We start from the raw sequence: 113,314 nt of genomic DNA, 5'->3' as shown, positions 1-113,314 counted from the left end.
TAAAAGAGAGCGGATTATCAATGTTGTCGAAGTCTAAGCTTCACCGTATATAGTAACCTTAATGCGCTCTTTTGTTCTTTCTGATTAATAATTAAAACTACCTATTTTAATAGAAATCAAACTTAAGTCGAATATAATTAATTGTTAGGTCACTGCCGACTTACGAAAATTTCGTTGGAATTTTCTATCTGTGATTAGTTTGCTAATTTTAAGGCTTAACCAGGCAACGAATCATATACTTCGAATGTTATATGCCATTTGAACACACCTTAATAGAACTAAATAATTGAAAAAAATAAACGTAAAAAAAGGAACTCTTTTACAACAAAAAGGAGAGATAAGTTCAAAGATTTATCTTGTTGAGAGTGGTTTGTTACGCAGCTATACAATCGATAAAAAAGGGAAAGAACATATTTATATGTTTGGTCCTGAAAACTGGTTAGTTGCGGATAATTGTGAACCCAATACACCTTGTCAATTATTTATAGATGCTATTGAAGACTCGATTATATATGTAGCTACAAAAGAAGAATTATTAAAAGAAGGCCCAGACCTAAATGCCTTATTAAAACGTTTAGAAACAATGCAAAATAGGATTATAATGTTAATGAGTTCAAATGCAAAAGAAAGGTATGAGCATTTTGTTAAAACATATCCAAATATTACTCAAAGAGTTCCATTAAAAATGGTAGCCTCTTATTTAGGAATTACACCTGAAGCTTTAAGTCGTGTTCGACAAGTACTTTCTCAAAAAACATAATCTAATGTCATTTCTTGATTTACATCAATGCATAGGCTTTTTAAAACTATGATTTTTGTGCCATAAAATTAAATCAAAGTATAATGACAAATCAAAAAAGAAACAAAGCAATCAATATAGTATTATGGATTGCACAAGGACTATTAGCTGTTATGTTTATAATGGCAGGTATTATGAAAGCTACTCAACCAGTAGAGGCATTAGCAGAATCACTTCCATGGGTAACATCTACACCATTAGGATTGGTAAGGTTTATTGGTATTAGTGAATTATTAGGAGGATTAGGTTTATTAATTCCATCTATTTTTAGGTTCAAACCTATATTAACTGTTTGGGCAGCTTTAGGGCTTGCATTGATAATGGTTCTAGCAGCAGGATTTCATGCAACACGAGGTGAATTTCCGAATATAGGAATGAATGTTGTTCTAATTGGTATTGCGCTTTTTATTGTTTGGGGAAGAAGTAAAAAAGCACCTATATTTTCTAAAAGTTAGTGGTTAATTAATAGTTGAATAAAAACGGCACAAAATATAGTATATAATTTACTGCTAGTTTTAACCTACTTTCGAAAATCTTCGCTGATTTTCTATTTGGTTCGTATTTGCTAAATTAGTTGCTTAACCACGCAACTAACCATAAACAAACCCGTTAAGAACCATTTTGAAAAAAAATAACATATTGAATAAATTGGTATCTTTATTTTTTTCAATCAACCAACTATGAATAAAGAATTAAATCCAGCTTTACAAAATGACATTGAGAATATTGTACAAATTGATGCTATACCTTCAATATTAAATATTATTTGTCGAACAACGGGAATGCGATTCGCTGCAGTTGCAAGAGTTACGGACGAAAAATGGATTACTTGTTTGTCACAAGATGAAATTAATTTCGGGTTGAATACGGGAGATGAATTAGAATTGAAAACTACTATTTGCAATGAAATAAGGCAACATACAAATCCTGTAATAATAGAAGAAGTTAGTAAGAGTGATGAATTTTGTTATCATCACACACCAAAACAGTATGGCTTCCAAAGTTATATTTCATTCCCAATTTACAGGAAGAACGGCGAATTTTTCGGTACGCTCTGTGCAATCGATCCAAAGCCAGCCAAACTTGATAGTAGAGAAATAAAGGATTTATTTATACTTTATACGCAACTTATTTCTTTTCATTTAGATGCAATCGAAGAATTAAACGATCTTTCAAAAAAGTTACAAGAAGAGAAACACATTGGAGAATTAAGAGAAACATTTATTGCAATACTTGGTCACGACTTGAGAAATCCAGTCGGAACTACCAGAATGTGTGCAGACATTTTATTACAAATGGAACTTCCCGAAATTGGCAGACGGCAAGCTAATACTATAAAAGCTACATCATACAGAATGCAAGGCTTAATTGATAATCTACTTGATTTTGCCAAAGGACATCTGGGCGAAGGAATAAAATTAGAACTTTCTGATAATAAATTTGCATTAAAAAAATTATTAAAACAAGTTTCAAAAGAGATAAAAACTGTCGATACAGAACACGAAATCAAATTGAATATTGATTTGGTTGATGATGTAGATTGTGATATCAATAGAATTTGTCAGCTGTATTCAAACCTTTTAGGTAATGCAGTGAAACATGGCGCAACTAACAAACCAATAATAACAGACATTTTATCACAAAACGGGATATTCTCAATTAAAGTCACGAATTCAGGCGATAAAATTTCTGATGAAAGAATTTTGAATTTATTTAAGCCATTTTTTACAACCAATGCTTCAAATAATAAGTCTGGTTTAGGACTTGGATTGTATATTTCGTCAGAAATTGCTAAAGCTCACGATGGTGAAATGAAAGTAAGTTCGACTGATGAAAAAACAGTTTTTGAATTCTCGATGCCGATAAAAAAGGTTGCCAACATTGTATATAACCAATAAATTCCCAAAAGAATTTCTACAAAACAATTGGTTTAATTTCTCAAGGAAATCCCTCTTTTTTCTAAAAAATTAGGTAATTAAGTTGTATTTGAATTCACATTAAAACAGTAAACATCAATAAGTTAATTTCAATACGCTAATTTTTATGTATTAAAAGTTAGCGTATATTTATCTATCCCCATTTTTTATCGAAACCTATTATTTATACAATTTCAGTATAAGTAAGCAGTATCTAAATAGCTGCCCTTAATAGTGTGGACTAGACTTTTTAATACACATTATTTATCTGTGAAATTTTACGTTTCGTTACCAAAAACGGCTAACAAAGGATAAAATTTTTTAGAAAAATTAGACAAAATTTAATTTCAGAAGTAAAAACTAAAAATTACTTAAAGTATGCTATTGGAGAAATTATACTTGTAGTTATAGGTATTTTGATTGCATTACATATTAATAATTGGAATGAAAACAGAAAGATGTAAGCTGAAATTATTGCTATTTATAAGCAGATTGTACTTGATTTAGCTAATGACATTGAAGAATTTTCAAGCATTATCAAATTTTATGATTCTATAAAACCCGTTTACGATGCAGTCATTTCTGATATTAGAACTATAGATTTATTAGACGATGGATTATCTCGATTAATGGCTGGAGGTCCAAGAACTAATATGAATAAAGGTGGTGTTGAACGCCTAAAATCTATCGCTTCTAAAGATAGTCTATCATTGTATTTGATTGATTTATATATACTGCTATAATTCTTAACACTTTAGAGAAAAAAAATTCTGATGAAATTTTGTTAGTTGTAAATACATTTAGAGATAACTATAGTTGGTATCCCGAATGGATAAGCAAAAGAATAACAAAAGATAATAGCAGTAAAGAACTACAAGATTATTTTGTAAATAGTCTAGAATATAGACGCTATGTAATAAGTAGTTACCAAAAAATATACAATGTTTATCTTCCAAATTTGCAATACGGAATAGTTGAATTGAAAAATTTATTGAAATCAATTAATGAACGAATAGATAAATAACGAAAGTGTTACGTGTAATATAACAAACCTCTTCCCACAATAAGTTACGCATAATAGATCGTTTAATTCCTCAAGAAATTCGGTGTCTTTTCTACAACCTTGGTTTATGTATTATAGCATTGAATACTAATATATGGAATCTGGTTAACATCCAAAATTTAATATTCATACTCTTTATGAACGAACTTCAATTGAATTCAACTAAAATAAATTTTGTTGGAGTATTTCTGAAATATTAAAATAACGTTAAAAAGTAAATTTATTATAGCATTTCCGAAGGAAGAAAAGTGATTTAGCGTCTAAAAAGGAAAACTATTTTTTTTAAAAATTCATCACTAAAAACTCTTTGATATGCGAATAGGTTTTTTATTTAGCGTACTACTTATTCCTTTTTACTTTGGGATGATTAATAGTAATATTACTACTACTGTAGTAACTTCATTTGATAAAAATAAAACTATTCCCGTATATGATTTTGAAGAATTAGAGCCTTTGCTTTATACTAATGATGATAAAGTTTACATTGTAAATTTTTGGGCTATGTGGTGTGCACCTTGCGTAAAGGAGTTGCCCGTAATCCAAGAATATAAAAAAAACAACCCAAATGTTGAAGTGTTATTAGTCAGCCTTGATTTTGCTGAAGACATTGAAACTAAACTCATACCATTTTTAGATAATAAAGGGATCACCTCTAAAGTGGTTTTATTAGATGATCCAGATGCTAATAACTGGATTGATAAAATTGATCCCACTTGGTCAGGATCCATTCCATTTACTATTGTATTTGATAAAAACAATCGTTCGTTTCACGAGCGTGCATTTAATACTATTCAAGATTTAGAAAACGTACTAATACAAACAACTAAAAATAACTAATTATGAAAAAAACCAGTTTACTTTTTATGACCGTACTTTTTTTAAGTAGTTTTTTAATAACTACTAATATTTCAGCACAAGAAAGACAAGGGCCACCGCCAAATGGTGAGCATAAAGGACCTCCAGGTGGTGGACATAATCCTGAACAAACAGAATCATTAAAGCAAATGAAAGGGTATAAAATAGGGGATACAGCAGCCTATTTTAAACTTAAGAATATTGATGGAACTATGTTTTCGCTATCAGATATTAAAAATGCAAAAGGATACATTGTAGTTTTTACTTGTAATGAATGTCCTTTCGCTAAAATGTATGAGGACCGTTTGATAGCATTACATACTGAGTATGCGCCTAAAGGTTATGCTGTAGTTGCAATTAATCCAAATGTAAGCGCAAGCAATGAGAAGGAAAGTTTTGCAGCAATGCAACAAAGAGCAAAAGAAAAGCAGTTCCCATTTGTTTATTTAGCCGATACTAAAAAGGAAGTTTTCCCTATGTTTGGAGCTTTAAGAACGCCACATGTTTTCTTGTTGGATAATGCAATGAAAGTGCAATATATAGGTACTATAGATGATAATGCTAGATCTGCTAAAGATGTAAAAGTAAAGTACGTTGAAGAAGCTATTGCATCATTAGAAAATGGAAAAAAACCAAACCCTAATTTTACTAAAGCTATTGGTTGTCCTGTAAAGGCAGACTAATTTATATTTTAATAGTTACTACTTATTAAAAGCGATTTCGGAGTTTATTCGAGATCGCTTTTTACGTTTTGATACTTTTAAATACAAATTAAAATAGGATGAGAGACTAAAATCATGTTTATCAAGAGCTACTTTCTTAATATTATATTAAAAAATCACCTTAAATGGGGATTCTCTTTTTAAAGGTGATTTTAAAAAGCTTTAATTTTCTACATTTGATATTTCGTATAAAAAATTATGGATAGTAATAAACAACTTGGTAAGTTCGCTATTGCATTATTGCTCTTTGTAGCATTAATGTTGCCTACTGCAGTGCAGTTTATTCACTCTTTTGAAGGTCACGAGCATATTGTATGTCATGATCGTACTACCCATATACATACGTCTAAAACCAAATGTGAAATTTGCAGTTTTCAACTAGCATCATTTAATTATGATATTGTTGCTTATCCAGAATTTTCACAAAAATTAATTCCAGTAAAAGTAAATGACAAGCTAACGTCGTTAGTACTTCATTCATTTACAATTACAAATAAACAGCTTAGAGCGCCACCTGCATATTCTTAATCAACAAACTTATTTATTTATGTTAATTAAGACTATTTATGCGCAACTATGTATTATTAGCATTGCTGTTATGCAGTATGCTTTCTATTTCTCAAAATTGTGACAATACACTTTCTGGTACTGTTATAGACTTGCACGATGGGTCATTGCTTTCAGGAGCATTACTTGTAGTAGCAGGAACTGAACAAGCTGTTCAAACTGATATCGATGGAAATTATACTATTTCTAATCTTTGTGAGGGAACGTATGCTATTCAAGTTTCACATCTATACTGTTTAACTAAGGGATTTACGGTTACAGTGGCGGGAAATACTACTAAAAATTTTAAGCTAGAGCACCATTTAGAAGAGTTAAATCAAGTTACTATTGCTGGTAAAGCGTATAGTGATAAGACTAAAACTTTGTTTGAAAATGCCATTTCTAAAAAGGAGTTAGAGCAATATAGTGGAGGTACACTAGGTGATGCCTTAAATAGTCTTAGTGGAGTATCGTCATTAAACACAGGGAATACTGTGGTAAAACCATTGATAAATGGACTTCACAGTAGCCGTGTGGTTATTATTAACAATGGCGTACGTATGGAAGACCAAGAGTGGGGAGCAGAGCACGCACCCAATATAGATGTAAATTCTGCAGGGAAACTAACCTTAATAAAAGGAGCGGGTGCGTTACAGTATAGCGGTGATGCCGTAGGAGGAGTTATTATTTCAGAAGCTGCTAAAGTTCCTGTAAAAGATAGCCTTTACGGTAAAACCATTTTAACTGGAGCTAGTAATGGTCGTGGAGGATCAATTAGTTCGCAACTCACTAAAACGTTTCAAAATGGATGGTATGGAACAGTACAAGGAACGGTAAAACGTTTTGGCGATTTTGAAGCGCCAGACTATGTATTGAGCAATACCGGAACTTATGAGCGCAATCTTTCAGCAAGCGTAGGGTATAACCAATTTAATTATGGCTTTGAAGCTTATTATTCACTTTTTAAAAACGAAATAGGAATATTAACAGCCTCTCATGTAGGTGGTGCACAGGATCAAATTAGAGCTATTAATAGCGATAGACCTTTGGTGATAAATGATTTTACATATGAAATTTTAGAGCCAAAGCAAGATGTAACGCACCATTTAGCCAGAATTAAAGGGTTTAAAAGGTTTGATAATTTCGGAAAAGTAAGTCTGCAATATGACTTCCAGAAAAATAACCGATTAGAGTTTGACATTAGACGTGGAACAGATAGCGAAAATGCCTCAGTAGATTTAGATTTAACGACACATACATTAAAACTTGATGTAGATACAGATTTAACTGAAAATCTAAATTTAAAAACAGGAATTTTAGCACGATCTCAAAACAATTTTGCAGATCCTAGTACGGGAGTTAGAAGATTAATTCCAGATTATGACACATATAATTTAGGGGTTTATACTATTGCAGGATATCAATATAACGATGACTTATTTTTAGAAGCGGGAGGTCGATTTGATTATACGTATATGGACGTTTTCAAATTTTACCGAACGTCTTTCTGGGAATCAAGAAATTACGACGTACTCTTTCCAGAAATTGTAGTGGAGGAATTTGATAATCAGATTTTAACTAATCCTGAGTTAAGTTTCAGTAATGCTTCGGCAACACTTGGAGCGACTTATAATTTTAACGAAGAGTACAAGTTATTTTTTAACTATGCTTTAGCCTCAAGAGCACCTAATGCATCAGAGTTATTTAGTGAAGGGTTACATCATTCGGCTTCCCGAATTGAATATGGCGATTTGCAATTTAACTCTGAAGTAGGTCATAAAGTAACACTAACATTTCAGCGGGAAAATGATGTATTTGGTTTTTCAGTAAATCCATATATTAATACCATCAACAATTTTATTGTTATTGAACCTACCGATGTGCAACAAACCATTAGAGGAAATTTTCAAGTTTGGGAATACAGGCAAACCAATGCACAATTGCTAGGTGTTGATATAGATGCCAATTATAAGTTTGCTGAAAATTTCAACTTTAAACATCAGTTTTCATTGGTAAAAGGCTATGATCGCACACGCGATGAAGCATTAATTAACATGCCGCCTGCTAGTACTAAAAATGAAATAAGCTATCAACATCCTACATTCCATAACCTGTATGTAGCCTTACAAAGCGAATATGTTTTTCGTCAAAACGAATATCCTAATAACAATTTTGAAGTGTTTATTCCGGAGACCGAAACTATGGAGCTTGTAGATGTCAGCACTCCGCCAGACGCTTACCACTTGCTCAATTTTAATTCGAGCATAGACTTTAACATAAATAAAAAATCAATTGCCACCGTAGGATTTAGAGTGACCAATTTGATAAATACATCCTACAGAAATTACTTAAACCGTTTGCGATATTATGCAGATGATTTGGGTAGAAATTTTTTACTTAACATTAAAATTAATTACTAAAAACTAAGATTTAAAATTATGAAAAATATCAAATTATTAGCTACTGCACTTTTTGCAACCGTATTATTTGTCTCTTGTTCAAGCGATGACGATGCTACTCCAGAAATTGTTAATGAAGAGGAAATAATAACAACTTTAACAGTAACACTTTTACCAACTAATGGCGATACTCCAGTAGTGCTACAAACACGTGATCTAGATGGCGATGGACCAAATGCACCTGTAGTTACAGTTTCAGGAAACTTAACTGCTGGTTTGAGCTATAACGGATCAATCGTACTTTTAAATGAAACAGTAGACCCAGCCGAAAATATTACAGAAGAAGTAGAAGAAGAGGCTGAAGAACACCAATTTTTCTTTACGACGGGAGGTGACTTAGATGTTACAACTAGCTACTCAAACTTCGATGAAAATGGAGATGAATTAGGAACTGAATTCGCATTAACGGCTAATACTGCAAGCACAGGAACATTAACATTTACATTACGTCACGAACCGGTTAAACCTACAACTAGTTTAACTGATGCTGGTGGTGAAACTGATATTGCAGCAACGTTTACGCTTACAGTAGAGTAGCTTTTTTATTATTAAATTATAGATTGCCCTTTATAGATTTACTGTAAGGGGCTTTTTTATGCGGTTAATAAAAAGAACGCTTTCGCGGAAATTTTAAGCATCGAAGTCTGTTATTTTATATTAAAGTTTCGCTAATCATTCAGCGCTACTTGGTAGATTTTAGTAATTTTATTTTTAAACAAATAACTTATGAATTTTCACACACGTAAATGGATAAAACCCGAAGACCTTAACCCTAATGGCACTTTGTTTGGTGGGCGACTACTTGAATGGATTGATGAAGAAGCAGCCTTATACGCTATCATACAGCTTGAAAACTCGCGTACAGTCACAAAGTATATGAGTGAGATAAATTTTAGAAGTTCGGCTAAAGAAGGTGACATTATTGAAATAGGTATTAAGCCTACTAAATTCGGAAACTCTTCGTTAACATTAGCTTGTGAAGTTAGAAACAAGATGACGCGTGAAGTAATAATTACAGTAGATTCTATAATAATGGTAAGTCTTGGTGATGACGGTAAACCTGTTGCACACGGTAAAACTGAAATTGAATATGTAAAAAATAGATTACAGGATAAATAGACAATTTGTAATTACTATTTATTAATTTCTGGTTAGAGTTTTATTTGTCTTTGTTAAGCTTTTCAAAGTCACCTCCAGAAGGGCTTTCAAAAAGTTCGAGTCCAAAATACGGTACAGCAGCAATTAAATGGTCAAAAATATCTGCTTGAATGCGTTCATAGTTTTCCCAAGTTTTATCAAAGGTAAAACAGAACACTTCAATAGGAATTCCTTTGTCAGTAGGAGGTTGATGCCTCACCATTAAAAATAAATCTTGATTGATTAAAGGGTTTTCAATCAAAAACGACTCGGCATAAATTCTAAAAATACCTAAATTAGTTTGTCGTTTTCCGTTTATAGGAATTCGTTGATCTGCTTCAACTGAGGCATTAAACTTTCGGTTTTCCTTTTCACGATGATCTATATATGGGGAAATGAGTTGGATATTCTTTAATTCGGCGAGCGTTTCCGCAGTCATAAATCTTACAGAATTCTGCTTAATATAAATAGAACGTTTAATACGTCTACCTTCACTTTCTTGCATACCTCTCCAGTTTTGGAAACTGTCTGCTATTAGGCTATAGGTTGGGATAGTAGTAAAAGTATTGTCAAAATTTTGAACACGTACTGTTGCAAGATTGATTTCGGTTACATATCCATCTGCGCCAAATTTGCTAAAGGTAATCCAGTCACCAATACGTACAATATCGTTAACTGAAACTTGTATGCTTGCAACAAAGCCTAAAATGGTGTCTTTAAATATAAGTAACACAGCTGCACTTGTAACACCAAGAGTTGCAACACTTTTTAAATCGAAATCACTTAAAAAACTAATGGTGTAAAAGATCCCAACACACCAAGCAAGTATCATTAAAACCTGAACATAACTTTGTAAGGGTTTGTCTTTATACTGCGGTTTTGTGATTGAGAAATTTTTTATGGAACGTAATACACTTCTAAAAACGAGTATTGATAATACAACCAAATAAAGGTTTAAACAAGTATCAAAAAAGTTTAAAAGCTTTGGGTATTTATCAAATAGGATAGGAGTGGAATACCAGAAAATAATAACAGGTACAAAGTGTGACACATACCGTGGAAAATTACTTTCCATTAGGTAATTGTCAAAGGTTTTTATTTCGTGAGTACCAAGTGTTTTAAATAATTGGATAATTATTTTACGTAATACTATATCTAATACTGTTGCTATAAGTCCTAAAACAGCTATCACAATTAAAATGTTCAACACATTTGCTAGTGTATCGTTCATTCCTTGAGATACGAAATACTCGTACAAAAAACTGAAATATGGAAAGATAGCTTCTAGTTTCATTATAGGTACTTTTTTTCAACGTAAAAAGGTCCAAAAGGAAGAACAGAACAAAGCACAACAATAACTAATGTTTTGAAACTCCATTCTAATTTTTTCCACATATAAACTGCACCTAATACATAAAGTACAAATAGTAAACCGTGCAAAGACCCAACTGTTTTAACCATTTGTGGCATATCCCAAATGTATTTTAATGGCATTGCTATACCTAATAATACTAAAAATGAAATTGCCTCAAGGGTACTAATTATTCTAAATGCTTTTACTTGTTTATCCACTTGTTAAATTTTTAGCAAAGATACACTTCGATAGGTTGAAATATCATTTTTAAGATATATTTATGGAACTTTCGTTTATAAAGTGATTATCTTTTCACTCGAAAAATTCAACCAAAGAAACTATTATGAAAATTATTTATTCCGCAATCCTTAGTTGTCTTGTGCTATCATTTATGGGCTGTGACAATTCAAAAAAAATGGATGGAGCAGCAGAAACTGAAGAAACTGAATTCAAATTAGACTACGAAAAATTTACCTTAGACAATGGACTTGAGGTCATTTTACATGTAGATAAAAGTGATCCTATTGTTGCCGTTGCTACGGTTATGCATGTGGGTTCAAATCGTGAAAAGCCTGGGAAAACTGGTTTTGCACATTTCTTCGAACATATGTCTTTTAATGATAGTGAAAATGTGCCCGTAGGAGCTAACCGTAAAATGATTCCAGAATGGGGAGGTAGCCGTAATGGTGGTACTTGGAGTGATGGAACTATTTATTATGAGGTTGTACCAACTGATGCATTTGAAAAAATATTATGGATTGATAGTGACCGTTTTGGGTACATGTTAAACACCGTAACTAAAGAAGCTTTAGAACGTGAAAAGCAGGTTGTGAAAAACGAAAAACGTCAGCGTGTTGACAATGCACCTTATGGTTATACAGATGAAATAATTAGAAAAAATTTATATCCGGATGGACACCCATATAGTTGGACTGTAATTGGTGCATTACCAGATTTACAAGCAGCAACACTTGAAGATGTAAAGGAATTTTATCGTGAGTATTACGGAGCGTCTAATGCATCACTTGTAATAGCAGGAGATATTGATATTACTGAAACAAAAGAATTGGTCCAAAAATGGTTTGGAGAAATACCAAGTGGTCCAGAAGTATCTGCTCTAAGCCCAATGCCAGTAAAACTTGCCGAAACAAAATCTCTTTACTTTAAAGACAATTTCGCAAAACTTCCTGAATTAAGAATGGTTTTCCCAACGGTTGAAAATTATAATAAGGATTCATACGCACTACAAGTATTAGGTCAATTATTAAGCGGAAGTAAAAAATCGGCATTATATAAAACAATTGTAGAAGAGAAAAAACTGGCTCCTAATGTTGGGTCATACCAAAACAGTAGTGAGTTAGCGGGAGAATTTATTATTAGAGTTAGAGCAAATGAAGGAGTGAAACTCGATGAAGTAAAAGTTGCAATAGATGAAGGATTACAAAACTTTGAAACAAATGGTTTTACTGATAATGAACTGACAAGAATAAAAGCCGAATTAGAAACTCAAGTTTATCAAAGTGTTGCTACGGTTTTAAATAAAGCATTTCAGTTAGTACAGGATAATGAATTTGCTGGTGATCCAGAACAAACTATTAAGGATACTGAAATAATAAAAAATCTAACACGTGAAGATATAATGAACGTGTATGAAAAATACCTTAATGGTGCTAATTATGTAATGACAAGTGTGATCCCTAAGGACACTCCAGAGTTAGCTGTAAGTAACGCAACTGAAGCAACAGTGTGGATTGAAGAAGTAGGTGCAATGGCTGCTAACGAAGAGGTGAGCCAAGGTGCAGAAGCGGTATATGATAAAACTCCATCGAAATTTGACCGTAGCGAGCCAGACTACAGAGCTGCTCCATTATTGAAAATGCCAGACGTATGGACAGGAAGTTTAGACAACGGAATGAATTTATACGGAATTGAAAATAATGAATTGCCATTAGTAAATTTTGAAATTTCCATTACTGGAGGCCACAGTTTAGACCCAGCAGGAAAAGCAGGTGTAGCTTCTTTAATGGCAGATTTAATGAACGAAGGAACTAAAACTAAAACTGCTGCCGAGTTAGAAGAAGCAATTGGACTTTTAGGATCTAGTATTTACATTAGTTCAGGATCTGAAGAAATAGCTATTAGTGGTAGCACTCTAGCTCGTAATTTTGACGCAACAATGAAACTTGTTGAGGAAATGATTTTAGAACCAAGATGGGATGAAACGGAGTTCAATCGTCTAAAACAAGAACTCATTACCTCGCTAAAAGGCCGTGAAGCAAATCCAACAGCAATTGCTGCAATCAATTTTAATAAATTGGTATATGGAGCAAATCATCCTTATGGTATTCCAACAAATGGAACATTGCAAACAGCAGAGCATATTACCTTAGAAGATGTAAAAGCTTTTTATAACAATTTGTCACCAAAAGCGGCAAGCTTTCATGTAGTTGGTTCAGTAGCTAAATCTAAAGTTGAAAACAGTTTAAGTTCATTAAACAAAAATTGGAATGGAGAACAAATAGCGATACCGAATAATCCTATTTCAGAAAACGAGATTGCTGGAAATCTATATTTTATTGATGTGCCAGATGCAAAACAGTCTGTACTTTACATAGGAAACATAGCACTTTCTGCAAACGACCCAGATGCAAAAAAGTTAGACTTTGCAAACGAAATTTTAGGCGGAGGATCAAGTGGAAGATTATTCCAAACTCTTAGAATTGGGAAAGGATATACGTATGGTGCTTACTCTCGAATTCCAAACAGAATGGACAAAGCAGCTTTTACAATTTCATCTAGCGTTCGTGCAAATGCAACATTACCTTCGTTAGAAATTATTGAAGAAATGGTTACAGATTACGGTCCAGGTTTTACAGAAGAAGATGTTGAATTAACTAAAAACAAAATTGTTAAAGCAAATACTAGAGCTTTTGAATCTTTTGGAGCTAAACTTGGAATGTTAAGTAACATTAGTAAGTATAATAAACCACTAAATTATGTAGATAAAGAACAAGCGTTGTTAGCTGAAATGTCGCTAGAAGATTTTAAAGCTACTATCAATAAGTATATGAATGAAAAAGATATGGTGTACCTTGTTGTTGGTGACAAGAAAACCCAACTTAATGAAGTTAAAAAATTAGGTAAAAATGTCATCGAACTAGATATCTACGGAAATAAAATTTAGGCAACATTTTAGAAACTATTTTAAGTCTAGGTTTTCTATTAAAACCTAGACTTTTATTTTAAAAAATCAATATAAGTGCAAGCCAATTTAAGAAAAACATCAACTGAAACAATAACAGATTCACTAGTAAATTATTACGATGAATTTCTGAATGCTATACCTCGTATTGCACTAGCTATTTTTATAATTGTAGCAGGAGTTCTTATTGCAAGAGCCATCACTAATTTTTACAAAACAAGAATCCAAAAAAAGGCAACCGATCCATTAATGGCAAGGTTTCTTGCACAAGCAATTCGTTTTGTGCTTACGTGTATTGTAATAATGTTAGCACTAAAAGCAGCAGGTTTAGATGGTGTTGCTTCAGGAGTATTAACAGCCGTAGGTGGAGGAGCGATTGTATTAGGTTTCGCATTTCAGGATATTGGTAAAAACTTTTTGGCAGGTATAATTTTAGCTTTTAATAGACCCTTTGATATCAACGATACTATAATGATCGATCCTCATTTCGGAAAGGTGAAGGCTTTGAATTTTAGGTACACACAAATAAAAACAAGTGATGGACGTGATATTTTTATCCCTAATAGCGATGTACTTACTAAACCAGTTCAGAACTATACTGCAGATGGTTTTTTTAGACACGACTTTGTTGTGGGTATTGGTTATGAAGATGATATCGAATCAGTCAAAAATATCATCTATGATATACTTTGTAAAACCGAAGGTGTTGTACAAGACGCAGATCACGAAAACTTTGTAATTGAAGAGGAATTAAGTTCAAGTACAATTAATTTAAAAGTATTCTTTTGGGTTCACACTAAGGATTACCGAGTTGCTGCAAGAGTTTTGAGAGGACGAATCATAAAAACTGTAATTGAAGCACTAATTAAAGCGGAGTTTATTCTTCCAGGAGATATCACTGAAATTAAATTATACGGAGGTCAAGAAGATTTACCATTAAAACTAAGAAAAGATCCACGAGATAGAGAACTTGATTTAGAAGAGAAAAAGCACACTAACTAACCTATTACTCACAAGGTAGTTTGTCGTTCATAGTTTCAAAACGCCAAGCTTGTTTAAAGCTGTAGTGCCACCATTCAGTTCGTACAGTTCTAAACCCTACTTTTTGCATTCCTTCACGAAGTAATTTTCGGTTGGCTAAAACTTCTGGTGTGTGATTAAAGTTATCAATATGCGATGCTCTACCAAAAAAATCGTAATCACTTCCCATTTCAACAAAACAACCATCTAATGTTACTAAAGTAATATCAACTGCTGCTCCTTTATTATGTATAGATCCTTTTCCATAAGGGTTGGCTACATAAGTTGGTCTTGGTACTTTACTCCACATAAATTTTTGCACATCTAATGGCCGGTAACAATCGTAAAATTTTATTTTATAACCAAGTTCGCAGAAATACATATTTGCTTCCAAAACAGCATCAGCCACTTCTGGTTGTAACAAACATTTAGGGCAATCGTATAAAACTTCGCCTATAAAATTATCTGCAGTTGCATATCGTATTTCATAATCAAACTCATTACCGTAAATTCCCATATCCAGTAATTGGGTTTGTAAGGGTTCAGAAGTAGAACAAAAAATGAATGCTAATATTAAAAGTACAGATTGCTTCATCTTTCAAAAATAGCACATTTAGTCCCTGCTTAAAATTTCAGAAGAAAAAATCAATAACTTTAAGGAAATCTTAATAGGGAGGGAGCATAGGAGTTTGTAATTTTAATGATTAGATAACTTAATTAAATTTGCCCGTTTAGGGATTGTATTATGTCACAATTAAAAGGAAAAGTAGCCTTAATTACAGGTGGTAGCAAAGGAATAGGATATGGAATTGCAGCGCAATTAGTTGCTCAAGGAATACACGTTGGGATTACAAGTAGGTCACTTAAAAGTGCTGAAGAAGCCGCAAATATATTAAAAGATAACGCTAAAGATGGTGCGAAAATTTTAGCACTTGAGGCAGATGTACGAAACTATGATGATCAGGTAAAAGCCGTTTTAAAACTTGAAGAAACTTTTGGACAATTAGATATTGTGGTTGCAAATGCTGGTTTAGGGCATTTTGGGAGTATTGAAGACATTACTATAGAACAATGGAATGATGTTATTGATACTAATTTAACGGGTGCATTTTATACTTTAAAATCTTCGGTAGCTTCTTTAAAAAAGAGTGAAGGTTATTATATTTCAATTTCAAGTTTAGCAGGGACTAACTTTTTTGCTGGTGGAACAGCTTATAATGCGAGTAAATTTGGCGTTACAGGTTTTACGCAAGCAGCTATGTTAGATTTAAGGCAACACAAAGTGAAGGTAAGTACTATTATGCCAGGAAGTGTATCAACGCATTTTAATGGAAATGAACCTAGCGACAAAGGTGCTTGGAAAATACAAATAGAAGATATAGGTGAGCTTGTTGTAGATTTATTAAAAATGAATCCAAGAACATTACCAAGCAAAATAGAAGTTAGACCAACTACGCCACCATCAAAGTGATTTTTTTAGTGTGGTTTCCTGCGCAAAAGTATTTGGCGTATTTTCTTTTACCCATAGTATTGCTTGATCTAAATCTTTAAAGTTTTTTAATTTAGTTTTTACAAACAACTTCTCTAACATTCCGTTAGCTAACCTAGTTTTGTTTGTACTAAGTATAGCCATACATGAAAGTTGATGTCTATTCTTAAAAAATTTAATCCAATCTTGTGGGTAAAGCGAGTATGAGTTTACTCTGTTTGAAATGTAACCGATTTTTATATCTCTACTACCGTAGAATTCGTAAATTTTCTCAATTATCTTTTTAGCAGAATCCCAATCGAAAGCAACGCCTTCAAAGATTTCACTAACTACGAAATTATCAAATATGTAAAAATTACCATCTACAGTGGTAACTTTTTTTCTGATTGCAGAGCTATATTTTGAATCTTCAATTTTAATATCTAGGGAATTTTATAATGTGTAAGTAATTTACTACAAGTTTATGAATAATAAAAGCAGTTATACGAGTTGTATAACTGCTTTTTTACGCTTTTAAACGATATTTTAATTAATTAGCAGATAGTAATGCTAAAAACTTATCTAGATTTGGTAATAACACGATACGCGTTCGTCTATTAGCAGAACGACCTTCTTTTGTATCATTTTCAGTTAATGGTAAATAACTGCTTCTACCGGCTGCAATAAGTTTTTCAGGAGAAACGCCGTATTTGTCTTGTAATGTTCTAATTACAGCAGTAGAACGTTGTACACTTAGTTCCCAGTTATCTTTCACTGACGCGCCTGGTTTAACTGTTTGAGCATCTGTATGTCCTTCTACCATTACTTCTAAAGCAGGCTCACTATTTATTACATCAGCAAGACGTTTTAAAAGTGGATTAGCTTTACTATTCACTCTATAACTTCCAGAGTTGAATAATAATTTATCCGAAATATTAATCATCACAACAGTTTCGTCAATAGAAACTTGGATATCATCTTGTGCACCACTCTCAGAAAATTGAGAGTCAAGATTTTTCTTTAAATTATATGATACAAGTAAGTTCAAAGAGTCTTGAAGAGTTTTAGCTTGCGCTAATTGATTTTGATCAACATTTGCTAGAGCCGTTTTCATTTGTTGTTTATCCTTATTAGAAAGTACAACATTTCCATATTGTTGCAATCTCGAATCGCTTAATTCCTTTAAGCTAATATTAGAATCACTTAACGATTGAATTTTAGCATTATAATTTGCAACGCGTTCTTCAATGCTTGTAAGTCTGTTTTCTAATTCTTCACGTTCTAATTCTGTTTTAGTAAGTGTAGATCGTGTGTCGTTATATTGAGACTCAAGTTCAGTGTATTTCTTTTTTGAAACACAAGATGTAAATAATAATGGTCCACAAATAAGTGGTAATACGAATAACTTTTTCATAGTATAGTTTGTTTTTTAGTTATCAATAGATAACCGTGTATTGTGTTGTTTATTTTTGCATAAATGTTATTCTTCTCATAAAGTAGTCTAACAAGTTGTTAATAGAATTTTGGTTATTTTAATTAGAAAACCTCATTAAAGCCAATTATTTCGGTGTTAAAGAGATTTTTTATAAATGTTAAATTTTAGTCTATTTCAAACCTAACCACCCAAGTACAATAAATAGTATAATAAATACAATAACAGTCCCGATACATCCACATCGACCACCGCCTATTTTTTTTGCGCCCCAAGCAGCAATTATTGCTCTAAGTATATTTTTCATAAGTACATACCGTTTTACGGATTTTAGTTTAATTAATGATTTTTCTAAATTACTATTTTATTTTGATGTAGTTCCCTCACTAGAAACAATCTGTAATTTATTCTTTCCAAAATCCATTGTACGAATAGGGAAAGGAATATTAACATCATTAGCATCAAAGTGTTTCTTAATAGTTTTAATGGCATTATGCTTTAATATGTGTGCATCTTTTCCATTTTTAGCATCTGCCCAAAAGCGAACAATGAAATTAATGGAGCTATCACCAAATTCTTGAAAGAAGAACTCAATTTCCTCGCCAGCTTCTTGTTTAAATTGATCTCCAATGATTTTTACAACAAGATCTTCTACCATTTGTAAATCACTTTCATAACCAACACCACAAGCGACTATAATTCTAGAACGTTTGGTTAATGAATAATTTGTAAATGGATTATCCACAAAAGTAGAGTTAGGTATTACCGTAAAATTATTGTCAGGACGTTTAATTGTAACGTTGCGTAAATTAATTTCAGTTACAAAACCTTTTTCATCGTTAGATTCTATCCAATCTCCAATACTTATTTTAGGTAAAAACGATAATATAAACCCGGAAACAGTATTACTCAATGTTCCTTGCAACGCTAAGCCTATTGCTAAACCAACAACCCCAGCACCAGCAAGGACAGAAGTTAATACTTTGTCTAAATCCATAACACCTAGAGCTACAAAAAATCCTATTACTAGTATTACTGCAAATACAATCTGTCCAATTATATCTTTAATAGATTGCTCTTTTACTTTTCGTAATATTAATCGCTTAACAACTTTAGATAATCCTTTTGCTAGAAAATAGAAAAGTATCATTACCAATATAGCAACAGCCATATTAGGTAGCTTTAAAATAAAGGAATCTACCCATCCATCTAATTTATCCCATAAACTGCTAACGGCATCGGTTGCTGAAATTTTACTAGCTAATTTTTCGGTACCATCTGCTATGTTTTCAACAGTATTAGTTGTTTGTTTTGGTGTGTTTTGTAACATCGTGTTATTTTAAGGTTGTACGTAAATATACCTTTAACGTGATGCTAAGAGTTTTAATAAAAACATAAAATTTGTAGAAATGACGGTACTTTAGGAGTTGTTTAACAGTTTAGTGTATTTCTTTAAGTTTTATTTTAGAATACAAAAAAAAGCAGCTAATAATTACTATTAGCTGCTTTCCCAAATAGAATATTTCCGAAGAAATTATCCTAAATATTTTTTAAGAATGTGACTCTTACTTTCTTGACGTAAACGACGGATAGCTTTCTCACGAATTTGACGAACACGCTCACGACTTAACTCGAAAGTATCACCAATTTCTTGCAATGTCATTGCAGGTTGTCCACTTAATCCAAAATTTAATTTAACAACATCTGCCTCACGAGGAGCTAATGTGTCAAGAGCACGGTCAATCTCGATCTTTAAAGATTCATGAATTAAGGCTTTGTCTGGATTAGGTGTTTCACCACTGCTAATTACATCGTAAAGGTTATTATCATTTTCACCTTCTTGGAACGGTGCATCCATCGATAAACTTCTAGATGAGTTTTTCAATGATTGTTTTACACTGCTCACAGTCATATCAAGTTCCTTTGCAATTTCAGCTGCAGAAGGTACTCTTTGGTGAACTTGCTCTAAGTGAATAGAAGCTTTTCTTATTTTATTGATATCACCAATCTTGTTTAATGGTAAACGTACCACACGAGATTGTTCTGCAATAGCTTGTAATATAGACTGACGAATCCACCATACAGCGTATGAGATAAATTTAAATCCACGTGTTTCGTCAAAACGTTGAGCAGCTTTTACAAGTCCAACGTTTCCTTCGTTAATAAGGTCACTTAAAGTAAGACCTTGGTTTTGGTATTGTTTCGCCACCGAAATAACAAAACGTAAATTCGCTTTTGTTAATTTGTCTAGTGCACGTTGATCACCTTCCCTAATGCGTTGTGCTAACTCAACTTCTTCTTCTGCTGTAATCATATCAATTTTACTTACATCTTGTAAGTAACTGTTCAATGATTTCGTTTCTCTGTTAGTAACCTGCTTGGTAATCTTGAGTTGTCTCATAGTGTAATAAAGATTTAAGGGTTTTCGAGCACGTACTTTATGCACTCTAAAAGGTTATACGTAACAACATCTATAAAAGTTACAAAAAGATTGAAAAAAAGTTATTTATTTTTTTCTTCGGAAATTTTAAGGGTTTAAAATTGTATCATATGTACACATTATATAGTCCAAGATTAAAAAAAATGATTCCACTTTTATGTTTTGTAGAAATTTGGTGTAATATTTGTTTTATGATTTCGTCTATAAATCAACATATGAAAATAGCAGTCTTTTTATTAACAATATTTATTTCAACTGTCTCTTGGGCTCAGTTTGACAATCCTTCTAACGAAACTGTAAAGTTTGAACAAATAGAGGAAGTTGTCCCAGATAATACTGCCTTAAATATTCCAGCTACATCAGTACCTGGATTAAGTGTTGATAAACCTAAATACGAACTTAAAAATGACAGGGGATTAGGGGAAGAAGATCCAAAACCTATTGGCATTAATACAGATGATGGTTTTCTAACTGTAAAGACAGATATGACACCTAAGTCATTTTTAAAAGATAAAGAAGCGACTGATGAGTATGATAGAGACCAAGCTTTAGGACAACTAAGTACTAAAGGTAGCTATGTAAATGTTGTGTATAGAGATCACCAAAGTGTAGATGGCGATAGAATAAGAGTGTATGTCAATGATGATATTGTACAAAGTGACATCTCATTAGATTCTAGTTTTAAAGGCTTTAACTTAAACCTTGTGCCAGGAAGAAATGCTATTGATTTTCAAGCATTGAATCAAGGTGATAGTGGTCCAAATACAGCAGAACTTCATGTTTATGATGATAAAGGAATTCTTATTTCTAAAAATGAGTGGAATTTACTTACAGGTAGAAAAGCAACTATATTAGTCATTAAAGAGTAAATTACAGCGCAATTTCCTTTACGTCACCAGCATCCATTGCATCTATAGTAATATTAGCAACTCTATAGCGTACTAAACGTAATGTAGGAAAACCTACAGCCGCTGTCATTTTCCTTACTTGTCTAAACTTTCCCTCCGTAATAATTATTGAAATCCAAGAAGTAGGACCGTGGCGATCATCCCTTATTTTTTTTGCACGTTTGGGTAGGGAAGGAGCAATTGAAAATAAAGTGACTTTACTTGGCAATGTTTTATAAGCACTACCTTCAACCGAAATTTCAACACCATTTTCTAGTACTTTTAAAGCAGCATCAGTAATGAGTCCATCGACTTGAACGTAATATTCTTTTTCAGTTTTACGAGATCTAATTTTAGAACTCATTTTTCCATCGGTTGTTAATAACAATAGCCCTTCACTAGGTTCGTCGAGTCTTCCTATTGCCATAGTTCCTTCGGGAAAATCCTGTAATTCTCCTAAAAATTTTTTGTTTTTTGAATGCCTATCGTTTGTAATAAATTGGCTCACCATTCCGTAAGGTTTGAAAATGGCAAAATGTCGATGCGTTTCCACGAATTAGAATTTCGGTAAAGGTATAATTTTGAATCTTTAAAAATGTTTAAGCCGAAATATGATTCATATTAAAGTTTCGGATAAAATTAACTTCCATTCTTTCTTGCAATACTCACAAAAGGGCGTATTTTTGCAGCCTTATATTTCAACCCTACCCTAATAGCATCCCGCGTAAATGAAAGATTACTTTGAAGATAGTATAGACGAAACTAAAGCTGGAAAAGATTTATATGCTTACCAGAAAGGTGCGATTGATAAAATATTTAGCGCATTTGATGAAGGAGCAGATGATTATCACTTGCTTTACCAACTACCAACAGGTGGTGGAAAAACAGTAATATTTTCTGAGATTGTTCGTAGATACCTAACGAATCATAATAAGAAAGTTCTTATTATGACACACCGTATTGAGCTGTTGAAGCAAACTTCAAATATGCTTACGGAATTTGGTGTTAAAAACAAGGTTGTAAACAGTACTGCTAATCTAGATGATCAAGATCAGTTTGTTTGTTTTGTAGCAATGGTCGAAACTCTTAATAATAGATTGCAAGATGATAAACTAGATATTAGTGATGTAGGTCTTGTAATTATTGATGAGGCGCATTACAATTCATTTACTAAATTATTCAAGTATTTCGATAAATCATTTATTCTTGGTGTAACAGCTACGCCTTTGAGTTCGAATATAAAACTCCCAATGAATGATAACTACAATGAGCTCATTGTAGGAGAAACTATTGAAAAGTTAATTGAAAACGAATTTCTTTCTGAAGCGAATACATACTCATATAATGTGGGGCTTACTTCATTAGAAGTAGGGGCTAACGGAGATTATACTGTAAAATCTTCTGAAGATTTATATACTCAAGGAGATATGCTTACTAAGTTAATGCAAGCATATGAAGAGCGTTCTAAAGGAAAGAAAACCCTTATTTTTAATAACGGTATTAATACTTCCTTACACGTTTATGATGCATTTAATTATGCTGGATATCCAGTAATGCACCTTGACAATACTGCAACAAAAAAGCAACGTAAAGCCATCTTAAAGTGGTTTCACGAAACTCCAGATGCAATATTGACTTCGGTAAGTATTTTAACCACAGGTTTTGATGAACCTTCTGTTGAATCAATAATATTAAATAGAGCTACTAAATCATTGACCTTGTATTACCAGATGATTGGTCGTGGATCACGTATTTGGAAAGACAAGCGTACTTTTGATGTAATTGACCTTGGTAATAATTTTCATCGTTTTGGACCTTGGGGAGCAGATTTAGATTGGCAACGCATTTTTAGATCGCCAAATTATTACCTCGACAATATGATGGATGACGAGGAGTTAGAAAGTTATTTCACTTATGAAATGCCTGAAGCTCTCCGTGAAAAATTTAAGAATTCAGAAGATGTTTCTTTTGATATCAAAAAAGCTTACGTAAATAGCGTGAAAGCTGGAGAAACTTCTAAGGTAATCTTAGAACGTTCAATTGCCCAACACGCATACATTTGTACTGAAAACAGTGAAGATGTTTATGATGCTTTAGAGTTAGCAAAACAGTTAGGAGAGGACATAGACTTTAGAATTGAACGTTATTCTAAGTGTATTAGTAAAAGTACACACAACTTTTTATCTTGGTTAAAAAATGATTACAGACTTAAACTGCGGAGTCACCTAAGAGAAAATTTTGATACAATATTTGAAGAGATTCACGGGCATCCACCAGTTGAGGAAGACGAATAACTTTAAATCTATATCGATTATTTTTTCTTCGGAAATATTATAGAATTAAAAAAGCTCAAACATTAAATTGTTTGAGCTTTTTTAATTTTTAGTCTTTTGAAATTATTTCCCTTTAATAATTTTTAGAGAACCTTTTCCAGCATCACTTTCTAGTGATATTAGATATGTTCCATTAGCAAGTTGGTCACTTAATTCGAAATCGTGTTCTGTAACACCTCTCATCATTGCAATTTGCTTTTCTTGAACTAAAATTCCATTTAAATCAAAAATACGAAGTGTAGCCATTGAAGGTCTACGTGCTTCAATACGTATTTTAAAATATTTCTGTACAGGGTTTGGATACGCTGTAACATCGATATTCATAACTCCTGAGAAAGGAAAAAACTCAATTGAAAGTTCGTCACGTGGTACTGCTGTAAAAACATCTTCTTGTAAAGTTTCAATGTCTGTATTTCTTAAAATAACTTCAGAAAGTTTTGTATTTTTAATTTCGTCAATTTCAACCTGTGTAAATGCAGGGTCATTTTCATAATAATAACGATCACCATCTCTAAGAGCTCCAAACTGGAATAAAAATAATTCATTAAGTCCTTCGCCTATAATAGCGTTTGGTAAATGATCTTCACTCATAAAACCAATCCAAGGGTCAATATCATTAATATCTGTGTAAACTGTTGATAGTTTAGACTGTAATTCAATATCGCTTGTTAAATCGGCTAAGGTAGCGTGTGGTGCTAAACCTAAAGCAACTCTTATAGAATTGTAATCAGTTAAACCACGTTCTCTTGCTCTATTAAAGTTAGTCGCTAATAAATCAATCCCACCAGATCCTGGAGGTCCAAAAAGGAAATTACGTAAATCGTTCATAATTAAAGGATCAACTAACTGATGCTCTTGTGCTGCCATTCCTCTAAAGAAAGGAGAAATTCCACCTTCATCTTTTAATAATTCAGGATTGAAAAAGCCATCTCTTAAATCTGTAGCTCCAAACTGAAAATCGTCACCATTTTCTTCAAAACGAATTAATCGACCATTTACCAATGTATGCCCAAAACGGTAACCTGCAGCAGAAAACATATTAGTAATACTTGTTTCTACGGAAGTGTCATAACCACTGTAGGTAGGTAATTGAACTCCAATTGCTGGTAGAAATTCTTCATATGTAATTGCTTGAACTATAGCACTTACAACCTTACGGGCACGTTGGAAAATTTGCTCATCATTCCATCCTGGGTGTGCATCTTTTATACTTACAGCTTGTCTATTATGTTCTCTAACAAGTAATGTGTGAAAACAAGCTAATCCAGGTTGTTCGTTTACTCTTACGTCACCACCAACGAAAAACTTATCTGGTAATATTTGACCATCAACGACCATAAATGGTGCATTAGGGTCAATTGCACTTTCAAAGAGTCCATCGATTGTATTCCAAGGTAATGATTGATTAGCGCCAACTTTCATTAATCCATCTACTCCGGTACGAAGCCAGTTAGCTCTATCTTCATCACTTCCATAAACCATAGAAGCATCTATGTATGATGTAATTTCATTAATATGTCTTCTTGGATTTGAAATATCAGTACCAGTTGCTGGATCTGAGATAGAACGAAACATTCTAATTTCTTTATTGCCTAAACAAGCTGGATCAAACATTGGGTCACAACCTGGAACAGGAATATTTATTGGCTCAGAGGTTTCATCGTCATTTAAGTTAATATCGTGATCTATAAATTGACCCCAACCCCAAATAAAATCACTTAAACCTAATTCATTTGGTAAAAAAGTTTCTTGACTTCCTAAAGCATTACTAACAGTCCTTGGATTGGCTCTGTTTTCTCCTCCAGGTTCACTTATACCATCAGAATATGCTGCAGTTGTGAAAGTTCTAAAATACGTTCCGGCAGCTCCCCATTCAGGATTTGCAACATTGTTGCCTAACCCATCATAACTTCGGTTTTCTTGAGCTGTAATTGAAAATGAAATAACACAGAAAAGTGCCATCAAATAGTAGTTAGTTTGTTTCATATCAAGTTGTTTTAACACAAACTTAAGAAATTTAACCTTTTATTCTAATATTTCTGTAAGGATTCTGAAATGGAACGTCTAAATACTATTTCAAAATTTTAAGTTCTTTTTAGAAGCTTTATAATACTGTCTTGATACAAACTAAAATTGTCTTTAGTACTATATTAATTAAAACCACCAAGCAACAAATCGGCTTTTTTTGTTTCCTTGTCCCATTTCGATAGTAGTGTGAGTAGCTTTTAATTTGTCTAATTGTTTATAGATTTTAGGAAGATGAATCTCTTTAGCTACTAATGTTGTAAATACTTCAGCTTGTTGTTTAAATTCGGCACTTTGTTTTATTAATCGTTTAATAAATAGGGCTTCACCACCATTGCACCAAAGTTCATTAGATTGACCTTTAAAATTTAAGGCAAGCTCATTATTTTCATTTCTTTTGGGAAGCTTCAAGTTGTTAATTTTCCGAAGTGCTTCTTTTTCAGCATCCTTTGCTGAGGCGTGAAAAGGTGGATTGCACATAGTAAATTGAAATTTTTCTTCAGTTCCAATAATACCTTTAAACAAATTTGAAGGATCTTTTTGATGCCTTAATTCTATGTTTTTTTCTAAGGAGTTCTTTGAAATATTTTCCTTGGCAATAGCTATAGCTTTTTCGTCAATATCAGCTCCCACCATATTCCAACCAAATTGTTGCGAACCAATAATAGGGTAGATGCTATTTGCTCCTGTACCTATATCAAGCCCTTTGGTAGTCTGTTGCTTATTGATAATTCCACGTTCAATTAATAGGTCGTTTAAATGCCACAAATAATCTGCTCTCCCAGGTACTGGTGGTATTAAATAGTTTCTAGGTAATTGATACTCTACTAAAGCATAATGCTCTGCAAGTAATGCTTTATTAAGTTCAAGAACAGCTGCTGCTTTTGAAAAATCGATTGATTTATTTCCGTGAGCTGTAACAAGTACATATTGCTCTAGGCTAGGACTAACAGTTATTAATTTGTCAAAATTATAACCTTTACTGTGTGGATTTTGTTTGTGCATTGTGGGCAAATGTAGTCTTTAGAGTTGATAGAAAACAAAAATCCCCACAATTAGATTGTGGGGATTACTATATGCTTAATGATATATTAGCTTTGAGCCTCGTTTATTTCTTTCTTAATAGTGTTTTTCACTTGTTCATACTTTTCAGAAATTGTGTCTTCAACCTCGGCGTATGTATCTTTTATTTTTGATCCAGTTTCATCAATCTTTCCTTTGAGTCTAGCTTTCTCTTCTGGTGATAAATTTTTGTATTTCCACCAAGCGAATACACCTGCTCCAATTCCTAAAAGTGCTAAAATTCCTTTTCCGTTATTATTTCTAGTTGCCATATGTTTGTTTTAAGATTAATATTTTAATTAACTATATGTAAGCAATTTGCGTACCATGTTACAAACTGTCATCTTTAATTAAGAAAACTTTATAATCTTTAGTAGCTATTTATTGATTACCATTGAAATTGCTGTTTCAATGCTAGCATCTTTGTTGGCGTCTAAATCTGAAATCACTTTTTTTAGAAATTCCTGTTTGTCACTTGAATAAGTAATTTTAATATCTGCTGGAATTCCTTTGCTTTCATAATTAACCCCATTCATATCTAAATACACTTCGCTTGAAAGTCCAAAATCCCATCCGTTTGGTAGTTCTTTATCTAATACATCAGAAAAAACGCCTTCAGTTGTTGAACCTATTCTTGTAATATTAGGCATTGACAAAGAGCTTAAAGTCATAATTTCTGTTGCACTTGCAGATTCAGTCGAGATTAATAGATAAACTGGTTTGCTATATGCGTTATTACTTGCTGGTTGTGTAACTGTGTTTATGGGAGTGAATCCGTTTCCAAATTTTCCTTTTTTAGTGAAGACAATTTTTTCTTCGGAATTTAATCGTTTTAATACATCCATTCCTACTTCATCTTTTCCACCACCGTTAAACCGAACATCAATAATTAGAGCTTCAGTAGTTGCAAAACTTCCCATTACAGCATCTAATGTTTTATTAAGACCAATTAACTCATCTTTAGTATCATTATCACTTTCTTCAACAAATTCAAAATAATGATCAAAATAGTCTCTTAAGCTTAATGTGTCACTTATACCATAATCAGCAAGCCCCATCATTAAATTTATTTGTAAATAACCTATATTTTCTTTTAATGTTCCATATCTTAAAATACCTGCGTTTTTTGTAATTCCGTCGGGAATATATTTATTAGCGACCATTTCGGCTACTTTAAAATTATTTAGTTTTTCAACATTTTGTGTATCATTAGTTTCTTTTGAAATTGTACTGTCAACAACATTAAGTTCTACTAATTTTTCTGCGGCTTCTTCAATTTCGTCTGGAGCGCTTATGCTTATGTGACCATCGTCAAATGAATCGAGCATTTCAGTTAAAATAAAAAAGAGCTCTGCATCTGTAGTTTCGGCAGTAACTTTTGGGCGATAGGTTGCATACATTGTGTCTGGATTGACATTACGGAGTTCAAAATATGCATAATGATCTTTGAAATTTTCCCAAAGAATCTCAAAATTTCGCTCTGGATTATTAATATTATTTTGAGCTTCGATATACGCAGGTGTCCCTTTTTTACAAACTTGTGGCGCATCGATTGTTCGCGAAAATAAGTATATGTTAATACCATCTTTTAAAGTGATTGTGTCGTTAGCGTAACTTATATTTTCATTGAAATCTGATATTTTGCCATCCATTAATGGCATACAAGAAAGTGAAGTTACATCTGCCAATAAAAATTCACCATCAATAATTTTTAAAATACGTCCATAACCAACAGATTGGTAAACGCCATCGATATCTGTTTCTTGATTGTCGTTTTTAGTTTCGTTACAGGATAAGAACAAAAAAGCAATTAGAAGTGTTGAAGTAATTAGATAGGATAGTTTCATTGGTGGTTATTTATATGGTTTTTTAATATAGACGTAAAAAAAGACTATAACGTTGCCTGTTCATAAAAAAAGTTGGTTGTAATATATTAATTACAACCAACTAATAGCAATAAAACTAAGGTTTTAGATAAAGGGCAATCTTTTAATTTTCAATAAACGGAGCGCCAGCGGCGTTCATTTTATCTTTGGTTTTAGCAATAGAATTTTGAATAGTGTTTAGCTTTAATTGATACTGTTTTAATTCAGTTTCTACAATTTGCATTAATTGTTTGTGAGAATTAGTTGGGCCGTATGTGGACTTTTCTAATCCTCTATAAATTGAGAACATTCGCTCTTCAATAATTGGACTATTTTTCTCACCAATTTCATTTTTAGCGGCATTACCATATACTTGTGAGTTTAGCTGTTGTAATTGTTTAGTAATTTCAGCTAAATCATTTTCAATAGTTCCTGGTGCGATATTAGTTTGTTCTAAAGCTCGTGACATCGCTTGTACCATTTTAGTAGATTTTTTTAAGGTGTACGTAAATTGAGAAGTATTTCTAGCTAATGTTTCATAATCGCGCATAAAAGTCGATAATTCCTGTGGACTTTTTCCAGGTAGAGCACCTTTGTGTAAAGGTTTAACGTTAAAGCTAACAGATTCACTTAGCGGTTTCACTTTACCATTTTCTTCAAGATACATTTTAACACTGTATTTTCCTGGAGCAGCAAGAAAACCTGATGGAATCTCGTCACCTTCATTCATATTACCATTTAAAAGAATCATTTGTGGAGCAGGGTATTTTAAATCCCAAGTTACACGATTGATTCCCTTTTTTGGTTTTGAAGTTACTCGACGCACCACAGTACCGTTATCATCAGAAATTACAAATATCAGTTTAGCTTCTTTCTCTTGACTTTCGGCTTCAAGAGCCTTGTAGCCTGTAAAAGGGACATCAGAATTATTGTAATTTTTTTCTCTTTCCTTTCTAAGTTCTGAGCTAGTTTTAGGAGCGTCTTTTAAATAATAAGTAAACATTGCCCCAAAATCTGGATTAGGAGCCACAAAGTGTGAATCTCCTTGACTTCCTTTTCCTTTTTCAAAACTTAAATGAGGGCGTTCTACATACCACCAAGCATCACGAACAGGGAATAAAGTAGCTTCCTGTAGTAGTGTATTTGCTGAAATTTCACGCAATGCCGAAATGTCATCTAAAATAAAGAAACCTCTTCCAAACGAAGCACCAACCAAATCATTCTCGCGACGTTGAATAGTTATATCTCTAAATGAAATTGTAGGTACGCCACCCTTTAGCATTTCCCATGAAGAACCACCGTTAGTAGTAACATAAATTCCAAACTCAGTTGCAGCAAACATTAAATTAGGAGCTATATGATCTTGCACAGTTCGCCATACCATAGTTCCGTCAGGAATAGTACTACTTATAGATTTCCAGGTCTTTCCTTTATTTGAACTTTTTAATAGGTAAGGTTTGAAGTCTCCATATTTGTGATTGTCTAAAGCAATGTAAACGGTATTAGCATCAAACAAATCTGCACGAATATCATTAACGAATGCAGTTTTAGGAACTCCTGGTAAACTCTCTACTTCAATTTTACTCCAAGAAGTACCATCATTTTCTGAAACTTGAATATAACCGTCATCTGTTCCTGCATATAGTAGCCCTTTTTGCTTTGGAGACTCGGCTAATGAGGTAATAGTGTTGTAATTAGACATGGCATAAACATCCCAAGCAGCATCCCAAGATTGTTTTTTGCCTAGAATTGGCATTTCAATTCTATTTTGATTCTTAGTTAAATCACCAGAAATTGCTGTCCAATTATCACCACGATTTGTACTTTTCCAAACACGGTAAGAAGCAAAATAAATAGTTGCAGGGTCGTGCGGACTTACTAAAATAGGAGCATCCCAATTGTATCTTTCGTGCGGTTCATTTGCACCAGCTTGTGGCTGAATATCAATTACTTCACCTGTAGAAATGTCTATTCTAGATAATGTGCCCTCTTGTCTTTCAGCATACATAATGTTTGGGTTTCCAGGTTCAGTAGCAGTTTGATGTCCATCCCAGTTTAGGATTACTTTCCAGTCGCTGTTTTGAATACCGTGAATGTTATCAGTTCTAGATGGACCACCTTCAGTACTATTATCTTGTGTGCCTCCGTATACATTGTAAAAAGGCTCAGCATCATCTACGGCGAGTTTATAGAATTGTGTGATAGGTAAATTCTCAATGTATTTCCATGTTTTTGTTAAGTCGAAACTTTCATATAATCCACCATCAGATCCTACTAATAAATAATTAGGGTCATCCTTTCTAAAAGCAAGGGCGTGATTATCTCCGTGCTTATTTTTTTCATTCATTCTATAAAACGTTTTTCCACCATCTTCTGAAATCTGTAAATTATTATCCATTAAATACAAACGTCCTTGATGATGAGGAGATGTATACAGCTCTTGATAGTAATGTGGTCCAGTACCACCAGTTACAGTATTAGATTCCTTCGTCCAAGAACTTCCACCATCTACACTTTTATAAAACCCACCTTTTCTTCTAGGTAATTCAATTGCTGCGTATAAAACATTTGAATCAAAATAGGACATTGCAAGACCTATTTTTCCCATTTGCTCAGTTGGTAAACCTGTACTAAGTTTTGTCCATGTTTCTCCTCCATCCATACTTTTATGTAGCCCAGAACCTGGACCTCCTCCCATATAGGCAGCGACTGTTCTATGGCGATCCCATGTAGCAGCAACTAGCATATCTGGATTGTCAGTGTTTAAAACAATTTCAGTAACTCCTGTCCATTCATCATTTCCTAGTGTTTTTTTCCAAGTTTTACCACCATCAATGGTTTTATATAAACCACGGTCACCACCTTTATTCCATAATGGTCCTTGAGCAGCTACCCAAACAGTGTTACTATCATAAGGGTGAACAATAATTTTTGAAATATGTTGTGAATCTTTCAATCCCATATTTTGCCAAGTGAGTCCGCCGTCAGTTGATTTATAAACACCATCACCATAGGCAATATGTCTACCACCTACATCTTCTCCGGTACCTACCCAAATGGTATTAGGGTTAATTGGGTCGATGGTTACAGCACCTATTGCAAAGGTTGCTTGATCATCAAAAACTGGTGTCCAAGTTGTACCGGAGTTAACAGTTTTCCAAACTCCTCCAGATGCTACCCCTACATACCAAATACTCTCATTAACGGGATGTATGGCAACTGCTGCAATACGACCGCTCATAAAAGCTGGGCCAATGTTTCGGAGTTTTAATCCGTCGTAAATAGATTTTTTTTCCTTTGAATTAGTATCATTTTGAGCTTGGCTATTAAAGCCCAAAAGCAGGAAAGCGATTAGTAATGCGATGAGTGGTAAGTGTTTTTTCATTATGAGATATTTAATTGGTTGTGCTTAAAGTTATTTAAAATGAAAAATTCCGCACCGTACTATAAGTTAATTAACGTATGCTTTAACGTTTTTATAACATTTTTGAAAATAACTATTAGTAGAATTTTCGAAGGGATATCTAGTACTCGTCGTCAAAATACTATCAATAAATATTTATACTTATGAAATATATAAACCTATCAATCGCATTAGCCGCTTTTATACTTTTAAGTATCTTAGGATGCACAAGCAATAAAAAATCGAATAGTCATGTACACACAGATGGATCTCATTCACACGATACAGCTAAAACTGTTTCAGATTATTTTGGTACATATAGTTTAGTGGATAATGATCACGGTACTGAAACTAAAATGATTCTAAATGAAACCTCTCGTAAAATGGTTACAAATGCGTTGCCAAATCATGAAACAGGTACATTTCCTAACCAAGGTAATCCTAATACAATTACCGCTCAAAATAAGACTTATGAATTTCCTTTAAATCCAGTTAATACAGGAAATCCATCTTGGGTAAGAGAACCAGGAGTTGCTTTAAATGGAGTGAAATTTGAACCTGGAACAGCAGAGGTTGTGGTATGCGATACTGGAGAAAACTATCGAGTAGAAGCTTTTCAAAATATTATAGATTTAGGGTTAGATTTTAATAATGCCCACGTTCAACCTACTGGTGAATACCACTATCACGGTACGCCTACATCAATAATTAAATCTAATGATACTGGAGTAGATTTAATACACGTAGGATTTGCCCACGACGGTTTTCCAATGTACTACTCTAAAAGTCATGCGTATCAACCAAGTTATAGTTTAGTTGATGGAACTAGAGAAGGGGAAGATTGTACTTATTCTAACCCTATGAATACTATGAATATTGCGATTAAAGGGTCAAACCACGATGGAGCTTATGGATCTGACTTTGAGTTTATTGATGGTTCAGGTGATTTAGATGAGTGTAATGGTATCACAATTGATGGACAATATATGTATTTGGTGACTCAGGAATTTCCTTATGTAAGTCGTTGTTTAATGGGAGAAGTTAGTACTCAACAAGGTGGCCCAGGTGGAAGACGTAAAAGTGCTAAAGAATTGATTAAAGATTTTGATGCTAATAAAGATGGTAAACTATCAATAAATGAAGTAAAAGGACCTTTGAAAAGTGATTTCACTAATTTAGATTCTAATAGTGATGGTTTTCTTTCAGAAAAAGAAATTAGATCTGGATCAAAAGGAATGGGTGGAAATAGACCTTCAAGAAACTAAATCGTTATAGGCATAAATTGTGTAGTTTTATAGGGTTTTAAAACGCCTTTTTATGCCAGACGATTTTTTACCTTTTAAGAGAATAGGCCTTTGCTTTAGTGGTGGAGGTTATCGTGCCACTTTTTTCTCACTAGGTACAGCAGCTTATTTAGAGCATGTTAACTATGAAGGGGAACCTTTATTAAAAAATGTTACAGCACTAAGTACAGTAAGTGGCGGAACACTATTTGGCGTAGCATTTACTAAAGCAGTTACAACTTCAGGATTTCAATTTAAGGATTTTTATGCTGAAATGTACTCAACATTTAACCCAGCTAATGATACATTACTTAATGATGCTGTAGCTAAAATATCTAATAAAGATGTTTGGGAAACTTCTTCACACAAAAGGCAATCGCTAATAAACGCTTTCGCTTTAAAATATGCCGAAATGCCCTTATTTTCTGGTAAATTTGGTGATTTTAACTTAGTAAAAAAGAGCCTTTATACATCACTAAATGATAAGGAGAAACCATATAACTTAGCACACGTTTGTTTTAATGCAACCGATTTTTCATTCGGGTTGCCATTTCGGTTTCAAAACTCTGGAATATTTGGTAACAAAGCACTCAAAGGTACATATGTTAATGCGCTAAAAAATGAAACTGTTTTAGGAGACATTGTAGCTTCTTCATCTTGTTTTCCTTTAGGCTTTGAGCCATTGGTTTATCCGGACGATTTTTATAGTAATCAAATTTCCGAAGAATATATAGCTCTTAAAAATCAAGAAAAATTTAAAAAGGGTGTGGGTATTATGGATGGTGGCATTACAGACAATCAAGGTCTTGATAGTATGCTTAACATTAATAGCCGAAAGTCTTCGAAATTAGATTTAATAATAGTTAACGATGTTTCTAGCTTTCAAATGAAGCCTTGGAAACCGAGTACTTTCGAAATTGAAAATGAAACTTCAATTAACGATATTGCTACCAAACTTTTTAAATGGTTAGATTTTAAATGGCTGTATCCCATAATATTGTTAGTAGGAGTTGGATTTTTAGTTTTTGGATATTATGAAAATGCGGCTGCTTTAACTATCATCTGGCCATTTGTTATTGGTGCTTTTATATCAGGAATAGGAGCTTTATTAATTACCGCAGGTTTATTAGCTCATTCATTTAAAAAGCGATTGGTAAGTTGGTTTAACACAACATTTAATAAAGCAGTTCCGGAAGCATTGCTAGAGGAGGTTAGTAGTTTTAAACATTTAGGAATTGATGTTGTTAAACGTTTGCTCACAGATCGTGCAAGTTCAGCTGCTACGATGGTGCAGAGTGTTTTTTTGAATCAGATTAGAAGATTAAATTACGGCGATTTTTATAAAAACCCTAATTTAGAAAATAAACGTATAACCTCTCGTGTAGATGAACTTGATGGTAAAAATACTATTTATAAAAAGTTTGTTATTTCGCCAGAAGTTAAAACACCACTAAGTAAATCGCTTAAAAATGTAGCAAAAATTGCAGCCGAAACTCCTACAACTTTATGGTGGGATGAAACGGATGTAAAGTTAAAGCGAATGGATTCGCTTATAGCTTGTGGGCAATTTACAACGTGCTATAATTTATTGACATATATTATCGATTTAAAAAAAGTAGGGATCACTTCGCCAGCGATTGAAGCTTTAGAAAAACAATTACGTTCAGATTGGAAAACCTTTACAGAAAACCCTTATTGGCTTGTGTAAATTCATTAACCTTAGCTTTTACGTAATAAAGTTACGACCTTTACGACTCAACTATATATTATGAAACTATTTAATTCTTTATTACAAATACCAACCGGAACACCCAATCCTAGAGATGGTAGTCAGTTCGATTTTTCTTCACCTTTCGATGTTATAGTGTATATCGTATTGCCTATAGTTATTGTAATTCTCTATATTTTATATCGTAAACAACGTGCAAAAGACCAAGAATGAGAAACTTCCTTTTTTTACTATTAATTTTCGTAACATGTACAAATAGTATTGCTCAGGAAATCTATTCTGAAATACGCCTAAATAATACAACCCAGCTAGAATTATTAAATTCGGAAGGGTTTGGTGTAGACCATATTCAATTTGATGAGGAAGGGTTACCAATCCTTATTGTTTCAGAAAGAGAGGTTTTACAACTGGATGTTTTAGGAATTCAATATGAAACTACCATTGCTAATTATGCTGAAAATTATAGAAATGAGCTTTTAGCTGATGTAATTGAAACGGGTGAGAAATCTGCACTTAGCACAGATGGCTTTGACTTAGGAACTATGGGTGGATTTTATACGTTTGATCAAGTTGTTGCAAAACTTGATGAAATGAAAACAGATTTCCCAAACTTGATTACGGCTAAACAATCAATTGGCACAACTGCAGAAGGAAGAACCATTTGGATGGTTAAAATAAGTGACAATCCAGATATTGATGAAGATGAACCTGTAGCATACTTTGATGCATTACATCACGCTCGAGAACCATTATCAATGGCAGTGACTATTAACTATATGTTTTACCTTTTAGAAAACTATGCAACTAATACAGCAGTTCAGTATCTAGTAAACAATAGAGCGTTATACTTTGTGCCTGTGGTAAATCCAGATGGATATGTTTATAATGAAACTACAAATCCTGAGGGTGGAGGACTATGGAGAAAAAACAGATTTGAAACATCGCCAGCATGTGTAGGAGTTGATTTAAACAGAAATTACAGTTTTGCTTACGGTGATAATGAAAGCTGCTCTAGTACTAATCCTTGTTCAGGAATATATAGAGGAACCGAAGCTTTTTCTGAACCTGAAACTACAGCTGTTTCTAATTTGTTAAGTACAATAAACCCTAAAACGGCATATTCCATACATTCAACGGCTGGTACTTATTTAATGCCTTACGGTTATAATACATCTCCTCCAGAATATCCTATATATTCAGAATGGGCTTCTGCATTTCTAGATGAAAATGATTATACGTATGGAACAACTTTCCAGATTTTAGGATACACTTCGTGTGGTACTACACGCGACTATATGCATAGTGAAGGTATTTATGGTTGGACTCCAGAAATAGGAGGAAGTGGTTTTTGGCCTTTACCTAGTACTATTTTAGACTTGGTTGCCGAAAATATACGTCCCATGTTATACCAGTCTTGGATTTCAGGTTCATACATTGATGTACAAAGTCATACAGAATTAGTACCTGCTATTCCTGGTCAAACTTTTGAAATTGCTGTCGAAATTAAGAATGTTGGTCTTGAAGATACAACAGATGATGTTACCGTAGCAGTAGTTTCAAACAATCCACTAATTACGGTTCCTTCTGAAATGTCATACAGTCAAGTTCCGGCAAGAACAAAACAAAATAATCTTGCGACACCATTCCAAATTGAAATAGATCCAAGTTTTAACGAACAGTATTTTGATCTTGAAATTCAAACATTTCAAGGAGGTGCTTTAAATGAAACAGCTACAATAACAGTATTTGTAGGTAGTGGAACGACAATACTTGTTGATGCTGCACATTCAGATACCAATACCTTTACATCTTATGGAACTGGGTCAATATGGAATTTTTCAATAGATGATTCATATAGTGGTGATGGATGTTATTCAGATTCTGTGGGAGGAAATGGTTTAAATGATACAGATTCATATTTCGAACTTAATACACCGTTGAATTTTACAAACACAACTGGTCCTGTTTTAACATTTATGACAAAGTATTCAATAGCGTTAGGAGATATTACTACCTTAGAAATATCTGTTGATGATGGTGAAAACTGGGATGTTCTTGGAATTTATAATTTAAATAAATCTTGGAATATGAAAAGTTACAACTTAGCAGCTTATAATGGCTTTGAGCAAGTGAGACTTAGATTTCATACACTAAATGATGATTTTAGACCTGGCGATGGTTTCTACTTTGATGATTTCAGTATTGTAGATTATGATGAGGAAATACTTTCAAACGATACACTAGAGACTTTAAATAAGATTGTAGTGTCACCTAATCCGTTTACAACACAATTAGAGCTGTTTAATACAAATAGCCAACAACTTAGCTTAACATTGTATGATATCCTCGGAAATGTGCTTAAAGAAACTACTAAGACTTCAAATAAAACTTTAGTAATTGAAAATCTTGATTCGTTATCTAAAGGAATATATTTTCTGAAGGTAGAAACCGAAAGTGGTCAATCACTAACTTTTAAAGTGATTAAGTAATTTGAAGCATTAACGTTTCCGAAGAATATTTGCATCTAAAAAGTAGGTCATTTTTAATGAAATGGTACTGCTTGTATTTTCTCCTAGCGTCTTTTCAAGATTATCTAAATATGATGAACGAATATCATCATTAAAATAATTTGCACCTAACTTGTACGATAAACTCAACTCACTCGCAGGTGCAAATTGCCATGTTCCTAAAACATCGATATTAAATTGGTTGAAATTATCATCAAAATCGTCGACGTTTAAATCGTAATTACTTTCAGTTAGCACACCGTTTTCTTGAAGTTGGAATTGTTTAGAATAAGCTACTTGAATCCAATAGTGACGAGCCCTTAAATTAAAGTTTAGTTTAGAGTTTACAGCGTAATTAAGCGTAAAAACATTAGACAATACATTAATAGCTCGTTGACCAAAAACAATGGCATCATTTTCCATTGCAATAAATCCTGCACTTTTAGTTAGGTTTTCAAACCCTTGGCTGAAATAAGCATACAGGTGCTGTCCTGCACGAGCTCTAATTCCGTAACCGGCTATAAAATCATCTTTATAGATTTCAGAATTAAAGTGATTTACAAAAATAGCGTAGCCAGAAAAGGAAAGATTTTTATTGGCATTGGTTTGATATTCTAGAAAACTTTGAAATTTTGCAGGTTTATTAAAGTGTCTATCCTTAATTCGTGCTTCATAAAAGTTTTTACCTTTTTCAGAATATGTGACATCTGCAAAAATGGTTGCTTGACTTTTTTTCAAAGTACCATTAAACCCTAATATATAGTTTGCGTTTTCTTTTTGTTGCAATGAGTGGTAATAATAGTGCTCTCCTAAAACAAATAGTTGATAATTTGAGAAGGTATTATTTGGTTTATTTTCAGCATATGAAACGTCTCCACGCCATCTCGATTGATTATTACGAGCATTAAAACCAAAGTCATTAATATCCCATTTGTCATCTATTAAATAATATGAGAATCCGCCAGTCCACTTTCCGCTAACTTTTCCTGCGTATGCATAGTATTCGTGGCCAATTTCATTTCTATCATTTTCAAAATATTGTTGTGAAATTCCTTTTTTAAAATATGCACTGTAGGTTCTATTTTTACTGTAATATCGATAGAGTAGTGCGGTTAAGTTAGCATCGTAATCTGAACCATTTCGTAACACCGAATTGTTAATGAGCGTTAACGAGCCATTATTTTTTAATGCTTGATCAAGTACTAATGAGTTGTAGTTTGTAATTGGATTTGTAATAACAGATCGTTGCTCATTGGTTTCAGTATTTCTAACAGTAGCTTCACTTTTAGCGGTAATTCCGTTAAGCACTCCAATGGACAAACCACTTTTCGATTTACCGGAAAACTTAATTAAATTTAAAATATTAGTTGAGACTGGATTTTCAATAATCTCCTCTTCTTCTGAAATTTGAATATTATCACTATTGATAGGTCTACCGCCAATTCTTCTGGTATATAAGTAACCTCCTTTGTCAAATAGCTCCGTTCCTTCTACGAAAAATTGTCTATTTTCATTAAACTGAACTTCAAATGGGCTGAGGTTTAATATTTGATTATCAGACTGCGCTTGGCTAAAATCTGGAATTAAAGATACATCTAAAGTATATGCATTATCATAGACGTATTTTAAATCCATACCTCCATTTAAAGTGGTCTTTGTTTCACCATCTACTGATTTTTCGTGCACTACAGATACAAATGGAAGTAATGATAAATTAAGCGGTGGGTTGATAGATTTAAAATTTGTAACGGTACCAAACTGATTCATATATCCATTCTGATTAGGGTCAATAGGACTCCAAAACGAATCTTCATTTAGTTTTGAAGAGAAACGTTGAAAGTTGATTTTAAAATTATCTAAAGCATCTTTTGGAAACCGAATACTATTAAATGGTATTCTTACTTCAACAACCCAATAATTGTCGTGTAGTGTTACTTCAGAGTCCCAAACTACATTAAAATTATCATAGTTACCTGTATTTGTTAATTTAGAGTCTAATTGTACATTAGCGGCGGTAACAGTAAAATCATATCCTTCACGGGCTTCACCAAAAGGATCCATTTGTATACCAAAGTAATCAGAGTTTCCTGGATCGTCTCTTTCCGTAAGTTGGTTATTAATTTCCGTACTGTTTTCAACTGAGAAAATTCCTAAAACATATAAGTAGCTATCGTCATATAATAATCCAATTTGTGATGTACGTTTTGAAGGTTTCCCATTATCTGGTGATCGTTGCGTAAATTCTCTAGTTTCAAGATGTTTTTGCCAGATAGCTTCAGATGGTTCACCGTCTATTTTAATAGATTCGGTAGTGCGATTAATTTTAATGGATTTCTGTGCGTGTAGCGTTGTCATATTTCCGAAGAAAATACTAAACAATATAATTATGCTGGCTTTAATGTATGTAAGTTTCATGTTGTTGGTTTTGATTGTGATTCAAAGATGCTAGCGTTTGCAGGATATCCTTGTTAAATGAGGGTTAACGGCTAGGTTAACGGTTATTGACTGTTCAATAATTCGATTAACATGTATGTGGAATATCACTAAAATCAATACTTGCCAAAGTGATTAACGTTAACGACAGGTTAAGCAGCTGTACATGTGTGTTTTAAAGTTTTATGCTACCATATCTTTGCCTGAGCGGCAGTATTCTAAAGCCTTTAAAAAGAATCACATTTTAAATTATATAATTATGAGAACACGTAAAAACACATTGTTGACACAAGCGAATCCAAACACTAATAAGTTTGTATGGAATTCTAAAAGAAGATTTAGATAACAAGAGGAAAATGGACTAAAGCGCTTTAGTTATTTGGATTAGCCTTTAATAGGTGCTTTAGTCTTTAATTTTAAAGTTTTAAATTATGAGAAATTATAATAAACAGTTCAATTCGTTAAGCACAGTAGATGTAATTAATAGTTTTTCAACACAAGGACTTGATGAACTTAGCACTTTTGTTCCTAAAATTATTAAAATAAATTACTTAGAAAATATCCGCTAATTGAATACTTTTTTTCTATCAAATATTTGTAAATGAGGTTGTTTAGTGTTTTGTTAGTTGAGTTAACGCTAGGTTAACGATGGTTAATAGTAATTTTAAACACTTAAGTTGTAGTAGATTTACACTATTGAAAAGAGTACCAAGAAAAATCAACCCAAAACCGATTGCAATTATTGTTTCATGAAAAACAAAATTACCATATTAATTATCCTTTCAGTTATCGTGTTAATTGCACTGTCTTCTATTCAGGCATATCTTATACAAAACACATACGAGTTAAAAAAGAAAGCATTTATACAAGAAACGGATGACTTAGTTTCTAAGATTAGTAGTGACGAGCGATTAGACTCTATTTACGATGTGTGGAGCGATCAATTGAAAGATCATATTTCAGATTTTAAGAACAAAAGAATCACCGAAAGTGATTTGATTGGTAGAATGAAGGACAATGCTGAAACTTTAAATAAGCAATACGATACAATTTTTCAAACTGAATTAAAGAAGTTAGACATAGGATATGATGTACAGTTCAAAAAGAATTTAGCCTTTTTAGTGATTACTCAGGATGAGGTTAGGGATTCTATTTTTCCTTTGAAAGATAGAAAACGAATGATGCTCTTTGGTGAAGATTTTAACGAAGAAGAAGCCACAATAATAAACACGCAACGCACTTTTACTAAAAACGAATTTTTTTCGCAAGAAGAGGGAGAAATTGTAACACTTTCATTTGATTTAGAAATTTATTCGGTTGAATTGTTACTTATAAAAGATTGGAAAAGAATTGTTTATGGGCAGATGACTTTGTTGCTTTTAGGCTCAGTTTTACTATTTCTCTTTGTAATAGGATTACTGTATTACTCCATTAAAAATTTAGTAACACAAAAAAGAATTGCAGAAATTAAAACAGATTTCATCAACAATATCACTCACGAACTTAAAACCCCTCTAGCAACCCTTAGTATTGCTACAAAATCATTAAGGAGTGATGTTATCAAAAACAACGAATCAGCTTTTAATAACACATTAAACATTGTTAACCGTCAAAATGAACGTTTACAAAAATTGATTGATCAGGTAATGAACAACAGTTTAAGCAATGAAGAAATACTATTAAACAGAGAGCAAGTAATTGATAATACCTATTTTATTAATGTTTTGGAAGATTTTAAACTTTCCACACAACACGGCGACTTAAAGGTGATTAATAATATCTATGAACCTGAAGTATTATTACGCATAGATAAGTTCCAATTTACAACCGCAATTACAAATATCTTAGAAAATGCCGTAAAATATGGTGTTGAAAAAACTGTGATAACAGTTTCAAGTTCCATAGTAAATGGAGAGTATTTAATTGAAATACGTGATAATGGAGTGGGTATTTCAGAAAGAAATCAAAAACTTATCTTCGAAAAATTCTATAGAGTAAGTGAGGGCAATGTGCACGATGTTAAAGGCTTAGGTCTTGGGTTGTATTATACATATCAAATTATCAAAGCGCATAATGGAAGCATTAAAATTGAAAGTGAACTTAATAAAGGAACTACCTTTATTATTAAAATACCAGTAAAGTAATGGAAAAGCAACGCGTTTTATTAGCAGAAGACGATTTTGATTTTGGGAGTATTCTAAAGCAATATTTAGAGATACACAATTTTGATGTTAGCTGGGCACAAGATGGAAAAGAAGCCTTAACACTTTTTAATGCCGAAACGTTAGCTGAAAGGCCATTTGATATTTGTGTATTTGATGTAATGATGCCTAAAATGGATGGTTTCGCATTAGCTGAAGCGATAGTAAGCAAGAGCCCAGAATTGCCTTTTATATTCTTAACTGCTAAGAAAATGAAAGATGACCGAATTAAAGGTTTAAAACTTGGAGCAGATGATTATATCGTGAAACCTTTTGAAGCTGATATTCTAGTGCTACGATTACAAAATATATTAAAGCGTTCCCAGCGAGGGAGTGCAATAATTAGAAATACTATTGATAATTATGCTATTGGGAAGTATACTTTCTACCCGCAAAATCATCAATTACGAATTAATGATACTGTTCAAAAATTAACTGATAAAGAGGCGCAGCTTATTAGTTATTTCTTTGAGCATAAAAACCAACTAGTCAACCGCGATGACTTGTTGAACGGTGTGTGGGGAAGTGACGATTTTTTCTCAGGCCGAAGTATGGATGTTTTTATAAGTCGATTGCGCAAATACTTTAAAGAAGATCCGCAAATTTCAATTGAAAGCACAAGAGGAGTAGGGTTAACATTTATAACTCCATAGTATACTTTTTAGAAGTGCTAATTAAAAAATTTTTCAACAAAAAACAACACAATTTATGAAAGCAATAATCACATTTGCAACAACTTGCGCTGTACTATGTACAGTGATAGTTAAAGGGCAAACAAACCCACCGCAACCGCCACAACCACCAGTTGTTTCTAGTCATAGTGATGCAACTTCTAGTTCAACATCATCTAGTTATAGCGTAACTACAACATCTGATGATGATAGTAATAGAGGAGGTAATATCTCCATATCAATTAGTGATACGGACCGTTCTTATTCAATGAGTGCAAAGTATCCAGATTCTAGAATTTCTGCAGTGCATGACGTAATTCGTAAGGAATTAGGGGAAGGCGAGCGTGTTAAAAACAAAGAAAGATACCAATGGATATTGAATAAAGGTGATAACGAGGTTTACGAAGTGGACCTACGTGGTAACCGACTTTCAATTGACCTTGATAAAGATATTGCAGGTAACGATTTGACAAAAAAGTTTAGCAATATGGGGAAACTGATTCGTAATGCAATTTCAGGTAGAGATGTTGATACTCAACGACAAGCTCAGCATTTACAACGCGAAGCAGATAGATTACAACGTGATGCTGACCGTATGCGCAGAGAAAGTGAACGTATGCAACGAGAAGCAGACCGTCTAAAAAGAGATCAAACTCAATTACAAGAACAAGTTAATGTAGATGCTGAAAGATATGAGCGTGATGCATTAAAACTTGCAGAAGAAGGAATGCGCATTGCAGAACAAGCTAGCCGTCTAAATAGGAATGCTGCAGATAATGGTGGTGTAAGCGACGTAGTGGAAGATATGTTGCAACTATCAAGTACTAAAATGAGCATACCATTTGAAAATGTAAACAAATGGACTTGGCCAAACGCTCAAAACACACTTATACAAGCATTGTTAGTTAATAAAACAATCACCTCAGATTCTGAGGTGGTTTTTTCTAGAGATCGCCAAGGTATCTTTGTAAATGGGATAAAAATGGATAAATCAAACTATTCAAATTACGATCGTATCTTACTAAATACAGGAATTCCTATAGCTTGTGATTTTACCTTTTACAAAAAAGGAAATCATATTGTAATTGTAGATAATATGGCACGTATTGAGCCAGTTTTAAACGATTTGCAAGAACAAGGTTTTATAACTAATTTGAATGAAAAAGCAGAAATTGAAATAAACGGAGCAACAGCAGTTATTAATGGGAAACAATTATCTAATAATCAAGTTTCTGAAATTAATGTATTATTAAGAAAGCGTAATATAATTCCTTCACCAGGTAAAACAATTAAAATTTCAGGAGTAGGAAATTATACCTTAGGCTATACGGCAGATAAAGTTCATTTAGGAACTTGGATAGCAAATGATTAAATAAGTTTAGTAATGTTTTAGTAGGCTTTCGCCAAAATTTTAATGATGTAACATTTCTTAATTATTAAAAAAACTCCTTCCTTCTTGTAGAATTTTCAAATATCTTCAATCAAATTTTGTTAAATTCTCAATAAATATTCTAATGAAATAGCTAAATAACTGAAAAAGTGCCTTTAAATCCGTACTTTAGCCGAAATTAGAATAATCCGGTATTTTCAATACCACAAATACACTGTAATAAAAAAGAATGGCTAAATCACAGCAAACATTTAACAAGAGTGAAAAAGAAAAGAAACGTTTAAAAAAACGTGAAGACAAACGTAAGAAAATGGAAGCTCGTAAGGCTGACAAAGAAGCAAACGGAACAGCACATGATGAGTTTGTCTACGTAGATTTTAATGGTAACCTAACAAGTACTCCTCCAGATCCTTCTCTTAAAGAAGAAGTTGATATCGAAGATATTATATTAGGAATTCCTAAAAAGACAGATGAAGATAGAGAAGCTTTTAATCCAGTAAGACAAGGAACGGTTTCGTTTTTTGACACTTCTAAAGGATTTGGTTTCATTATTGACAACGAAAACAAAGAAAAGTATTTCTGCCATGTAAGTGGTCTTAAAGATGAAATAGTAGAAGGAAACTTGGTTTCATTCGAACTTGAAAAAGGACAACGAGGTATGAATGCTGTAAAAGTTACTTTAGTTAAATAAAGTTATTAAAGTATTATAAAAAAAGCGAGCCGATAATTATATCGGCTCGCTTTTTTTATACTAACTAATTAAGTTTAGTTGCTGTAAATTAACGTTCTGTAAGGTGCTGTAATAGTCATTTCGTCTTTTTCGTAGATGAGCTTAAAGCTAGAATCATCTGCGGTGCAGAACTCATCCATTGTACAAAGAGCATTACCATTTATTTCAAAGTTTTTCTCAGCTTTTGCTATTTCGGTTAAATGGAGTATTGCATTTACTCTTAGTGTGGTAATAGGCTGTATTTCAGTAGTGTCAGCTCCTTTACAACCTCTAAAAGCTTCAACAATGGGTTTGTCCATTTTAATTAAATGATTCTCTTTAAATGAAATTTTTAATAAATTTTCAAAATATTCAGTCTCTGTATAAAGATCAATTTTCATTTCTGAACTTACGTGTAGTACAATCATCATATTAAAAGACTCATTATCTAACTTTTGAATTGAATATGAAACAACATTAGTTTCAATAGCACTTGTTACTCTTGTATTGTTATCAACAGTAATGCTATCGAAGTTTGTTAAAGTAATTGAACTTGATAGTATCGTGAGCAAATAAATAATAAATGAATTCATAATTTTTAATTTTTAATTGATAGCGTAAAACTAAGTAGTTCAGTCTAATAATGTGTCAAAACAATGTAAAAAAAGTGTCAATCTTTACTTTTAAATTGATAAAAATGCGTTTCAGGTAATACATACACAAATTAGTTTATTGTTTAAAAGTCCTACGGCGTAATAATTTGGCTTTTACAAACGTGGCATTTTAATTATTTTAGAGGTTTATTAAAAATCTCATTTTTTCATATGAAATATTCTTTTTCTTTATCACTAAGTGTTCTCTCATTATTAATAACAAGTATTTCAATAGCACAAGACTTTTCGTCGTTGACATATAGAAATGTAGGGCCAGAACGTGGAGGCCGTGTTACTTCAGTTATGGGAACTCCATCTTTACCTGGAACTTTTTATTTAGGAGCCACGGGTGGTGGTGTGTGGAAAACGGAAGATTACGGTATTTCTTGGAATAACATTTCAGACGGATATTTTGAAACGCCATCAATAGGCGCAATTCAGGTTGATGTAGAAAACCCAAATTTAATTTATGTAGGTACTGGTAGTGATGGTTTACGAAGTAATGTTATAGGAGGTAGAGGTGTGTATAAATCTACAAATGCTGGTGAAAGTTGGGAACATGTAGGCTTAAGAAATGTAGGGCAAATAGGAGCTGTGGAAATTGATCCTAAAGATTCAAAAACAGTTTGGGTTGCAGCAATTGGTGATGCTTTCAAGAACAATGAAGATAGAGGGATTTTTAAGTCTACAAATGGAGGAGAAACTTGGGAAAAAGTTTTATATGTTTCAGATAAGACAGGTTTTTCAGACCTTGAATTACATCCTAAAAAATCTAAAATTGTTTACGCAGCAGCTTGGAAAGGACAACGTAGACCTTGGACTATTATTTCCGGAGGAACATCAAGTGAGGGAGGAATTTATAAATCAAAAAATGGAGGTAAAGATTGGGAAAAACTTTCAAATGGATTACCTCAAGGTTTAATTGGTAAAATTGATTTAGCTGTATCTCCAGCAAACCCAAAAGTATTATATGCGGTCATTGAAGCGCCTGGAAAAGAAGGAGGTTTATACAAATCTGAAGATGAAGGGAAATCATTTATTCAAGTTTCAGATGAAATAGGCCTTGTTAATAGACCCTTCTACTATACTAACTTAGAATTAGATCCTACTAATGAAAACATTGTTTATTCAAATTCTAATCCGCTTTTAAAATCTATTGATGGTGGTAAAAATTGGAAACGAATGAGTGTCCCTCACGGAGATAATCACGATATATGGATAAATCCTAACAATCCAGAAGTATTAATACAGGCTAATGATGGTGGCGCAAATGTTTCTCAAAATGGAGGTAAAACGTGGTCTACACAATTTAATCAACCTACCGCAGAGTTATATCAAGTTGAAGTTGATGATCAATATCCATATTGGTTATACGCAGGGCAACAAGATAATTCTACAACAATCGCTGTTCCTAGTTTTCCGCCAAGCGGAGTACAGGATACAAATGCAGGTTGGTTAATTAACACAGGTGGTTGTGAAACTGGTCCGGCAATACCTAAACCTGGAAACCATAACATTGTATATGCTAACTGTAAAGGTCGTTTTGGAGTTTTTGACAAACGAACAGGTACTGAAAAAAGTTACTATGTTGGTGCATCAAATATTTATGGGCATAACCCAAAAGATTTGCAATATCGTTTTCAACGTGTAGCACCTATTCACGTATCACCACATAATCCTGATGTAGTTTATCACGGTTCTCAATATTTACATAAAACGATTAATGATGGACAAGTATGGATGACTATCTCGCCAGATTTAACAGCTTTTGAAGCAGATAAACAAGTTATTTCTGGAAGTCCTATTACTCGCGATATTACTGGTGAAGAGTATTACAGTACACTTTATTCAATTAGGGAGTCTAAACTAGTAGAAGGTTTAATCTGGACTGGATCTAATGATGGAGTTATTTCTGTAACAAGAAATGGAGGTACTACTTGGAATAATGTAACACCAAAAAATCTTCCAAAGGGTGGACGTGTTGAATCAATTGAACCATCGCAGTTTGACCCAGCAAAAGCATATATCGCTGTCGATAGGCATTTATTAGGCGACACAAAACCATATCTATTCAAAACAAGTAATTATGGTGAAAGCTGGGAATTAATAAGTACAGAAACAAGTGGAATACCTAACGATTTTGTAACGCGTGTTTTAAGGGAAGATCCTGTAAAAGAAGGACTTCTTTTCGCTGGTACTGAGTATGGTATTTTTATTTCATTTAACGATGGGAATACGTGGAGCGCATTTCAGCAAAACCTACCTGTAACTCCCATTACAGATTTAAAACTTTTTAGAGGCGATATTGTTGTAAGTACAATGGGTCGTGGTTTTTGGATTTTAGATAACTATACATCTTTGCAGCAAGCCGAAATATTAAAGATGAAAGCTAGTCCTGTTTTATTTAAACCAGATACTACGGTAAGATATCGTTATCCAAATGTTCGTGGCATCGCTGGAAATAAATACCCTCAAACACAAGTGTATATTGACTATTATTTACCTGAAAATATAAAAGGAGCAGTTGCTCTTGAAATATTAAATGAACAACGTCAATCGTTAGTAACAATTACAAGTGATAGTAGTTTTGTTGCAATACCTAATACTGAAGTTATGGTAGAAAACGCTTCAGATGAAACTCCAGGTTTTGAAGAAGTGGAGGATATGAATTTGAGTCAGACATTTAGATACTCAGATAAAAAATTAAAATCTGAAGCTGGAATGCATCGTTTTGGGTGGAATTTAAAACAAAAAGGGGCGTGGTCTAAAAATGAAAACCGAAGGTTTAAGTATGGTCCTATGGTAGCTCCGGGAAATTACATTGTTAAATTGACAGCTGGAGGGAAGACCTACGAGCAGCCATTTTTTATTACAGCAGATCCTAGAATTGAGGCACAAGGTGTTAATCAAGAAGTCATTGAAAGTCAAATAGCATTTCAGAATAAAGCAATTAATTTACTTTCTGAAGCTAGAAAATTTCAATCTGATTTGGAAAATGAAATAATACTGTTAAATGAAACGAATTCAAAAAACGATGCAATTAGATTAGATAAAATTAGAACTATTTTAAATGAATTGAAAAATGCTGAAGGAGCTTATCCAAGGCAAATGTTAATTTCACAAATTTCATATTTATTGAGTATGGTCAGTGGTGCAGACCAAGCTCCAGGAGCTGATGCTGAAGCTAGATATGCACAACTAGTATCTGAGTTTAAAAAGCTAAAAGAACAATTTTAGAACTTATTTTAATTACAAATAGTATCTCTTAAGATTAACGTATTGAGTTGTTTCCATATATCATGTTCTAAACTTTTAGGTGAGAATCTAAATATTAGAATTGATTTCTTTTGTTGAGGACATAATTTCTGTTCGACTGTTAAATTTAGACGGAGCATTTGTTTGGTTTTAAAGCGATCATACAATCGTACTTTACCTATATATTTAGAATTGTTGTTGTTTTTAGTTGTTTGAATTATTAAAGCAGAAGATGGTCGTTTAGGAGCTATAACTGTATCCTTTGGGATGTCAACTAAACCATCGAAGTATAGAATTAGATTTTGTTCAATATCTTTTTCGTTTATTAAGCTATCAGATACTACAGACCACGTAAAGACGTAAGACCAAAACCCAGGTTTTTCAATATTAGACCAATCTGGATGAAATATAGCTTCTTCAAAACCTTTGAGGGTCATTTCTTGTGCAAACCCTGTGGGTAGATTAAACGTTTCAACTCCCCATTGAGCATCATTGGTTAATAATTTAGGATGTGTTTTTTCTTGTGCATTAACAACTATAGAAACAATTGTTAATGAGATTGTAATAATTATTTTATACATAGTTTAAATTTTAAAATTGTAATAATATGTCAAATGCTATCGCGTCAGAAATTGCACTGTCTTTAAATTTGCTTTCATAATTTATACCCCAATCTCTTCGGTCAATTTTGAATTTAGTTTTAATAGTTTTGGCGACATCATCAACCATGGCTTTAATCATAATAGGTTTTGATATTTCTTTAATTATTAGATTTCCTTCAAGTCTATGTTCGTTTGTATTGCTATAATAGGTAACCTTTGTGAGTTCTAATTTAGCTTCTGGATATATTGCTACATCGAAGAAATCACTATTTTTCAAATGACCTATAGGTCCATTTCCATTGTCTAAGCGGTATTCTTCGTTTGAAATAGTGGTCATATCAATTACAAAGCTTCCACCAATAATATTTCCGTTTTTAGTGATAAGATTTCCTTTTTTGAAATCTACCGTTCCTTTATGTTCATAATATTTGAATAAGTAAGAACCTGTCCAGTTGATGATACTTTGATTTGTGACTAAGGAGTGGATTACTTTTGTATCATCTTTAGTATTGTTTTGCGCGTTGACCAATAAAGATAAACTTAAAGTAATGATGAGGGTACTAATTGTTTTTTGCATAATGTTATATTTTTGAAGTAAAACTATGCGGATGACTTTTCAAAAATGTCAAAAGAATGTAAAAGAAGTGTCAACAGTTGTAAAAAGTCAGTAAATAGGCGGTTATTTGTATTAATGAAAGAAATTAAAGATTTATCAAAATTTACAATTCTAGTGACATTATTGTTATTAGCATTAAATTCTTGTTCAACTAAAGAAGAAACAGTTTACCCATCCGAACGCGTAAAAGTAGCATTGCGATCTGTAGGAAATCAGTTATTACTGTCTAAAAAAGATAGTACTTCGTTAGTACTGCCTGTAGTTGCATTATCAAATAATACGTATGAGTTGTCTTTTGAAAATCCAATTGCTTTTGATCCAAGTATTCTCAATAGGTTAGTTGATGAAATTTTTAAAAAAGCGAATCTACCGGAGAATTATTTAGTTGAAGTAGTGCAATGTGGCGATAATGAAGTAGCGTATAGTTATGAAATGTTTAGAGCTGTTGAGAATAATATAGTTCCTTGCGGCGGGCGAATTGTGCCCGAACGTTGTTATACTATTGAACTTACATTTACTGAAGTGAAAGCCACTAATACAAGTCCATTTTGGTTTTACACGCTTGTATTTTTGGTTTTAGCATTCTTATTTTTTGTTTTTTATAGTAAGTACCATAGCTTTAAAAGAGAAACTATTTCAGAAAATACATTGAGGTTAGGAAGTTTTAAATTTTATCCTGAAGAAAACAAATTAGTAAAAGAGGCGCAGGATATCCCATTATCAAATAAAGAATGTGAATTGTTAGCTATATTAATATCGAGACCTAATCAAATTGTGAAAAGAGAAGAGCTTTCTAAAAAGGTTTGGGAGGATAATGGCGTGATAGTAGGAAGAAGTTTAGATACGTATATTTCTAAATTACGAAAAAAGCTTCAAGATGATAATACTATTAAAATTGTAAATGTTCACGGAGTAGGCTATAAGCTTGAACTTGATAAGTAGTGTAAGTGTTTTTTGTATTAAAGTTTCAGTAAAAAAATATTTAACTATAATTGATAAAAAAATATTAGCAACATTCAAATTATGGCATTATCTTTGGATACAACTGATTATTAATAAATTAAATTATAATACAATGAATAAAGGAACAGTAAAATTTTTCAACGACACTAAAGGTTTTGGATTTATCACAGAAGAAGGAGTTGAGAAAGATCATTTCGTACACATCTCAGGATTAATCGACGAGATTAGAGAAGGTGACGAAGTTGAGTTCGAACTAAAAGAAGGAAACAAAGGATTAAACGCGGTTAACGTAAGAGTACTATAGTTATCCATATATTTTCAAGGAAAAGCCCATCATTTGTGATGGGCTTTTTTTGTGCGCAAAATTGAGTTGTTAGATAGAAAAATTCAATAACTCAATAAAGCAATAATAAAACACCCTTTCATGACGAAAGGGTGTTCTGTCTATAGGAATTCATTGAGGTTATTGACTTATCTGTTTTTACTGTGTGAGTCTAGTTTGTTTTCTTCATCATTAAGTCCTAATGGTCCATTGCCTTTTTTAGCTTGTGTTCTACCTGGGATATCTAAATCTTTTCCAGCAAAATCTACTTTTGCTTTTCTATTTTTAATAGTTGGTCACGACCTCCATCGCCATGAATATTGTCTTGCTTTAAGATGTCCATATCACGCTCTGTAATTTCTGGATTGTACTTTAGTTTTTCGTCAGATTTTAAATTATCTTTTTTCATAATAAGTGGTTTTACATAAATATACCATTACAAGGCTTTTTTTAGATGCTAATTAACAGCACCTAAACATAAGATTAACACCGTTTTATACCTTTCCAACTTAAAAAAAGAAGTAATTATTATAATCGTGTATATTATTTAGCATCATTAAATTATTATCCATTAAAAAGAAGTAATTTCGCGCCCTTATAAAAGCATTGACAATGAAGCGAATAACAGAATACAAGAAATTATTTGGAGTTGAAAAAGAAATCGATTTAAAAGCTCTTAAAAAAAGTTATAGAAATCTAGTTAAAGAATGGCATCCAGATAAATTTCAAGATGGTGATGCAAAGCAAGAAGAAGCTGAAATCCAAAGTAGAAGAATTATTGATGGATATCATTTTTTAGTAAGTATGGCTCCAGAAACTAAGGAAAAAAACCTTCCTGAATATACTGAAACTATTACCAACTCAGCTATTGCAGATTACCACCACAAAGGTTTATTGATGGAGATCACATTTACAGATGGTACTACATACGAATATTTTGGTGTTACTAAACCAGTTTACCTTAAAATGGTAAATGCAGGAAACCTTAACAGATTTGCTAAACGTAGTATTTATCCTAAATACACATACCGTAAGTCTAAAAGAATCCTTCAAGAAGCATAATCCAATTTAACTGCAAAAAAATTTATGGCGAAGACATTTTCAAGTTTAGGTATTAATGCATCATTTATTAAAAGTCTTGATGTATTAAACATTAAAGTCCCTTCAGATATACAATTAAAGGTAATCCCTGTAATTTTAAATGAGAGGGTGGATGTTGTAGGATTGGCTAAAACAGGTACAGGTAAAACTGCGTCCTTTGGTTTACCGCTTTTACAAAACATAAACACTGAAAATAATGATGTCCAAGCCATAGTTTTAGCTCCTACAAGGGAGTTGGGACAACAGATACATAAAAATTTATCTGATTTTGCTGCTAATACACCTGAGATTTCAATTGCTTCGGTTTGTGGAGGAATCCCTATAAAACCTCAAATTGAACGTCTTAAAGAACCAACACATATAATTGTAGCCACTCCAGGGCGTTTAATTGATTTAATTGAGCGCAAGGCTGTTTCTATTACAAACGCTTCTTATTTAGTGCTTGATGAAGCAGATGAAATGGTAACGATTTTAAAGGAAAGTCTAGATACTATAGTTAAAGGACTTCCTAAAAAGCGTAGAACATTTCTTTTTACAGCTACGCTATCAGGAGAGATTAAGCAACTTGTACAAAACTATTTAAACAAAAATGTTGTTCATATTGAAGTAGATATGGCAACTTTAGGGCATCAAGGTATTGATCATCAATATGTTGTTGTGAAGCCTGAAGAGAAATTAGATGTTTTAATGCATTTTTTGAGCTCTAAAGATGGGCAACGAGGAATCATTTTCTGTAAAACTAAAGCTGCTGTCAATAAGCTAGCTAAAAATCTTGCAATTCATAAATATTCTTCTGGAGCTTTACACGGTAGTTTAACTCAAGGAATTCGTGATAGAATTATGGATCAGTTTAGAGCTGGACATATTAACATACTTGTTGCAACAGATCTTGCTGCTCGTGGTATTGACGTTAAGGAAATTGAATACGTTGTACAATATCATTTACCTGATACGTACGATGCTTATGTTCATAGAAGCGGTCGTACGGCTAGAGCAGGAGCAAAGGGGCTTTCGATAAGTGTTATTCAAGAAGAAGAAGTTGATGATATTCCAGATTTAGAAATCGAATTAGGAATTTCTTTTTCTGAAATGCCAAAGGCAGATGCTCTTTCAATTGAAGAGAATAATGCTAAATTATGGGCAAAACAAATCTTTAAAACAAAACCGAATCACTTTATTTCTGAAGATTTTAAAACTTCAATTAAAACTATTTTTCATCACTTAACAAAGGAAGAATTGATTGATAAGCTACTTGCTCATCATTTAAATCAAACAAATACCGTTGTTGCTAATGAAGAAATAGCGCAGAAAAAGAAGAAGAAAAAGAAGCGATAATTTTTTAAATAGAACAAAGTAAAAAGGGTTTTAATAGTTCACTTCGGAATTATTAAAACCCTTTTTTAGGTTAAATCTATTTAAAATTTATTGTTTTATTCTTAATTCACCATTTGTAGTTTGATATATATCACCTGTAGATAAAGATGCTGCTTCTAATTCGGTATTATACACTGGTACTCCACTAAAGTTTATTGAAGTCGCTTTTATTTTTCCTTCAACTACAAGTTTTTCGTCAATTGAAGTAGCTGCTGTAGTTCCTATACCTACATTTCCATTATCATCTATACGCATACGTAGTTTGTTATCGACCGTTCCATCTGTAGAGGTGTGAAAGTCAATTCTACCTGGCATATCATTAACACCTGTTAAGTTGTTCGCCATAGCACCCATTCGTATTGCTGAAGCATTTTTATAACCAGCACCATCATAACCTTGTGCTTCCATATTATAGTAGTTAGCATTTCCTTTATTTGTTACAGATGTAGGATTATTTTGAGTTCCTGCAGCACTTCTAATATGAAAAGAAGTAATGTTATTACCGTAACTATGCATGTCAAGATCTGCATCTCCACTAAAATTATCATCACCGTGAATTTCTAAAGCTTCATTAGGATTATCAGTACCAATACCAACATGACCATTTTTTAAAATTGTTAAAGCATTGTTTTGAGTTGTAACTCCCCCAGATCTAAAACCATTACCAACACTAAATATTCTATCAGTACCTTGTGTGTCTGTTGTAGAAGCAGGCGTGTAGTCAGTATTGTATAAACCTAAAGCAATCTCGCTATACGAAGGTGCTAAAAGGTTATTACCAATGGCCATACTGTTTAATCCACTAGCAGTACTTTCACTACCTATAGCAAATGCTCCTTCATTACTAGCTACGTTTGTAAAACCAATTGCAGCAGAATAGTTTCCCGAAGCAGTATTTAGTCTTCCTAATGCAAATGAATATTCTCCAGTAGAAAAACTTCTATTACCAAAGGCAAAAGAGTTTAAACCAGTAGCGTCATTATCTACACCACCTACAAATGAATATTCTCCGCTTGCAATATTAACACGTCCAATTGCAGTAGCGTAATTAGCTGAAACTTCATTTAAATATCCAAAACTAGTACCGTTTGAACCTGTGACATTATTACTTCTACCTAATGACACTGCATAAGGGGCATTTGCAATTGTCTCTCTTCCTAAAGCAACTGCATGTGAGCCAGTAGCTGTATTGTTAAAGCCAATTGCTACACTATATGAACCTAAATTTGCATTATCCCAGGAAGTTGAATTATTGTATCCAACTCTAAAAGCTGATTTTCCTTTATCAAAAAATAAACGACTATCATCATCATTTCCAGATACATTATCTAGGGACTTGCTACCTACAACAAAATCATCACTAGCTCTATTTGTAACGTTATAGATTACTCCGTTATCACTAAAAAATTCTCCTTTGTTATCTATAGGAACCCAAATTGTTCCATTAAAATACCAAAAACCTTCTTGTGCGTTATTCTGAAATATTAATAAACCTTTAGTAGGGGCTACAATATTGTTTTTTTGATTCTCTGTCATTCTAGGTACTAGAACGCCACTATCTGAAGAAACTATATCTAATGAACTTGAAGAATGAGGGGTATCTGTGTTAATTCCAACTTGAGCATATATTGGATTCGCGAGGGAGAATAATATAGCTAAAGAACTAAAACTCTTAAAAAATGTATTCATAGGTTAATAGGATGATTATGTGCAAAAATAATCATATAAACGCAATAATTTGTATTAAATCATTAATTTACAGCGCTTACGAGAGATTTTTCCTACTAGTTTTTAGATGTTTTCGTTATAGTGTAATAACTTAATGATGAGATACATTGCTGCTATTTCAGGTGAATAAGAACTACTATTTGCTATATTTGAGTAATCAACAATAATAGCTATGAAAAACGTACTTTACATCACCTTAGTTGCCTTATTATTTACAGCTTGTAAAAATGATAATAACACCACTAAAATTGAACCATTACAAGAACAAAACCCTGTCGTTTTTGACGGGATTGACCCTTCAATTAAACCCGGAGATAATTTTTATAATCACGTAAATAAAAATTGGTATGACAATGCTGTTATTGCTGATGATCAAGTAGGTGTAGGGGCTTATAGATTTTTAAATATACCACAGCAAAAATTACTTCAAAACATTCTTGAAGAGGTCTCTAAAAATAAACATCCACAAGGGAGTATAGAACAACAAGTAGGAGATTTTTTTGCTTCTGGTATGGATACTTTAAGTATTGATAAGCGAGGTATAACACCTATTAAACCTATTTTAGACCGTATCGATAAGGTTACTGATATAACTGAAATAATGGCCTTTGTTGCTGAGCAAATTAAAACGGGTGATTATTCAATGATTAGCCCTTATATCTCTCCAGATCAAGAAAATAGTTCTTTAAATATTCTGCATCTATCTCAAGCTGGTTTAGGGTTACCAGATCGTGATTATTATTTTAAAGATGACGCAAGTGTTCGCGAGATACAAGATGCTTATAAAACGTACTTAACTACCTTGTTTTCTTTAGCTGGTGATGAAAATGCAGTAGTTAACGCTAATAAAGTTTATAGTATTGAGAAACAACTTGCAAAATCTCATAAAACAAGAATTGAGCGTCGTGTTATAAAAGATAATTATAATAAAATTGAAGTTTCTGAATTAAATAAAACCTATCCAAACATCGGTTGGTCTAAAGTATTAGAAATATTAGGGGTTGAAACACAGTGGGTTGATGTAAAACAACCGAAATATTATGAAACGTTAAATGCTTTATTGAAACAAATTCCTATTAGCGATTGGAAATTATATTTAAAAGCAAATTCAATTGGCTCTCACGACGATTTGTTAAGCACACCATTTCAGGAAGCCTCTTTTGCTTATAGTAAAGTGTTATCTGGTCAAAGTGAACAACAACCACGAGCGCAACAAATGGTTCGTAGAGTTGATAGGCAAATAGGTTTTGCTTTAGGACAGTTATATGTTAAAAAATATTTTAATGAAGCTGCAAAAGAAAGAGCATTAGATTTAGTTAATAATTTTCAAAAAACACTAGAAGGTAGAATTGAAAATCTTGAATGGATGAGTGACAGCACTAAAGTAAAAGCTAAACAAAAATTATATGCAATTAGTAAAAAAATAGGATATCCAGATGTTTGGAAAACGTATGATGTTACCATTTATCGAAACGAATTTTTTGAAAATGTTGTGGCGCTTAGAAAAGATGAATTTCAATATGAATTAAACCAACTAAACAAAGCGCCAAATAGAGAAGAATGGCACACGACACCTTCTACAGTAACAGCCTATTATAACCCTTCTTTAAATGAAATTGTATTTCCAGCAGGAATACTTCAAGCGCCATATTTTGATTTGTATGCGGATGATGCTGTTAATTATGGTGGAATAGGTATGGTAATTGGTCACGAATTTACTCACGCGTTTGATGATCAAGGTGCTCAATATGACAAAGACGGAAATGTTACAAATTGGTGGACTGAGCAAGATTATACAAAATTTAAGGCCAAGACCCAACAAATTATTGACCAGTACGGTGCATTTACAGTTCTTGATAGTGTTCATTTAAAAGGAGCGTTAACTGTAGGAGAGAACACCGCTGATAATGGAGGAATAGCTATTGCTTATGACGCCTTCAAGAAGACACAACAAGGTATGAGTGAAGAAAAATTAGGGGGCTATACACCAGATCAACGTTTCTTTTTATCAATAGCGCGTATTTGGAGAGTAAAAATGCGTGACGAATTTCTACGTAATTATGTTGCTACAGATCCTCATTCTCCACCAATGTGGCGTGTAAATGGTCCTTTAATGAATTTTACTCCATTTTATAATGCATTTAAAGTTAAAGAAGGTGATGTTAACTATAAAACAGATGAAGAGCGAATTAAAATTTGGTAATTAACTGATTTTTCATAGCTTTCTGTTCTTGTTATTCAATAGTAATTACTTGCAATTATAAGTATAAAATATAGCTATAACTTCATTCGTAAAATAGTATCGTATTAAGTATTATTTATGAATAACAAATACCTAATTAATGTAATTTTGTTTAGACATTGTTGACTAAGGTCAATAGAAATCTAATTTATTTTTAAGAAAATTTTATGAGCAATTATAAAAAAGCATATATAGCGGGAGGTTGTTTTTGGGGGATGGAAGATCTTTTTAGAACTCAATCTGGTATTAAGGATACCGAGGTAGGATACCAAGGTGGAGAAAATGACAACCCTACGTATAAATATCATCCAGGACACGCAGAAGGTATTGAATTAACGTATGATCCTTCGGAAACTAATTTTAGAGAAATACTAGATTATTTTTTTAGAATTCATAACCCTACAACAGTTGATCAACAAGGAAACGACAAAGGTTCAAGTTATAGATCAGCTATTTTTTATCAAAATAATGAAGAAAAGAAAATAGCTGAAGAAATGATTGAATTGGTAAATCAATCTGGTAAATGGGATGATAAGGTTGTGACAACATTAGAACCATATTCAACTTTCTGGCAAGCTGAAGAAAATCATCAAGATTACTTAGTTAAAAACCCTAATGGATATACATGTCATTTTCTAAGGTTTGAAGATTCTTACATTAAAAATTAAGATGTATTAAAGTATTAAAATTTAAGAATTGCAAATCAATTTTTAAAAAATATTATAGGCCTTAATCATTTGTTTAATAATTGATTAAGGCTTTTTATTTGTGTCAATAATTTAATATAACTATTGGTTTGTTCCTTATACTATTTTGTAGAATCACGAACTACTAATTCGGTTTCTAACTCGATAATTTTAGGTGTAATTTCTTTATTTTCTTTTTTCAGATTCAACTCTTTATAAAGACGTTTAAAAGCTATTTTACCCATCTCATATCCTGGTTGATCTATAGTGCTTAACGAAGGAGTAATTGCAGAAGACATAAACCAATTGCTAAAACCAACAATACTAATTTGTTCTGGAATTAAAACGCCCTGTATTTTAAATTCGGTTACTGCGCCTATCGCAACTAGATCAGAACTAATAAAAATGGCATCTAAATCAATTTGCTCTTTACATATCTTTTTAGCAAAATTTTTCCCTTGGTCAAATGTCATCTCATCGCAGGTAAATACTAATGATGAATCATATATTATGTTATTATCTTCAAGCGCTTTTTTATATCCTAAAAATCTATCAATTGAGTTTTGTGGCAAAAGTGGCCCCCTAAAGTGTGCAATTTTTTTACAGCCAATATCAATCAAATGTTGTGTTGCTTTATAGGCAGCTTTCCTGTCATCTATTATTACTTTAGAACAATTAACTAGTTTGGCAATTTTATCAAACATTACAAGAGGAATATCATACTCTAAAATTTTAGATAAGTGTGAGTAATCTGCTGTGCTGTTTGCTAATGATATAAGTACTCCGTCAACATTTTTATTAAGTAGTAATTCTATTTGCTTTTTTTCAAGTTCAAAGGATTCGTTTGATTGTAAAATTATTACCAAGTATCCTTTCTTTTCTGCTTGATTCACAATTCCTTTAATTGCATTTGAAAAAAAGTAGTGTACAATTTCCGGAACTATTAGGCCAATAGTTTTAGACTCTTTAGTTCTAAGATTTACAGCAAATGAATTTGGTCTGTATTTTAATTCTTCAGCTGCATTGAGAACTAGTTTTTTAGTTTTAGCGCTAACATCGGGATAATCTTTTAATGCTTTTGAAACTGTAGGGATTGACAAGCCTAATTTTTTAGCAATTTCTTTTAGCGTAGTTGGTTTCATTTATGTACTATTTAATAGCTATAATTCGAAAGTACTAAAATTAACGAAATACTTTTCGTAAACTCCGAAATTATTTCGAAATCTCCTTAAATTTTGGGTTTTGGAAGTACATTTTAAATCTATAATATTTCAGAATGCAATACAAATAAAAAAGGTTGCCTATAAAGGACAACCTTTTTTCACTTCTAACTTAACATCAATTAAACACTAACTAATTATTTTAAACTTTCTAATAATTTTTCTGCAACTAACTCAGACGACGCTGGGTTTTGACCTGTAATTAAATTACCGTCTTGAATTGCATATGCAGCCCAGTCTTCTTTTTTAGAATAGATACCGCCATTTTCACTCAACATATCTTCCACTAAAAATGGAACAACTTCAGTTAATCCAACTGCAGCTTCTTCTGTATTAGTAAAACCTGTAACTTTTTTTCCTTTTACAAGTGGTGTACCGTTAGTATTTTTAACACCTTTTAAAGCAGCAGGAGCGTGGCATACAAATGCAACTGGCTTATCCTGACTATTAAATTTTTCAATTAATGAAATTGAAGTTTCATCATTTGCTAAATCCCATAATGGACCGTGCCCTCCAGGATAGAATACTGCGTCAAAATCGTCAGCATTCATATCGAACAATTTGTTAGTGTTTGCAATTTTTGACTTTGCATCTTCATCTTTATTAAAACGTTCGGTTGCTTCAGTTGCTGCATCTGGTGAGTCACTACTAGGGTCAATAGGTGCAGCTCCACCATTAGGTGTTGCAATTGTTATAGAAACTCCTTTGTCTAATAATGTGTAATATGGGTTTGCAAATTCTTCTACCCAAAATCCTGTTTTCTTCCCTGTATCTCCCAATTTATCGTGAGATGTTAATACAAATAATACATTCATAGTTTTATTTTTTTTTGATTCTTTTAATTCTTCTGAAACTTTTTCAGAAGTTGTTTCGCTTTTAGTGTCTTTACAACTTGTAGCTGTGACAATGGTAAGCGCTAACATTACTAATTTTGCTAATTTCATTTAAGAACTTAATAAGCCATTTTTACTATTTTCTCTACTCTTTCTGGTGATAGGTCTTGGTGTTCTCCCAATCCTGTCCATCCACGATCTGTAAATCTTTTTGAGATTTTCTCTGCAGTGCCTTCGTATGCTTTTGTGTAATCAGATAATTTAGTGTCAATACCTAATTCGTGGAAAAATGCTTCAGTTTTTTCTATCGCAGCATATGCTTTATCATCTGTACTACCCTCAGAAATACCCCAAACACGTTCAGCGTATTGTGCTAATTTTTCTTTTTTAGTTTCAAAATTAAACTTGTAATGACTTGGTGCTATTACTGCCAAGGTACGTGCGTGATCTATACCAAACATCGCTGTTAGCTCGTGACCAATGGCGTGAACTGCCCAATCTGTAGGTACCCCATTCTGGATTAACCCATTTAAAGCCATTGTACAACTCCACATAAAATTAGCTGCTGCTTTATAATCTGTTGGATCTTTTAAAACTTTAGGTGCAATTTCAATGAGAGTTTGCAATATGCTTTCTGCAAAACGATCTTGTAATAGAGCACCAATTGGGTACGTCATATATTGTTCAAGAACGTGAGTAAAAGCATCTGTTAATCCATTAGCTAATTGTCTTTCAGGAATTGATGTGATTACTTGAGGGTCTAGAATTGAAAATTCAGGAAATAATCCAGGTCCTCCCATGGCTAATTTCTCTTGTGTTTCTGCTCTAGTAATTACTGCACCAGAATTCATCTCTGAACCTGTGGCAGGTAATGTAAGTACTGTTCCAAAAGGCATTCCTTTTTCAGTTCTAATATTCTTTGTTAGAATATCCCAAGGAGTATCACCTTCATATACTGCAGCTGCAGATAAAAATTTAGTTCCGTCAATAACAGAACCTCCACCAACAGCTAGTAAATAAGTGATTTTCTCATCTTTAATTACTTTTAATGCTTCCATTAAAGTAGCATATTCAGGGTTTGCAGGAATGCCTCCAAATTCAATAACATCTAAGTTTGAAAGTGCCGTTTTTACTTGATCGTAAATTCCGTTTTTCTTGATGCTTCCTCCACCGTAAAGCATTAATACTTTTGCGTCTTGAGGTATTTCTTCTTTTACTTTTTCTATTGTATCCTTTCCAAAAATTATTTTGGTAGGGTTTTTAAAATCAAAATTGTTCATCTTGTTTGTGTTTTATTAAAATTATATTTTAACAATCATTTTTCCTTTATTCTTACCTTCAAATAAATCGATAAAGGCATTTGGGATATTTTCAAAACCTTCAACGATAGTTTCAGTATATGTTAGTTTTCCTTCAGATAACCAAGCAGATAATTGTTGTATCGCTTCTGGGAATTTTTCAGCATAATTAGAAACTATAAAACCTTGCATTAAGGCACTATTTTTAACTAAAAATGGCTGAACACTAACGCTCATTGGCGTTTCGGTACTATTATACACTGAAATAGCTCCACAGATAATAATTCTCGCTAATCTATTAATGTTGAATAAAACAGCGTCTGAAATAGGCCCACCTACATTATCAAAATAAATATCTACGCCGTTAGGTGCAGCTTTTGCGATATCAGCTTTGATGTCTTTGCTAGTGTTATAATTGATACCTGCATCAAAGCCAAATTTGGTTTTTAACATTTTAATTTTTTCATCTGTTCCGGCAATACCAATAACGTTTAGCCCTATAATTTTAGCTATTTGTCCAACAACGCTACCAACAGCACCCGCAGCACCTGATACTACTATTGTTTCTCCTGCAACGGGTTTACCTATTTGGTTTAAACCTAAATAAGCTGTTAGTCCTGTCATTCCTAAAACACCCAAATAAGTACTTAGTGGAGCTTGAGAGCCGTCAACTTTTAATAAACCTTCACCATTTGAAACTTGGTGAGTTTTCCAAGCTAACATTCCAGAAACATAATCCCCATTTTTGAAATTATCGTTTTTTGAAGCCGTTACTTTAGCAACAACTCCAGACTGTACTGGTTTGTTTAGTTCAAAAGGCGGAATATAAGATTTAGCATCACTCATTCTACCTCTTAAATAAGGGTCTACAGAAACATAAGCTGTTTCAAGTAAAATTTCGCCGTCATTAATCTCTAATTCAGAATTATCTTTAACAAATTCAAAGTTTGAAACTGTAGGTTTTCCTTCGGGTCTACTTTTTAATAAAATTGTATTTGTCATATTTAAAAAATTTATTCAATTACGGTAACCATATCTTCCATAGGCTTTCTAACCTTTACAAGATCTACTAACCAATCTTCATTTTCTTTTCTGTATCCAACAGGTAATAATACTGCGCTACGTAATCCTTTTTCGCGTAACCCTAATATTTGGTCAACTGCATCTGCGTCAAAACCTTCCATTGGTGTTGCATCAACACCTTCAAAAGCAGCAGCAGTTAGCGCTTCAGTAAATGCTATATATGCTTGTTTAGCTGCATGATTAAAATTTTCTTCAGCATTTTTTTGAGGGTAAGTGCTTAATAACATCTGGCGGTAATTTTCCCAACCTTCGTTTTCAAATCCACGAATTTTGTTAGTTAAATCAAACATGTAGTTAATTCTTTCTGCTGTGTAAGTGTCCCAAGCCGCAAAAACAAATAAGTGAGAACAGTCAGTTACTACAGATTGGTTCCAAGCAACCGGCTTAATTTTTTCTTTAACCTCTTGATTTTTAATCACGAAAATTTCAAAAGGTTGTAATCCACTTGAAGTAGGAGCTAGTCTAGCGGCTTCTAGAATACGCTCTATTTTATCTTCGGAAACTTTCTCTCCGTTCATAGCTTTAGCAGCGTATCTCCAATTTAATTTATCTAGTAATTCCATATGTTTAATTCTGATTTGTTATTTAATGTCTGTTTTATTTTATCACTTTAATACTATTCCATGCAGATTGATATGCTTCATCTAAGTGAGTTTTATCTAGCTGAAATGCTCCTCTTTTTTGTATAATCATTAAAAAAGACAGCGGGTTAATTGCATAAGCATATAATAGGTAATCTGAAATAGGTTTAATAATACCTTCTTTTTTACCACGAGTCCATAAATCGAGTAGGGGTTGCAGATGTTTTATACCCTCTTGTCTACTTTGTTCGTCAATCATTGGGGTGTTATCACACTGTGCTAAAAACATAGCATTTTCACACTCCTTTAATTTGAAATCAGCAATACGATTCCATATTAGTTTAAAACCTTCTTCAACTGTCATGTCTCCTTTATAGGTTTCGAAAGCATATTTAGTGTATTCAGCTTTAACATCTATATACGTTTTATTTACTAAATCTTGTTTGTTTTCAAAATATAAATAGATAGTTGCAGGCGATACTTTTGCCATTTTAGCAATTTTACTCATTGGTGTTGCATGAAAACCATTATTGTTCACAAGCTCAATAGTAGCCTTTACTAGCGCGTTACGTTTATCTATACTTTTTTGAAGTTTAGCCATCTTATTTTCAAATTATAATACAAAGATATGCCTAAAAATGAACGTTCATTCTTTTTTAACAAAGATTTATTATGTTTGTTATTTATAAGTATTTCAGTAATTAATAAAATAAAAGTATCGTATAGTAATATAGAGCGGTAATAAATTGATTTATAACTATAATAAATTCGTTACTGTTTTAAAATAAGGTTATTAGGTTTTTGTTTTAAGTAAATGGCGAATATTAAGTAGTAACTAATTTAATTTGTGAAACATTTACTTGTACGAATAAAATGAATTAAAGTAGGTAAAAACTGTGTTAAATCGTTGTTATGAATTGTTTTAACGTTTAAATTCGCATTTTTATAAAACTCCTCACATTTTAATGAAAATATTAATTCTATTATTGCTATTATTTTCTGTTAATAGTTACGCTCAAGTTGGTATAAATACAGATATGCCAGATTCCTCTTCAATTTTAGATATAACTAGTACGGATAAAGGAGTGTTAGTTCCTAGGGTAAGTTTATCATCAAGTACTGATGTTACTACTATTGCTTCACCTACTATAAGTTTATTAATTTATAATAATGTAACTGCTACTGATGTAACACCTGGCTACTATTATTGGAATGGAACTAGTTGGTCAAAAATTGCTACTGCTGAAACTGTAGATAACGCTTGGAGTATTCTTGGTAATTCAGGTACTGATGAGACAGTAAATTTTATAGGTACTACAGATGATGAAGATATAATTTTAAAACGAAATAATATAATAGCGGGTAAATTACAAACCAATAATACTGCACTTGGTGTTAATTCATTAGCAGCCATTACTACTGGTGTTAATAATGCAAGTTTAGGAGTTAATTCTTTAAGATATAACACAGATGGTAGTAATAATGTTGCAATAGGTGCCGATGCCTTATTGTCAAATTCAAGTGGTAGTTCAAATACTGCTAATGGTACTGGAGCATTAGCGGGTAATACAACTGGTGGAAGTAATACTGCTGTAGGATCATATTCTTTAGCTAACAACACGACGGGGGGGAATAACACATCTGTAGGTGGACTTTCTTTAAATGCTAATACTACAGGAGCAGGAAATACTGCAATTGGACAAAACACGCTTAATAGAAATACAACCGGAATTAACAATACTGCAAGTGGTATATTTTCACTTTTTGATAATACTACTGGGAGTAATAATACAGCAAGTGGAAGTGAATCGCTAACTTATAATACTACTGGTGCAGATAACTCTGCATTTGGAGTAAACGCACTTTATTCTAATACAACAGCAAGTAATAATACAGCGGTTGGAGCAAATACATTATATTCAAATTCAAATGGTACTAGTAATACAGCAGTTGGAGCATTTGCATTAAATGCTAATACAACAGCAAGTAATAATACAGCAGTTGGATTAAATGCATTAATGTCTAATACTACAGGGAGTAGCAATACAGCTCTTGGGGTTTTATCACTTTCGTCAAATAATGGACACTACAACACTGCAACCGGTGTAAATTCACTTAGCAGCAATGATACTGCTAGTTATAATACTGCCAATGGTTATAATGCGTTAACTAATAATATTTCAGGTAGTAGTGATACTGCTGTAGGTGCAAATTCGCTTTATTCTAATCTAACAGGAATATCTAATACAGCTGTAGGTGCCAACTCATTATATACTAATACAAGTGGTGGTAATAATACGGCTATTGGTACTAGTGCATTAAGGCTAAATGATACAGGAGTCAATAATACAGCTACAGGGGCCAATGCATTAAGTAATAATGTGTCTGGTGCAAATAATACTACGAGTGGTGTAAATTCAATGTTGTATAATGTAGATGGAATAGGTAATACTGCTAGTGGAATAAATGCTCTTTTAAATAACATTTCTGGGAATTACAATACAGCTTTTGGTCAGGGTGCTTTAAGTGGAAATACATTAGGAATCCATAATGTTTCAATAGGCGTTAATACTTTAAATGCCAACACAGAAGGAGATTATAATGTTGCTACAGGTGGGGCTTCCTTAGGTAGTAATACCTTAGGTTTACGCAATACAGCTTCAGGTTATAGTTCTCTTTCAGGAAATACTATTGGTAGCAATAATACAGCTTCAGGTTATATCGCATTAAGCGGAAATACTGAGGGGGATCATAATTCAGCTTTTGGTTACCAATCACTTAGATTAAACACTACTGGGGATAATAATACTGCGCTGGGGCACAGAGCTTTAGATAATGTTACCACAGGAAGCAACAATACAGCAATAGGTTATTTATCTAACGTGCCAAATCCGTTAGCAAGTAATCAAGTACGTATTGGTAATACTGCGGTAACCTATGCAGGAGTGCAAGTAGCTTGGGATATTACTTCAGATAGGAGATGGAAAAATACCATTGAAAACTCTAACTTAGGTTTAAATTTCATTAACAGTTTACGCCCTGTGTCATATTTCAGAAATAATGATAAAACAAGTAGAATTGAATATGGTTTTATTGCTCAAGAATTAAGAGAGGCATTAAAAGGTTCTGGTGTTAATGGTAAAAGCATCGTTTCTGAGGATACTGAAGGAATGTTAAGTGTACGATACAATGATTTGTTATCTCCTATTGTTAAAGCAATTCAAGAACAAACAGATCAAATAGAAGTGCTAAAGACTGAGAATGAAATTTTAAAGTTAAAACAAGAAGCTATTGTGAAGGAGTTGCAGGAAATTAAAGATTTGTTATTAAATAAAAAGTAAGATTGTCTGAGCTTAATTATGCATTGTTGCTAGGAGTACAAGAAGCTCTTTTCAAAAGCATATATTCCCCATTGTTTTTAAACTCTTTAATAGAATGACCTACGATGCGTTTAAATGTTTTGGATAGATGACTAACATCAGTAAAACCAAGTTCATCTGCTATTTGTGTCAACGTGAAATCTGAATTTAATAATCGAATTTCTACTAATTTTAGCTTTGCCTTTAAAATATAGTCACGTAAAGACATATGTACTTGTTTCTTGAAATATTCACTCACATAAGTGGGGGACATATTAAACACTTCAGAGAGGTTATCCACTTTAAGTAATTCGGTTTTATCAATATTTTCATTAATATAAATGAGCATGTTTTTTATACGGTCATCTGTACTTTTCTGAACTTCTAAATAGTTTCCTTTTTTAATATTTCTTATAAGAACTTCTAATATACTTGTCATTAGACTTGTCACAAGGTTTATAGAAGTTTCTCCATAATTTCTAGATTCTTGTAAAATCATATTTACAAGTTGCTCAATGTGGTTTCTGTCTAAATCACTTTTAATAATATCTCCAGGTAATTGATTGTAATTTGAGAGTATGTATGATGCTTCTTTAAACCATTCGTTTCTATCAATAGTTATTCTATTAATATTTTTAAAAAAAGCATCTGTAAACTTCAAGAAAACAAATTTTGTGGGTTTACTAATGGTAAATGAATGACATTTTAAAGGTGGGAGTAAAAACACACTTTCCTTTGTGTATGGGTATTCATTATAGTTAATACACTGAGTTCCTTCACCGCTTTTAATTAATACAAGTTCAAAAAAATTATTTTTAACGGGTCTTTCTTTCCATACAGACAACTCAACTTCTTGTATTTCGAAAGGTTTATACGCTTCAATTATGTCCATGTCAATCTAATTTGCTGTAAAATTACATGATATAGTATTAAAATTAAGAAAAAATCAACTTGAAACCTTTATTTATACAAACATCACCTTTTTTTATACTACTATGTAGCCTTAGTCTAATGATATCTTTGTGCTATAATTAAAAATTTATTCAATGAAAACACCTAATATATCTAAAGCCGAAATTTTAAATGCATTTAACTTTAGACACGCAACAAAAGAGTTTGATACCACTAAAAAAGTATCAGATGAAGATATGAAGTTCCTCTTAGAAACAGCACATTTATCACCAAGTTCATTTGGTTTTGAACCTTGGCATTTTATCGTTGTTCAGGATAAAGAATTACGCGAATTACTTAAACCAGTGGCTTGGGGAGCACCATTAAAATTAGATACTGCAAGCCATTTTGTATTAGGTTTAAGTATGAAAGCACCAATGGTAAAATACGATGCAGATTACATAATGCATATGATGAAAGATGTGAAACAACTTCCTGAAGATGTAATTGAAATGTATTCTAAATTTTATAGAGAATTTCAAGAACGTGATTTTGATTTAGATTCTGATAAAAAATTATTCGATTGGTCTTCAAAACAAACTTACATCGCATTAGGAAATATGATGACATCTGCTGCCTTAACTGGAATAGATAGTTGCCCTATTGAAGGTTTTCACCAAGAAAAAGCGGAAGCTTTATTGAAAGAAAAGTTTGGTGTTGATACAGAGAAATATGGCCTTTCATTTATGGTTGCTTTTGGATACAGAAAGGCAGATCCTGAATTTGGTAAATCTAGAAGAAACTTTGAGGATATAGTAACATTTAAATAATTGTTCATTGATCAAATACAGCTTTATGAAAGCAATAGGGTACAAAGAAAACCTTCCAATAGAAAATATTGAATCGTTACAAGACATAACATTAGATACCCCAAAAGTAACAGGTATAGATATATTAGTTGAGATAAAACCAATCTCAGTAAAATCTGCAGATTATAAAGTACGTGCAGGGATGCCTGTAGAAGGTGACGACTGGAAAGTGATTGGATAGGATGTAACCGGTATTGTAAAAGAAGTTGGAGAAGATGTTTCGCTTTTTAAAGTAGGAGATAGAGTTTGGTACGCTGGCGATTTTACACGTCAAGGTAGTTATGCGCAGTATCAAGTTGTAGATGAGCGTATTGTAGGTAAAAAACCTAAGAGTATTTCTTATGCAGAAGCTGCTGCTTTCCCATTAACAATACTTACAACCTAGGAAATGTTGTTTGATAGATTTAACGTTTCTAATGATGATGCTAAGATTTCAAAATTGATTTCTTGGAGTACTGAACTCGTTTAAATTTTATATTATTTTCATTTTTGGTTTAAAACAGCCATAGAATTAAGAGTATTTTTGTGGGTGTGTATTTGGGCTATTAAAACAATAAAATGAATAAAGTATTTAAAACGTTATTAGTGATTACAGTAGTACTGTCTGTGTTTTCGTGCGCTAATAATAACTTAAAAACAACGGAGTCTACTACTAAATTGCGTTTTATTGATGAATATGTAATACCTGACGATTTAATATTTGAAGAAACTTGAGTAGGAGGTTTATCAGGTATTGATTATGCAAACGGAAATTGGTATGTTATTAGTGATGATAGTGACTCACCAAGATTTTATAATGCTTCTATATCCTACGATTTAGATGGGTTTAAATCAGTTGAAATAAATTCTGTTGTAAAATTTGAAGATGTAGATGGTAAGCTTTTCACTAATGGAATTGTGGATCCGGAATCTATTAGATATGATAATGAGACAATAATCTGGACTAGTGAAGGTAACATAAATAACGGTTTGAAACCTTTTATACGTATTGCTGATACAAATGGAAGATTTTTAAAAGAAATGATATTAGCAAATCGTTATTTGCCTAATACGAATTCTAATTCAGGACCTCGCAATAATGGTGTGTTTGAGAGTTTAACGCTTAGTCAAGACGAAAAAGGTTACTGGGTAGCAATGGAATTACCTCTAATAGAGGATGGAGTTGAACCTACTTTAGCGGAAACAAATTCTCCAGTAAGGATTGCTTTTGTAAATAAAAAAACAGGGCGTTTTGAAAAAGAAATTGTTTATGAATTAAACAAAGTGGAACGTCCAGCAATTAACGGAGCTACTTTTGAAGTAAATGGTATTGTGGGTTTAATAGAATACGATATAAATAGATTTTTTGTTTTAGAACGTTCTTATTCTATGGGTTATGAAGATGGAGGCAATACAGTTAAAATATATGATGTAGACGCTAGTAAGGCTACTGATGTAAGTAGTCTCAAAAGTTTACTAGGCGCTAATTATACCAAAGTAACTAAAAAGCTATTGTTTAATTTTGAAACTATAAGAAAAGACCTTACCAATGCTATTGTAGATAATATTGAAGGACTAACTTTTGGTCCAGATTTTAATAATGGAAATCGTTCATTAATAGTTATAGCTGACAATAACTTTAGCCTTTATGGCCCTCAACTCAATCAAATTATTTTGTTTGAACTAGAAAAATAAATTGATTAAATCATTTTTCAAATTTCTCTTCTTGCTAATATAGTGAGTGTTTCACATTTTGTTTTTGCTTCAAAAAGACTTTATTGTAGTATAATATTTAAAATAAATCAATAGTAAATTCCCAAATTAATCATAATTGGTTTGGAGTTACAAAATGAAATTAAGTTCTTTCTGGATTATAATTTTCACAATTAATGGACAACTTAATTACCTTTTCAATTACTGTTTTTACTGGTTTTTTTGCGATAACAAACCCTATATCAAATATGACAGTTTTCTTGTCTTTAACACAAGGAGCAGACAAAAAAACAAAACAGGACATAAATAAAAGAGCTAATTTAATAGCTTTCATCATTGTAACTGTATTTATTCTTTTAGGTAAATATATTTTTGAATTGTTTAATATTAGCATTCCTGCATTTAAAATTACAGGAGGGATTTTAATATTTTTTATTGGTTTTGAAATGCTACAGTCAAAACAATCAAATATGAAAAGTATTGACAATGTGAATATTGATGAGAATATTGCAGTTTCTCCATTAGCAATTCCTATACTTGCAGGACCAGGAACTATAGTGACAGCTATGAATTTTGTTTCTAATGCTGCGCCGCTACAAATGTTTTTGGTAATTGCTATTTTTGGTTCAATGAGTTTATTGACCTATTTTACATTTAAATTAAGTGATTTAATTGTTAAGATTGTTGGTAATAATGTCATTTCTGTTATTGGAAAAATTATGGGTTTGATAATAGCTATAATCGGGACAGGTATGATTATTCAAGGAATTAAAATTTCATTCGATTTAATATCTAAATAAACTTTAGGAATTAATTTTAAGTGTTTTGTCGTTAACTCTTATTGAAATTAATTTATCATTTATTAAAAATTGCTAATAGTAACGTTCTATGAAAAAAGTATTGATTCTATTTGCTCACCCAACATTTGAAAAGTCAAGGGCTAACTTGACCTTAATAAAACATATTAAGGATATTGCGGGAGTTACATTTCACGATTTGTACGAGCGTTATCCAGACTTTCATATTGATGTTGAAAAAGAGCAAGAGTTGTTAAATCATCACGATGTTATTGTTTGGCATCATCCTTTTTATTGGTATAGTTGCCCGCCATTAATGAAACAATGGATAGATATGGTGCTGGAGTTTAATTGGGCTTATGGTCCAAGCGGCAAAGCCCTTACTTCTAAAGCTTGCATAAATGTAATAACAACAGGAGGCTCTAAGGACTTATATTGTACTGAAGGTACAAACAGTTTTACGGTAAATCAATTTCTAAGACCTTTTGAACAAACTGCTAATTTATGTGGAATGGATTATTTCCCTCCATATGCAGTGATGGGAACCTACACATTAACAGATAAACAATTAACACAGCACGGTAAAGAGTATGCAAAATTAATTGACCTATTTCAGAAAGATTTGAAAATTGCTGCAGCAGAAGGTTGTTTTTTTTCAAACAATATCCCACAACTAAAACAAGACTAATATGACAGGTAGTTTACTTTTTGAAGCAATTATCTTTTTAGCTGGAGCCATTATTTGTGTTTCAATTGCTAAACGTTTGGGATTAAGTTCGGTTATTGGTTATTTGTTAGCAGGTGTTTTGATTGGCCCTTATGTACTAGGTTTTATAGGACAGGAAGGTCAAGATATTATGCACTTTGCTGAATACGGAGTTGTAGTAATGTTGTTCTTAATTGGTTTAGAAATTGAACCAAAGAACTTTTGGAATATGCGGAAAACCATTGTAGGGATGGGAGGAATCCAGGTAGGAGGGACTATGTTACTTTCGTATATATTATTTATTATATTAGGTTTTGAATGGAAAGTCTCTTTAGTAATCTCAATGGCAGTAGCGTTATCTTCAACCGCAATTGCTTTGCAAACTATTAAGGAGAAAGGATTGATGGAAACCACCTTTGGTAATTCGTCATTTTCAATATTATTATTTCAGGATATTATTGTGATTTTTATGTTAGGTGCATTACCATTACTTTCTACTTCAGAAAGTGTAACATCCGTAGAAACACACACAAATTTATTAGATGGATTACCAATGATCTATCAAACACTTGCTATTCTATTGTCAGTAGTAATGATTATTGTGGCAGGTAAATATTTTATTGTGCCTATGTTGAGAAAAGTAGCTAAAATAGGTGTTCGTGAGATGCTAATTGCAGCGGCATTTTTAATAGTTTTTTCTATTTCATTTTTAATGGAATATGTTGGGCTTAGCCCAGCACTTGGTGCTTTTTTAGGTGGGGTTGTTTTATCAAATAGTGAATTTAAACACGAACTCGAAAGTACACTAGAACCTTTTAAAAACTTACTGTTAGGTTTATTTTTTATGGCAGTTGGTGCCTCTATTAATTTTATAGTTATTGCGAAAAGTCCGTTCACCGTGGGTGGATTACTAATAGCAATTATAGCATTAAAAGCCATTGTATTGTACATAACTGGTAGAATATTCAAATTAAAATTAGACCAGAAATTACTACTAACTTTTAGTCTTGCTCAAATAGGAGAATTTGCTTTTGTATTACTGTCTTTCGCATTTCAGCTAAATTTGTTAGCGCAAGATGATATGGACATAATGCTTGTAATAACAGCTTTAACGATGTCAATTACTCCAATTATAAGTATCATAAATGAGCGTTTAATATTGCCAAAAATAGGAACCAAAGAATCGGTTAAAAGACCGATGGATCATATTGCTAAATCACAAAAAATAATCCTTGTTGGTTTTGGGCATTTTGGAAGTACTGTAGGTCGTTTCTTGCGATCTCATGGAATAGAGGCAACCATATTAGATCAAGATTCAAATCGTGTAGATTTTCTTCGGAAAATGGGCTTTGAGGTATACTATGGAGATGCAACGAGAGTTGACTTGTTAGAATCGGCGGGCATTTCCGAAGCTAAAATATTAATCTGTGCTATAGACAACCCTAGTGTTACTAAGGAAATTAGTAAACTAGTAAAAGAGAAATACCCTCACGTGGAATTGATGATTCGTGCTAAAAATAGATATGAAGCATATGATTTATTAAACCTTGGGATTGATAATATTTATCGCGAATCTTTAGATACATCTCTTAGTTTAGCGAAAGATGTATTGAGTAAAATGGGTTTCAGAAAATATACTTTGAATAGACAAGTTCAGAATTTTATAAAATATGATGAAACCAGCCTTAGACGACTGGCTAAAGAATCTAAAAGAGACGATAATTATATTTTTAAGGCAAGGAAAGAGATGGAAGAACAAGAAAAACTTTTGGATCAAGATTTTAAAAGAGGTGTTGTAGATTATGATAATCATTGGGATAGTGAGCATATAAGAAATACTCTAAAAAGCACTAAAACAATTAAACAAGAATAGAATTTTACTTTTAGTTACTGAGATGCAATAATTTAAATATTATTATCTAAATTTCATTAATCTGCTAATTCACAATAGTTATCTTCGCGTACTATTTTTTATATCATTCACCTAATTGATATGAAGCAGCTACATCTATGTTAGAAGATCAAAATAAGCCAGATAATACTCGTATAATTTCTCCAGAAGAATTGGATAAATGTATTTCAGTATTAGAACATTTAGCAGTTGACACCAATCAATTATTTGAACTTTCAGAAGAAAAAAGAACCGCATTATTAAAGGCTTCCGGAATGTTGTCTCGTCCTAGCAGAGATGAGTTTAAACGTAGAAAGAAAGATGCTAAAAAAGCGGCAAAACGTAAAATGATTGCCAAAGATAAGCACGCAAGAAAAACAACAGGAATTAGATCTGCTCGCGAAGCTGCTTTATTTGTGGCTCCAAAATTATTGGCAGCAGCTGAAATACCTAATGAAACTTTAGAGCTAGAATCTCCAAGAAATTGCTATGTGTGTAAAACGATGTACACTAAATTACATCATTTTTATGATACTATGTGTATTGATTGTGGTGATTTAAATTACGCTAAACGTTTTCAAACTACAGATTTAACAGATCAAGTTGCTGTAATTACTGGTTCTCGTTTAAAAATAGGATATCACATTACCTTAATGTTATTACGCTCTGGAGCTACTGTGGTTGCTACAACTCGTTTTCCAGCAGATTCTGCTATCAGATTTTCTAAAGAAGATGATTATAACCAATGGAGTGATAGACTACATATCCATGGACTTGATTTAAGACATATACCTAGCGTAGAAATTTTCTGTAATTACATTGAACAGAAATACGATAGATTAGATATATTAATAAATAATGCAGCGCAAACAGTAAGAAGACCTTCAGGGTTTTATTTTCATCTAATGGAAAATGAAAAATTACCCGTTGATCAACTTCCTAAATTAGCACAACCTTTATTAAATGATCATATAAGTTGTTTGAAAGAATTAACGGACTTAAGTATTTCTACCTCTAAAACGAGTAAAAACAATGTATTACCTGTTACTTGGCACGGGCCGGAACCAGGAATAGGTTTGCGTAATTCAGCTGAATTATCTCAAATTCCATATAGTTTTGATAATTCATTGCAAGCTTCTGAAGTATTTCCAGAAGGAGAACTCGATGCAGATTTACAACAAGTCGATTTACGTAAAACAAATAGCTGGCGCTTAAAATTAGGGGAAATTGAAACTACTGAAATGGTAGAAGTACAGCTAGTTAATGCTGTAGCTCCATTTGTATTGTGTAATCGATTGTCAAATTTAATGATGAAAGAAAATACAGGTAAAAAACATATTATTAATGTTTCGGCAATGGAAGGGAAGTTTCATCGATTTAAAAAAGAAGATAGACATCCTCATACTAATATGGCTAAAGCAGCCTTAAATATGCTTACACATACTTCTTCAGCTACGTTTGCTAAGTATGGTATATATATGAATGCTGTAGATACAGGTTGGGTTACAGATGAAGATCCAGCCGAATTATCTAAGAAAAAAGTGGCAATTCACGATTTCCAACCCCCTTTGGATATTGTTGATGGTGCTGCTAGAGTGATGGATCCACTTATAGATGGAATTAATACAGGTAAACACTGGAGTGGTAAATTTTTAAAAGATTATTTTCCAATTGATTGGTAGCTGTAAAAGCATTAGAATATGCTTTTTTACAAATCATGTTTTATAACGTCTTGAACATCTTTTGGATCTTGAATAACCAAGAATCTCATAAAAATATAGATGCCTAAAATATGTCCCAGTGCTATAAACAACGTACAACTATCACATTGTAAATACAATTGGTTCATTGAGGTTAAAGCAACAATAGCAACACATGTTATAATAGCTACTAATAATTTAATTCCATACCTATAAGCATCAGAAACGTACAAATAATAAGAAACTAAATAATAGATAATCAATCCAGTAACTGGAAGTGAAATAATTAATTTAGAATCTGGTAGTACATCTATAATTAGACTTGAAAATGAAAAAATCAAGTAACAGATTAATAGCGATGCAATTATAAAAGGGTATGATAATGCGTTTTTCCACTTAATTTTTATTTCAAATACATACTCTTTCAATGCGAGAGAGGAAAGTATTGTATATAAAAAAATGCATATGCAGATATATGAGAAGTTCTTTGTGAAGTCTGTATAAATCATATAATCTGCAATCATTAAACATACTACACTTACCAAAAAGTAAATATTAGGCATATTTAACCTTCTACTGAAAATTTCATATAAATATGGCACAATAATAAAAACCAATGATATTGGGAGTACTATACTTAGATACTTTAAATCGAAAAATAAACTAGTAATTATTACAGCTGCGCTGCTTAAATAAATGAAGTACTTTAATGGATTCAGGGGTGTAATTTTAAAAATTAACGGGGGCAATAAATATATTATTTTTTTAAACGCTTGTTAAATTTATTTTTAAAAAGATGAAATATATATTCAATATAAATAAGACTTTGAAGATCGTGGCACTATAATTGAATGATATTTAGTAATTATTAAAATTAAATATAATACTATTATGAGTAAAGGAACAGTAAAATTTTTCAACGACACAAAAGGATTTGGATTTATTACAGAAGAAGGAGTTGAAAAAGACCACTTTGTACACATTTCAGGATTGATAGACGAAATTCGCGAAGGCGATGTAGTTGAGTTCGATTTGAAAGAAGGTAACAAAGGATTAAATGCAGTAAATGTAAAAGTTATCTAATATATACTTCAAGTTTCTCAAAACTCCCATCAACGTATTGATGGGAGTTTTTTTATGCTGAAATTTTAAATTCAAAAGACCTTAAAAAATGATAAAAAAATGAAAATTATGACATTGGTCAGGTTTTATGTTTTATCATCGAAAACACTATTTTCAAACACATTAATTACACCTTTATTTAATATAATTGCATTTTAAAATTTACCATATGAAAAGTCGAATTAGTTTATTCATTATATGTTGTTCATTTAGTGTTTTAGCACAAGATAATAATACATCACCCAAGTTTGAACAAGTTATTTTAGATAGTAAGCCAGCATTTATTAATGTACAAACCGGTGAAATCGTATCAGAAATACCTAATGGAAGTTCGCATAGTTTAAACACTTCAATGAAGGCTACAAAGGCATCAGTTCAAACATCTAGTGGAAATCTAAATGCGACGTCACATAAAGTTGCAAAAGGAGAAACATTGTATTCTATTTCTAAAAAATACGGAATTTCACTTGCCACATTAAAAGAGTTAAACTCATCTGCAGCTATTAATGCTTTGAGTATTGGTCAAGAAATAATTGTTAAAAAAGGAACAACAGCAGCTACTTCACCTACGAGTGATTACATTGTAAAGAAAGGAGAAACGTTATATTCTATTTCTAGAAAATTCAATATTTCTGTAAGTGATTTAAAAAGTAAGAATAACTTAACAACATCAATGCTTTCTATAGGTCAAACTTTAAAAGTGAACTAATACATCAGGGTTCAATTTTATATTATATTTTAACGAGTAACTATTATTATAGGTGCTCGTTTTTTATGCTAACAATTAAGGTTTATAGCTAATTTCCATAGTTAATTCAATATATTTGAGAAGCTTTAATATCGCAATTATGAATATCAGAAAAATCATTTTCCTATTAGCTTTAGCTATAAGTTTTCCTTCAATTTCGCAAGAAATTGCACCATCTCAAACCTTTTGGGACACATTGAAATCGCATTGCGGTAATGCCTACGAAGGTAGTTTAGCTCTGCCTGAAGAAGATAAAGATTTTGGGGGTAAAAAACTTGTAATGCACTTTAGAGCGTGTAGTGATAATGAAATTCGAATTCCTTTTTACGTTGGCGATGACAAATCGCGAACTTGGATTTTGACCAAAATGAATGATATTATAACTTTAAAGCACGATCACCGTCACGAAGATGGTACAGAGGATGAAATTAATTTTTATGGAGGAACAGCAAGTAATGTTGGGAAAGCAGATCTTCAATTTTTCCCAGCTGACACGCAAACTCAAAAAATGATTCCAGCCGCTGCAACTAATGTTTGGTGGATTACAATTGACGATAAAATATTTACATATAATTTAAAAAGAATAGGGACAGAGCGTATTTTCAAAGTAGTGATGGATTTAACTAAAACTATTGAAAAACCAGAAGCTCCTTGGGGTTGGAAAGAATAAAATTTCTTCTGAAATATAACAAACTTAATTAATGTTATATTTCATTGAAAATAGTAATGAAGTGTTAATTTATGTACATTCCTGTGTTAAAAATTCTACACTAATAAGCAGCTAATTTCTATAAACACTACCTTTATAATATCCAATGTTTAAAAACTTGATTGCTTACTATTGTAAGTAAAATTTCAGAAAAAAATGGATAAATTATAAAGTAATGAAAAATACTGAATTTGCAATTTTAGACCTTGTGTTAGTTTCAGAAGGTCAAAGTCTTAAACAAACATTCAATAATGCCCTTAACTTAGCTCAACACTGTGAATCGTTTGGTTACAAGCGTTATTGGTTAGCAGAACATCATAATTCTAAAACAATAGGGAGTAGTGCAACTTCAATATTAATAGGTTATATCGCAGAAGGAACAACAACATTGCGAGTAGGTTCAGGAGGTATTATGTTACCTAATCATTCTCCATTGATAATTGCAGAACAATTTGGAACACTTGCTTCTATTTATCCAAATCGTATTGATTTAGGGTTAGGAAGAGCTCCTGGAACTGATAGGGAGACTGCGCAGGCAATTAGATCAGATTTTATGCAAGCTGCTCAATCATTTCCAAATGAGATTGCAAAAATTGAAACATATTTCTCATTGGAAAACGCTGTTTCTAATGTTCGTGCTACTGTAGCAGAAGGTGTCAATGTGCCAATTTATATTTTAGGATCAAGTACTGATAGCGCACATTTAGCTGCCAAAAAAGGATTGCCATATGCTTTTGCAAGTCACTTTGCAAAAACTCATTTAGATAATGCAATAGCAATTTATCGCGACGAATTTCAACCTTCAGAAAAACTAGACAAGCCTTATGTAATCGCTGGAGTAAATATTGTTATAGCAGATACAGATAAAGAAGCCGAACGCTTATCTACATCTTTAATTAAAATGATTGTTGGCATATTTACAGGTAAACGAGATTATGTAAAACCTCCAGAAGCTATGACGGACGAGTATAGAGAGATACTTAAACACCCTCAAGTAAATCAAATGCTGAAATATTCATTTATTGGAAGTAAAGAAACCGTAAAAACACAGGTGAAAGATTTCTTGGAACAAACTCATGCAGACGAACTTATTGCAGTTTCAAATATCTATGATGTTAATGATAGAATACGCTCTTACGAACTGTTTGCTGAAATTATGAAAGAGTTGAATTAAAACAAGATACAACTAACAACAACCTTTAAAGGGATTATTAAGAGTATAAAATTAAAAATACTCCTGTCATAATTCCCGCTAGTGGAATCAACTTTTTACGCTTGTTCTTTTCTTTAAATATAATTCCACCAATAACAACTGCAATAATAATTTGGCTTCGTTTAATAGCTGAAAGTAACATAATCAATGCATCAGAATCTTGAAGTGCTTTAAAATAAAAATAATCTGCAGCTTGTAATAAAACTCCTACGGCTATAATGGACCACCTAAATTTAAATGCCTTTCTCTTTTCGGCATAAGGAAACCAAGTGATAGTTAGGATTACAAGCAGTATTAGTATCGTGTAATAACAAAACCAAAATTGAAGTGTTTGTGGGTTTAAGCTTAAAAATTGAACCAAATACTTATCATATAAACCACTACTAGCACCTAAAAATGTAGCACCTATAATAGCAAATATCCATTTGTTATTTTTGAAATTAATACCTTCCTTTTGTCCTATTCTTGAATACAACATCACCGAAAATATAATTAAGCAAAAACCAACCCATTGATATGCATTTGGACTTTCTTTATAAATAACCATAGCGCCAATAAAAGTAAAGAATGGACCTGCAGAGCGAATAGGGGTGACAATGGTAATAGGCAAGTGCTTTAAAGCTTGATAAGCTAAAACCCAAGAGCTTGCCATAATAAGTGATTTAATAAAAATAAAACCGTGTATTTTCCAAGTTATAGATTGAAAATTATAACCATGTTCCAGCGCATATTCGGGATAGAACTTTGCTAACAGATAGAAAATTGCCACAAATAAAAATCCGCTAGAAACGGTACCTAAGAGTACAGGAAAAACCTCGTTACCTTGTACAGCATGCTTCTTACATAAGTTGTGTAAACCTAAAAATAATGCTGCCAATAAACCTAAATACATCCACATGCCGCGAATATACTTTTTTAAGGAAAGGTGTTATTAATATTCTAACATAAATTATCTAAGTTACACCTAAATTAAAAAGGGGTGGAAATTTATTCTCAGACTTAAAATGTGTGACGCTGCTCAGCAGTTGACGATGCGTTTAGTAGGTTGTTAAATTCACGAATACTATTAAAATTACTTGTTATAGCTCCAGATACTGCAATTCCCGAAACACCAGTTTCTAAAAGAGCCGTAACATCATTTAATGTTATACCACCAACAGCTAAAATGGGAGTTCCTGTTTTTAAAACATCAGTGATAGCAGTGTAACCTTGTAAACCTAATACTGGAGGTAAGTTTTCTTTAGTAGTAGTTTCTCTAAATGGACCTAAACTAATATAATTAACTTGTTTGTCTAGTAGCGTTTCGCAATCTTGAAACGTATTTGCAGTACCACCTATAATTTGCCAAGTATGTAGATGTTTTCTAACAAAAGTAGGGCAGGAGTCACTCATTCCTAAGTGAACACCATCAGCTTTCACCTCTTTTGCTATTTTATAATTATCGTTAATTAGTAGTCTTGTTTGAAAATGAGAGGTAATTTCTCTTGCCTCTTGTGCCCATTTTAAAAATTTCTTATCCGAAATATTCTTCAATCGTAATTGCACTAATTCAGCTCCAGAAGTACAAGCTTTTTGAATATTTTCAAGATGTTCTTTTGGAGTATTTCCTTGCGATATATAGTGTAACTTAGGAATCATTGATTATGAATATTTCTTATAAATTTAAAATCAGTTATATCTTAAACAGATACCTTTTTGGAATACTCCATAAAAAACGACTCAAAACGTTTAATTTTTGGCGTTATTTCTTCAGCGTAGACAACAAATTGACTTTTTTTAATAAATTGTTCGGCAGATAATAGAGCTGCATAAGCAGATTGCTGATAAAGAAATTCAGCATCATCAATGCTTACAATTTTAATTTCCGAAGTACTTAAACTATTAGCTAAAAACAGCTTATTTAACGCTTTAGGTGTAGAAATAAGAATGTCAACACCCATAAATATTTCAGATTTCTGAACATCAATATGTAGCTGCTCGTAACTAGCATACACTCGCATGGCACTATATTTAAGATGTGATATAAAGGCATCGTGTAAATCTAAAGCACGTTGCTTATCTTCAACAATAACAATAGCTCTAGGCTGTTGCCCAACAGATTTACACTTTAATTTATGTAAAGTAGTAAGGATTAAAGTGGTTGTTTTTCCACTACCTTTTGGCCCAATACAGTACACATTAGCACCACTTTTAATTACAGGAATACTTTTACTTTGTAGTGGAGTGGGCGTTTCTATTTCTAGATCGACCAACTTCTCTTGAATATCTGGATGTAATTTTTTAAAAGGCATATCGGGTAGTGATAAAGGTATTAGTATAATTACGGCAAATATACTAGCTATCGTATGGATTCACTGCCTTAAATAACATTAAATCAAGTTAGTTTGCGATATTGATTTTTTTGATTTTATATGTTGCTGATAGTAGCTTCACATATACCCTTTGAAAACACTCAATTAAAAGGTTATAACTATATTTATACGGTAAAAACATTTAAATGAAATCACTATTTTTTAGTGTTATAACACTAGTTACTTTAAGCTTAATGGCTCAAAATAATGAGATTGAAGGTACATATTATGAGAGTAGTGGAAATCCAGAAGGAGGTACAACTTTTATAGTAATGCCAAATCATACTTTTGTTGTTGCTTATTTTGGAGGATTCCAAAAAGGAACTTGGGAAGCTACAGATAACTACTACACATTTACGTACCATTCAGAACCTAAATTCGTGCTTTATGGTCGTAAAAATCCTACACTTAGAGACTCGGTATTTATTAATTTCTCAGTTGAAGCTAATTTAAAATACGCTGTACGTATTAATGCTACCAAAAATAAAAGCTTCAATCCTATATTTAACGATGGTGCTAATTGCTTTAGTTATCCATATCGCTATAATCAAACTGAACCTGTTAAAACGATAGATGCCTATGCTCCAGCAATAGTTGAATATTATTTAGGCGAACCACAAGGATCTTCTGAGCTATATAGTTATGCAATTGAGCACGATTATAATGAATACTTACTCACAGGTCTGCCAAGTACATATTCAAATGGAGGGTCATTTAAAGCGGTATTTGAAAATAATGAGTTAATTTTAGGAGAAGGGAAGAGTATTAAAAAAAGTGGTGAATTAAAAGATATTAGCGAAGAGGATCTCCTGTTTATTACAGCGCATACTGAAAATGAAATATTACCTAAAGTATTAGAATATGGCAATGAGTTTTTTCCTTATTTTGATGAAACAAATCAATCTAATCTTATCCCTTTTACTAGAATAGAAGCAATACGTTCTATACCAAAATTCCCATTACAAATAAATAAAAAAAGCTTATTCATAGTCACTTGTGAAGACTAAAATAAATAAATTCTCTATTTGAATTAATTATTCGCTTAAACAATCTTAATGTGTTTTTAATCAGCTTTTTAGTAAATAAAAAGGTTCAATAAATCGTTTGTTTAAAACGAACTAATGAACCATTAGAATTGAATTGTTTTTTATAAAGCTTAGAAGTTTATGTCTGTAAAATTATTCACTTTCTGTAGCTAGTGTATCGGCCATTTCCATAGCTTCATCCATACCTATATTTACAGGTACTGAATCCTTTAGAGCTGTAAATTTTTTAACACGTTCTAGGTCATCTTCTTCACCAGAAAAGTATGGAAATACATCCATAATAGGGGACTCTGAAACTGCAGGAATTGAAAATTCACCCATAGTATCTTTCATAACCTCCATAGTGTTCTCAAAAGCTTCTTTAACGTCGTTAGCTTGTACTAATAAGTATTGGTTTGACTTTCGCTCTTTACCACTTTCTTCATCAAAGGCAATAAGGGAAACACGAGACTTAAACCATCTATCTGAATTTTCAAAAGGGTGAATCTCCGCATAGTTTGCTACTTTGATATTTGTAATTTTAATTTCGTCACTATCTGTTAGATATGCGGACATTTCCTCTGTAATTCTAGCTTCAGCTTCTGTATATGAAATAGCGTCCACTAAAAACGGTTCTGTTTTCATTTTCTGTACGCCAGTTGTTTGATCAAATTTTCTATATTTTACTTTACATTCATACCAAGTTGCACTCATATCATTTTTTGTTTTAAGGATGCCAAATATAGCGCAACGATTTAGCCGAAATACTCTAAAACTAGAATAGATATTCACAAATTTAAGAAGGAGATTTTAGAAGTTTTACTGTGAGGAAGTTAGCATTCAAATTCTAATGTTTAAGACGACTAAATTTGAAAGAATTAAAATTAATAAACAAAATTGTGTATATAAATAACAATAGTAAATACCAGCTATTAGACACCAAATCAACATAATCAATTTTACCTTTTGTAAAACTTAAAATCATTAAAACTTGAGCTCCGTAAGGGAGAAGCCCTTGAAAAATACAAGCGAAAATATCTAAAATAGAAGCTGTTTTTTTATTGTCTAGCGCATACTCATCGTTTATTTTTTTAGCAATTGGTCCAGCTATAATTATAGATACGGTATTATTTGCTATTGCCATATTTATAGTGCTTACTAATGCACCAATACCTAGTTGAGCAGTTGTTTTATTACTAATCAGTTTTTTAATATTAATTAATAGAAATTCGATTCCGCCATTCCGCTCCACTAAAGCTGCTAACCCCCCTGTAAGTAATGATAATAGAAATATTTCTGTCATATTGGTAAAACCTGTGTAAGCAATTTTAGTAGATTCAATAAGAGTGAAATCACCATAAAGAATACCTAAAATACCTGCTGAAATTACACCTAATAATAAAGTAGCAAACACATTCAAACCAATAATAGAAAGGATAATTACCAAAACATATGGAATTATTTTTACAACAGAATAATCATATCCTACAGTTTCAGTTTCGGTTGCTTCTAATCCTAAACCCTGAAAAATTAAAATAATAATAGTAAGTAAAGCAGCGGGTAAAACTATCTTGACATTTTCTTTAAACTTATCGCTCATTTTTGTTCCCAACGATTGTGTTGCTGCAATAGTAGTATCTGAAATCACCGATAAGTTATCACCAAACATACTTCCTCCTAATAAAGCTCCACATAGAATTGCTAACTCTACGTTGCTCTTATCTGCAAATCCCACTACAATAGGAGTTAAAGCTACAATTGCACCAACAGAAGTTCCTGTTGAAACTGATAAAAAACCTGCAATTATAAATATACCAACGTATATATATTCTATAGCGATGTAATCTAAGCCAAGATTTACAATAGTATCCACACTTCCAGTTGCATTTGTTATGGCAGCAAATGCCCCCGCAAGCAAATAGATTAAGCACATGGTTAGTATTTTATCATCCCCACATCCCTTTAATAGAGTATTTATTTTAGAATTTAATGATTGTTTAAATAAAAGAAAAGCAACTATAATTCCGGTTATAACAGCAATAGGAGCTGGTAAGGCGTAAAAATCATTTTGATTTATACCAACACCTAAAAATGTAAAAACAAATACAAAAAGGGGAATTAGTGCTGAAAATTTTGAAGTACTCTTTTTAATATTTGCCATATTCTTTTTTTTCTAAAAAAGTTGATAGCAGCAAATAACTAGAAGTATGAGTTAACATTTTTTCCAAGTAATTGGCTTATCTATTTAGCACCTTGCTTGTTAATGCAGGTTGCTATCTCCTTTTTTGAGATTCTTGATAATTTATTAAGGGCGGCAAATTTAGCGCATTAAACGAGATGCGATTCTAAAAAAGAGTTAATTTCTACTTAATGTTTAGTTGGATTTTTAACAATTACTGAAATGTAATTAAAAATAAAATTAGTTATCCATTAAGCTGAATTATAGATGTAATTACTTGTGACTTATCTATTATTCTTAAAAAGCTTAGAAATAGCTTTTAAAAAGCGTGCTTTTAATTCCGTTTTAGACTTAGGGTTAGATGCTTTAACTGTTGTAGTTGCAATAGGCTTATCTTCGGTTGTAACCGCAATATCATATACAGCAGCTTGAATTGTGTATGTAATTACTTCTTTAGTATCATATGTTAAGTTTTCTTCATCAATAGGCCCTAATTTTAAAGGCTCTAATGAATTCATATAATTATGAAGTGATTTTTTAAGTACAGTATCAACACTAACAGATTTTTGAGAAGCGAATAATACTTTGTCAATATTTCTATGTTTACACTCTAAAACAAACTGTTTAATTTCATCTTGAGAATGCGTTTTTTTATATTCTAAATTTGGAAAAAGATTATGCATTTTTAATGCTGAAATGCCCCGTTGCATTAAAACTAGGGAAGCTTCATTTTCAAAATCCTTTTGTAGTTTACTATCTTCGGTGTTGGCAAAAACGAGTATTCTATCAATCTTTTGGTTTTTAAAATCGTCTGAAAGCCATTGAGATGAAGTCATCTTAGATGATGAACAGCTTGTAGTTACAATAGCAATTAGTAGAAGTAGTGTAATTTTATTCATCGTTTGAGCTTTTTATGCAAGTTAATTAAATTACTAAATATTAAATAATCTTAGTAGTCTTTTAAAAACAGCTAATCCATATCAAGTACAAAAGTAATAACATCCATAAAAATAGGAGAGTTGTGGTATTATAAATATTAGACAATGGAATAAAATATTACTATATCGGTTAAAAAATAAAAGTCCTGCAGCAAACTGCTACAGGACTAATAATATGTTAAAGATATTATGTCTTATTTTACAATAGAAACATCAATTCTTCTATTTTTTGCTCTTCCTTCTGGAGTTGCATTATCTGCAATAGGTTCAACAGAACCCATTCCTTTTGTTCCTATTCTTGAAGCATCAATACCTTTTTCTACTAAATTAGCTTTTACTGCTAAAGCTCTACTAGCTGATAATTTGTTGTTTCCTTCAACAGATCCAGTGTTGTCAGTGTGACCTCTAAAAAGCACTTTCACATCTGGATAAGCTTTCATAATAGCAACAACGTTTTCAATTTGATTAATGGATTCATTACTCAATGAAGAAGAACCAGTATTGAAATACAATCTATCAAAAGCATAGTATTTTCCAGCTTCGAACTTTCCATCTTTGATATAGCTTAAAAAGTTATCTTCAAATCCTCCTTCAGGGATATTTAATTTAGTACCGTTAGGTAAATCTGAACTAAAGAACTTTCCAATTACGTCACCAAAAGCATTTACAAAGTTCCCAGAAGCATCTTTAATACCACCAGTAACAGTTGTAATTGCATTTCCTGCAGCATCCACAGCGTTTCCTGCAGCGTCAACTGTTGAGTCAACTGCATTTCCTGCAGCATCAACAACAGAGTTTCCAGCGTTAGTTACTGTTCCTGTAGTTTCATTAGCAGCATCTGTTACATTATCTAATATGCTTTTATCACTATCACATCCTTTTAGGAAAAAGAATAGAAACAATAAAGCTAAAATTCCGATAGCCCAAGGCAATATTTTTTTCAATAATGAACCACCTGCTTTTGCAGCTCCCGTTGCAGCTCCAGTTGCGGCACCTGCAACTTTACCAGCATCACCAGCTAATCCAGCTGCACCACCAACTACTTTTCCTGCTCCGTCATAAGCGGCTTTTCCAGCTCCACTTACAGCACCAGCAGCAGCAGCTCCAGCTTTCCCTGCGCCATCATAAGCAGCTTTACCAGCACCACTAACAGCTCCGGCAGCAGCGCCAGCAACTTTTCCTGCACCGTCTAATGCAGCTTTTCCTGTATTACCAGCAAAACCTAAAGCTCCACTTGCTAAATCTCCTAATTTATTTGAAATACCTGAAAAGGAAGCTAGACCTAATAAAGAGGTTAAACCTGCAGGAGCAAATTTGTCTAAAAAACTTCCTTGATTTGATAATAGGCCTACAAATGAACCTAAATCTAAACCTTCTGCTTTTTGCTTTCCTAATACTCCGCTAATCATAGAACCAGCAACACTCAATAATGATGAAGACTTGTCTTTATCTATTCCAGCTAATGAACTTACCATATCAATAACACCAGTCGCTTTATCTCCTAAAGCCATTGTTACTAAATCTTGCCCTTTAGTAAGTAAACCTTCAGATTCTGCTGGGTTAGTACTTAAATTAGCTAAACCTGCTAATTCACTTCCATTTCCAAGCATATTAAATATTGATGCTGCACCTTCTTTAGATGATGCTTTATCCATAATTCCACCTAATAATGCAGGTGCTGCTGCCATTAATCCTTTTTGTATTGAGCCTGAATTATCTCCACCTCCAATTAATCCGGTTACTTTTTCAAGTACGCCATCAGTTAATTGTTGTTTAAATAAATCGAGTAAATTGATTGCCATTTATGTTTGTTTTAAATTAGTATTGTTGCAAATATATTTTTATATCTCGTACAACAATTTTAACAATAATGGTATTCTATAAACGGCAATTATTAAACGTCTAAAGGCCTAATGTATTTATGATTAGTTAGTTGATAATTTGAATAATTTGGTTTTCAACGGTTAAAATGGTCTTTTAATAACTTCTGAAATGTGCTTTTTGTAAGAAAAGGGGAGTACGATTATTAATTTATATAGCTACAAATTACTTCTATTATTAATAATAGATTAAACTATAAAAATAAACAGTTAAACTTTAAGTGTATCTACAGAAATGATCAATTGATATTTCAGCTAATTAGATGTAATATCAATTTTACAAGTTGTATTGTCTGAACAAATGAAGTTAAACCTTGTGTAAAAATCATTTTTTTAACAAAAAATAAGCTTTGTTAAAAATAAAATGTACATTTGTTTAACAATGAAGAAATACAGTATTATAGCATCAATTATCGAAATCGTGATTATTAGTCACGAAAGTTAAGGATGCCTATAAATTAAAATATATTTAAAGCCATCCATTGGGATGGTTTTTTTTTTGATTTATTTTAGAATCAATATCAATGAAAACAAACAGCTTAAATACAATCATAGCGATGACAAACCTATTAATCAATATTATTATTATTATTAGCATTATTATTTTACCCCATAAGGTGAGAGAGTAATTGTATTGATATAATATGAAAGCCCTTCTCAATTACTGAGAAGGGCTTTTTTTTTTGAATAAAAACTAAGTAATAAAACAATGTATTACAATAGCGACACAATAATATTTTTAGATGGCCAGTGGGTAAAAGCCCAAAACGGTAAAATCAATTTATATAGCCAAACACTTCACTATGGAGTGGGTGTTTTTGAAGGAATAAGATCTTATAAAACAGAAAATGGTACAAGTATTTATAAAGCTAAAGAACACTTTGAACGTCTACATTATTCAGCTGAAAAGATGCATATTAAATTAAATTATACAGTGGAAGAGTTGATTGATTTAAGTTACCGATTACTTGAAAAGAATTCCTTAGAAGACGCTTATATCCGTCCTTTGGTTTATGTAGGCGAAAATATGGCACTTCAGCCTTCAGAAGAAGTTCACGTACTGCTTTCTGCTTGGAAATGGGGAAGATATTTAGGCGATAAACAACTCAAATTGATGACATCTTCTTTTCAAAGACCCAATCCAAAATCTTGTTTTGTAGAAGCTAAAGTATGCGGTCATTATACCAATTCAATAGTAGCAACAACAGAAGCCAAACAAAATGGATTTGATGAAGCTTTACTTTTAGATATGAACGAAAATGTCGCTGAAGGACCAGGAGCGAACTTCTTCTATGAGAGAGAAGGTAAATTATTTACGGCTCCATTAGGAAATATTCTTTCAGGAATAACACGTCAAACAATATTTGAGTTAGCTAATGAATTAGGTTTTGAAGTAATAGAAAAGTTTTTTACACCAGAAGATGTATACAACGCAGATGGTGCTTTTTTTACAGGAACAGCCGCTGAAGTGGCTGCAATTGGTAGTCTTGACAATCACAGATTCAATTTGCCTTGGAAAAAAAGTATTGGTTATCAATTAGCTACAGCATATCAAAAATGCGTTCAAATAAAATAAATTGAAAATGGAATTAAATAAATATAGTAAACGTGTAACACAAGACGATTCTCAACCAGCAGCAAAAGCAATGTTACATGCTATTGGTTTAACAAAAGAAGATTTTAAAAAACCATTTGTGGGTATCGCTAGTACAGGCTACGAAGGTAATCCTTGCAATATGCATTTAAACAATTTAGCACTTGATGTAAAACAAGGAACAAAAAATGCAAATTTAGTAGGACTAATTTATAATACCATTGGTGTAAGTGACGGAATTTCTATGGGTACACCAGGAATGAGATATTCTTTACCATCACGAGACGTGATAGCAGATTCAATGGAAACTGTAGTAGAAGGAATGTCTTATGATGCTTTGGTAACTGTAGTTGGTTGTGACAAAAATATGCCTGGAGCATTAATGGCAATGCTTAGAACAAATAGACCTGGCGTTTTAGTTTATGGAGGTACAATTGCCTCTGGTTGTCATAAAGATAAAAAGCTCGATGTAGTATCTGCCTTTGAAGCTTGGGGACAAAAAGTAGCTGGTAAAATTGATGATGAAGAATATCAAAATATAATAGAAAAAGCCTGTCCAGGAGCAGGTGCTTGTGGAGGAATGTACACTGCAAATACAATGGCATCTGCCATAGAAGCATTAGGAATGTCACTTCCCTACAATTCATCAAACCCAGCATTGGGGAAAGAGAAAAAAATAGAAAGTATAACAGCAGGTGAAGCTGTACGATTATTACTCGAAAAAGATATCAAACCAAAAGATATTGTTACCAAAAAAGCATTAGAAAACGCTATTAGATTAGTAACAATAATGGGAGGATCTACCAATGCCATTTTACACTTTTTGGCTATTGCAAGAACAGCAGAAGTTGATTTTACTTTAGATGACTTTCAAAGAATTGCAGATTCCACACCATTTTTAGCCGACTTAAAGCCTAGTGGTCAATATTTAATGGAAGACGTTCACGACATAGGTGGCATACCTGCTGTTTTAAAATATTTATTAAAAAATGGTTTGCTTCACGGTGATTGTTTAACCGTAACAGGAAAAACGTTAGCTGATAACCTCGGAAATGTTCCAGATTTAAAAGTAGGTCAAGAAATAATAAAACCCCTTAATAACCCAATAAAAGAAACAGGACACTTAAGAATACTAAAAGGGAATTTATCACCAAAAGGTGCTGTGGCAAAAATTACAGGAAAGGAAGGATTGAAATTTACAGGAACTGCAAAGGTTTTTAATTCTGAATATGATGCAAATGATGGTATTAGAGATGGGAAAGTAATTAAAGGAGATGTAGTAGTCATAAGGTATGAAGGTCCTAAAGGAGGCCCAGGAATGCCCGAAATGCTTAAACCCACCGCTGCAATTATTGGTGCTGGTTTAGGAAATGATGTTGCTTTAATAACTGATGGAAGGTTTTCTGGTGGAACTCACGGTTTTGTAGTAGGACACATTTCACCAGAAGCACAAGTAGGAGGTCCAATAGCTCTTATAGAAAATGGTGATTTAATAACCATTGATGCTATTAACAATACAATTGACTTTAATATTTCAGAAGAAGAACTTTTAAAACGAAAGGCTAACTGGAAACAACCAGAATTAAAGCATAAAAAAGGCGTGTTATATAAATATGCTAAAACTGTTTCTTGTGCATCTGAAGGTTGTGTGACAGACGAATTTTAATTAAAAATAAGCCAATAATAAAATGGAAAATTTAGCAATAAAAACAAATATTAGAAAACAATTAATGACCGGTTCTCAAGCTGTTGTACATTCATTGATAGCAGAAGGAGTAGATTTAATATTTGGTTATCCTGGTGGTGCTATTATGCCGGTTTATGATGCACTTTATGATGTCGAGGATAAAATAACTCACATTTTAACTAGACACGAACAAGGTGCAACGCACGCAGCTCAAGGTTTTGCGAGAGCAACAGGAAAAGTAGGTGTATGTTTAGCAACATCAGGTCCAGGTGCAACAAATTTAATTACAGGAATTGCAGATGCACAAATTGATTCTACGCCTTTAGTCTGTATTACTGGACAAGTTACAAGTCATTTATTGGGTACTGATGCTTTTCAAGAAACAGATATTATAGGTATTTCTATGCCAGTTACTAAATGGAATTTTCAAGTAACTAGAGCAGAAGAAATCCCTTTTGCTTTGGCAAAAGCTTTTTTTATAGCTAAAAGTGGAAGGCCAGGACCTGTTTTAATTGATATCACTAAAGATGCGCAATTTGAAACACTACATTTTGACTATAAACCTTTTAAAGGAATGAGAAGTTATGTTCCAACTCCAAAATTAAATTTAGATAAGGTAAAAGAAGCAGCTACATTAATCAATTCAGCAAAAAAACCATTTGTTCTTTTTGGCCAAGGTGTTCTTTTAGCGCGGGCAGAAAAGGAATTTAAAGAATTTATTGAAAAGGCAGGATTACCTTCTGCTTGGACTATAATGGGTTTGTCTGCATTGGATTCTGACCATTACTTAAATGTTGGAATGTTAGGAATGCATGGCAATTATGCTCCTAATAAGTTAACCAATGAGTGTGATGTCTTAATAGCGATTGGAATGCGTTTTGATGACCGAGTTACTGGCGATTTAAATCGCTATGCCAAACAGGCAAAAGTGATTCATATAGAAATTGACCCTGCGGAAATAGATAAAAATGTAAAAACAGATGTTGCAGTCTTAGGTAATGCCAAAGAAAGTCTAAAAGCTTTAATCGATTTGGTAATTAAAAAGGAACATAAAGACTGGTTAGAAAATTTCAGAAAATTAGAAAAAGAAGAATATAATGAAGTAATTAAAAAAGAGCTAAATCCAAAAGCAAAATTAATGTCTATGGGCGAAGTGATTAACAAAATAAACCTGTATTCAAACCAAAAAAATATTATTGTATCAGATGTAGGTCAACATCAAATGATTGCTTGTCGATATGCTAAATTTAAGCAAACGCGATCATCAATAACTTCTGGAGGTTTGGGAACTATGGGCTTTTGCTTGCCAGCAGCCATTGGAGCAAAAATGGGAATGCCTGATACACAAGTTATTGGTATCATAGGAGATGGTGGTTTTCAAATGACCATACAAGAATTAGGAACTATTTTCCAATTTAAAACAGCCGTAAAAATTGTGTTATTGAACAATGAATTTTTAGGAATGGTAAGGCAATGGCAAGAACTGTTTTTTGATAAAAGATATGCTTCAACAACAATGGTCAATCCAGATTTTCAAACCATTGTAAAAGGCTATGGGATTAAAGTTAAAAAAATTAATAAGAGAGAACATTTAGAAGAAGCAATTAAAGAAATGTTGTCTTACGAGGGCTCTTACTTTCTTGAAGTAATGGTTGGTAAAGAAAACAACGTGTTTCCAATGATAGCAACTGGTGCTTCGGTATCAGAAATAAGATTAAAATAAAAAGTATGGATAAGAAAAGATTTACAATTTCTGTATTTACTGAAGATGTTGTGGGAATTCTCAATAGAGTGTCAATTATTTTCACAAGACGGAAAATTAATGTAGAAAGTATAGCCGCTTCTGAAAGTGAAATTAAAAATATATACCGATATACTATTGTAATTACAGAAACAGAAAACCAAGTTAAAAAAGTGGTTGGCCAATTAGAAAAACAAGTTGAAGTAGTGAAAGCGGTCTTCCATACAGATTCAGAAATAGTGCATCAAGAAATTGCATTGTACAAAATAAAAACTGGTGTTTTAGCTTCTGGCGGAAATGCAGAAAAAATAGTTCGTTCGCATAATGCAAGAGTGCTATCTGTTGAAACAGAATTTTCAGTCATTGAAAAAACGGGACACAAAGAAGAAACACAGCAATTATTTGACGAATTACAACCTTTCGGAATTTTAGAATTTGTAAGATCAGGTAGAGTCGCAATTACAAAACCAATGAAAACATTATCCTCAATAGTACTTCAGTTAGAAGAACTTGTAAAAAATTAAAAATATCATGAAAAACTATTTCAATACATTATCATTAAGAGAGCAATTGACACAATTAGGAAAATGTGATTTTATGAATGTTTCAGAATTTGAAAATGGAGTAACTGCTTTAAAAGAAAAAAAAATAGTCATTATAGGTTGTGGCGCACAAGGATTAAACCAAGGTTTAAATATGAGAGATTCTGGTTTAGATGTTTGTTATACCTTGAGAACAGGTGCTATTAAAGAGCAAAGACAATCTTTTAAAAATGCAACTGAAAACAAGTTTAAAGTAGGGGATTATGATGAAATGATTCCTACGGCAGATTTAGTTATCAACCTCACACCAGATAAACAACATACAGATGTGGTGAGCAAAGTAATGCCATTAATGAAAAAAGGAGCAGCTTTATCTTATTCACACGGGTTTAATATTGTAGAAGAAGGAATGAAAATACGTGAAGATATAACTGTAATAATGATGGCCCCAAAATCACCTGGTTCTGAAGTAAGAGAAGAATATAAAAAAGGATTTGGTGTACCTACTTTAATTGCTGTTCATCCAGAAAACGATCCTCATAATAAAGGTTTAGAGTTAGCGAAAGCTTATGCAGTTGCCACTGGAGGTGATAAGGCTGGTGTTCTAAATTCTTCTTTTGTAGCCGAAGTTAAATCAGATTTGATGGGAGAGCAAACGATACTTTGTGGTGTGTTACAGACAGCCTCCATTTTATGTTTTGACAAAATGTTAGAAAAGGGAATTGAAGGAGCTTATGCGGCTAAGTTCATTCAATACGGTTGGGAAACGTTGACCGAAGCTTTAAAACATGGAGGCTTAACAAATATGATGGACAGACTTACTAATCCAGCAAAAATAAAAGCCTTTGAATTATCTGAAGAGCTAAAAACAATTATGACACCTTTATTCAATAAACATATGGATGATATTATGTCTGGGGAATTTTCAAAAGGAATGATGGAAGATTGGGCTAATAATGATAAAGATTTACTGAAATGGAGAAAAGAAACAGGAAAAACAACTTTTGAACAAACTAAAATAACTGATGCTGAAATTAGTGAACAAGAGTTTTTTGACCATGGTACGCTATTAGTAGCCTTTTTAAAAGCAGGGGTAGAGTTAGCCTTTGAAACTATGACAGCTTCAGGAATAAAAGCGGAATCCGCTTACTATGAATCACTTCACGAAGTCCCGTTAATAGCCAATACTATAGCTCGAAAAAAACTATATGAAATGAATAATGTGATTTCTGATACCGCAGAATATGGTTGCTATTTATTTGATCATGCATGTAAACCATTACTAACTAGTTTTATGAAAAACATTGAAACAGATCTTATCGGAGAACATTTTTCAACGACTAATCAAATAGACAACCAACAATTAATAGCGGTAAACAAAACTTTAAGAAATCATCCTATTGAAATAGTAGGAGCTACATTGAGAAGTTCTATGACAGCAATGCAAAACTTACATTAATGAACACCCCTACAAATTATGTTACTTTAAGGAATGTTCAAAGAGCCGCGGCGCTATTGAGTAATGTTGTTTTAGAAACTCCATTACAAAAAAATCAATATCTCTCTAAAAAATACGACGCCAATATTGAATTTAAAAGGGAAGACTTACAGGAAGTACGATCCTATAAAATAAGAGGCGCTTACCATAAAATAGCATCACTAACACCTGAAGCTTTAAAACAAGGTGTAGTTTGTGCAAGTGCAGGCAACCACGCACAAGGTGTAGCCTACTCTTGCAAACAAAATAAAATAAAAGGGGTAATATTTATGCCAACACCCACATCAAATCAGAAAATAGAACAAGTAAAAATGTTTGGTGGCATCTATGTTGAACTTGTTATTATTGGTGATACTTATGATGATGCTTATGATTCGGCTATACAGTATTGCAATGATAATGGGATGTCATTTGTACATCCATTTGATGATATTAAAGTTATTGAAGGGCAGGGAACAATTGCCATAGAAATTTTAAACACTACCAAAAAGCCTATAGATTATTTATTTTTACCTGTGGGCGGTGGTGGTTTGGCCGCTGGTGTTTCTAGTGTTTTTAAAGAAATTTCTCCCAACACAAAAATTATAGGAGTAGAGCCTGAAGGTGCACCTTCGATGTCTACTTCAATGAAAATCGGTATAAATACTAAAATTAAAGATATAGATAAATTTATTGATGGCGCTTCTGTCCAAAAAGTAGGTGATTTAAACTTTGAGATATGTAAAAATAACCTTGATGAAATGGTTACTGTACCTGAAGGAAAAGTGTGCCAAACCATTTTAGATTTATACAATAAAAATGCAATTGTAGTAGAACCAGCAGGAGCACTAACCACAGCTGTTTTAGACCAATTTTCTTCAGAGATAAAAGGTAAAAATGTTGTTTGTTTAGTTAGTGGATCTAATAATGACATCAGCCGTACTGAAGAAATTAGAGAACGTGCTTTATTATATTCTGGACACAAACATTATTTTATTGTAAAATTTCCGCAGAGATCTGGCGCTTTACGCGAATTTTTAACTGAAGTATTAGGTCCTAATGATGATATTACACACTTTGAATATTCTAAAAATCACAATAGGAATTCTGGTCCTGCTGTAGTTGGTCTAGAATTACCAAATCCAAATGATATTAATGAACTTATAGAGAGGATGAAAATTAAAAATTTCTATGGAGAGTATTTAAACGACAAGCCAGATTTATTTCAAATTCTCGTTTAATATATAGATAATGATATTTTAGTAAGTTGATTAACTACATTACATTTGGGGTGCTTGTATTCTAAGTAATTATTTTAGTACTAGGAGGTAATAGATGTTATTCAGAAATGTTAACTTTTGATTTTAGTTATTTATTATTTAAACCGAAATTTAAGATTAAGTTCATTTTGCAATTGGGGCTTGCATACAATGCTCAGGAATACCGAATCCATCGACTAAAGTACCTATATGTGGTCGCAATTCTGTAGAAAGTCGTTCTACACGTTTGCGCAATGCCTTAGACTTAGTACCGCTAATATAGCCTTGTTCTAAATACCAAGAAGCATCTTTTTTTAATTCATTCAGAGCATACAAAACACCTAGTTTTTCAAATAATAATCTGTTTTTCTCTTCTTCAATTGTAGCTGTAAAATCAATATAAGTGTTGTAAGCCAGTTCTACACTGTAAGCTTTTCCTAGTTCAAGCAAATGTGTTTGTACTTTTAAAAAGGCTTGATAAGAAGGGATTCCCTTTTTTACGTAATCTCTAATTCGCATTGCAATAGTATAGGTAAGCCTTCTGGTACGATAATCAAATGCATCTTTATGAAACTTAGAACTATACAAATGCACTGTATCTACGTTATTTGTATAAGCTGGATTAATAGTTGTTAATGTATCACTAATTCTTGCTCCTAATAATTTAAGGACAGCCGTAAAACCATCACTATTAAGTTCAGATTTAAAGTCTGATAAAACTCCCTTTGCAGCTAATTGCAACAATACGTGGTTATCACCCTCAAAAGTTGTGAAAATATCTACGTCGCCTTTTAGATCAGCAATTTGATTTTCCATCAAATATCCTTTTCCACCGCAGGCTTCTCTACATTCTTGTATGGTATCATTTGCAAACCAAGTAATGATAGATTTAAGTCCGGCAACTTGTGTTTCTACTTTTCGTTTGTCTGGCACTGTAGTATCACTATACAGTTTCATCATATGTGTGAGTGTAATATCATACACATAACAACTAGCAATTGCAGGAGTTAACCTTAATTGGTGGCTTGGATAATCCATTAACAAATCTTCCTGCACCTTTATACTATCATTAAATTGTCTTCTTTTTAAAGCGTGTTTTACTGCAATAGCTAAGGCTTTTTTAGCGCCTCCAAGTCCTGCACGAGCAACACAAATTCTACCACCCACTAACGTGCCTAACATAGTAAAGAAACGTTTACTTGGGTTTTCTATATCAGAATGATACCTACCTTTTGGGGTGATATCACCGTATTTATTTAATAAATTCTCTCTAGGTACGCGTACTTGATGAAACCATATTTTACCATTATCTACACCATTAAGACCTAGTTTGTACCCATTATCTTCAATAGTTACACCTGGCATTAATTTATGCTCTGCATCCCGAATATTAACTAAAATAGCGTGAACTCCATGGTTTTTTCCTTCTACAATTAATTGTGCAAATACAGAAGCCATTGTCGAGTCCAGCGCATTTCCTATATATTCTTTATTGTCATTTTCGCCTGGCGTATGTATAACAATACTGTCTGTTTCTTTATCAAATGTCGCTGTGGTTTTAATGCCTCTTACATTAGAACCATGTCCAGTTTCAGTCATAGCAAAACAACCTAAAATAGTTGCTTTACCGGTTTCAGATAGGTAAGTGTCGTGATGTAATTTTGTGCCTAGCTTTTGAATACTACCGCCAAAAAGTCCAAACTGAACTCCAAACTTTATAGCCATACTACCATCTACATACATCATGTTTTCAAATACTGCAGCATAGGCTGGCATATTATCAGTTCCTCCATAGGCTTCAGGGTAGGCCATAGCTCCATATCCTTCTTTGGCAAGAAATGTTACTTGCTTTAAAACGTGTGCTCTAAAAGCTGACTTTTCTCTTCTTATAGACCATTTAAAAATAGGGTCTTTTAAGACGTCCCTAAAAGCATCAACAACAGGTGCGTGTTCTCCCTTTAAAATGTTATCTATTTCTAATGGATTGTAAAAGCTAGATGAAGTTACTTTTATTATTTGTACTTCAAATAAGTGATTATAATGGTTGGGTTGTATACCAAGGTTAATCTCAATGTCTTTTAAATGATTATTAAATGGACACGCTTCAAAATGATGGCAAATCATATTTTGACTAAACGTAGCTAGCGGATAAACATCACTCTCAACTAACTTTATTTTTGAATGAGAAATTACTTGTTTCCAATGTTTAATTTCTTGATAGGAAGGTGGTTTCTTTTTATCTAAGTTTTTTAAAAGATAGGAAAGATCTTCTTTTGTAAGTGTATCATCATTTTTGATGGCGTTTTTTACTACGGAAATCTCAGAATATGACAATAAATCGTCAGACCAAATCACATAAAAGAAAGGGATATATTGTAAAATACCAGCAGTATATGTTGTTGTTTCCATAAAATGAATTTACAACAAATAGTAAACATACTAAAACAAAAATGTGCCTATTGATATTTTACAAAAAGCTATTAAATAAGTAAACGAGTTCCCTTAATTTTGTTATCAGATATACTTTACAAAAAATCTGAAATTTGCTACAAAAAAGACAACAAACACCCCAAGAACAATTTATAGATACAGATTACTTTATCTACTGTTTAGAAGCAGTTGATGATGTGGAGATGGACCAAATAACCGAAGCTCAAAAAAGTCTAGATCAACTGACTATGAGTTATGGTGTTGCCAGTATTTATAAAACATGCGACACTATAGAAGGATTAGAAGATAGCTTGAATGCTTTAATTTTAGATGATCATAATTTTAAAGACTATGAAATTATCTACTTAATTATGGAAGGGGAAGCAAACAGTATTTGTTTGAATAACTATTACTATAGTTTACAAGAAATTGCAGAGGTTTTTGAAGGAAGATTAACAGGAAAAATACTACACTTTTCTAATGCGAAAGTACTAGATTTAGACGAAGAAGAAGCGCAATATTTTCTAGATATTACAGGTGCTAAAGGCGTTTCTGGCTACGGAAATGCGATTAACGATATCACTAGTTCAAACCTTGACAAAGCATTCTTTAACTTATTTAAAGAAGATGATGACATGCTGGCTGTTGTAGAAGAGTTGCATAAAAAGCACTACAATGTATGTAAAGCACTTGATTTTAGATTGTATTATTAAGTTAAGCTTATCAATTTACTTTGACTTTTGAAATAGAAAGCTTACTAAATCTAGTGATAGGTACAATTTAATTCCTACTTAAAGTGGCATAAGAAGAAACCCGTTTGTCATTTTCCATATAATAACTGTAGCTAATATGATGCTCGTCAACTTTAGTAATTATTACAGTACCATTATCAGAACATAATACGGTATTGTCAATATTCAATTCTTTAAAAGTGGCTTTGCGTTTGTCTATATTAATAAGCATCCAATCTCCAGAACAATCTAAACTAGGGTAAAAGATTTTAAAAAGCTCTTGTTTGGTATTTAAAGAAACCTCAATATCCCAAGAATCATGAATATTATATCCTGGCTGAAAACCTATACCAGACCATTTTCCATCGATCCAATTATTATCAGTTTGTTGACCAGAACAACTACTCATCATCATTGTTAATAAAAGTATTAATGTGTAGATATAGTTCATCAATTTTAAAATCTTAATTAATTTTTTAGTCAAATATCAAAGCTACATATATTAACTTAGAACTTTATGGTATGGCTAACAATAAGAAAATTACATTATTTATGCACTTTATCGTAATAATGTAGATTTTTGTAGATTTTAAAATATTCTTTTTTATATTTTCACTTATAAAACGTTTACCTTGGAAAAGAAGCTATTACTAATCTTACTTATATTTTGCTATAGCCTATCTTCGGTTTCTCAGGATACTACAAATAGCGCTTTAGATAGTGTAAATATTTTAATTTCCTTATCTAGAGATAAAAACATAAATGGAAATTATGAAGATGGGCTGAAGTTCGCAACTCAAGCGGTACAAAATGCAAATAAAAACAAGGATAAAACACAACAAGCAAAAGCTTATGTGAGTCTAGCCAATACCTACCAAGTCATTAATGATAGGGATAATGCAAGAAAATACTACAACATTGCATTAGATAAAAGTACTGATGATTATTTTGTAAACGTAGCCTCACTTAATGGATTAGGAAATATCTACTCAACTGATAAGAGTACTGTAGATAAAGCTGCAAGATATTTTGAAAAATCTATAGTTTATACTTTAAAAGCTGGCAAAAATGAACACTCATTTTATACATACTATAATATAGCTGGGATGTATTTAAATTTTGAAGAACCAGACAAAGCGTATCCTTATATTTTAAAAGCAGATAAGCTGTTGCCTAAAATTGAAAACGAAAACCCTTTGCATCGGCTATTGCAAAATTTAAATTTGGCTATTTATTATAACCAAAAAAAGGATCATAAACTTGCTCTAACATATATTAATAAAGCGCTTGAAATAGGAGAAGAGTATACTCTTATTAGAGAACTCATTGATATTTATGATTTCAAAAGTGAAATACATCAAGAATTAGGAGCGTATGAGATGGCGCTAGCGAGTCTTAAAAAAATGTATTATTACAAGGATTTAGATTTTAATGCAGAAAAAAATCTCCAAGTAGAGGAAGTGGCTGCAGATTTTAAGGTTAATGAGTTCAAAGAAAAAGCTGAAGCATCTAAACTAAAAACAAATATTATAACCTTATTAAGCATAGGTATTTTACTATTTTTAAGTACTTCATTTCTTATTTTTTACAATTACAAAAGGAGGTTGTCGTATCAAAAATTAGAGATAAAGAATCAAGCACTTCTACAAGCCAAAAATGAAGCTGAATACGCTAATAAGGTAAAATCAGATTTATTAGTAAATATTAGTCACGATTTAAGAACGCCATTGTATGGAATTTTGGGTATTACTGGAATGCTTATTGAAAATCCTTCAATAATAAACACACAAAAAGGGCTACTAAATTCTTTAAAATATTCTGGGGATCATCTAAAATCAGTTGTAAATAATATTCTAAAAATTAACGAAGTAGAGTCTGATAAAATTACTTTAAAAGTAACTAATGTCAATTTGCGTAGTCTCCTAGAGAACATAGTGAAATCACTTAATTATCTAGCAGATCAACAAGAAACTCAATTAATTTTAGATATTTCCGAAGAAATTTTAGAGCACTATATCATTGATGATGCTAATTTATCTGAAGTAATTATTAATCTAATTGATAACGCAATAAAGCATACTAAAAACGGTACTGTTACTATTTCTGCGAGTATGGTAAATAAACTTGGTACAAAGCATCGTATTGAGTTTAAAGTTTCTGATACAGGATCAGGTATTTCTAAGGAAAATCTATCCATTATTTTTGATAATTTTAAACAAGGTGATACAGAAGAAAACACTTTAGATGGAATTGGTTTAGGGTTGCCCATCGTTAAGTCTTTACTGATGGTTATGGGGAGCAAGTTGTCTGTAACTAGTGATGTGGGTGTAGGGTCGCAGTTCTCATTTATTTTAGAATGTGAAGTTGCAAATAAGGATAATAAAAGTAACACTAATTCAGCGAATAAGAGTCTACAAATATTAGTTGTTGAAGACAATAAAATAAACCAATTAGTGACTAAAAAATTAATAAGTTCATTGAATCATAATGCTATAGTCGCCACAAATGGAAAAGAAGCTTTGAAAGCATATACTAGTAATAATATCGATGTGATTTTAATGGATTTAAATATGCCTATTATGAACGGCTTTGAAGCAGCAAAGGTAATAGCAGCACAAAACAAGAATATACCAATAATAGCATTAACATCACTAGAAATCAGTGAAGTTAGAGAACAATGTCTTAATGTGGGTATACTTGACATTATTAATAAACCTATAGATAAAGAAGCTTTAAAAGAAGTTATACAAAAGAATGTAAAAATGTTTGAGTAGTCTATAATTTATAGAAGCGGATGATTTTTTAATTGTAACTCGGTATATTGGTTTTTCAAGGCTACAAAACTTTCGACAGGGTTTTCTGTATTCCAAACACCTCCTAAAACACCTATTCCTTTAAACCCTAATGGTATTGTTTCTGCTAGTGTCTTTGCATTAATCCCGCCCATACCAACGATTAACTTGTCTATATGATTTACGTCAAAACCTCTGCCTTCATAGCCTTCTTTTGAGATGGAAGAAAATACAGGGCTGAGTAAATGATAGTCGAACTCGAACTCGCAACTTTCCAATTCTTCAGGTTCGTGAAAAGAAGAACTTATCGTTTTACCAAACATTTCTAAGCCTTTAAAATAGCGACCTGGATTATCTATATAATCTCTTCGCTTTTGTTCCTGAAAATGAATGCCTTTTAAAGGGTATTTATTAATCAATTCATGATGATAGTGTACTACAATTCTATTGTGGTATGTTGCCTCTATTTCATTTAAATACGCACAATGTTCTTGATAGTTTTTTGATGGTTTTCTTAAGTGATAAAACATTAAACCTTCTTTAAATAAGGCGTTTAGTAGTTCAATTTCGTTTGGAATATCATTTTCTGGAGCAATTAGAACGATCATTTTTTTAAGTTAGGGATTATTCACTAATTTATATTATACAAATAGGGATTGATGAATAATACGCATTTGCAATCGAAATTCTTTTGCTTTAATGCAAAATAAATTAATAGAAAGCGCACCCACGTTTTTTTTTAGATTAGGAATTTTTATTTACGGTTACGGGTTTCCTAAAAAGTAATTGTAACCAATAGTTTATTTTTGAAATGTGAATGGAATACGCTGCCACAGCGTTGACTGGAGTAGGGTGGAGGTAAAGTGTGTGGAGTGGGAATAATTACCTTAAATTAAATACATCCAATTAATTCATTATCATATATTAAGTTTTGGTAGATTCTCTAACTATTAATGTTGTTTCAAGTTCGATCGTTTTAGGAATAATTTCTATATTATTTTTTTGTTTTTTTAATTCTTTATAAAGCCTTTTAAAGGCTACTTTACCCATTTTATAACCAGGTTGATTTATTGTGGTTAATGATGGTGTTATCGCAGAGGACATAAACCAATTGCTAAAACCTACAATACTAATATCCCGGGGTATATGTAATCCAAGTTCTTTAAATCCTGTCATTGCTCCAATAGCTACTAAATCTGTATTTATAAAAACTCCATCAACATCTTTATGGTTTTCAATAAGTTTATGAGCAAACATTTTTCCTTCATCAAACGTCATATCATTACATATAAAAACGAGCGATGGGTCATATATAATATTGTGATCGTCTAACGCTTTTTTATAACCTAAAAATCGATCTATAGAATTTTGAGGCAATAAAGGACCTCTAAAATGTGCAATCCTTTTACAACCAGTATCAACTAAGTGTTTTGTGGCATTGTATGCTGCTTCTCTATCATTTATAATAACCTTAGAACAATTAACAATTTTTGCAATTTTATCAAACATAACCAAAGGTTTCCCTCTTTCCATAACAGTTTTAAGGTGATCAAAAGTGGCTGTGGCGTTTGCTAGTGAGATTAAAACACCATCCACGTTTTTATTCAGTAATAACTCTATTTGTCTTTTTTCTAACTCAAATGATTCATTGGACTGTAATGTAATCACTAAATACCCTTTTTTTTCCGCTTCATTAATAATGCCTTTAATAACGCTAGAGAAAAAATAATGTACAAATTCTGGAATAATTACTCCTATTGTTTTAGATTGTTTTGTTCTCAAATTAACAGCAAATGGGTTAGGAGTATAGTTAAGGGTAACTGCAAGCTCTCTTACAAGTGCTTTTGTTTTTATACCTATATCTGGATAATCCTTTAAAGCTTTTGAGACAGTTGATATAGAAACACCAAGGGTATTAGCGATATCTTGTAAAGTAGTTTGTTTCATAAAATTTTATATAATAACTAAAAATAGCAAAAATTAACTAAAACGTTTTAGTTAAAAACTAAAACGTTTTAGTTAAAATAATTATAAAATTTATCAAATTGACAATATATATTTGGATATATAAGAAATCAACAAATTTTAAACTACAAAATGATGAAAAATTCAAAAAAGATAAGGTTAGCCCTCTTTGGATTATCCTTTTTAATAACCTCATTCTTATTTGCGCAGTCAAATATTACGGGTACTATCTTAGACAGTACAGGTTTACCAGTAAGTGGTGTAAATGTTATTTTAGAACAAACAAATAAGGGAGCCATATCAGACTTTGATGGTAATTATACCATTACAAATATTAGTGATGGAACCTATGAAATTACTGCTTCCTATATAGGTTTTACAAAAATTAAAGAAACGGTAACTGTTTCTGGAAGTGATGTAACGATATCGTTTACTATGGTAGATGATGCACAATCTCTTGATACAGTAGTTATAACTGGGGTTACGAACCCAAAATCTAGAATTGAATCTAGTGTTTCAATAACTTCTTTAAAACCTAGTCAAATTGCAGAATCTGCGCCAAGAACTACTGCAGAGATTTTTAGAACAATACCTGGAATTAGATCAGAATCGTCTGGTGGAGAAGGTAATTCTAACATAGCAGTAAGAGGTGTACCGGTTTCTTCTGGGGGATCTAAGTATGTACAATTACAAGAAGATGGATTACCTGTATTATTATTTGGTGATATCGCATTTGGAACCGCTGATATATTTACAAGATTTGACGCTAACATCTCTAGAATAGAGGCTATTCGTGGTGGTTCTGCTTCAACGTTATCTTCAAATTCTCCTGGTGCAATTATTAATTTAATAAGTAAGACTGGTAAAAGAGAAGGCGGGTCTGTAGCTACTAATTTTGGTTTAGACTACGGTAATTTTAGAACAGACTTTGAGTATGGTGCTCCTATAGGTGAAGGTTTATATTTTCATATGGGTGGATTTTACAGAACTGGTGAAGGCATAAGAGATGCAGGATATACAGCTAACAATGGTGGCCAATTTAAATTTAATATTACTAAAGAGTTTGATAAAGGTCATGTAAGAGTATATGCAAAATACTTAAACGATAGAGCGATTGCGTATTTACCAAACCCTATACAAGTTACGGGTACTAATGATGACCCTAACTTTGAAAATATTCCAAATTTTGATGCAAATAACCAAACATTACATACACCATTTTTAACACAAAATGTCGGTTTAGGAGAAAATGGAGAACGTAGAAGATCTAATGTAACTGATGGAATGCATCCAATAAATGCTTCAATTGGTATGGAAGCAGCTTTTGAATTAGCAGAGGGATGGAAAATTAAAAATAATGGTCGTTTTTCTATGAATAAAGGTGGATTTAATTCTCCTTTTCCTGCAAGTGTTCAAACCGCAGGAGGTTTCTTAAGTAGTGATTTTGCCATAGATAATGGATATTCAAGTCTTGCATTTCAAGATGGAGGTGCTGTCCCTGATAATGCATTAATCACTCCAGTTGTTCTATTTGATACGCAGTTAAACAACTTTAATAACTTTATGAATGACATAAGGCTTACTAAGAAATTTGAAAATGTTAATGTTACATTAGGGTATTTTAAAGCATACCAAAACGTTTCTATGTCTTGGTTATGGAATTCATATTTATTGGAAGCACGTGGTGATGATGCTCGTTTAATTAATGCAAATGATGCTGCTGGCAATAGACTAACAGACAATGGGTTAGTTGGTTACGGTGCTGCATTCTTCGGAAACTGTTGTCAAAGAAGCTACGATACACAATACAATACTTCGGCTCCTTTTTTAGCTGTAGGTTATGAAGCTTCAGAAAAATTAAATTTTGATGCTAGTATTCGTTTTGACTTCGGAAAAGTGAATGGTTCATTCTCTGGTCCTGTAACTTCTCAAGTTGATGTTAATAATGATGGTGCGATTTCTTTAGCAGAACAAACAGTTCAATCTATAGACTTAGCAAATCCAACGGTGGTTAATTATGATTATGACTATGTATCTTATTCATTTGGTGCTAACTACTTATTAAATGATAGTCAAGCTGTATTTGGTCGTTATAGTAGAGGTGGCTCTGCAAAAGCAGATCGTATTCTTTTTGGTGGATTAAATTATCTAGATGGTGATCAAATTAATGCGTTAGATTTTATTAACCAAGCAGAATTAGGATTTAAAGGAAAGTTTAAGAACGCAACACTGTTCGCAACATTATTTTATGCAAAAACTGTAGAGGAAGGTGGGTTTGAAGCTACAACACAACAAGTTATTGAAAACGATTATAGCTCAGTTGGTGTTGAACTTGAAGGAGCATATCGCTTTGATGATTTAGACATACGTGGTACATTAACATATACTAATGCACAGATAAACTCTGGTGATAATGATGGGAATACGCCTAGAAGACAACCAGATTTTATTTACAGTTTAGTACCTTCTTACAAATTTGGTGCTACAAAAAGACACAGTGTAGGTTTAAGTATTATTGGTCAAACTAAAGCATATGCGCAAGATAGTAACGAATTAGTATTACCTGGGTTTGCAATTGTAAATAGCTTTATTAACTATGAGATTACAGATAACCTTTCTACTAATCTTTCCGCCAATAACTTGTTTGACAGTTTAGGAATCACAGAATCTGAAGAAGGAAGTATTACAGAAGGACAAACTAATTACTTACGTGTTCGACCAGTTCCTGGAAGATCTATCTCAATGGGTGTTAATTATACATTTTAACCCGTTACTTTATTAGCCACAATTTAATTGTTAGTTTTTTAAAGAGTCAATTTTATTAAGATATTTTATTGACTCTTTTTTATCTTTAAATTTATGAGAATTTTACTGATATTTTTATGTTTGAGTAGTGTTGCATTGGCTCAAACAGATGCGGTTGCAAAAAGCGAAGTGAGATCTTTTATAGTATATGGAAGTAATACATGCCACTACTGTTTACAAACAAAGGCATATCTGCAAGAAAAAGCAATATCATTTATATATTACGATATAGATGAAAATGAGACAAAACTACAAGAAATGCTTTCTAAGATGAGTAAAGCAGGGCTCTCTCCTTCAAATGTGCAATTGCCAGTAATTGACAAAGCAGGAGAAATATTTATGAATGATAAAGAGTTTACAATTTTCTTAAAGTATTTAATACTAAACTCTAAGCTATGATTAAAAAACCAAAATTAACGTTCTGGCAAATTTTAAATATGAATGTCGGGTTTTTCGGAATTCAATATAGTTTTGGTTTGCAACAGAGTGCCGTAACGCCCATTTATGACTTTCTTGGTGCTAGTGCAGACCAAATACCTATATTACACTTAGCAGGGCCGGTAACAGGTCTCTTGGTGCAACCTATCATTGGAGCCATGAGTGATAAAACGTGGAGTCCAAAATTTGGTAGGCGTAAACCTTTCTTTTTAGTGGGTGCTATTCTTTGTAGTTTAGCGTTGCTAGCATTTCCATATAGCAGTTCTTTATGGATGGCAGCTGGTCTTTTATGGATTCTTGATATTGGTAACAATACAGCAATGGAGCCATACAGAGCTTTAATTGCTGATAAATTAGATGATGACCAACAGCCTTTAGGTTTCCAGATGCAAAGTTTTTTTACAGGTTTAGGTCAAGTACTAGCAAACTTTTCTCTATTTATCTTTCCACTAATATTTGTAGGTTTTACAGGTTCATTGCCAACGTGGGTGTACGCTTCCTTTTTTCTAGGAGCAATATGCTCTATAGCTAGCATACTGTGGAGTATGAGTAAAACAAAAGAAATCCCTCCTACAGAAGAAGAATTAAAAAAACTTAAAAGTGAAAAAAGAAGTGTTATTAAACCGTTAGTTGAAATTTTTTCTGCATTAAAAGATATGCCAAAGGTAATGTGGCAACTGGCTTTAGTGTATCTTTTTCAATGGTATGCCTTGTTTTGTTATTGGCAAAATTCTTCAAAAAGCGTTGCGCTATCTGTATGGAATGCGACACCAGAAAATACCGAAGTATATAGCGAAGCGGTAAGTTGGACAGCACTAGTAAACGGTTGGTATAACATTGTCACATTTTTAGTAGCGTTTGCATTGGTGGGCTTTGCTAGAAAATACAGTGCTAAATGGGTGCACGCTACTTGTTTAATTTTAGCTGCTATTGGTTTTTTAGTATTTCCTACAATAGAAAATAAAAATTTATTATTTTTCGCTATTACAGGTTTTGGTATAGGATGGGCAAGTATGATGGGTATTCCTTATTTAATGGTAGTTGCAAATATCCCAAAAGAACGTTATGGTGTTTATATGGGTATTATAAATATGATGATTGTTATCCCTATGATTATACAAACAGTATCATTTGGATATATATTAAAAAACTTTTTGAATAATGATCCTCGCAATGCAATAACATTTGCAGGAGTCCTACTTATTATTGCGGCAATTTGCACCCTATTTATTAAAGCAAATCATAAACCTCACTCTATATCTTAAATGAATTCGGTAATTTATAATAAAGCAATTAGCTTGCTGCATACGGCTAGTAACAAAAATGGATTTTTGGCAAGTGCAGAGGCCATTTCTAACTATAAACGTATATGGGCACGAGATGGTGTTATATGTGGTCTTGCAGCACTTTTAGATGGTGATGAAAAATTAATTTCCATTTTCAAAAACACCTTAATCACATTAGCAAATCACCAACACGAACTAGGGCACATACCCTCAAACGTTTATTTTAAAGAAAACGAAGAAACAGAAGTAAGTTTTGGAGGTTTAGCTGGGAGAGTAGATACTATCTCATGGTTCATTATAGGAGTTTGCAATTATACAAATACCACTAATGACGAGGAGTTTTTTAATAAAATGAAAACTCATATTGATAAAGGTTTAAAGCTATTAAACGCCTGGGAGTTTAATAATAATCATCTATTGTATGTTCCAAGATCTGGCAACTGGGCAGATGAGTATATAACAGAAGGGCACATATTTTATGATCAAGTACTTAGACTTTGGGCTTTAAGATGTGTTTGCCAAATTGAAAATTCAAAGCATATTTCAGAAAAAATAAATTTAGTTACGACAATCCTTGAGGAAAACTATACAGCAGGCACAATATTGCATCCCTTTCATCCAAGAGCCTATAAAACCTTAAAAATGGAGCCGTACTGGATGGCATCTATTAATCCTTCGGGGTATCAGACTATGTTTGATGCCTTCGGTAATAGTATTGCGTTGCTACTAAAATTAGGAGATGATACCTTTAGAAAGAACCAAATTTTATATATGGAAGAACTTCGAAAATCGCTAAAACTTCAATTATTGCCAGCATTTTGGGATCCCATTTTTCCTGAAGATCAGCAATGGAAATTATTAGAAAATAATTGTAAATATCAATTTAGAAACATCCCCTATGAATTTCATAATGGTGGCACCTGGCAAATGGTAAATGGGTTTTATGGTATGAGCATTACTAAGGATATGCCTGATGTAGCAGAAGAAATCATTGCAGGAATTGAAATGCTTAATAGTGAAGAAGACTTTGGTTTTTACGAAAATTTCAACACCCAAACGGGTGCTGCTACTGGTGTTAAATTTTGTACTTGGAGTGCTGCAGGGCAGATTATTGCAACGCAGTCTAATAAAGGAAAAACCTTTTTAAAATAACGTGATTTATGAAGAATGATATTTTATGTGTGGGCGAAGCACTGGTCGATTTTATAGGCCACGAAAAAAATAAGTCTATTAAGGACACAAGAGATTACCATAGATATTTAGGTGGGTCTGTAACTAATGTTGCTATGAATCTTGCACGTCTAGGATTACAACCTAGGCTAGTTGCGACAATAGGTAATGACGGCTTAGGAGAATATATTTTACGAAGGATTAATGAGATTGATATAGATAGCACCTATGTGCGCCAGTTAGCCCTCGAGCCTACGAGTACTATTTTTATTTCTCGAGCAACAGCAACTCCAGACTTTATACCATATAGAGCGGCAGATGCGAACATTGTAGAAGAACAAATACCTTCGGAAATTTTACAGGGTGTAAAAATTTTTCATACCACTTGTTTTGCTCTTAGTAAAAATCCAGCCAGAGATACCATATTAAAAAAAGCTAATGAAGCCCATTCATTAGGAATAAAATTGAGTATTGATATTAATTATTCTTCCAAGATATGGGGTGATAGAGTAGAGGCTCAAAAAAATATTGAGGCGTATAGTAAATATAATCCACTAATAAAAGTTAGTGAAGACGATATGCAGCGCTATTTTAACCAAACACTCTCACATCAAGAAATTTTTGAATATTTTCATTCTCACGGAGCAGACGTAGTTTGTTTAACACTTGGAGCTAATGGTGTTAAGTTAGCAGAAAAAGGGAATGATACTATAGCATTGCCCGCAGAAAAAATTAATGAAGTCATGGATGCCACTGGTGCTGGAGATGCTTTTTGGAGTGGATTTTTATTTTCTTACATTAACAAAAATTCATTTAAATCTTGCCTAGAAATAGCCTCCAAACTTGCAGCGTTAAAACTACAACATGTGGGACGATTACCTAATAATATTAATGTTATTAGTAAGTTGTTTAATACTAGTAATTAAGTTAGCAAAAAAAAATTAACGGCCTCAAGAAGCTTTGGTAAAACAATAGGGGAGTTGAGTGTTACTGCATCCAACGAGCCACGAAATACTGTTTAATGAAATTTTCTAAAGGATAGTATAGCGAGAGGAATGCACCGAGTAATAAATAGAAATTAATCAAATTAACTATCCAAGGCAATTTCAAAACTATCTTTAGACTAACAAAGACTTTCTAAAGTGTAGCGAGCGACTCCAGCGCACCAGCTGGCTCTTTCATAAAAAGGTCTCCCAGACCTTTTTATTTCAGCCCTGTTTCCAAAGTTTTGTGCAGCCTTGATTTTTTTGTTTAGCTCAAGCGTTTATATGTTAGGGGTATTCGTGGATCTCCAAAATCGATCTCTTTTTTCATCAAGGAAAAAAAGAAAAGAACAGTAAGTTAATATTCTGAACTTCAAACATCATTCAAACTAAAAATTAGTTAAACACGAGTATTTCAAAAACTTATAATGAAAAATATACTATTCATTTGTTCAGCTAATAAGGATTGTTCTAAAACAGCAGAAGTCCATTTTAGTACTAGAATCCAGATATGCATTTTGAGTCTGCAAATACTAATAAGAATACCTGTAATATGCTAGGTACAAATTATATATTAAAGAGTTACTAGAAGACGCTGTGCCTATTTATGTGATGGAACAAAAACATAAAGCAAAACCCCATAAAACAAAAGCTCTACAGGACTTTGCAAAAAAATAGTAGCTTACTTATAACCTTTCTATAATCATAGAAGAAAAGTAGTTTACTCCTGTTCTAATGGCTTCTTCATCGGCTTCAAAGTTGGGCGTGTGTGGCATACCTGCAATCCCTTTCTCCATATTGGATACCCCCAAAAAGTAATAAACCCCTGGTACCTCTTTCTGGAAATAGGCAAAGTCATCACTAAATTGAAAAGGAGGAACCCCATATAAAGAAATCACACTTTGTGGACCATAAACATTGGTTATACTTTTCAAAGACGCTTTGGTCAATGCTGCGTCGTTTATAGGAGTTTCCATCACAGGCAATCCTGGCATTAGGTTATAGGAAACAGATAGTAAGTCTTTGGCATAAGCAGAAGTCTCAATTTTATTTTTAATCATCGGTAGAAACGCATCCAATCGTTCTTTAGAACTTGTATTCAATAATATTCTCATCTTCAATGTATCGTTCGTTTGTTTAACATTCAACTCATGCATCAAGGCATCATAGTCTTTAAAAATGGTATTTGGATGGGTTACGCCTAACTTAAGGCTAAATACGCTATTAGGATCCCAAAACTTATGGTCTGGACCATAGGTCTGCGCATTTGCCATCAAACTTTTTGTAAAATCTACTATGGCGTCTTGGTTATTAGATGCTTTATATGTTATTTCGACCACCGTAAAATGATTAAATACATTTGCTGCTTTAGTAGCAATCGTTCCTACAGGGTAAGGAGACACGTGCAGTCCATAAATTTCATCAGGTTGAATGAGATCAAACAATCCATCTGCAATCATAGCGCTGGCACCTTCATTAATCTCTTCCTTAGGCTGAAAAACAAAATAGATGGTACCGGTTAGTTTTTCCTTTTGGCTGGCTAAAACGTTAGCGATACCCATGCCTACGGTCGTATGTATATCGTGACCGCAAATATGCCGAACACCTTCGTTTTTTGAAGCGAAATCTACCACATCGGGCTCACTAGATGGCATGGCATCAATATCTGCTCTCCAAGCAATTTTTTTTCCAGGACGTCCTGTATCTAAGATTCCAACAACACCATAGCCGCCTACACCTGTTTTAACTTCGAGGCCTAAGTCTCTTAAATAAGCAGCAATCTGTGCAGAAGTTCTTTTTTCTTCCCCTGAAACTTCAGGATGCATATGAAAGTCTCGACGTATTTTCACGAGTTCGTCAAAAATCAAATCGGTCTGCGTTTGTACAGATTGATGAATGTCTTCTGGAGTGCTTGTGTTTTGAGCGATTGTAAATGCTCCACAAAGCAGCATTTGTAAGAGTACAGTGTTTCGAATTATTTTTGTTATTAAAGTCATTTTTAGGTCTTTTAAAATTAATACTAGACAAATGTCTCTTTTAGTTAGGCGCCGTAACAGGCATTATTGCCAGAACATCGTTAACCGTGGTTGAATTGTAATCAATACTCAAGGCATTCTATTTTTTCTGAAATGTGCTGTATTTGTTGGGATGGTGAAGCGTTGTAAAAAGAATAGGGGAGTGTGGCAAGTTCTTATTTCTGGTGCTTGTAGTTAAATAAAAGGTTTTAACCTATTAAAATACCTGTCTTGTTCTATAGCCCCGATTGCAATGAAAACCCCGCAATGAAGCCTTAGCGTAATGAGGAGTTGTAATGGAAAGCGGGAACTTACTCTAAAAATACACACTGTCTTTTGTGCTCCATAAAAAGTATAGAAAAAAAAAGCTAGCCATCTTAATTGATTACTAGCTTTAAAAGATAAACGGATAATAATACTTTTTTCTAAATCGCTAGGTATTCATCCATTTCTTAAAATCGCTAGTCTTTGGTCTGCTCACGATAAACTCTTGATCTCGTGGGTTAGCGATAGAAAGCTTCACCCGATGATTAAAGTAGGGATCCATTTTTATAATGGAAGTTTTAGAGACCAGCTGTCCACGATTAATTCTATAAAATGTGTGGGCATCTAATGTATCGAATAGTTGATCCATGGTTTCATCGATAATAAAGCGCTTAGTTGATGTCACGCCAAAGGTGATGCTATCTTCAGAATAACAATACAACAGATCTGTCACTTTTATTTGTACAAAGCCACCGCCTTCTTTTACCAACAATCCCTCTCTTTTAGCCGGTGTCTGCATACTTCCCAGTAATTGCTTTAAAATGGAAGGGTCAATTGTTGCGGGTGTATTCGACTTGAAGAATTTGTTGAGCGCCG

Annotated in this window: 97 protein-coding genes, 2 pseudogenes and 1 riboswitch (1 of these 100 running past the window's edge); of the genes and pseudogenes, 59 read left to right on the top strand and 40 right to left on the bottom strand. The window is 32.5% G+C overall.

All coding sequences use genetic code 11. From position 1 onward, the window contains the following. Positions 1-286 precede the first annotated feature (286 nt). The 10 genes and pseudogenes from GBH57_RS08470 to GBH57_RS08430 all read left to right on the top strand — a co-directional run bounded on the left by GBH57_RS08470 (position 287) and on the right by GBH57_RS08430 (position 9,479). On the top strand, positions 287-760 hold the full coding sequence (locus GBH57_RS08470; RefSeq protein WP_151674025.1) for a Crp/Fnr family transcriptional regulator: 474 nt from the start codon (positions 287-289) through the stop codon (positions 758-760). 83 nt (positions 761-843) lie between these two features. Then, a complete protein-coding gene (locus GBH57_RS08465) occupies positions 844-1,254 on the top strand; it encodes a DoxX family protein (RefSeq protein ID WP_151674023.1) in 411 nt (136 codons plus the stop codon). Positions 1,255-1,479: 225 nt separating this feature from the next. Next, the gene (locus GBH57_RS08460; protein ID WP_151674021.1) at positions 1,480-2,697 is read left to right on the top strand and encodes a GAF domain-containing sensor histidine kinase; all 1,218 of its coding nucleotides are present in this window, start codon (positions 1,480-1,482) and stop codon (positions 2,695-2,697) included. Between the two features lie 362 nt (positions 2,698-3,059). Beyond that, positions 3,060-3,176 (top strand): annotated as a pseudogene (locus tag GBH57_RS16230) (DUF6090 family protein); the annotation flags it as partial. A gap of 914 nt (positions 3,177-4,090) precedes the next feature. Next, positions 4,091-4,615, top strand: a complete 525-nt coding sequence (locus GBH57_RS08455) for a TlpA family protein disulfide reductase (RefSeq protein ID WP_151674019.1) — start codon at positions 4,091-4,093, stop codon at positions 4,613-4,615. Between the two features lie 2 nt (positions 4,616-4,617). Further along, entirely contained in the window at positions 4,618-5,316 is a 699-nt protein-coding gene (locus GBH57_RS08450; protein WP_151674017.1) for a thioredoxin family protein, read from the top strand. 237 nt (positions 5,317-5,553) lie between these two features. Further along, complete coding sequence (locus GBH57_RS08445; protein WP_151674015.1) at positions 5,554-5,883, top strand: hypothetical protein; 330 nt, start codon at positions 5,554-5,556, stop codon at positions 5,881-5,883. A gap of 38 nt (positions 5,884-5,921) precedes the next feature. Then, on the top strand, positions 5,922-8,321 hold the full coding sequence (locus GBH57_RS08440; RefSeq protein ID WP_151674013.1) for a TonB-dependent receptor: 2,400 nt from the start codon (positions 5,922-5,924) through the stop codon (positions 8,319-8,321). A gap of 18 nt (positions 8,322-8,339) precedes the next feature. Beyond that, positions 8,340-8,897: a type 1 periplasmic binding fold superfamily protein gene (locus GBH57_RS08435; protein ID WP_151674011.1), complete on the top strand. Its 558-nt coding sequence runs from the start codon at positions 8,340-8,342 to the stop codon at positions 8,895-8,897. Between the two features lie 189 nt (positions 8,898-9,086). Continuing rightward, positions 9,087-9,479, top strand: coding sequence for an acyl-CoA thioesterase (locus GBH57_RS08430; RefSeq protein WP_151674009.1), 393 nt, complete (start codon positions 9,087-9,089; stop codon positions 9,477-9,479). A 40-nt stretch (positions 9,480-9,519) separates the two neighbouring features. On the opposite strand, the gene GBH57_RS08425 is transcribed toward GBH57_RS08430, so the two are convergent. Together GBH57_RS08425 and GBH57_RS08420 are read right to left on the bottom strand one after the other, a co-directional pair. Then, positions 9,520-10,791, bottom strand: coding sequence for a mechanosensitive ion channel family protein (locus GBH57_RS08425; protein ID WP_151674007.1), 1,272 nt, complete (start codon positions 10,789-10,791; stop codon positions 9,520-9,522). Beyond that, positions 10,791-11,069, bottom strand: a complete 279-nt coding sequence (locus GBH57_RS08420; RefSeq protein WP_151674005.1) for a DUF3817 domain-containing protein — start codon at positions 11,067-11,069, stop codon at positions 10,791-10,793. Before GBH57_RS08420 ends, GBH57_RS08425 begins: the two co-directional genes overlap by 1 nt. A 125-nt stretch (positions 11,070-11,194) precedes the next feature. Here GBH57_RS08420 and GBH57_RS08415 point away from each other — a divergent pair, with 125 nt between their 5' ends. Together GBH57_RS08415 and GBH57_RS08410 are read left to right on the top strand one after the other, a co-directional pair. After that, positions 11,195-14,035: a M16 family metallopeptidase gene (locus tag GBH57_RS08415; protein WP_151674003.1), complete on the top strand. Its 2,841-nt coding sequence runs from the start codon at positions 11,195-11,197 to the stop codon at positions 14,033-14,035. A 75-nt stretch (positions 14,036-14,110) separates the two neighbouring features. Next, on the top strand, positions 14,111-15,055 hold the full coding sequence (locus tag GBH57_RS08410; protein WP_151674001.1) for a mechanosensitive ion channel family protein: 945 nt from the start codon (positions 14,111-14,113) through the stop codon (positions 15,053-15,055). 4 nt (positions 15,056-15,059) lie between these two features. Here the strand turns inward: GBH57_RS08410 and GBH57_RS08405 are convergent, their stop codons facing one another. Next, positions 15,060-15,668, bottom strand: coding sequence for a M15 family metallopeptidase (locus GBH57_RS08405; RefSeq protein ID WP_151673999.1), 609 nt, complete (start codon positions 15,666-15,668; stop codon positions 15,060-15,062). 150 nt (positions 15,669-15,818) lie between these two features. On the opposite strand from GBH57_RS08405, the gene GBH57_RS08400 reads away from it, so the two are divergent. Continuing rightward, a complete protein-coding gene (locus GBH57_RS08400; RefSeq protein WP_151673997.1) occupies positions 15,819-16,544 on the top strand; it encodes an SDR family oxidoreductase in 726 nt (241 codons plus the stop codon). On the opposite strand, the gene GBH57_RS16005 is transcribed toward GBH57_RS08400, so the two are convergent. The 5 genes from GBH57_RS16005 to GBH57_RS08385 form a co-directional block, all read right to left on the bottom strand. Then, positions 16,536-16,706 (bottom strand): hypothetical protein, encoded by a 171-nt coding sequence (locus GBH57_RS16005; RefSeq protein ID WP_161596081.1) that lies wholly within the window; start codon positions 16,704-16,706, stop codon positions 16,536-16,538. The two genes, GBH57_RS08400 and GBH57_RS16005, sit on opposite strands and share 9 nt — an antisense overlap. A gap of 385 nt (positions 16,707-17,091) precedes the next feature. Next, on the bottom strand, positions 17,092-17,955 hold the full coding sequence (locus GBH57_RS08395) for an OmpA/MotB family protein (protein ID WP_151673995.1): 864 nt from the start codon (positions 17,953-17,955) through the stop codon (positions 17,092-17,094). Positions 17,956-18,145: 190 nt separating this feature from the next. After that, complete coding sequence (locus tag GBH57_RS16285) at positions 18,146-18,280, bottom strand: hypothetical protein (protein WP_262714253.1); 135 nt, start codon at positions 18,278-18,280, stop codon at positions 18,146-18,148. Between the two features lie 57 nt (positions 18,281-18,337). Then, positions 18,338-19,303 carry a mechanosensitive ion channel family protein gene (locus GBH57_RS08390; RefSeq protein WP_151673993.1) on the bottom strand — a complete coding sequence of 322 codons (966 nt, stop codon included), beginning with the start codon at positions 19,301-19,303 and terminating at the stop codon, positions 18,338-18,340. Between the two features lie 204 nt (positions 19,304-19,507). Next, positions 19,508-20,374 carry a sigma-70 family RNA polymerase sigma factor gene (locus GBH57_RS08385; protein WP_151673991.1) on the bottom strand — a complete coding sequence of 289 codons (867 nt, stop codon included), beginning with the start codon at positions 20,372-20,374 and terminating at the stop codon, positions 19,508-19,510. 254 nt (positions 20,375-20,628) lie between these two features. Between GBH57_RS08385 and GBH57_RS08380 the strand changes: the two genes are divergently transcribed. Next, positions 20,629-21,282 (top strand): hypothetical protein, encoded by a 654-nt coding sequence (locus GBH57_RS08380; RefSeq protein WP_151673989.1) that lies wholly within the window; start codon positions 20,629-20,631, stop codon positions 21,280-21,282. Between the two features lies 1 nt (position 21,283). Here GBH57_RS08380 and GBH57_RS08375 read toward each other — a convergent pair whose 3' ends face one another. Beyond that, positions 21,284-21,853: a pseudouridine synthase gene (locus tag GBH57_RS08375; RefSeq protein WP_151673987.1), complete on the bottom strand. Its 570-nt coding sequence runs from the start codon at positions 21,851-21,853 to the stop codon at positions 21,284-21,286. 175 nt (positions 21,854-22,028) lie between these two features. On the opposite strand from GBH57_RS08375, the gene GBH57_RS08370 reads away from it, so the two are divergent. Next, positions 22,029-23,594 carry a DEAD/DEAH box helicase gene (locus tag GBH57_RS08370; RefSeq protein ID WP_151673985.1) on the top strand — a complete coding sequence of 522 codons (1,566 nt, stop codon included), beginning with the start codon at positions 22,029-22,031 and terminating at the stop codon, positions 23,592-23,594. 102 nt (positions 23,595-23,696) lie between these two features. Here the strand turns inward: GBH57_RS08370 and GBH57_RS08365 are convergent, their stop codons facing one another. The 5 genes from GBH57_RS08365 to GBH57_RS08345 all read right to left on the bottom strand — a co-directional run bounded on the left by GBH57_RS08365 (position 23,697) and on the right by GBH57_RS08345 (position 31,970). Then, on the bottom strand, positions 23,697-25,619 hold the full coding sequence (locus GBH57_RS08365) for a peroxidase family protein (protein WP_151673983.1): 1,923 nt from the start codon (positions 25,617-25,619) through the stop codon (positions 23,697-23,699). Positions 25,620-25,787: 168 nt separating this feature from the next. After that, a complete protein-coding gene (gene rlmF / locus GBH57_RS08360; RefSeq protein ID WP_151673980.1) occupies positions 25,788-26,663 on the bottom strand; it encodes a 23S rRNA (adenine(1618)-N(6))-methyltransferase RlmF in 876 nt (291 codons plus the stop codon). A gap of 86 nt (positions 26,664-26,749) precedes the next feature. Beyond that, complete coding sequence (locus GBH57_RS08355; protein ID WP_151673978.1) at positions 26,750-26,992, bottom strand: YtxH domain-containing protein; 243 nt, start codon at positions 26,990-26,992, stop codon at positions 26,750-26,752. A 105-nt stretch (positions 26,993-27,097) separates the two neighbouring features. Beyond that, the gene (locus GBH57_RS08350) at positions 27,098-28,567 is read right to left on the bottom strand and encodes a S41 family peptidase (RefSeq protein ID WP_151673976.1); all 1,470 of its coding nucleotides are present in this window, start codon (positions 28,565-28,567) and stop codon (positions 27,098-27,100) included. Between the two features lie 142 nt (positions 28,568-28,709). Beyond that, a complete protein-coding gene (locus GBH57_RS08345) occupies positions 28,710-31,970 on the bottom strand; it encodes a WD40/YVTN/BNR-like repeat-containing protein (RefSeq protein ID WP_151673974.1) in 3,261 nt (1,086 codons plus the stop codon). Positions 31,971-32,152: 182 nt separating this feature from the next. Between GBH57_RS08345 and GBH57_RS08340 the strand changes: the two genes are divergently transcribed. The 4 genes from GBH57_RS08340 to GBH57_RS08325 are packed head-to-tail and all read left to right on the top strand — an operon-like array spanning position 32,153 to position 37,489. Continuing rightward, positions 32,153-33,253, top strand: coding sequence for a YHYH protein (locus tag GBH57_RS08340; RefSeq protein WP_151673972.1), 1,101 nt, complete (start codon positions 32,153-32,155; stop codon positions 33,251-33,253). A 52-nt stretch (positions 33,254-33,305) separates the two neighbouring features. Continuing rightward, on the top strand, positions 33,306-34,979 hold the full coding sequence (locus GBH57_RS08335) for a patatin-like phospholipase family protein (protein WP_151673970.1): 1,674 nt from the start codon (positions 33,306-33,308) through the stop codon (positions 34,977-34,979). A 60-nt stretch (positions 34,980-35,039) separates the two neighbouring features. Next, a complete protein-coding gene (locus GBH57_RS08330) occupies positions 35,040-35,213 on the top strand; it encodes an adenylosuccinate synthetase (protein ID WP_151673968.1) in 174 nt (57 codons plus the stop codon). Further along, entirely contained in the window at positions 35,210-37,489 is a 2,280-nt protein-coding gene (locus GBH57_RS08325) for a M14 family metallopeptidase (RefSeq protein WP_151673966.1), read from the top strand. Before GBH57_RS08330 ends, GBH57_RS08325 begins: the two co-directional genes overlap by 4 nt. A 9-nt stretch (positions 37,490-37,498) precedes the next feature. Here the strand turns inward: GBH57_RS08325 and GBH57_RS08320 are convergent, their stop codons facing one another. Continuing rightward, positions 37,499-39,922 carry a DUF5916 domain-containing protein gene (locus GBH57_RS08320; RefSeq protein WP_151673964.1) on the bottom strand — a complete coding sequence of 808 codons (2,424 nt, stop codon included), beginning with the start codon at positions 39,920-39,922 and terminating at the stop codon, positions 37,499-37,501. Between the two features lie 449 nt (positions 39,923-40,371). Between GBH57_RS08320 and GBH57_RS16000 the strand changes: the two genes are divergently transcribed. The 5 genes from GBH57_RS16000 (at position 40,372) to GBH57_RS08300 (ending at position 44,893) form a co-directional block, all read left to right on the top strand. Further along, positions 40,372-40,509, top strand: a complete 138-nt coding sequence (locus tag GBH57_RS16000) for a hypothetical protein (RefSeq protein WP_161596080.1) — start codon at positions 40,372-40,374, stop codon at positions 40,507-40,509. 180 nt (positions 40,510-40,689) lie between these two features. Beyond that, positions 40,690-42,084 (top strand): sensor histidine kinase, encoded by a 1,395-nt coding sequence (locus GBH57_RS08315; RefSeq protein WP_151673962.1) that lies wholly within the window; start codon positions 40,690-40,692, stop codon positions 42,082-42,084. Next, positions 42,084-42,794 carry a response regulator transcription factor gene (locus GBH57_RS08310; protein WP_151673960.1) on the top strand — a complete coding sequence of 237 codons (711 nt, stop codon included), beginning with the start codon at positions 42,084-42,086 and terminating at the stop codon, positions 42,792-42,794. The genes GBH57_RS08315 and GBH57_RS08310 overlap by 1 nt, the downstream gene beginning before the upstream one ends. Positions 42,795-42,849: 55 nt before the next feature. Further along, a complete protein-coding gene (locus tag GBH57_RS08305; RefSeq protein WP_151673958.1) occupies positions 42,850-44,184 on the top strand; it encodes a hypothetical protein in 1,335 nt (444 codons plus the stop codon). A gap of 247 nt (positions 44,185-44,431) precedes the next feature. Further along, positions 44,432-44,893 carry a cold-shock protein gene (locus GBH57_RS08300; RefSeq protein WP_151673956.1) on the top strand — a complete coding sequence of 154 codons (462 nt, stop codon included), beginning with the start codon at positions 44,432-44,434 and terminating at the stop codon, positions 44,891-44,893. Positions 44,894-44,967: 74 nt separating this feature from the next. Here the strand turns inward: GBH57_RS08300 and GBH57_RS08295 are convergent, their stop codons facing one another. Next, complete coding sequence (locus GBH57_RS08295; protein WP_151673954.1) at positions 44,968-45,504, bottom strand: hypothetical protein; 537 nt, start codon at positions 45,502-45,504, stop codon at positions 44,968-44,970. Positions 45,505-45,735: 231 nt separating this feature from the next. Between GBH57_RS08295 and GBH57_RS08290 the strand changes: the two genes are divergently transcribed. After that, on the top strand, positions 45,736-48,801 hold the full coding sequence (locus GBH57_RS08290) for a WD40/YVTN/BNR-like repeat-containing protein (protein WP_151673952.1): 3,066 nt from the start codon (positions 45,736-45,738) through the stop codon (positions 48,799-48,801). An 8-nt stretch (positions 48,802-48,809) separates the two neighbouring features. Here the strand turns inward: GBH57_RS08290 and GBH57_RS08285 are convergent, their stop codons facing one another. Both GBH57_RS08285 and GBH57_RS08280 read right to left on the bottom strand, forming a co-directional pair. Further along, the gene (locus tag GBH57_RS08285; RefSeq protein WP_151673950.1) at positions 48,810-49,400 is read right to left on the bottom strand and encodes a hypothetical protein; all 591 of its coding nucleotides are present in this window, start codon (positions 49,398-49,400) and stop codon (positions 48,810-48,812) included. 10 nt (positions 49,401-49,410) lie between these two features. After that, on the bottom strand, positions 49,411-49,998 hold the full coding sequence (locus GBH57_RS08280; RefSeq protein ID WP_151673948.1) for a YceI family protein: 588 nt from the start codon (positions 49,996-49,998) through the stop codon (positions 49,411-49,413). 114 nt (positions 49,999-50,112) lie between these two features. Between GBH57_RS08280 and GBH57_RS08275 the strand changes: the two genes are divergently transcribed. Then, a complete protein-coding gene (locus tag GBH57_RS08275; RefSeq protein WP_161596079.1) occupies positions 50,113-50,979 on the top strand; it encodes a winged helix-turn-helix domain-containing protein in 867 nt (288 codons plus the stop codon). A 133-nt stretch (positions 50,980-51,112) separates the two neighbouring features. Beyond that, positions 51,113-51,304: a cold-shock protein gene (locus tag GBH57_RS08270; RefSeq protein WP_151673944.1), complete on the top strand. Its 192-nt coding sequence runs from the start codon at positions 51,113-51,115 to the stop codon at positions 51,302-51,304. Positions 51,305-51,587: 283 nt separating this feature from the next. Here the strand turns inward: GBH57_RS08270 and GBH57_RS16225 are convergent, their stop codons facing one another. Beyond that, positions 51,588-51,731, bottom strand: a complete 144-nt coding sequence (locus tag GBH57_RS16225; protein WP_235904670.1) for a hypothetical protein — start codon at positions 51,729-51,731, stop codon at positions 51,588-51,590. Between the two features lie 203 nt (positions 51,732-51,934). Here GBH57_RS16225 and GBH57_RS08260 point away from each other — a divergent pair, with 203 nt between their 5' ends. Then, entirely contained in the window at positions 51,935-52,384 is a 450-nt protein-coding gene (locus GBH57_RS08260) for a KTSC domain-containing protein (protein WP_151673942.1), read from the top strand. 24 nt (positions 52,385-52,408) lie between these two features. Then, positions 52,409-53,758 carry a DEAD/DEAH box helicase gene (locus GBH57_RS08255; protein WP_151673940.1) on the top strand — a complete coding sequence of 450 codons (1,350 nt, stop codon included), beginning with the start codon at positions 52,409-52,411 and terminating at the stop codon, positions 53,756-53,758. An 87-nt stretch (positions 53,759-53,845) separates the two neighbouring features. Here the strand turns inward: GBH57_RS08255 and GBH57_RS08250 are convergent, their stop codons facing one another. Next, positions 53,846-55,486, bottom strand: coding sequence for a phage tail-like protein (locus GBH57_RS08250; protein ID WP_151673938.1), 1,641 nt, complete (start codon positions 55,484-55,486; stop codon positions 53,846-53,848). A 211-nt stretch (positions 55,487-55,697) separates the two neighbouring features. On the opposite strand from GBH57_RS08250, the gene GBH57_RS08245 reads away from it, so the two are divergent. Beyond that, on the top strand, positions 55,698-57,728 hold the full coding sequence (locus tag GBH57_RS08245; protein WP_151673936.1) for a M13 family metallopeptidase: 2,031 nt from the start codon (positions 55,698-55,700) through the stop codon (positions 57,726-57,728). 206 nt (positions 57,729-57,934) lie between these two features. Further along, positions 57,935-58,435: a peptide-methionine (S)-S-oxide reductase MsrA gene (msrA, locus tag GBH57_RS08240; RefSeq protein ID WP_151673934.1), complete on the top strand. Its 501-nt coding sequence runs from the start codon at positions 57,935-57,937 to the stop codon at positions 58,433-58,435. 140 nt (positions 58,436-58,575) lie between these two features. On the opposite strand, the gene GBH57_RS08235 is transcribed toward msrA, so the two are convergent. The 6 genes from GBH57_RS08235 to GBH57_RS08210 all read right to left on the bottom strand — a co-directional run bounded on the left by GBH57_RS08235 (position 58,576) and on the right by GBH57_RS08210 (position 64,069). Beyond that, positions 58,576-59,595: a LacI family DNA-binding transcriptional regulator gene (locus GBH57_RS08235; RefSeq protein WP_151673932.1), complete on the bottom strand. Its 1,020-nt coding sequence runs from the start codon at positions 59,593-59,595 to the stop codon at positions 58,576-58,578. Between the two features lie 215 nt (positions 59,596-59,810). Further along, positions 59,811-60,617 (bottom strand): type 1 glutamine amidotransferase domain-containing protein, encoded by an 807-nt coding sequence (locus GBH57_RS08230; RefSeq protein WP_174844033.1) that lies wholly within the window; start codon positions 60,615-60,617, stop codon positions 59,811-59,813. Positions 60,618-60,625: 8 nt separating this feature from the next. Continuing rightward, positions 60,626-61,786, bottom strand: coding sequence for an iron-containing alcohol dehydrogenase (locus GBH57_RS08225; protein ID WP_151673930.1), 1,161 nt, complete (start codon positions 61,784-61,786; stop codon positions 60,626-60,628). A gap of 21 nt (positions 61,787-61,807) precedes the next feature. Further along, positions 61,808-62,806 (bottom strand): NADP-dependent oxidoreductase, encoded by a 999-nt coding sequence (locus GBH57_RS08220; protein ID WP_151673928.1) that lies wholly within the window; start codon positions 62,804-62,806, stop codon positions 61,808-61,810. Positions 62,807-62,817: 11 nt separating this feature from the next. Further along, positions 62,818-63,450: an NAD(P)H-dependent oxidoreductase gene (locus GBH57_RS08215; RefSeq protein ID WP_151673926.1), complete on the bottom strand. Its 633-nt coding sequence runs from the start codon at positions 63,448-63,450 to the stop codon at positions 62,818-62,820. 34 nt (positions 63,451-63,484) lie between these two features. Beyond that, positions 63,485-64,069 carry a TetR/AcrR family transcriptional regulator gene (locus tag GBH57_RS08210; RefSeq protein WP_151673924.1) on the bottom strand — a complete coding sequence of 195 codons (585 nt, stop codon included), beginning with the start codon at positions 64,067-64,069 and terminating at the stop codon, positions 63,485-63,487. Positions 64,070-64,433: 364 nt separating this feature from the next. Here GBH57_RS08210 and GBH57_RS08205 point away from each other — a divergent pair, with 364 nt between their 5' ends. Beyond that, positions 64,434-66,809 carry a tail fiber domain-containing protein gene (locus GBH57_RS08205; RefSeq protein ID WP_151673922.1) on the top strand — a complete coding sequence of 792 codons (2,376 nt, stop codon included), beginning with the start codon at positions 64,434-64,436 and terminating at the stop codon, positions 66,807-66,809. A gap of 16 nt (positions 66,810-66,825) precedes the next feature. On the opposite strand, the gene GBH57_RS08200 is transcribed toward GBH57_RS08205, so the two are convergent. Next, a complete protein-coding gene (locus GBH57_RS08200) occupies positions 66,826-67,719 on the bottom strand; it encodes an AraC family transcriptional regulator (RefSeq protein ID WP_151673920.1) in 894 nt (297 codons plus the stop codon). 154 nt (positions 67,720-67,873) lie between these two features. On the opposite strand from GBH57_RS08200, the gene GBH57_RS08195 reads away from it, so the two are divergent. From GBH57_RS08195 to GBH57_RS08145, 13 genes and pseudogenes are all read left to right on the top strand, one after another. Beyond that, positions 67,874-68,548 (top strand): NAD(P)H-dependent oxidoreductase, encoded by a 675-nt coding sequence (locus tag GBH57_RS08195; protein ID WP_151673918.1) that lies wholly within the window; start codon positions 67,874-67,876, stop codon positions 68,546-68,548. A gap of 25 nt (positions 68,549-68,573) precedes the next feature. Beyond that, a complete protein-coding gene (locus GBH57_RS16220) occupies positions 68,574-68,768 on the top strand; it encodes a hypothetical protein (RefSeq protein WP_235904669.1) in 195 nt (64 codons plus the stop codon). 12 nt (positions 68,769-68,780) lie between these two features. Further along, entirely contained in the window at positions 68,781-68,972 is a 192-nt protein-coding gene (locus GBH57_RS16365; RefSeq protein WP_373865835.1) for a hypothetical protein, read from the top strand. Positions 68,973-69,145: 173 nt separating this feature from the next. Then, on the top strand, positions 69,146-69,301 hold the full coding sequence (locus tag GBH57_RS15995) for a hypothetical protein (RefSeq protein WP_161596078.1): 156 nt from the start codon (positions 69,146-69,148) through the stop codon (positions 69,299-69,301). Positions 69,302-69,313: 12 nt separating this feature from the next. Further along, positions 69,314-70,261: pseudogene (locus GBH57_RS08185) on the top strand (esterase-like activity of phytase family protein); the annotation flags it as partial. Between the two features lie 194 nt (positions 70,262-70,455). Next, positions 70,456-71,079 carry a MarC family protein gene (locus tag GBH57_RS08180; protein ID WP_151673915.1) on the top strand — a complete coding sequence of 208 codons (624 nt, stop codon included), beginning with the start codon at positions 70,456-70,458 and terminating at the stop codon, positions 71,077-71,079. Positions 71,080-71,167: 88 nt separating this feature from the next. Continuing rightward, positions 71,168-71,764: a glutathione-regulated potassium-efflux system oxidoreductase KefF gene (gene kefF, locus GBH57_RS08175; protein ID WP_151673913.1), complete on the top strand. Its 597-nt coding sequence runs from the start codon at positions 71,168-71,170 to the stop codon at positions 71,762-71,764. 1 nt (position 71,765) lies between these two features. After that, complete coding sequence (locus tag GBH57_RS08170) at positions 71,766-73,655, top strand: cation:proton antiporter domain-containing protein (protein WP_151673911.1); 1,890 nt, start codon at positions 71,766-71,768, stop codon at positions 73,653-73,655. A 137-nt stretch (positions 73,656-73,792) separates the two neighbouring features. Continuing rightward, a complete protein-coding gene (locus GBH57_RS08165; protein WP_151673909.1) occupies positions 73,793-75,355 on the top strand; it encodes an SDR family NAD(P)-dependent oxidoreductase in 1,563 nt (520 codons plus the stop codon). Positions 75,356-76,264: 909 nt separating this feature from the next. Then, positions 76,265-76,456: a cold-shock protein gene (locus tag GBH57_RS08160; protein WP_151673907.1), complete on the top strand. Its 192-nt coding sequence runs from the start codon at positions 76,265-76,267 to the stop codon at positions 76,454-76,456. A gap of 208 nt (positions 76,457-76,664) precedes the next feature. Beyond that, positions 76,665-77,204 (top strand): LysM peptidoglycan-binding domain-containing protein, encoded by a 540-nt coding sequence (locus GBH57_RS08155; protein WP_151673905.1) that lies wholly within the window; start codon positions 76,665-76,667, stop codon positions 77,202-77,204. A gap of 139 nt (positions 77,205-77,343) precedes the next feature. Next, positions 77,344-77,913, top strand: coding sequence for a hypothetical protein (locus GBH57_RS08150; RefSeq protein ID WP_151673903.1), 570 nt, complete (start codon positions 77,344-77,346; stop codon positions 77,911-77,913). A 214-nt stretch (positions 77,914-78,127) separates the two neighbouring features. Continuing rightward, the gene (locus tag GBH57_RS08145) at positions 78,128-79,126 is read left to right on the top strand and encodes an LLM class flavin-dependent oxidoreductase (protein ID WP_151673901.1); all 999 of its coding nucleotides are present in this window, start codon (positions 78,128-78,130) and stop codon (positions 79,124-79,126) included. Between the two features lie 37 nt (positions 79,127-79,163). On the opposite strand, the gene GBH57_RS08140 is transcribed toward GBH57_RS08145, so the two are convergent. The 3 genes from GBH57_RS08140 to GBH57_RS08130 all read right to left on the bottom strand — a co-directional run bounded on the left by GBH57_RS08140 (position 79,164) and on the right by GBH57_RS08130 (position 81,456). Beyond that, a complete protein-coding gene (locus tag GBH57_RS08140) occupies positions 79,164-80,063 on the bottom strand; it encodes an EamA family transporter (RefSeq protein ID WP_151673899.1) in 900 nt (299 codons plus the stop codon). Positions 80,064-80,164: 101 nt separating this feature from the next. Continuing rightward, the gene (thiE, locus tag GBH57_RS08135) at positions 80,165-80,803 is read right to left on the bottom strand and encodes a thiamine phosphate synthase (RefSeq protein ID WP_151673897.1); all 639 of its coding nucleotides are present in this window, start codon (positions 80,801-80,803) and stop codon (positions 80,165-80,167) included. 41 nt (positions 80,804-80,844) lie between these two features. Continuing rightward, the gene (locus tag GBH57_RS08130) at positions 80,845-81,456 is read right to left on the bottom strand and encodes a DEAD/DEAH box helicase (protein WP_151673895.1); all 612 of its coding nucleotides are present in this window, start codon (positions 81,454-81,456) and stop codon (positions 80,845-80,847) included. A 206-nt stretch (positions 81,457-81,662) separates the two neighbouring features. Here GBH57_RS08130 and GBH57_RS08125 point away from each other — a divergent pair, with 206 nt between their 5' ends. Then, on the top strand, positions 81,663-82,523 hold the full coding sequence (locus GBH57_RS08125; RefSeq protein ID WP_151673893.1) for a hypothetical protein: 861 nt from the start codon (positions 81,663-81,665) through the stop codon (positions 82,521-82,523). 171 nt (positions 82,524-82,694) lie between these two features. Here GBH57_RS08125 and GBH57_RS08120 read toward each other — a convergent pair whose 3' ends face one another. The 4 genes from GBH57_RS08120 to GBH57_RS08105 all read right to left on the bottom strand — a co-directional run bounded on the left by GBH57_RS08120 (position 82,695) and on the right by GBH57_RS08105 (position 87,460). Continuing rightward, the gene (locus GBH57_RS08120) at positions 82,695-83,255 is read right to left on the bottom strand and encodes a DUF4494 domain-containing protein (RefSeq protein WP_151673891.1); all 561 of its coding nucleotides are present in this window, start codon (positions 83,253-83,255) and stop codon (positions 82,695-82,697) included. A gap of 133 nt (positions 83,256-83,388) precedes the next feature. Beyond that, positions 83,389-84,702, bottom strand: a complete 1,314-nt coding sequence (locus tag GBH57_RS08115; protein WP_151673889.1) for a Na+/H+ antiporter NhaC family protein — start codon at positions 84,700-84,702, stop codon at positions 83,389-83,391. Between the two features lie 47 nt (positions 84,703-84,749). After that, positions 84,750-84,847: riboswitch (SAM-I-IV-variant riboswitch) on the bottom strand. A 157-nt stretch (positions 84,848-85,004) separates the two neighbouring features. After that, positions 85,005-85,619, bottom strand: a complete 615-nt coding sequence (locus tag GBH57_RS08110; protein WP_151673887.1) for a hypothetical protein — start codon at positions 85,617-85,619, stop codon at positions 85,005-85,007. A 233-nt stretch (positions 85,620-85,852) separates the two neighbouring features. Continuing rightward, positions 85,853-87,460, bottom strand: coding sequence for an OmpA family protein (locus GBH57_RS08105; RefSeq protein ID WP_151673885.1), 1,608 nt, complete (start codon positions 87,458-87,460; stop codon positions 85,853-85,855). A gap of 787 nt (positions 87,461-88,247) precedes the next feature. Here GBH57_RS08105 and GBH57_RS08100 point away from each other — a divergent pair. The 6 genes from GBH57_RS08100 to ilvA are packed head-to-tail and all read left to right on the top strand — an operon-like array spanning position 88,248 to position 95,820. Beyond that, positions 88,248-89,114: a branched-chain amino acid transaminase gene (locus GBH57_RS08100; RefSeq protein WP_151673883.1), complete on the top strand. Its 867-nt coding sequence runs from the start codon at positions 88,248-88,250 to the stop codon at positions 89,112-89,114. A 7-nt stretch (positions 89,115-89,121) separates the two neighbouring features. After that, a complete protein-coding gene (gene ilvD / locus GBH57_RS08095; protein ID WP_151673881.1) occupies positions 89,122-90,798 on the top strand; it encodes a dihydroxy-acid dehydratase in 1,677 nt (558 codons plus the stop codon). Positions 90,799-90,820: 22 nt separating this feature from the next. Then, on the top strand, positions 90,821-92,542 hold the full coding sequence (ilvB, locus tag GBH57_RS08090) for a biosynthetic-type acetolactate synthase large subunit (protein WP_151673879.1): 1,722 nt from the start codon (positions 90,821-90,823) through the stop codon (positions 92,540-92,542). Between the two features lie 5 nt (positions 92,543-92,547). Then, positions 92,548-93,084, top strand: a complete 537-nt coding sequence (gene ilvN / locus GBH57_RS08085; protein WP_151673877.1) for an acetolactate synthase small subunit — start codon at positions 92,548-92,550, stop codon at positions 93,082-93,084. Between the two features lie 7 nt (positions 93,085-93,091). Next, positions 93,092-94,561 (top strand): ketol-acid reductoisomerase, encoded by a 1,470-nt coding sequence (gene ilvC, locus GBH57_RS08080; RefSeq protein ID WP_151673875.1) that lies wholly within the window; start codon positions 93,092-93,094, stop codon positions 94,559-94,561. Then, positions 94,561-95,820, top strand: a complete 1,260-nt coding sequence (gene ilvA / locus GBH57_RS08075; RefSeq protein WP_151673873.1) for a threonine ammonia-lyase IlvA — start codon at positions 94,561-94,563, stop codon at positions 95,818-95,820. Before ilvC ends, ilvA begins: the two co-directional genes overlap by 1 nt. Before the next feature lie 162 nt (positions 95,821-95,982). Here ilvA and GBH57_RS08070 read toward each other — a convergent pair whose 3' ends face one another. Continuing rightward, the gene (locus GBH57_RS08070; protein ID WP_151673871.1) at positions 95,983-98,247 is read right to left on the bottom strand and encodes an acyl-CoA dehydrogenase family protein; all 2,265 of its coding nucleotides are present in this window, start codon (positions 98,245-98,247) and stop codon (positions 95,983-95,985) included. Positions 98,248-98,381: 134 nt separating this feature from the next. Between GBH57_RS08070 and GBH57_RS08065 the strand changes: the two genes are divergently transcribed. Beyond that, positions 98,382-98,981: a DUF6642 family protein gene (locus GBH57_RS08065; protein WP_151673870.1), complete on the top strand. Its 600-nt coding sequence runs from the start codon at positions 98,382-98,384 to the stop codon at positions 98,979-98,981. A gap of 67 nt (positions 98,982-99,048) precedes the next feature. On the opposite strand, the gene GBH57_RS08060 is transcribed toward GBH57_RS08065, so the two are convergent. Continuing rightward, complete coding sequence (locus GBH57_RS08060) at positions 99,049-99,450, bottom strand: hypothetical protein (RefSeq protein WP_151673869.1); 402 nt, start codon at positions 99,448-99,450, stop codon at positions 99,049-99,051. A gap of 181 nt (positions 99,451-99,631) precedes the next feature. Between GBH57_RS08060 and GBH57_RS08055 the strand changes: the two genes are divergently transcribed. Further along, on the top strand, positions 99,632-101,773 hold the full coding sequence (locus GBH57_RS08055) for a response regulator (RefSeq protein ID WP_151673868.1): 2,142 nt from the start codon (positions 99,632-99,634) through the stop codon (positions 101,771-101,773). A gap of 8 nt (positions 101,774-101,781) precedes the next feature. Here GBH57_RS08055 and GBH57_RS08050 read toward each other — a convergent pair whose 3' ends face one another. Continuing rightward, positions 101,782-102,399, bottom strand: a complete 618-nt coding sequence (locus tag GBH57_RS08050; RefSeq protein WP_151673865.1) for a thiamine phosphate synthase — start codon at positions 102,397-102,399, stop codon at positions 101,782-101,784. A gap of 316 nt (positions 102,400-102,715) precedes the next feature. Beyond that, positions 102,716-103,738, bottom strand: coding sequence for a LacI family DNA-binding transcriptional regulator (locus tag GBH57_RS08045; RefSeq protein ID WP_151673863.1), 1,023 nt, complete (start codon positions 103,736-103,738; stop codon positions 102,716-102,718). Positions 103,739-103,891: 153 nt separating this feature from the next. Here GBH57_RS08045 and GBH57_RS08040 point away from each other — a divergent pair, with 153 nt between their 5' ends. From GBH57_RS08040 to GBH57_RS08020, 5 genes are all read left to right on the top strand, one after another. Beyond that, positions 103,892-106,522, top strand: a complete 2,631-nt coding sequence (locus GBH57_RS08040) for a TonB-dependent receptor (RefSeq protein ID WP_151673861.1) — start codon at positions 103,892-103,894, stop codon at positions 106,520-106,522. Positions 106,523-106,615: 93 nt separating this feature from the next. After that, the gene (locus GBH57_RS08035; RefSeq protein ID WP_151673859.1) at positions 106,616-106,960 is read left to right on the top strand and encodes a glutaredoxin family protein; all 345 of its coding nucleotides are present in this window, start codon (positions 106,616-106,618) and stop codon (positions 106,958-106,960) included. Further along, positions 106,957-108,264, top strand: coding sequence for an MFS transporter (locus GBH57_RS08030; protein ID WP_151673857.1), 1,308 nt, complete (start codon positions 106,957-106,959; stop codon positions 108,262-108,264). Before GBH57_RS08035 ends, GBH57_RS08030 begins: the two co-directional genes overlap by 4 nt. Then, entirely contained in the window at positions 108,265-109,437 is a 1,173-nt protein-coding gene (locus tag GBH57_RS08025; protein ID WP_151673855.1) for a glycoside hydrolase 100 family protein, read from the top strand. It begins immediately after the preceding gene. Between the two features lie 8 nt (positions 109,438-109,445). Then, a complete protein-coding gene (locus GBH57_RS08020; RefSeq protein ID WP_151673854.1) occupies positions 109,446-110,381 on the top strand; it encodes a carbohydrate kinase family protein in 936 nt (311 codons plus the stop codon). A gap of 743 nt (positions 110,382-111,124) precedes the next feature. Here the strand turns inward: GBH57_RS08020 and GBH57_RS08015 are convergent. Both GBH57_RS08015 and GBH57_RS08010 read right to left on the bottom strand, forming a co-directional pair. Continuing rightward, on the bottom strand, positions 111,125-112,435 hold the full coding sequence (locus tag GBH57_RS08015) for a M20 metallopeptidase family protein (protein WP_151673852.1): 1,311 nt from the start codon (positions 112,433-112,435) through the stop codon (positions 111,125-111,127). Positions 112,436-112,886: 451 nt separating this feature from the next. Further along, positions 112,887-113,314, bottom strand: partial view of a LytR/AlgR family response regulator transcription factor gene (locus tag GBH57_RS08010; protein WP_151673850.1) — the 3' portion only. The gene runs 325 nt beyond the window's last position; only the last 428 of its 753 coding nucleotides appear in the window; its start codon lies off the right edge, out of view — the gene reads right to left on this strand; the stop codon is at positions 112,887-112,889.

The organism is Patiriisocius marinus (assembly GCF_008974325.1).
Taxonomy (GTDB): Bacteria; Bacteroidota; Bacteroidia; order Flavobacteriales; family Flavobacteriaceae; genus Patiriisocius; species Patiriisocius marinus.
Note: the sequence above shows the minus strand (reverse complement) of the source record. Positions and strands in the feature narration are given on the sequence as shown.

Excerpts from the sequence above, each read along its gene's own strand:
- GBH57_RS08465 (WP_151674023.1), top strand. The coding sequence starts at position 844 with ATGACAAATCAAAAAAGAAACAAAGCAATCAATATAGTATTATGGATT.
- GBH57_RS08460 (WP_151674021.1), top strand. The coding sequence starts at position 1,480 with ATGAATAAAGAATTAAATCCAGCTTTACAAAATGACATTGAGAATATT.
- GBH57_RS08455 (WP_151674019.1), top strand. The coding sequence starts at position 4,091 with ATGCGAATAGGTTTTTTATTTAGCGTACTACTTATTCCTTTTTACTTT.
- GBH57_RS08450 (WP_151674017.1), top strand. The coding sequence starts at position 4,618 with ATGAAAAAAACCAGTTTACTTTTTATGACCGTACTTTTTTTAAGTAGT.
- GBH57_RS08445 (WP_151674015.1), top strand. The coding sequence starts at position 5,554 with ATGGATAGTAATAAACAACTTGGTAAGTTCGCTATTGCATTATTGCTC.
- GBH57_RS08440 (WP_151674013.1), top strand. The coding sequence starts at position 5,922 with ATGCGCAACTATGTATTATTAGCATTGCTGTTATGCAGTATGCTTTCT.
- GBH57_RS08435 (WP_151674011.1), top strand. The coding sequence starts at position 8,340 with ATGAAAAATATCAAATTATTAGCTACTGCACTTTTTGCAACCGTATTA.
- GBH57_RS08430 (WP_151674009.1), top strand. The coding sequence starts at position 9,087 with ATGAATTTTCACACACGTAAATGGATAAAACCCGAAGACCTTAACCCT.
- GBH57_RS08425 (WP_151674007.1), bottom strand. The coding sequence starts at position 10,791 with ATGAAACTAGAAGCTATCTTTCCATATTTCAGTTTTTTGTACGAGTAT.
- GBH57_RS08415 (WP_151674003.1), top strand. The coding sequence starts at position 11,195 with ATGAAAATTATTTATTCCGCAATCCTTAGTTGTCTTGTGCTATCATTT.
- GBH57_RS08405 (WP_151673999.1), bottom strand. The coding sequence starts at position 15,668 with ATGAAGCAATCTGTACTTTTAATATTAGCATTCATTTTTTGTTCTACT.
- GBH57_RS08400 (WP_151673997.1), top strand. The coding sequence starts at position 15,819 with ATGTCACAATTAAAAGGAAAAGTAGCCTTAATTACAGGTGGTAGCAAA.
- GBH57_RS16005 (WP_161596081.1), bottom strand. The coding sequence starts at position 16,706 with ATGGCTATACTTAGTACAAACAAAACTAGGTTAGCTAACGGAATGTTA.
- GBH57_RS08395 (WP_151673995.1), bottom strand. The coding sequence starts at position 17,955 with ATGAAAAAGTTATTCGTATTACCACTTATTTGTGGACCATTATTATTT.
- GBH57_RS16285 (WP_262714253.1), bottom strand. The coding sequence starts at position 18,280 with ATGAAAAATATACTTAGAGCAATAATTGCTGCTTGGGGCGCAAAAAAA.
- GBH57_RS08390 (WP_151673993.1), bottom strand. The coding sequence starts at position 19,303 with ATGTTACAAAACACACCAAAACAAACAACTAATACTGTTGAAAACATA.
- GBH57_RS08385 (WP_151673991.1), bottom strand. The coding sequence starts at position 20,374 with ATGAGACAACTCAAGATTACCAAGCAGGTTACTAACAGAGAAACGAAA.
- GBH57_RS08380 (WP_151673989.1), top strand. The coding sequence starts at position 20,629 with ATGAAAATAGCAGTCTTTTTATTAACAATATTTATTTCAACTGTCTCT.
- GBH57_RS08370 (WP_151673985.1), top strand. The coding sequence starts at position 22,029 with ATGAAAGATTACTTTGAAGATAGTATAGACGAAACTAAAGCTGGAAAA.
- GBH57_RS08365 (WP_151673983.1), bottom strand. The coding sequence starts at position 25,619 with ATGAAACAAACTAACTACTATTTGATGGCACTTTTCTGTGTTATTTCA.
- rlmF (WP_151673980.1), bottom strand. The coding sequence starts at position 26,663 with ATGCACAAACAAAATCCACACAGTAAAGGTTATAATTTTGACAAATTA.
- GBH57_RS08355 (WP_151673978.1), bottom strand. The coding sequence starts at position 26,992 with ATGGCAACTAGAAATAATAACGGAAAAGGAATTTTAGCACTTTTAGGA.
- GBH57_RS08350 (WP_151673976.1), bottom strand. The coding sequence starts at position 28,567 with ATGAAACTATCCTATCTAATTACTTCAACACTTCTAATTGCTTTTTTG.
- GBH57_RS08345 (WP_151673974.1), bottom strand. The coding sequence starts at position 31,970 with ATGAAAAAACACTTACCACTCATCGCATTACTAATCGCTTTCCTGCTT.
- GBH57_RS08340 (WP_151673972.1), top strand. The coding sequence starts at position 32,153 with ATGAAATATATAAACCTATCAATCGCATTAGCCGCTTTTATACTTTTA.
- GBH57_RS08335 (WP_151673970.1), top strand. The coding sequence starts at position 33,306 with ATGCCAGACGATTTTTTACCTTTTAAGAGAATAGGCCTTTGCTTTAGT.
- GBH57_RS08330 (WP_151673968.1), top strand. The coding sequence starts at position 35,040 with ATGAAACTATTTAATTCTTTATTACAAATACCAACCGGAACACCCAAT.
- GBH57_RS08325 (WP_151673966.1), top strand. The coding sequence starts at position 35,210 with ATGAGAAACTTCCTTTTTTTACTATTAATTTTCGTAACATGTACAAAT.
- GBH57_RS08320 (WP_151673964.1), bottom strand. The coding sequence starts at position 39,922 with ATGAAACTTACATACATTAAAGCCAGCATAATTATATTGTTTAGTATT.
- GBH57_RS16000 (WP_161596080.1), top strand. The coding sequence starts at position 40,372 with ATGAGAAATTATAATAAACAGTTCAATTCGTTAAGCACAGTAGATGTA.
- GBH57_RS08315 (WP_151673962.1), top strand. The coding sequence starts at position 40,690 with ATGAAAAACAAAATTACCATATTAATTATCCTTTCAGTTATCGTGTTA.
- GBH57_RS08310 (WP_151673960.1), top strand. The coding sequence starts at position 42,084 with ATGGAAAAGCAACGCGTTTTATTAGCAGAAGACGATTTTGATTTTGGG.
- GBH57_RS08305 (WP_151673958.1), top strand. The coding sequence starts at position 42,850 with ATGAAAGCAATAATCACATTTGCAACAACTTGCGCTGTACTATGTACA.
- GBH57_RS08300 (WP_151673956.1), top strand. The coding sequence starts at position 44,432 with ATGGCTAAATCACAGCAAACATTTAACAAGAGTGAAAAAGAAAAGAAA.
- GBH57_RS08295 (WP_151673954.1), bottom strand. The coding sequence starts at position 45,504 with ATGAATTCATTTATTATTTATTTGCTCACGATACTATCAAGTTCAATT.
- GBH57_RS08290 (WP_151673952.1), top strand. The coding sequence starts at position 45,736 with ATGAAATATTCTTTTTCTTTATCACTAAGTGTTCTCTCATTATTAATA.
- GBH57_RS08285 (WP_151673950.1), bottom strand. The coding sequence starts at position 49,400 with ATGTATAAAATAATTATTACAATCTCATTAACAATTGTTTCTATAGTT.
- GBH57_RS08280 (WP_151673948.1), bottom strand. The coding sequence starts at position 49,998 with ATGCAAAAAACAATTAGTACCCTCATCATTACTTTAAGTTTATCTTTA.
- GBH57_RS08275 (WP_161596079.1), top strand. The coding sequence starts at position 50,113 with ATGAAAGAAATTAAAGATTTATCAAAATTTACAATTCTAGTGACATTA.
- GBH57_RS08270 (WP_151673944.1), top strand. The coding sequence starts at position 51,113 with ATGAATAAAGGAACAGTAAAATTTTTCAACGACACTAAAGGTTTTGGA.
- GBH57_RS16225 (WP_235904670.1), bottom strand. The coding sequence starts at position 51,731 with ATGAAAAAAGATAATTTAAAATCTGACGAAAAACTAAAGTACAATCCA.
- GBH57_RS08260 (WP_151673942.1), top strand. The coding sequence starts at position 51,935 with ATGAAGCGAATAACAGAATACAAGAAATTATTTGGAGTTGAAAAAGAA.
- GBH57_RS08255 (WP_151673940.1), top strand. The coding sequence starts at position 52,409 with ATGGCGAAGACATTTTCAAGTTTAGGTATTAATGCATCATTTATTAAA.
- GBH57_RS08250 (WP_151673938.1), bottom strand. The coding sequence starts at position 55,486 with ATGAATACATTTTTTAAGAGTTTTAGTTCTTTAGCTATATTATTCTCC.
- GBH57_RS08245 (WP_151673936.1), top strand. The coding sequence starts at position 55,698 with ATGAAAAACGTACTTTACATCACCTTAGTTGCCTTATTATTTACAGCT.
- msrA (WP_151673934.1), top strand. The coding sequence starts at position 57,935 with ATGAGCAATTATAAAAAAGCATATATAGCGGGAGGTTGTTTTTGGGGG.
- GBH57_RS08235 (WP_151673932.1), bottom strand. The coding sequence starts at position 59,595 with ATGAAACCAACTACGCTAAAAGAAATTGCTAAAAAATTAGGCTTGTCA.
- GBH57_RS08230 (WP_174844033.1), bottom strand. The coding sequence starts at position 60,617 with ATGAAATTAGCAAAATTAGTAATGTTAGCGCTTACCATTGTCACAGCT.
- GBH57_RS08225 (WP_151673930.1), bottom strand. The coding sequence starts at position 61,786 with ATGAACAATTTTGATTTTAAAAACCCTACCAAAATAATTTTTGGAAAG.
- GBH57_RS08220 (WP_151673928.1), bottom strand. The coding sequence starts at position 62,806 with ATGACAAATACAATTTTATTAAAAAGTAGACCCGAAGGAAAACCTACA.
- GBH57_RS08215 (WP_151673926.1), bottom strand. The coding sequence starts at position 63,450 with ATGGAATTACTAGATAAATTAAATTGGAGATACGCTGCTAAAGCTATG.
- GBH57_RS08210 (WP_151673924.1), bottom strand. The coding sequence starts at position 64,069 with ATGGCTAAACTTCAAAAAAGTATAGATAAACGTAACGCGCTAGTAAAG.
- GBH57_RS08205 (WP_151673922.1), top strand. The coding sequence starts at position 64,434 with ATGAAAATATTAATTCTATTATTGCTATTATTTTCTGTTAATAGTTAC.
- GBH57_RS08200 (WP_151673920.1), bottom strand. The coding sequence starts at position 67,719 with ATGGACATAATTGAAGCGTATAAACCTTTCGAAATACAAGAAGTTGAG.
- GBH57_RS08195 (WP_151673918.1), top strand. The coding sequence starts at position 67,874 with ATGAAAACACCTAATATATCTAAAGCCGAAATTTTAAATGCATTTAAC.
- GBH57_RS16220 (WP_235904669.1), top strand. The coding sequence starts at position 68,574 with ATGAAAGCAATAGGGTACAAAGAAAACCTTCCAATAGAAAATATTGAA.
- GBH57_RS15995 (WP_161596078.1), top strand. The coding sequence starts at position 69,146 with ATGAATAAAGTATTTAAAACGTTATTAGTGATTACAGTAGTACTGTCT.
- GBH57_RS08180 (WP_151673915.1), top strand. The coding sequence starts at position 70,456 with ATGGACAACTTAATTACCTTTTCAATTACTGTTTTTACTGGTTTTTTT.
- kefF (WP_151673913.1), top strand. The coding sequence starts at position 71,168 with ATGAAAAAAGTATTGATTCTATTTGCTCACCCAACATTTGAAAAGTCA.
- GBH57_RS08170 (WP_151673911.1), top strand. The coding sequence starts at position 71,766 with ATGACAGGTAGTTTACTTTTTGAAGCAATTATCTTTTTAGCTGGAGCC.
- GBH57_RS08165 (WP_151673909.1), top strand. The coding sequence starts at position 73,793 with ATGTTAGAAGATCAAAATAAGCCAGATAATACTCGTATAATTTCTCCA.
- GBH57_RS08160 (WP_151673907.1), top strand. The coding sequence starts at position 76,265 with ATGAGTAAAGGAACAGTAAAATTTTTCAACGACACAAAAGGATTTGGA.
- GBH57_RS08155 (WP_151673905.1), top strand. The coding sequence starts at position 76,665 with ATGAAAAGTCGAATTAGTTTATTCATTATATGTTGTTCATTTAGTGTT.
- GBH57_RS08150 (WP_151673903.1), top strand. The coding sequence starts at position 77,344 with ATGAATATCAGAAAAATCATTTTCCTATTAGCTTTAGCTATAAGTTTT.
- GBH57_RS08145 (WP_151673901.1), top strand. The coding sequence starts at position 78,128 with ATGAAAAATACTGAATTTGCAATTTTAGACCTTGTGTTAGTTTCAGAA.
- GBH57_RS08140 (WP_151673899.1), bottom strand. The coding sequence starts at position 80,063 with ATGTGGATGTATTTAGGTTTATTGGCAGCATTATTTTTAGGTTTACAC.
- thiE (WP_151673897.1), bottom strand. The coding sequence starts at position 80,803 with ATGATTCCTAAGTTACACTATATATCGCAAGGAAATACTCCAAAAGAA.
- GBH57_RS08130 (WP_151673895.1), bottom strand. The coding sequence starts at position 81,456 with ATGCCTTTTAAAAAATTACATCCAGATATTCAAGAGAAGTTGGTCGAT.
- GBH57_RS08125 (WP_151673893.1), top strand. The coding sequence starts at position 81,663 with ATGAAATCACTATTTTTTAGTGTTATAACACTAGTTACTTTAAGCTTA.
- GBH57_RS08120 (WP_151673891.1), bottom strand. The coding sequence starts at position 83,255 with ATGAGTGCAACTTGGTATGAATGTAAAGTAAAATATAGAAAATTTGAT.
- GBH57_RS08115 (WP_151673889.1), bottom strand. The coding sequence starts at position 84,702 with ATGGCAAATATTAAAAAGAGTACTTCAAAATTTTCAGCACTAATTCCC.
- GBH57_RS08110 (WP_151673887.1), bottom strand. The coding sequence starts at position 85,619 with ATGAATAAAATTACACTACTTCTACTAATTGCTATTGTAACTACAAGC.
- GBH57_RS08105 (WP_151673885.1), bottom strand. The coding sequence starts at position 87,460 with ATGGCAATCAATTTACTCGATTTATTTAAACAACAATTAACTGATGGC.
- GBH57_RS08100 (WP_151673883.1), top strand. The coding sequence starts at position 88,248 with ATGTATTACAATAGCGACACAATAATATTTTTAGATGGCCAGTGGGTA.
- ilvD (WP_151673881.1), top strand. The coding sequence starts at position 89,122 with ATGGAATTAAATAAATATAGTAAACGTGTAACACAAGACGATTCTCAA.
- ilvB (WP_151673879.1), top strand. The coding sequence starts at position 90,821 with ATGGAAAATTTAGCAATAAAAACAAATATTAGAAAACAATTAATGACC.
- ilvN (WP_151673877.1), top strand. The coding sequence starts at position 92,548 with ATGGATAAGAAAAGATTTACAATTTCTGTATTTACTGAAGATGTTGTG.
- ilvC (WP_151673875.1), top strand. The coding sequence starts at position 93,092 with ATGAAAAACTATTTCAATACATTATCATTAAGAGAGCAATTGACACAA.
- ilvA (WP_151673873.1), top strand. The coding sequence starts at position 94,561 with ATGAACACCCCTACAAATTATGTTACTTTAAGGAATGTTCAAAGAGCC.
- GBH57_RS08070 (WP_151673871.1), bottom strand. The coding sequence starts at position 98,247 with ATGGAAACAACAACATATACTGCTGGTATTTTACAATATATCCCTTTC.
- GBH57_RS08060 (WP_151673869.1), bottom strand. The coding sequence starts at position 99,450 with ATGAACTATATCTACACATTAATACTTTTATTAACAATGATGATGAGT.
- GBH57_RS08050 (WP_151673865.1), bottom strand. The coding sequence starts at position 102,399 with ATGATCGTTCTAATTGCTCCAGAAAATGATATTCCAAACGAAATTGAA.
- GBH57_RS08045 (WP_151673863.1), bottom strand. The coding sequence starts at position 103,738 with ATGAAACAAACTACTTTACAAGATATCGCTAATACCCTTGGTGTTTCT.
- GBH57_RS08040 (WP_151673861.1), top strand. The coding sequence starts at position 103,892 with ATGAAAAATTCAAAAAAGATAAGGTTAGCCCTCTTTGGATTATCCTTT.
- GBH57_RS08035 (WP_151673859.1), top strand. The coding sequence starts at position 106,616 with ATGAGAATTTTACTGATATTTTTATGTTTGAGTAGTGTTGCATTGGCT.
- GBH57_RS08030 (WP_151673857.1), top strand. The coding sequence starts at position 106,957 with ATGATTAAAAAACCAAAATTAACGTTCTGGCAAATTTTAAATATGAAT.
- GBH57_RS08025 (WP_151673855.1), top strand. The coding sequence starts at position 108,265 with ATGAATTCGGTAATTTATAATAAAGCAATTAGCTTGCTGCATACGGCT.
- GBH57_RS08020 (WP_151673854.1), top strand. The coding sequence starts at position 109,446 with ATGAAGAATGATATTTTATGTGTGGGCGAAGCACTGGTCGATTTTATA.
- GBH57_RS08015 (WP_151673852.1), bottom strand. The coding sequence starts at position 112,435 with ATGACTTTAATAACAAAAATAATTCGAAACACTGTACTCTTACAAATG.